The 92,472-nt window shown below is 75.3% G+C and carries 76 protein-coding genes (1 of these 76 running past the window's edge); 28 read left to right on the top strand and 48 right to left on the bottom strand.

Annotated features, from left to right (window positions below):
* Window positions 1–218: 218 nt before the first annotated feature.
* Window positions 219–458, bottom strand: a complete 240-nt coding sequence (locus LGQ04_RS03865; protein ID WP_229242342.1) for a hypothetical protein — start codon at window positions 456–458, stop codon at window positions 219–221.
* Between the two features lie 368 nt (window positions 459–826).
* Here LGQ04_RS03865 and LGQ04_RS03860 point away from each other — a divergent pair, with 368 nt between their 5' ends.
* A complete protein-coding gene (locus tag LGQ04_RS03860) occupies window positions 827–1,825 on the top strand; it encodes an IS481 family transposase (protein ID WP_229242341.1) in 999 nt (332 codons plus the stop codon).
* A gap of 81 nt (window positions 1,826–1,906) precedes the next feature.
* Here the strand turns inward: LGQ04_RS03860 and LGQ04_RS03855 are convergent, their stop codons facing one another.
* The gene (locus LGQ04_RS03855; RefSeq protein WP_229242340.1) at window positions 1,907–2,320 is read right to left on the bottom strand and encodes a toxin-antitoxin system YwqK family antitoxin; all 414 of its coding nucleotides are present in this window, start codon (window positions 2,318–2,320) and stop codon (window positions 1,907–1,909) included.
* Between the two features lie 211 nt (window positions 2,321–2,531).
* Complete coding sequence (locus tag LGQ04_RS03850) at window positions 2,532–4,454, bottom strand: alpha/beta hydrolase domain-containing protein (protein ID WP_229242339.1); 1,923 nt, start codon at window positions 4,452–4,454, stop codon at window positions 2,532–2,534.
* Between the two features lie 191 nt (window positions 4,455–4,645).
* On the opposite strand from LGQ04_RS03850, the gene LGQ04_RS03845 reads away from it, so the two are divergent.
* Complete coding sequence (locus tag LGQ04_RS03845) at window positions 4,646–4,996, top strand: helix-turn-helix transcriptional regulator (protein ID WP_229242337.1); 351 nt, start codon at window positions 4,646–4,648, stop codon at window positions 4,994–4,996.
* Window positions 4,971–6,263 (top strand): type II toxin-antitoxin system HipA family toxin, encoded by a 1,293-nt coding sequence (locus LGQ04_RS03840; RefSeq protein WP_229242335.1) that lies wholly within the window; start codon window positions 4,971–4,973, stop codon window positions 6,261–6,263. Before LGQ04_RS03845 ends, LGQ04_RS03840 begins: the two co-directional genes overlap by 26 nt.
* Window positions 6,264–6,265: 2 nt before the next feature.
* On the opposite strand, the gene LGQ04_RS03835 is transcribed toward LGQ04_RS03840, so the two are convergent.
* The 6 genes from LGQ04_RS03835 to LGQ04_RS03810 form a co-directional block, all read right to left on the bottom strand.
* Window positions 6,266–6,862, bottom strand: coding sequence for an eCIS core domain-containing protein (locus tag LGQ04_RS03835; RefSeq protein ID WP_229242333.1), 597 nt, complete (start codon window positions 6,860–6,862; stop codon window positions 6,266–6,268).
* A complete protein-coding gene (locus tag LGQ04_RS03830) occupies window positions 6,859–7,980 on the bottom strand; it encodes a hypothetical protein (protein ID WP_229242332.1) in 1,122 nt (373 codons plus the stop codon). Before LGQ04_RS03830 ends, LGQ04_RS03835 begins: the two co-directional genes overlap by 4 nt.
* Window positions 7,977–10,016: an ATP-binding protein gene (locus LGQ04_RS17625; protein WP_229242331.1), complete on the bottom strand. Its 2,040-nt coding sequence runs from the start codon at window positions 10,014–10,016 to the stop codon at window positions 7,977–7,979. The genes LGQ04_RS03830 and LGQ04_RS17625 overlap by 4 nt, the downstream gene beginning before the upstream one ends.
* The gene (locus LGQ04_RS03820; RefSeq protein WP_229242329.1) at window positions 10,013–10,627 is read right to left on the bottom strand and encodes a Pvc16 family protein; all 615 of its coding nucleotides are present in this window, start codon (window positions 10,625–10,627) and stop codon (window positions 10,013–10,015) included. The genes LGQ04_RS17625 and LGQ04_RS03820 overlap by 4 nt, the downstream gene beginning before the upstream one ends.
* A gap of 4 nt (window positions 10,628–10,631) precedes the next feature.
* Window positions 10,632–14,240, bottom strand: a complete 3,609-nt coding sequence (locus LGQ04_RS03815) for a hypothetical protein (RefSeq protein WP_229242328.1) — start codon at window positions 14,238–14,240, stop codon at window positions 10,632–10,634.
* A gap of 182 nt (window positions 14,241–14,422) precedes the next feature.
* The gene (locus tag LGQ04_RS03810) at window positions 14,423–15,061 is read right to left on the bottom strand and encodes a helix-turn-helix transcriptional regulator (protein ID WP_229242326.1); all 639 of its coding nucleotides are present in this window, start codon (window positions 15,059–15,061) and stop codon (window positions 14,423–14,425) included.
* Between the two features lie 193 nt (window positions 15,062–15,254).
* Here LGQ04_RS03810 and LGQ04_RS03805 point away from each other — a divergent pair, with 193 nt between their 5' ends.
* The 3 genes from LGQ04_RS03805 to LGQ04_RS03795 are packed head-to-tail and all read left to right on the top strand — an operon-like array spanning window position 15,255 to window position 17,347.
* Complete coding sequence (locus tag LGQ04_RS03805; RefSeq protein ID WP_229242324.1) at window positions 15,255–16,604, top strand: COG1470 family protein; 1,350 nt, start codon at window positions 15,255–15,257, stop codon at window positions 16,602–16,604.
* On the top strand, window positions 16,604–16,912 hold the full coding sequence (locus LGQ04_RS03800; RefSeq protein ID WP_229242322.1) for a PAAR domain-containing protein: 309 nt from the start codon (window positions 16,604–16,606) through the stop codon (window positions 16,910–16,912). The genes LGQ04_RS03805 and LGQ04_RS03800 overlap by 1 nt, the downstream gene beginning before the upstream one ends.
* Window positions 16,913–16,957: 45 nt before the next feature.
* Window positions 16,958–17,347, top strand: a complete 390-nt coding sequence (locus LGQ04_RS03795; protein WP_229242320.1) for a phage holin family protein — start codon at window positions 16,958–16,960, stop codon at window positions 17,345–17,347.
* An 8-nt stretch (window positions 17,348–17,355) separates the two neighbouring features.
* On the opposite strand, the gene LGQ04_RS17620 is transcribed toward LGQ04_RS03795, so the two are convergent.
* Together LGQ04_RS17620 and LGQ04_RS03785 are read right to left on the bottom strand one after the other, a co-directional pair.
* On the bottom strand, window positions 17,356–19,017 hold the full coding sequence (locus tag LGQ04_RS17620; protein WP_229242318.1) for a PGAP1-like alpha/beta domain-containing protein: 1,662 nt from the start codon (window positions 19,015–19,017) through the stop codon (window positions 17,356–17,358).
* Window positions 19,014–19,292: a hypothetical protein gene (locus LGQ04_RS03785; protein WP_229242316.1), complete on the bottom strand. Its 279-nt coding sequence runs from the start codon at window positions 19,290–19,292 to the stop codon at window positions 19,014–19,016. Before LGQ04_RS03785 ends, LGQ04_RS17620 begins: the two co-directional genes overlap by 4 nt.
* Window positions 19,293–19,425: 133 nt before the next feature.
* Between LGQ04_RS03785 and purB the strand changes: the two genes are divergently transcribed.
* On the top strand, window positions 19,426–20,922 hold the full coding sequence (gene purB / locus LGQ04_RS03780) for an adenylosuccinate lyase (RefSeq protein ID WP_229242314.1): 1,497 nt from the start codon (window positions 19,426–19,428) through the stop codon (window positions 20,920–20,922).
* A 114-nt stretch (window positions 20,923–21,036) separates the two neighbouring features.
* On the opposite strand, the gene LGQ04_RS03775 is transcribed toward purB, so the two are convergent.
* Together LGQ04_RS03775 and LGQ04_RS03770 are read right to left on the bottom strand one after the other, a co-directional pair.
* Window positions 21,037–22,149, bottom strand: a complete 1,113-nt coding sequence (locus tag LGQ04_RS03775; protein WP_229242313.1) for a hypothetical protein — start codon at window positions 22,147–22,149, stop codon at window positions 21,037–21,039.
* The gene (locus LGQ04_RS03770) at window positions 22,146–22,538 is read right to left on the bottom strand and encodes a PadR family transcriptional regulator (RefSeq protein ID WP_229242311.1); all 393 of its coding nucleotides are present in this window, start codon (window positions 22,536–22,538) and stop codon (window positions 22,146–22,148) included. Before LGQ04_RS03770 ends, LGQ04_RS03775 begins: the two co-directional genes overlap by 4 nt.
* 87 nt (window positions 22,539–22,625) lie before the next feature.
* Between LGQ04_RS03770 and LGQ04_RS03765 the strand changes: the two genes are divergently transcribed.
* Entirely contained in the window at window positions 22,626–24,158 is a 1,533-nt protein-coding gene (locus LGQ04_RS03765) for an arylsulfotransferase family protein (RefSeq protein ID WP_229242310.1), read from the top strand.
* A 10-nt stretch (window positions 24,159–24,168) separates the two neighbouring features.
* Here LGQ04_RS03765 and LGQ04_RS03760 read toward each other — a convergent pair whose 3' ends face one another.
* Window positions 24,169–25,167 carry a peptidoglycan DD-metalloendopeptidase family protein gene (locus LGQ04_RS03760; protein WP_229242308.1) on the bottom strand — a complete coding sequence of 333 codons (999 nt, stop codon included), beginning with the start codon at window positions 25,165–25,167 and terminating at the stop codon, window positions 24,169–24,171.
* A 196-nt stretch (window positions 25,168–25,363) separates the two neighbouring features.
* Here LGQ04_RS03760 and LGQ04_RS03755 point away from each other — a divergent pair, with 196 nt between their 5' ends.
* Both LGQ04_RS03755 and LGQ04_RS03750 read left to right on the top strand, forming a co-directional pair.
* Entirely contained in the window at window positions 25,364–27,148 is a 1,785-nt protein-coding gene (locus LGQ04_RS03755; protein ID WP_229242306.1) for a WXG100 family type VII secretion target, read from the top strand.
* Between the two features lie 125 nt (window positions 27,149–27,273).
* On the top strand, window positions 27,274–28,908 hold the full coding sequence (locus tag LGQ04_RS03750; protein WP_229242305.1) for a glycoside hydrolase family 10-like protein: 1,635 nt from the start codon (window positions 27,274–27,276) through the stop codon (window positions 28,906–28,908).
* A gap of 248 nt (window positions 28,909–29,156) precedes the next feature.
* On the opposite strand, the gene LGQ04_RS03745 is transcribed toward LGQ04_RS03750, so the two are convergent.
* On the bottom strand, window positions 29,157–30,131 hold the full coding sequence (locus LGQ04_RS03745) for a Ppx/GppA phosphatase family protein (RefSeq protein WP_229242303.1): 975 nt from the start codon (window positions 30,129–30,131) through the stop codon (window positions 29,157–29,159).
* A gap of 33 nt (window positions 30,132–30,164) precedes the next feature.
* A complete protein-coding gene (locus tag LGQ04_RS03740) occupies window positions 30,165–31,523 on the bottom strand; it encodes a glutamyl-tRNA reductase (protein WP_229242302.1) in 1,359 nt (452 codons plus the stop codon).
* 50 nt (window positions 31,524–31,573) lie between these two features.
* Here LGQ04_RS03740 and hemE point away from each other — a divergent pair, with 50 nt between their 5' ends.
* The 6 genes from hemE (at window position 31,574) to hemL (ending at window position 39,086) form a co-directional block, all read left to right on the top strand.
* Window positions 31,574–32,716 carry a uroporphyrinogen decarboxylase gene (hemE, locus tag LGQ04_RS03735; protein WP_229242301.1) on the top strand — a complete coding sequence of 381 codons (1,143 nt, stop codon included), beginning with the start codon at window positions 31,574–31,576 and terminating at the stop codon, window positions 32,714–32,716.
* Window positions 32,713–34,125 (top strand): protoporphyrinogen/coproporphyrinogen oxidase, encoded by a 1,413-nt coding sequence (locus tag LGQ04_RS03730; RefSeq protein WP_229242299.1) that lies wholly within the window; start codon window positions 32,713–32,715, stop codon window positions 34,123–34,125. Before hemE ends, LGQ04_RS03730 begins: the two co-directional genes overlap by 4 nt.
* A gap of 167 nt (window positions 34,126–34,292) precedes the next feature.
* Window positions 34,293–35,474, top strand: coding sequence for a hydroxymethylbilane synthase (gene hemC / locus LGQ04_RS03725; protein WP_229242298.1), 1,182 nt, complete (start codon window positions 34,293–34,295; stop codon window positions 35,472–35,474).
* Window positions 35,475–35,596: 122 nt separating this feature from the next.
* Entirely contained in the window at window positions 35,597–36,640 is a 1,044-nt protein-coding gene (locus tag LGQ04_RS03720) for a uroporphyrinogen-III synthase (protein ID WP_229242296.1), read from the top strand.
* Window positions 36,637–37,683 (top strand): porphobilinogen synthase, encoded by a 1,047-nt coding sequence (gene hemB, locus LGQ04_RS03715; protein ID WP_229242294.1) that lies wholly within the window; start codon window positions 36,637–36,639, stop codon window positions 37,681–37,683. The genes LGQ04_RS03720 and hemB overlap by 4 nt, the downstream gene beginning before the upstream one ends.
* Window positions 37,683–39,086, top strand: coding sequence for a glutamate-1-semialdehyde 2,1-aminomutase (hemL, locus tag LGQ04_RS03710; protein ID WP_229242293.1), 1,404 nt, complete (start codon window positions 37,683–37,685; stop codon window positions 39,084–39,086). Before hemB ends, hemL begins: the two co-directional genes overlap by 1 nt.
* A 99-nt stretch (window positions 39,087–39,185) precedes the next feature.
* Here hemL and LGQ04_RS03705 read toward each other — a convergent pair whose 3' ends face one another.
* Entirely contained in the window at window positions 39,186–39,785 is a 600-nt protein-coding gene (locus LGQ04_RS03705) for an HdeD family acid-resistance protein (protein WP_229242291.1), read from the bottom strand.
* A 138-nt stretch (window positions 39,786–39,923) separates the two neighbouring features.
* Window positions 39,924–41,030, bottom strand: coding sequence for a DUF2330 domain-containing protein (locus tag LGQ04_RS03700; RefSeq protein ID WP_229242290.1), 1,107 nt, complete (start codon window positions 41,028–41,030; stop codon window positions 39,924–39,926).
* A 133-nt stretch (window positions 41,031–41,163) separates the two neighbouring features.
* Between LGQ04_RS03700 and LGQ04_RS03695 the strand changes: the two genes are divergently transcribed.
* The 3 genes from LGQ04_RS03695 to LGQ04_RS03685 all read left to right on the top strand — a co-directional run bounded on the left by LGQ04_RS03695 (window position 41,164) and on the right by LGQ04_RS03685 (window position 44,974).
* Complete coding sequence (locus LGQ04_RS03695; protein WP_267493970.1) at window positions 41,164–41,469, top strand: metal-sensitive transcriptional regulator; 306 nt, start codon at window positions 41,164–41,166, stop codon at window positions 41,467–41,469.
* A gap of 55 nt (window positions 41,470–41,524) precedes the next feature.
* A complete protein-coding gene (locus LGQ04_RS03690) occupies window positions 41,525–41,869 on the top strand; it encodes a heavy-metal-associated domain-containing protein (RefSeq protein WP_229242288.1) in 345 nt (114 codons plus the stop codon).
* A gap of 402 nt (window positions 41,870–42,271) precedes the next feature.
* Complete coding sequence (locus LGQ04_RS03685; protein ID WP_372469933.1) at window positions 42,272–44,974, top strand: heavy metal translocating P-type ATPase; 2,703 nt, start codon at window positions 42,272–42,274, stop codon at window positions 44,972–44,974.
* Between the two features lie 48 nt (window positions 44,975–45,022).
* Here LGQ04_RS03685 and LGQ04_RS03680 read toward each other — a convergent pair whose 3' ends face one another.
* The 5 genes from LGQ04_RS03680 to LGQ04_RS03660 form a co-directional block, all read right to left on the bottom strand.
* A complete protein-coding gene (locus LGQ04_RS03680) occupies window positions 45,023–45,565 on the bottom strand; it encodes a hypothetical protein (protein WP_229242284.1) in 543 nt (180 codons plus the stop codon).
* Between the two features lie 185 nt (window positions 45,566–45,750).
* Entirely contained in the window at window positions 45,751–46,554 is an 804-nt protein-coding gene (locus tag LGQ04_RS03675) for an ABC transporter permease (RefSeq protein ID WP_229242283.1), read from the bottom strand.
* Complete coding sequence (locus LGQ04_RS03670; protein WP_229242281.1) at window positions 46,551–47,531, bottom strand: ABC transporter ATP-binding protein; 981 nt, start codon at window positions 47,529–47,531, stop codon at window positions 46,551–46,553. The genes LGQ04_RS03675 and LGQ04_RS03670 overlap by 4 nt, the downstream gene beginning before the upstream one ends.
* Entirely contained in the window at window positions 47,528–47,833 is a 306-nt protein-coding gene (locus LGQ04_RS03665) for a transcriptional regulator (protein ID WP_229242279.1), read from the bottom strand. The genes LGQ04_RS03670 and LGQ04_RS03665 overlap by 4 nt, the downstream gene beginning before the upstream one ends.
* Window positions 47,826–48,521, bottom strand: a complete 696-nt coding sequence (locus tag LGQ04_RS03660) for a hypothetical protein (protein WP_229242277.1) — start codon at window positions 48,519–48,521, stop codon at window positions 47,826–47,828. Before LGQ04_RS03660 ends, LGQ04_RS03665 begins: the two co-directional genes overlap by 8 nt.
* Before the next feature lie 139 nt (window positions 48,522–48,660).
* Here LGQ04_RS03660 and LGQ04_RS03655 point away from each other — a divergent pair, with 139 nt between their 5' ends.
* The 4 genes from LGQ04_RS03655 (at window position 48,661) to LGQ04_RS03640 (ending at window position 52,129) form a co-directional block, all read left to right on the top strand.
* On the top strand, window positions 48,661–49,875 hold the full coding sequence (locus LGQ04_RS03655; RefSeq protein ID WP_229242276.1) for a cation:proton antiporter domain-containing protein: 1,215 nt from the start codon (window positions 48,661–48,663) through the stop codon (window positions 49,873–49,875).
* Window positions 49,876–49,937: 62 nt separating this feature from the next.
* The gene (locus LGQ04_RS03650) at window positions 49,938–50,906 is read left to right on the top strand and encodes an SPFH domain-containing protein (protein WP_229242274.1); all 969 of its coding nucleotides are present in this window, start codon (window positions 49,938–49,940) and stop codon (window positions 50,904–50,906) included.
* Window positions 50,907–50,923: 17 nt separating this feature from the next.
* Window positions 50,924–51,190, top strand: a complete 267-nt coding sequence (locus LGQ04_RS03645) for a type II toxin-antitoxin system antitoxin (RefSeq protein ID WP_229242272.1) — start codon at window positions 50,924–50,926, stop codon at window positions 51,188–51,190.
* Between the two features lie 114 nt (window positions 51,191–51,304).
* Window positions 51,305–52,129 (top strand): CPBP family intramembrane glutamic endopeptidase, encoded by an 825-nt coding sequence (locus LGQ04_RS03640; protein WP_229242270.1) that lies wholly within the window; start codon window positions 51,305–51,307, stop codon window positions 52,127–52,129.
* A gap of 47 nt (window positions 52,130–52,176) precedes the next feature.
* Here the strand turns inward: LGQ04_RS03640 and LGQ04_RS03635 are convergent, their stop codons facing one another.
* The 7 genes from LGQ04_RS03635 to LGQ04_RS03605 all read right to left on the bottom strand — a co-directional run bounded on the left by LGQ04_RS03635 (window position 52,177) and on the right by LGQ04_RS03605 (window position 58,981).
* On the bottom strand, window positions 52,177–52,887 hold the full coding sequence (locus LGQ04_RS03635) for an ABC transporter ATP-binding protein (RefSeq protein WP_229242268.1): 711 nt from the start codon (window positions 52,885–52,887) through the stop codon (window positions 52,177–52,179).
* Entirely contained in the window at window positions 52,884–53,642 is a 759-nt protein-coding gene (locus tag LGQ04_RS03630; protein WP_229242267.1) for an ABC transporter permease, read from the bottom strand. Before LGQ04_RS03630 ends, LGQ04_RS03635 begins: the two co-directional genes overlap by 4 nt.
* 176 nt (window positions 53,643–53,818) lie before the next feature.
* Window positions 53,819–54,841, bottom strand: coding sequence for an ABC transporter substrate-binding protein (locus tag LGQ04_RS03625; RefSeq protein ID WP_229242265.1), 1,023 nt, complete (start codon window positions 54,839–54,841; stop codon window positions 53,819–53,821).
* Complete coding sequence (locus LGQ04_RS03620; RefSeq protein WP_229242263.1) at window positions 54,838–55,248, bottom strand: 4Fe-4S dicluster domain-containing protein; 411 nt, start codon at window positions 55,246–55,248, stop codon at window positions 54,838–54,840. The genes LGQ04_RS03625 and LGQ04_RS03620 overlap by 4 nt, the downstream gene beginning before the upstream one ends.
* Window positions 55,245–57,065: an FAD-dependent oxidoreductase gene (locus LGQ04_RS03615; protein WP_229242261.1), complete on the bottom strand. Its 1,821-nt coding sequence runs from the start codon at window positions 57,063–57,065 to the stop codon at window positions 55,245–55,247. The genes LGQ04_RS03620 and LGQ04_RS03615 overlap by 4 nt, the downstream gene beginning before the upstream one ends.
* 242 nt (window positions 57,066–57,307) lie before the next feature.
* A complete protein-coding gene (locus LGQ04_RS03610) occupies window positions 57,308–57,940 on the bottom strand; it encodes a DUF6993 domain-containing protein (RefSeq protein WP_229242259.1) in 633 nt (210 codons plus the stop codon).
* 63 nt (window positions 57,941–58,003) lie between these two features.
* Window positions 58,004–58,981: an HdeD family acid-resistance protein gene (locus LGQ04_RS03605; RefSeq protein WP_229242257.1), complete on the bottom strand. Its 978-nt coding sequence runs from the start codon at window positions 58,979–58,981 to the stop codon at window positions 58,004–58,006.
* A gap of 192 nt (window positions 58,982–59,173) precedes the next feature.
* Here LGQ04_RS03605 and LGQ04_RS03600 point away from each other — a divergent pair, with 192 nt between their 5' ends.
* Entirely contained in the window at window positions 59,174–61,972 is a 2,799-nt protein-coding gene (locus LGQ04_RS03600) for a flippase-like domain-containing protein (protein WP_229242255.1), read from the top strand.
* Between the two features lie 36 nt (window positions 61,973–62,008).
* On the opposite strand, the gene LGQ04_RS03595 is transcribed toward LGQ04_RS03600, so the two are convergent.
* A complete protein-coding gene (locus LGQ04_RS03595) occupies window positions 62,009–62,347 on the bottom strand; it encodes a hypothetical protein (protein WP_229242253.1) in 339 nt (112 codons plus the stop codon).
* A 224-nt stretch (window positions 62,348–62,571) separates the two neighbouring features.
* Here LGQ04_RS03595 and LGQ04_RS03590 point away from each other — a divergent pair, with 224 nt between their 5' ends.
* Both LGQ04_RS03590 and pntB read left to right on the top strand, forming a co-directional pair.
* On the top strand, window positions 62,572–64,218 hold the full coding sequence (locus LGQ04_RS03590) for a Re/Si-specific NAD(P)(+) transhydrogenase subunit alpha (protein ID WP_229242251.1): 1,647 nt from the start codon (window positions 62,572–62,574) through the stop codon (window positions 64,216–64,218).
* Window positions 64,215–65,651, top strand: coding sequence for a Re/Si-specific NAD(P)(+) transhydrogenase subunit beta (pntB, locus tag LGQ04_RS03585; RefSeq protein ID WP_229242250.1), 1,437 nt, complete (start codon window positions 64,215–64,217; stop codon window positions 65,649–65,651). The genes LGQ04_RS03590 and pntB overlap by 4 nt, the downstream gene beginning before the upstream one ends.
* 8 nt (window positions 65,652–65,659) lie before the next feature.
* Here pntB and LGQ04_RS03580 read toward each other — a convergent pair whose 3' ends face one another.
* From LGQ04_RS03580 to LGQ04_RS03545, 8 genes are all read right to left on the bottom strand, one after another.
* A complete protein-coding gene (locus tag LGQ04_RS03580; protein WP_229242248.1) occupies window positions 65,660–66,553 on the bottom strand; it encodes an HpcH/HpaI aldolase/citrate lyase family protein in 894 nt (297 codons plus the stop codon).
* Window positions 66,550–67,161, bottom strand: a complete 612-nt coding sequence (locus LGQ04_RS03575) for a MaoC family dehydratase (RefSeq protein ID WP_229242247.1) — start codon at window positions 67,159–67,161, stop codon at window positions 66,550–66,552. Before LGQ04_RS03575 ends, LGQ04_RS03580 begins: the two co-directional genes overlap by 4 nt.
* A gap of 120 nt (window positions 67,162–67,281) precedes the next feature.
* Entirely contained in the window at window positions 67,282–68,457 is a 1,176-nt protein-coding gene (locus LGQ04_RS03570) for an acyl-CoA dehydrogenase family protein (protein WP_229242245.1), read from the bottom strand.
* Window positions 68,454–70,838 (bottom strand): acetyl/propionyl/methylcrotonyl-CoA carboxylase subunit alpha, encoded by a 2,385-nt coding sequence (locus LGQ04_RS03565; RefSeq protein ID WP_372469920.1) that lies wholly within the window; start codon window positions 70,836–70,838, stop codon window positions 68,454–68,456. Before LGQ04_RS03565 ends, LGQ04_RS03570 begins: the two co-directional genes overlap by 4 nt.
* Window positions 70,835–72,454 carry a carboxyl transferase domain-containing protein gene (locus LGQ04_RS03560; RefSeq protein WP_229242242.1) on the bottom strand — a complete coding sequence of 540 codons (1,620 nt, stop codon included), beginning with the start codon at window positions 72,452–72,454 and terminating at the stop codon, window positions 70,835–70,837. The genes LGQ04_RS03565 and LGQ04_RS03560 overlap by 4 nt, the downstream gene beginning before the upstream one ends.
* On the bottom strand, window positions 72,451–74,034 hold the full coding sequence (locus LGQ04_RS03555) for a dihydrolipoamide acetyltransferase family protein (protein WP_229242241.1): 1,584 nt from the start codon (window positions 74,032–74,034) through the stop codon (window positions 72,451–72,453). The genes LGQ04_RS03560 and LGQ04_RS03555 overlap by 4 nt, the downstream gene beginning before the upstream one ends.
* On the bottom strand, window positions 74,034–75,065 hold the full coding sequence (locus tag LGQ04_RS03550; RefSeq protein ID WP_229242239.1) for an alpha-ketoacid dehydrogenase subunit beta: 1,032 nt from the start codon (window positions 75,063–75,065) through the stop codon (window positions 74,034–74,036). The genes LGQ04_RS03555 and LGQ04_RS03550 overlap by 1 nt, the downstream gene beginning before the upstream one ends.
* The gene (locus tag LGQ04_RS03545; protein WP_229242396.1) at window positions 75,062–76,270 is read right to left on the bottom strand and encodes a thiamine pyrophosphate-dependent dehydrogenase E1 component subunit alpha; all 1,209 of its coding nucleotides are present in this window, start codon (window positions 76,268–76,270) and stop codon (window positions 75,062–75,064) included. Before LGQ04_RS03545 ends, LGQ04_RS03550 begins: the two co-directional genes overlap by 4 nt.
* Window positions 76,271–76,540: 270 nt before the next feature.
* Here LGQ04_RS03545 and LGQ04_RS03540 point away from each other — a divergent pair, with 270 nt between their 5' ends.
* Complete coding sequence (locus LGQ04_RS03540) at window positions 76,541–77,014, top strand: Lrp/AsnC family transcriptional regulator (RefSeq protein ID WP_229242238.1); 474 nt, start codon at window positions 76,541–76,543, stop codon at window positions 77,012–77,014.
* 17 nt (window positions 77,015–77,031) lie between these two features.
* Here the strand turns inward: LGQ04_RS03540 and LGQ04_RS03535 are convergent, their stop codons facing one another.
* The 3 genes from LGQ04_RS03535 to rpmF all read right to left on the bottom strand — a co-directional run bounded on the left by LGQ04_RS03535 (window position 77,032) and on the right by rpmF (window position 82,509).
* A complete protein-coding gene (locus LGQ04_RS03535; protein WP_229242236.1) occupies window positions 77,032–80,925 on the bottom strand; it encodes an SCO7613 C-terminal domain-containing membrane protein in 3,894 nt (1,297 codons plus the stop codon).
* 86 nt (window positions 80,926–81,011) lie between these two features.
* The gene (locus LGQ04_RS03530; RefSeq protein ID WP_229242235.1) at window positions 81,012–82,286 is read right to left on the bottom strand and encodes a YibE/F family protein; all 1,275 of its coding nucleotides are present in this window, start codon (window positions 82,284–82,286) and stop codon (window positions 81,012–81,014) included.
* Window positions 82,287–82,338: 52 nt separating this feature from the next.
* On the bottom strand, window positions 82,339–82,509 hold the full coding sequence (rpmF, locus tag LGQ04_RS03525) for a 50S ribosomal protein L32 (protein ID WP_229242233.1): 171 nt from the start codon (window positions 82,507–82,509) through the stop codon (window positions 82,339–82,341).
* 153 nt (window positions 82,510–82,662) lie between these two features.
* Here rpmF and LGQ04_RS03520 point away from each other — a divergent pair, with 153 nt between their 5' ends.
* Entirely contained in the window at window positions 82,663–83,034 is a 372-nt protein-coding gene (locus LGQ04_RS03520) for a hypothetical protein (RefSeq protein WP_229242232.1), read from the top strand.
* Between the two features lie 108 nt (window positions 83,035–83,142).
* On the opposite strand, the gene LGQ04_RS03515 is transcribed toward LGQ04_RS03520, so the two are convergent.
* The 6 genes from LGQ04_RS03515 to LGQ04_RS03490 form a co-directional block, all read right to left on the bottom strand.
* On the bottom strand, window positions 83,143–83,424 hold the full coding sequence (locus tag LGQ04_RS03515) for an HU family DNA-binding protein (RefSeq protein ID WP_229242230.1): 282 nt from the start codon (window positions 83,422–83,424) through the stop codon (window positions 83,143–83,145).
* 135 nt (window positions 83,425–83,559) lie between these two features.
* Window positions 83,560–84,948, bottom strand: coding sequence for a zinc metallochaperone AztD (gene aztD / locus LGQ04_RS03510; RefSeq protein WP_229242229.1), 1,389 nt, complete (start codon window positions 84,946–84,948; stop codon window positions 83,560–83,562).
* A 203-nt stretch (window positions 84,949–85,151) separates the two neighbouring features.
* Window positions 85,152–86,972, bottom strand: coding sequence for a YcaO-like family protein (locus LGQ04_RS17615; RefSeq protein ID WP_229242227.1), 1,821 nt, complete (start codon window positions 86,970–86,972; stop codon window positions 85,152–85,154).
* Window positions 86,969–89,206 carry a YcaO-like family protein gene (locus LGQ04_RS03500; protein WP_229242224.1) on the bottom strand — a complete coding sequence of 746 codons (2,238 nt, stop codon included), beginning with the start codon at window positions 89,204–89,206 and terminating at the stop codon, window positions 86,969–86,971. Before LGQ04_RS03500 ends, LGQ04_RS17615 begins: the two co-directional genes overlap by 4 nt.
* Window positions 89,207–89,428: 222 nt before the next feature.
* A complete protein-coding gene (locus tag LGQ04_RS03495) occupies window positions 89,429–91,246 on the bottom strand; it encodes an ABC transporter ATP-binding protein (protein ID WP_229242223.1) in 1,818 nt (605 codons plus the stop codon).
* Window positions 91,243–92,472 carry the 3' portion of an ABC transporter ATP-binding protein/permease gene (locus LGQ04_RS03490; protein WP_229242222.1) on the bottom strand. The gene runs 519 nt beyond the window's last position, so the window shows 1,230 of its 1,749 coding nt (coding positions 520–1,749); the start codon falls outside the window, past its right edge; its stop codon occupies window positions 91,243–91,245. Before LGQ04_RS03490 ends, LGQ04_RS03495 begins: the two co-directional genes overlap by 4 nt.

Below are 92,472 nucleotides of genomic sequence, written 5' to 3'. Positions count from 1 at the left end.
GCGGCCGTCCCGTGACCTACGACCCCGTCACCTACCGGGGCCGCAACACGGTCGAGCGGTTCTACAACCGCATCAAGCAATGGCGAGCACTCGCGACCCGCTACGACAAGCACGCCGTGATCTTCCGCGGCGCCGTCATCGTCGCAGCGATCCTGATTTGGGTTCCCGCGCCGTGATTCCCAGATGGCGTCGGACTCACGGACATGCGCGACAGCATGTCAGGGGACGTCGGATGCCTCTCGGCGGCACCGCAAGCGGGATTCCTTCTCGGCCAGGAACGCATCAACGAGCTCGAACAGGACCGCGAGGGCGTGATGGTCGTCGTCGTCGGTCAGATCGTCGGGCCCCGGCGACTCGCGGCCCGGAAAGGCCAGTCCCCAGACGATCGCGGACCAGACCAGGTTGGGTCCCCGTGCGCCAGGTCGGGTTAGGAGCCACTCCTTGAAGCCATCGAGCACCCCACCTGTATAGCGATCCCCGTGCATGTCGTATCCCTCGAGCCACGCGACGACGCGAACCCATGTGGCCCGGCCGACATACATGCCTGGTCGCCTCGCGAACAGGGCAAGGAACTGCCGCTCTGACAACCTGGCTAGAGGTCGTTCGCCGGCACCGATTAGTCCCTCTGGCAACTCCGAGTTAGGACACACGCCCGCACTCTGCACCACCATGAGCAAGGCACTAGGGAGACACGCCCTAGGTGTGATGTCCAGGGAGGTTGTACCGAGTCCGTGAGGTCGACACGGGCTCTGAGCGCTGGCTGACGAGGGCCTCCGGTTGTGAAGTGGAGCTGTCGAGGAACCACTACTGCCAACCGGAGGCCCTCATGATCCACGCTAATGCCCTGCTTACCCCGAGAACGCGTCTGCGGCTCGCCCTGTTGGTCGTCGAGTCAGGCTGGACCTACGCGACGGCCGCGAAGATGTTCATGGTCTCCCCGCGCACCGCGAAGAAGTGGACCGAGCGATACCGCACCGAGGGCCCAGCGGGCATGAACGACCGCAGCTCGCGCCCGCACCGCAGCCCGACCCGCACCCCGCAGCCGGTGGTCAAGGCGATCGTGCGGCTGCGCTGGCGACACCGGCTGGGCCCGGTCCAGATCGCCGGGCGTCTCGGGATGGCGGCTTCCACGGTCCACATGGTGCTGGTGCGGTGCCGGATCAACCGGCTGGCGCGCATCGACCGGGTCACCGGGGAGCCGTTGCGCCGCTACGAGCACGACCGCCCGGGGTCGCTCATCCATGTGGATGTGACCAAGTTCGGCAATGTCCCCGACGGTGGCGGCTGGCGCTTCGTCGGGCGCGCCCAAGGAGGCCTCAACAAGCGCTCCACGGCCCACCGGACCGGGAACCGCGGCGACAACTACCGGGCGCTGGTCGGGACAGCCTTCGTGCACACCGTCGTCGACGACTTCTCCCGCGTCGCATACCTCGAGATCTGTACTGACGAGAAGGCCGCAACCGCGATCGGTGTCCTGCAACGCGCGGTGGCCTGGTTCGCCGAGCGAGGCGTGGCAGTCGAGCGCGTCCTGTCCGACAACGGATCGGCCTACAAGTCGTTCGCCTGGCGTGACGCCTGCGCGGAACTCGGGATCAAGCACAAGCGCACTCGGCCCTACCGGCCACAGACCAACGGAAAGATCGAGCGCTTCTACCGCACCCTGGCCGACGAGTGGGCCTACGCCCGCTTCTACACCTCAGAGACCGAGCGGCGCGCCGCCCTGCCCAGATGGCTGCACTTCTACAATCACCACAGACTCCACTCCGCGATCGGCAATCAAGCACCGATCAGCCGGCTGACCAACCTCTCTGGACATCACACCTAGCGAGTCCCCCCTGTCGCGCGCCGGTGCGGCGGGTCGTGCGCGATGTGAGCCCACGAGCGTTCGTCCGGCCCCCAGGACGGATCATGTCGGCCATCCGTGTTCCCGGCGCATTCGACATAGCAGTGCAGCCTCCGCACTGTTCTCGTCGAGCTCCTGAGTACTGATGACCGCGCCGTCGGCGGCGAAGGTCTTGCGAAGGACCCTGATGCCGTACTCGTATCGGGATTCTTCTGCCAGGGTGCCGACCTCGCGAAACTCTCTCTCCGTCCCATGCAAGACGCCTTGGACGTAGTGAGACTCGCCCTTCAGTACCCCCGATGGATACCAGTCACGTGCGGGACCCTCCTGTATGCCATCTCGATACACGACCTCGGACCTGCCCAGGTCGGGAGTCTCTTCGAAAGCCGTACCCGTGAACAGCGCACCGTCGAGCGTAAAGACGAGGTTGGAGTCGAAATCGAGCTCCGCGTCAGGAACTAGTCGATCGGCGTCCATACAGTCCCCGCTCTACTCATGATGCCTGCACGATCAGGGCTAACGCAGATGAGGCTGTTCGGCCTGGCTCTGTCTGGAACTTCTCGCACGACCCATCCGTGATGCCTCGGCATAGACGACGCTACCCCTTGCGCTCTGATCTACCGCACATCACCGGCTGGACAGTTCGAATGCATCGCGTTCTGCCGCCAACGCAGGGTCGGACGGACGGTCAGCCGCAGTCGAGCGCGGAGAACGCGGCGTCGCCGTCGAACGAGCGGCCGTCGCCGGACGCGGACACCTCGGCGTTCCCGGCGTCGACGGACGTCGCGCGCACCGCGAACGACTGGTAGGCGGAGCGGCCGGGTGCGACGTCCGCGACGGTGCGCGTGCCGAACGGCGTGGTGAGCGTGATGTCCGCCGGCACGTCGTCGTCGTTCGTGGCCCGGACGGCGACGTACGCGCGTCCGGCGAGGCAGCGGGCCTGTGCCTCGACGGCGACGTCGAGCGCGTCGTCGCCGGCGGTGAGGCCGATGACCCCGCGCACGGCGAGGGTGGCGCGCACGACGCTCGCCGCGGCGTCGGCGTCGGAGATCTGCGCCTGGGCGAGGTCGTGCGCGTCGGCGACGAGCGCGTCGGCGGCGGCCCAGTCGCCCGCGTCCGCGGCGTCGAGCGCCTCGCGCATGAGGTCCTGGACCTGCTCGCCCACGGCGGCGTCGATGGTCCCGCCGGTGACGCGGTCGCCCACGAGCTCGACGACGTCCGTGTACCAGGCGGGGTCGGCGGCGACCTCGGCGGGGACGTAGCCCGCCTCGACCGCGGCGCGCGTCGACGCGACGACGTCGTCCGCGTAGACCTGCGGGTCCGGGTACCAGTCGGCGAGGGTCGCGTCATCGACGGGCGTGGAGCCGCCGTCGAGGAAGCAGAAGCCGGGACCGGCGTTCGCCCCGGAGTTGAGACGCGTCGGCTCGTCCTGCTGCGCGAGGCGGATCCCGCCGAGGCCGAGGCCGAGCTCGTCGCGCGCCACCGCGGGGGGCGTGTCGTCCGTGAGCTCGATGGGAGCGGCGGACGGCGGCAGCGTGCCGTCCCCGACCCACGCCGCCACGTGGTCGTACACCGCGCCCTGCACCATGTGCTGGGGCACGCGCGACCCGGACGGCTGCTCGCACGTCTGCGGCGTGCCCGGGTAGCCGCCCGGTGCCGAGCCGACGTCGCGGATGCGCAGGCGCCCGTAGTCCGTGATGAGCTTCCAGTCGCCGTGCGACGCCCCCGCGACCTCCCACGTGCGCAGCAGGTCGGTGTCGGGCTGGCGCTCGCGCGCCCCGAGGAGGTTGATCGCGATGTCCGTCTCGCTGTTGATCTTGAACACGGGCGTGTCGATGTCGTCGCGGATCGACGCGCCGCCGCCGTGCAGCACGACCGCGTCCACGACGTCGGCGAGCGGGTCGACCGAGTTCACGTACGTCCGCAGGCGTCCCGCCGACTGCGAGTGGCCCGTCGCGACGACGCGGTCCGCGTCGAGCGGCCCGAGCGGCGCGGTGCCCTCGGGGTCGCGCACCGCCTCGACGGCCTGGCTGAACACGTCGTAGGACAGCGAGTCGTCGGTGACGGTGCCGCCGTCGGTGAGGTCGAGGGTGCCGTAGCGGTCCGGGCTCCACGTCCGCAGGCCGGTCGCGGAGTGGACGCCCGCGCGCTGGGCGGAGATGCCGACCCACGCGTAGCCCTCGCGGACGAGGTGCTCGTGCGTCTGGAACCAGTCGACCTCCTGGTCCCACTGGTTCGAGACGTTGTACCACTCGGCGATCACGGTGCCGTTGAACGCGGCCTGGTCGACGGGGCGGCGCACCACGATGCGGGTGCGGTACTCGTGCCCCGTGCTGAGGACCGTCGCGTCCGTGAGGCCGTCCGCCTGGTACCGCGTCGCCTCGCCGGAGAGGAAGAACTCCTCCTCGACGTACCCGTGCCCGGCGAGGTCGTAGTCCGTCGCGAGGAACGGGTAGCCGTGCGCCGGGTCGCCGACGGCGGACGTCGCCGGGACGGGTCCGACCACCTCGGCGTCGGGGACGGCGGCGGAGGCGGGCAGCGCCAGACCGGACAGGAGCAACGCTCCTGCGGCGGCGAGCGCGAGCGGACGACGTGCGGGGCGTGCAGGCATGTGCGACTCCTTCGTCGGGGCCCGACCGCGCCGTCGGGTCGTCAGCAGCCTAGGAGCGGGGTCCCGCCTTTGTCGACCGTTCGGCAGGTTTTGCAGCGCTCGCGACAGAAGGAGCCGCGTCGCTCCCTCCCTCAACCTTAATAGTCTTGATATGAGAGCCTTTTGAGGTCAAACTACTTGGGTAGGTGCACATGGGAAGGCAGAGAGTCACGGTCGGCCGGGAAGCGAGCGAGGCGCTCCGCCTTCTCGGCGTCCGCGTGAAGCAGGGCCGTATCGCCCGGCGCTGGACCCAGGTCGAGCTCGCCGAGCGGGTCGGCGTCTCTGCTCCGACGGTCGCGAGCATCGAACGTGGCGCCCCCTCCGTCAGCGCGGGTCACTACGTCCAGGCGGCGTTCCTCGTCGGCGTGCCGCTGTTCGGGATCGAGGACGCCGGCGAGCTGGCGCTGCGACGACGCCAGGGCGAGGACGTGCTCGCCCTGCTGCCGGCCGCGGTGCGACACCGGGCGGAGGACGCCGATGCCGCGTACGACCTCGACTTCTGAGCAGGCGGTCGTCTGGGTGTGGCTCCCCCAGGAGGTGACACCGGTCCCTGCAGGCGTCCTCCGCCGTCGCTCGGACGGGCGCGCCTGGTTCCGCTACGGCCGCACCTACCTGGACGACCCTCGTGCGATCAGCCTCTACGAACCGACCCTGCCGCTGCGCGACGCATGGATCGAGCCGCCCGCCGGCTGGGCGATCGCGCCCAACCTGCGCGACGCGGGGCCCGACGCCTGGGGGCAGCGCGTCATCCTGGACCGGCTGCACGGGCGGCGCGGTACGACGGCGGACGTCACCGACGTCGACGAGCTCACCTACCTGCTGCGATCCAGCTCGAACCGCGTGGGCGGGCTCGACTTCCAGGAGTCGTCGCGCCGGTACGTCGCCCGGGACGAGACGGCCGCGCTCGACGAGCTGTACGACGCCGCGAGCGCCCTGGATCACGGCCAGGAGCTGACTCCCGCGCTGCACGCGGCGCTCGAGTCCGGAACCGGGATCGGAGGAGCACGGCCGAAGGCGAACCTCGTCGACGGTGGACGCCAGATCATCGCCAAGTTCACGTCGTCGTCCGACACGTTCCCGGTCGTGCAGGCCGAAGCCGTCGCGATCCACCTCGCCGGCGCCGTCGGCATCGCCGTCCCCCGTGCCGAGGTCGTCCGCTCACGGGGCCGCTGGGCGCTCGTCGTCGAACGGTTCGACCGGACGCCCGACGGGGCGCGCCGGCTCGTCGTCAGCGGGCTGACGATGACCGGGCTCACCGAGTCGACCGCCCGGGTCGGGACATACCCCGAGCTCGTCGACGTGCTCCGCGCCCACGGGGCCGGGCCTGCCGTCGGCGAGGACGTGTTCCGGCGCGTCGCGTTCAACATCGCGATCTCGAACAACGACGACCACCTGCGCAACCACGCGGCGTTCTGGGACGGTCACCGACTCGCCCTCACGCCCGCGTACGACCTGAGCCCCGGCGCGCGCTCCGGGAACACCATGTTCCAGGCCATCGCGTACGGCCGCGACGGGCAGCGGGAGAGTCGGCTCGCGACCCTCGTCTCCGTGGCCGCCGAGTACGGCCTGACCGCCCGCGAGGCGCACGACGTCGTCGAGCACCTGGTGGAGACCATCGACGCCCGCTGGGACGAGGCGTGCGACGCCGCCCGGCTCACGCGGGCCGAGGCGGCGTCGCTCCACCGACGACAGTTCCTGCACCGCTCCGTGTTCTTCGACCTCGGGAAGTATCTCAAGGACACCGAGGACGGGCCGCAGGTGTCGATCTGACGTCACACCTCGGACGCCTCGCTGCGCATCACGCGCACGGCCGTCGCCTCCGCCTCGCGCTCGAACCGGTCGCCGGGGTCGGAGACGCTCACGCCGTCGCCGGTCGGCGTCCCGGAGACGGGGCCGCTGCGCTGCTGCACGACGTGGGTCAGCTCGTGGGCGAGCATCGTCCTCCCCGCGGTGGACGTCGTGTCGAACTTCCCGGCCCCGAAGACGACGTCCCGGCCCACGGTGTAGGCGTGGGCCCCGACGGCGGCGGCCGACGACGCGGCCGTCCCTCCGGTGTGGACGCGCACGTCGGAGAAGTCCGCGCCGAGGCGGGTCTCCATGTCGGAGCGGACGTCCGGGGAGAGCGGGGACCCGCCGCCGCGCCCGACGACGTCGAGCACGGGTGACCGGGCGCCGTCGAGCACGCGTTGCAGCGCGTCGTTGCCGACGTGCCGTTGCAGCGCCGTGACGTCGTCGGCGCCGAGCGCCCGGCCACCTGCCGCGGCGGCCGCGGCGCCGGCGTGGGCCGACGGCCCGGTGGTCTGCCGCGCGGGACCGTCCCCGCGGCGCGGCGGGGCCTGGTTGCGGGCGTGCTCCTGCTCCCTGGTCATTGCGTCGCTCCCTTCACGTCCGTACCGGTCGGGCTGCCGGTCGCCGCCTTCTTCTTCCGGCCCTGGTACCCGAGCACGGCCGAGGAGATGAACGCCCCGCCGCCCTGGACGTCCTCCTTGATCTTCAGGACGCCGCGAAACACCGACGCGTCCTGGAAGTAGAACGTGATGAGCTCGTCGAACGAGATCCCGGCCTGCTTGATCACCGACGCCGTCTCCTGCTTGTTCGCGCGGTAGTAGTCGCCCTCGCTGGGCTTGCCGAGCGCCTTGAGCACGAGCAGCGCCGTGATCTCCGTGGCGCCCTCGACGAGCGCGGGCCATCCCGTGGCGTCGCCGTCGCCGACGTGCTTGTCCCACCCGGCCCCGGACAGGATGTGGAGGGCCTCGTGGATCGCGTGGTGCGGCTTGACGACGTGCTGCCGCAGGTTGAGGTGCCGCGGGTTGCGGTTCCGTTCCGCGAACCCGAGGGATCGCCAGCTCCCCATGACGGTGCGCAGCACGGCGTCCATGCTCTGCGCTCCCGCGGGACCGGATCCCCACTCGACGACGCGCCTGCGGGCGAACTCGACCTCGTCGAGCACCCGCACGCGACCGGCGAGGTCCGTCGCGATCCTGTCCCGGGCACCCTGCGGGAGCCACGGGACGGCACGCAGGTCGCGCACGAGGTCGTCCTCCACGGCCTGCCGGAGCGCGTCCGGGCTCGCCTGCTGCTGCACCTGGGCGACGGCGGCCGCCACCTGGCCCTGGTGCTGGAGGTAGAACCGCGCGTCGGTGTCGAGCGTCGCGAGGTCCTTCGCCGCGGCGAGGACGTCGGCGAGCGAGACCGTGCGGTTCAGCACCGCGGACAGCACGCGCGGGAAGTCCACGACGACGGCGCGCTTGACCTCCTCCGGAAGCGTCCTCACCTCCGCGGGGGTCACCGCACGCTGCACGACGGCGCCCCCGGCGGTCCCGAGCGCCCGTGACACCTGGGCGTTCCCCACCTCGTGCTGGAGCACGGCAAGCCCGGCCGTACGGTGCGCGACGGCGGTCGCGGACGACGTCGCACCCTGGCGCGCCACTCGTGCGGGCTCCCGGCGCGGAACGGCCTTCCGGGGACGTTCGTCGTGCTCGGTCATCGCTCCACCAGCTCCCAGTACGGTCCGAACTCGGACGACTGGGTGAGCCGGCCGAGCTTGCGGTGCTCGCGGTGCACCGCGGTGACGAGGTGCCGCATCTCGACGACGCCCGTGTCGGCGGCGGCGAGGTAGGCGGCGGTGACGGCGGCGGACCGGATGCCTCCGCCGGCGAGCTCGAACGCCTTGGCGCAGAAGTCGAGGTCGAGGTCGTCCGCGCGGGGCACCACGGGTCCGAGGCACCGGTCCCACAGGAGGCGGCGCGCGGCGTCGTCGGGCACGGGGAAGTCGACGACGACGTCGAGGCGACGCGTGAACGCCTCGTCGATGTTGGCGCGCAGGTTGGTGGACAGGACGACGAGCCCGTCGAACGTCTCCATGCGTTGCAGCAGGTAGGCGCTCTCGATGTTGGCGTAGCGGTCGTGGGCGTCCTTGACCTCGGAGCGGCGGCCGAACACGGCGTCCGCCTCGTCGAACAGCAGCACGGCGTTGACCCCGGCGGCGCCGGTGAAGATGCGTTCGAGGTTCTTCTCCGTCTCGCCCACGTACTTGTCCACCACGGCGGCGAGGTCCACGACGTACAGCTCCAGCCCGAGGTCGTGCGCGACGACCTCGGCGGACATCGTCTTGCCCGTCCCCGACCCGCCCGCGAACAGCGCGGCGACGCCGCGACCGCGCGCCCCGCCCGGCCGCATGCCCCAGTCGCCGAGCACGCGGTCGCGGTGCCGGGCGCGCTGCGACACCTCGCGCAGGGCGCGCAGCGGCTGCTCCGCGAGGACGAGGTCGTCCCAGCCGACGGCGGGCGTCACGCGCCGCGCGAGCCGGTCGAGCGCGGTCCCGTTCTCGGCGCGCGCCCCGCGGCGCACGTCGTCGGCGGTCACCCGGCCGTCGGGCCGCAGGACGGCCTGCGCGACGGCGGCGCGCGCCGCCCGGACGACCTGCTCGGGCCGCAGCCGGAACGGGGCGACGACGTCCCCGACGTCCAGCCCGGCGGCCGTCCCTCCCAGCGCCGCGGTCCACAGGGCCGCGCGCTGCGCGGTCGTCGCGGCGTCCTCGTCGACCGTGAGGGGCGCCGTCCCGGCCCACGCGGGGTCCCAGGCGCGCTCCCCCACCAGCACGACCACCCCCGGCGCGGCCGTGAGCGCCGCGAGCGCACCGGGGACGTCGCACACGGCCTCCACCGGTTCCGCGACGAGCACGGCGCCGCGCAGCGTCGCCTCGAGGACCGCGGCACGCACCGTCGCGACCGGCTCCGGCACGGCGCGCCGCAGGTCCAGCCCGACGGCGCCCCCGCCCCCCGCGGAGACCGCCGCCACCGCGGACGACGCGGCGACCCCGCCCGCGGGCTGGCGCACGTGCACGAGGCGCGCCCCGGCGTCGAGCACGCCCCGCAGCGCCGCGGTCCCGGCCGTCTCGACCGGCAGGAGGTCGACGAGCGCGTCCGCGAGTGCCGGGTCCGGGGTGTCGTCGCCGAGGAGGTGCCCGACGACGCGATCCGGCACCCGCAGCGCGCGTCCGGGCAGGGGACGGTCGCCGTCCTCGACGACGACGAGCCCGACGGCGACGAGGGGCCCGTGGGTGACCCGGTGGCGGGCGTCGCTGGAGGTGAGGGCGCCCCCGCAGAGGGCGAACGCGGTGGCGACGGAGGGGTGGCGGCGGGAGACGTCGTCGTTGAGGTAGCCGAAGAGCTGGTCGAACCGGTGGTCGATCTCCCCGGCGAGGGCGACGACGAGGAGGTCGGTGTCGAGGTCGGTGAGGTCGGCGGACCGGGCGAGCGCGCGCAGCCGCACGGTCTCGCCGGCGCGCTCGGCGGCGTCGGCCGCGGACTCGACCCGGTCGGCGAGGTCCGCGGCGACGCCTCGGTCCACGCCGGGGCGGGGTCCGGCGAGCAGGTGGTCGACGGCGTCGTCGGAGAGGTAGAGGCCGCGGAAGGGGTCGTCGGCGGCGGGGTCGCCGACGCGTCGTCGGGCGACGAGCTCACGCACGCGCTCCTCGAGGACGGCGAGGCGCCCGGCGAGGTGCGCGAGGCTCGCGGTCACGACGGTCTCCGGTGCCGTCGACGCCGGGGGTCGGCGCCGCCGTCGGGCAGGGTGCTGCTCGCGGCGAGCAGGAGCTCCTCGCGGACGGGCGGGCCGACCTCGCCGCGCTCGGGGCGCAGGAGCGGGGCGGTGACGGCGACCTCGACGGACGGCTTGAGCTCGCCGCCGAGCGAGGACCACACGTCGGTGACGCTGCGGTCCTCCGCGGGCGGCATCCCGACGGTCACGGGGACGGGTCCGCCCGCCTCGGCGAGCGAGCCGACGACGTGCTCGGGGGGCAGCATGTCGAGCCCGATCAGCGCGGCGAGCACCTGGTCGAGCAAACGGTGCTCGTCCTCGGGGCGCTGCGTCCAGGCGGTGACGAGGTAGGAGAGCCGGAAGTGCCGGGGCGGGTCCGCACGGCCGATCACGGTGCCGTCGGGGCCGCGGCGCGGGATCACGCCGTGGGAGCGGCGCGTGACGTCCTCGCGCACGTCGTACAGGTAGACGTCGACGGTGGGGGCGTTGCGGCGCGCCGCCCAGTCCTTCGTGGGTGCGTCGAACGCCACGTCGATCTCGCCGAGCGCGGCGCGCACCAGGGCGCGCAGGGCGTCGTCGACCTCGGTGATCATCGCGTCATCCCCTCTCCAGGAAGTCGGGTGCGCCGAGGTTCGGGGTGACGACGAGCAGCGGCACGTCGAGCTCGCACCACAGCGCGCCGGGTGCGGGGACGTCGGGGCACGGCGGCGCGACGGGCGCGTCGTCCGGGGTCTCGGGGGGCTCGACCTCGCGCGGGAACCCGGCGTCGAGCAGCGGGGCGAGGTCGGTCGGGGCGCCGCTCGTCACGCGCAGCCACCGTTCGCCGCGCAGGTCGTTGGACACGACGACCACGGGGACGCTGAGGCGGCCGTCGGCGTTCGTCCGGTACGGGCCGGGCGCCGTCGTGATGCCCGCCGACCACGTGAGGTGGACGTCGGCGTCGGGCGGGAAGTCCTCCCCGTACGCGAGCACCACCTTGCCGGGGCGCAGCACCTCCGGCAGGAGGCGGACCCACGGCTGCAGGACCTCCAGGTCGGCGGAGTCGTCCGCGGTGGTCTCCGCGCCGCCGCTGCGGGCCGTGGCGCCGACCGTCACCGTGCCCGTCCCGGCCGGGCCCGCCGGGGCCAGTGCCGCGACGACCTCGACCTCGCCGCCCGGGAGCAGGTCGGTGACCGGGCACGTCCCCCACGCGCCGAGGCAGTCGTCGGTCGCGGCGTGGTCGTCCACCGCGTCGTCGTCGACGGGTGCCGCAGGCTCCGCGCCCGGCGGGGGCGCCGCGGTGAGGACGAGGTCCGACGCCGTCGCGTCGCCCGTGTTCCGCACCGTCACCGTCACGAGGACGTCCGGCCCGCCGACCCACGCGCGCGGCTCCGACAGCTCGACGGACACCGCCAGCCGGGCCGCTGTCCCGTCCTCGTCGGGGGCGACGACCGTCAGCGTCGTCGTCGCGGCGTTGTCGGCCACGTCCGCCTCGGCGCCGGGGTTGACCACCACCGCGGTGACGGCGTGCGCACCCGCCGCGGTCGCGACGACGGGCAGCACGACGACGAGCCGCCCGCCCGGCGCGAGGGTGCGCCCGGGGCGGCACGTCACGAGGGTCGTCCCCGCCGCCGCCCCCGGGGCGGCCTCGCAGCCCGTCGGGAGGTCCCCCGCGCGCAGGCCCGCGGGAAGGCCGACCACGACCGTCGGCGTCGCGGGTGCCCTCCCGGGGTTCGTCACGGTCACGGTGACGTCCGACCCCGTGCCGGGCGCGAGGCGCCCCGGGTCCGCCGCGACCCGCACCGCGACGTCGCCCACGGGCTGCACGTCCGGGTCGGTGAGCACCGCCGGGCTGTCCACCACCGTGCGCAGTCCCGTGCCGTCCGCCGCGACGACCGAGTACAGGTCCCGGTCGTCCGGCCGCCCCGCGGCCTGCCCGCTGAACACGACACGGCGACCGTCGCCCGTCCACGCCGGGTCGCCGGACACCGCGACCTCGCCGCGGCTCGGCGTCGGGACCACGGGCGGCACGGGCAGCGGCTCCGGCTCCTCGGACGGGCCCGGCGTCGGCACCACGTCCGGCTGGGTGGTCCGCACCCGGGCGTCGGCGTCCATCCCGGTCAGCGCACGCACCCCCGTGACGACCGGGACGTCGTCCGCGGAGGTGGCGTTGGTCAGGTCCGCCGGCTCGACGTCGAGCACCGAGATCCCGCCCGGTGCGACCGCGGGCTCTCCCTCCACGCGAAGGTTGCTCACCGCGATCCGTGTCCCGTCGGGGGACCATGCCGGTTCACGCCCGTGAAGGGTCGCGGACCGGACCGGACACCGGTCGTCGGTGCTGTAGCGCGGGCAGTCTGCGACGACGTCGAGGGTCAGCGGCACCCACTCGCGCGTCGCGACACGCAGGACCACCAGAGCCGACGACGACCCGCCCTCCTGCGGCTGACCGGCCTCCGCGAGCACCCACTCGCCGTCCGGCGACCACGACGGGTGCAGGGCCGACCACGAGCTGGCGCCGTCGTCGACCACCCAGTCCTGCCGACCGGAACCCACGTCGATCCACCCCACTCCCGGACTCTCCTCCGAGCCGTCGACCGACGAGTACGCGACGTGCGACCCGTCCGGCGACCAGTCGGGGTTGGCCGCGCCGTAGGGCTCCGCCGGGTCCAGCGACTCGTACACCCGCGTGCCCGGGTCGCCCACCAGGAGGTCACCGAGCTCGGCGTCCGGGTCCTGCGGGAACTCCACCGGGGGCCGGGTGGCGAGCGCGAGCCGGGTGCCGTCGGGCGCGTACGCGGGCTGCGCGTCGTCGAGACGGTCCTCCCCGGTCGGGCTCACGACCCGCATCCCCGTCCCCGTCGCCGCGCGCGCGTCCGCGACGACCCGCCCTCCGGTGCGCTGGGTGAACCGCAGCCGGGCGGAGGCCGCGTCGGGCCCGTCGTCGCTCCCCTCCCACTCGATCGAGGTGACGTCCACCCAGTCGGCGTGCGACGCGGGCGCGGCGGCGGCCACGGGCCACGCCTCGTGCACCACCGGGCTGAACGTCCCGTCGAGGTACGCCACCCAGACCGACGGCTCGCCCTCGTCGTCGGGCACGGTCCACGCCAGGAGCACGCCGGCACCCTCGTCGTCCAGCTCCACGAGCCGCGCCGACGGCTCGCTCCCCACCGCGGGCACGCCCGCCACGAGCTCCGGGCACCCGCCCTCGGGCGTCGGTTCCTCGTCGCAGAACGGGTCCGACACGGACGGCGACTCGCTCGGGTCGTCGACCGGCCACCACCAGTACTCCAGCGGCATCGTCGCCACCGACCCCTCGGCCCGGAAGCGCGTCGTCGTGAACAGCACGAGCATCTCCCCGTACTGCAGGTCGACCACCGTCGGCATCGTGTCCGCACCCGGGTCGTCCGTCAGGCGCCCCACCGTCCCGGCAGTGACGACCGCGTCGGCCGCGACCGCCGAGGCGCTCCCCGACCCGCCCGAGCTCCCGATCGGCACCGCGTAGAGGTCGCCCAGCGGGTCGTCGCGGGTCGAGGAGAAGAAGAGGATCTCGCCGTCGCGCCCCCACGCGGGCCACAGCTCGTCCGAGCCCCGGCCCGGCGCTGGGGAGACCGCGTCGTCGCCCGCGCACTCCTCGCCCGTGGTCGCCACCACGACCTCCCAGTCACCCGACGCGTCCGTCGCGTACGCGACGAGCGACAGGTCCGGCGACAGGACGGGGTGCGTCTCCTGCGCGTCGTCGCACGTCACGCGGACGCTCTCCCACGTCGGCTTCCCGCCGGAGGTCTGCGCGGGCAGCAGACGACGCACCTCGACGTCCACGTCGCCCGAGCCCGGGTCCGTCGTCACCACCGCGTAGGCGTCCTCGACGCCCGGGGGCGGCTGCGCCGTCGACGTCTCGCCCTCGTGCGCCCGGCCCGAGGTCGTGACCTGCGGGTCGCCGACCTCCACGTCCGAGACGAACCAGCCCCCGCCGTCGTCGCCCGAGTCCTGCGGTTCCTCGTACTCCACCGGGAAGTCCAGCCCGACCTCGGCGACCGCGTCCGCACCCCGCGAGAACGCCACGCGCGGGTCCGCCGCGAGCGTCGTCGGCAGACCCGCGGGATGGGCGGCGGCGACCAGGCGCGCAGCCTCGGTGAGCCCCGACGCCCCGCCCGGGGCGAGGACGGCACCGGTGACGACGAGGCCGACGACGCCCGCGAGCGCCGCCCCCCGCACCAGCTTCCCCATCGACCACCTCCCGGCCCCGGCCGCGGCCGCACCACGGCGCCACGGGTCGCGCCTCGTCCGAACCACGCTGCCGCGACCCCCGCCCGGGCGGCAGCGGTCCGCGTCCCTCGGAACGGGCACCGACCGGTGCCCGAAAGGGCAGGCCGCGGCCGCGGCGTCGGGCACGACGCCGAACCCGGGTGTCAGATGAGTCCTTCCCGGAGCGCGTACGCCACCGCGTGGACGCGGTTGCGGAGCTGGAGGCGGGACGTCACGTCGTGCAGGACGTTCTTCACCGTGCGCTCCGAGTAGGCGAGGTGGCGTGCCACCTCGGCGGTGTCGAGGCCGTCCGCGATGAGGCGCAGCACCTCCACCTCGCGCGCGGCGAGACCGGAGAACGTCAGGCCGCGCGGCTGGAGCACCTGGCGCTGCAGCGACCCCACCTGGTCGAGGAGCTTGCCGAGCAGGTCCGGCGGGAGGCTCCCCTCGCCCGTCGCCGCCGCACGCACCACCCGCACGAGTCGCTCCGGCGTCGCGTCCGCGCGCCGCACCATGCCGACGACGCCCGCCTCGACCGCGGCGACCACGTCCCGGTCGTCGAGACGCCCCGCGACGAGCACCACCCGCCCGTGGCCCTGACGGCGCGCCGCCCGGACGAGCCGCAGCGCGTCGTCGTCGAGCTGGTCCGTCACGACGACGGTCACCTGCGCCTCGTCCGGCTGCTCCCCCCGGCCCAGCACGCGCACCTCCGGCCGTGGGCGCAGCGCCCCGACCACCCCGCCCTCCGAGATCGGGTCCTGCGCCGTCACCGCCACCGTGGTCCGGTCCGTCGTCGTCAGCATGGCTCCCCCGCTCGTCGTCACCCTCGCCGCGCCGGCCCTGGTCGCGTCGCCCCGGGCCCCGCTGCCCGGACGACCCAGTCTCCGCAGGCCGCTCACCGGGCACTCATCAAGGACTCAACGGGCACCAGGTCTGCCCCGAAGGACGCCCCGCCGCCGCTGCGCGAACCTCCCGCACGTCCCTAGCGTCGAGCGCATGGGAACGTTGGCGACGCTGGACGCGTCGGGCATCGAGCTGACCCCCGGCGAGGAGGTCAGCGTGCCGCTGACCGTGCGCAACACCGGCTCGATCGTCGAGGCGTACCAGCTCGAGGTGCTCGGCGTGCCGGCGGGCTGGACCGTCGTCGAGCCCGCCACCATCGACGGCCTCTACCCCGAGACCGCGACGACCGCCGTCCTCACGTTCCGTCCGCCCCGCACCGCCGAGGTGCCGGCCGGGCCGCTGCAGTTCGGGGTACGCGTGGTGCCGCTCGAGCACCCCGACGACGCGGTCGTCCCCGAGGGCTCCGTCGAGGTCCTGCCGTTCCTCGACACGACCGCCGAGCTCGTCCCGCGGTCCACGCACGGCCGCCGGGGCGCGAAGCACCAGGTCGCGGTCGACAACCGCGGCAACACCCCCGTCACCGTGCTCCTCGCGTGCGCCGACGGGACGGGCGACCTCGCGTTCAAGGTCGCCGACCCGCAGCTCGTCGTCGCCCCGGGGACCGCCGCGTTCACCGACGTGCGGGTGCGCCCCGAGCAGACGTTCTGGCGCGGCCCCGACAAGACGCTCCCCTTCGTCGTGCAGGTCGCGGCGGAGAGCTCCGTCCCCGTGACCCTCGACGGCACCCACGTGCAGGTCGCGATCCTGCCGAGGTGGTTCCTCAAGGCGCTGCTCGCCGCGCTCGCGCTCCTCGCGGTGCTCGTCGCCCTGTGGTTCACGCTCCTCAAGCCGGCCATCGCGTCCGCCGCGCAGGAGGCCGTCGGCGACGACCTCTCCCAGGCGCAGGAGGCAGCAGCGGCGGCGCAGGAGGCCGCGAAGGAGGCGTCGACCGCGGCGCAGCAGGCGAGCGGCGCGGCGTCGGACGCCGAGGTCGCCGCGACGGAGGCGGGCAGCACGCTCGCGGAGACCGAGGACACCGTCGCCGACTTCGTCCCGCCCTCCGGCACGTCGGTGCCCGTGCGGCAGCGGCTCCAGGCCGACCCGCCCCCTGCGGCCGGCGAGACGCAGACGGTGACGTTCGAGGTCCCCGACGAGTCGACGCTCACCATCGACGACGTCATCCTCAGCAACCCGCAGGGCGACTTCGGGCGCCTCACCATCTCGCACGACGAGGACGAGTTCCTCGACTTCGCGCTCGAGAACTTCCGCGACCTCGACTACCACTTCCAGTCCCCCATCACCCTGGAGGGCGGCGAGGAGCTGACGATGGAGGTCACGTGCCGCCAGCCCGGCGCCCCCGTGGGCGTCGACCCCGCACCCACCACGTGCGACACGTCGCTGTACTTCGGCGGGACCCTGTTCACGCCCGACCCCGACGCGGCCGCCACGGCCACCACCCCCTGATGCCCACCGGACCCGCCGTGTGCGCCGGCGACCAGGTCGTCTGCCCGCTCGTCGACGGCGTGACACCGCACGTCGGCGGGCCCATCACACCCGCGGCGTGCGTCGCGACCGTCCTCGCCGGGAACCGGCCCGTCGCCGTCGCGAACGGGGCGGGCGTCGTGTGCGCCTCACCGGCCCCGAACGGCATCGCCGTCGGGAGCGTCACCGTCCTCGCGGGCGGCCTCCCCGTCGCTCGGCTCGGCGACACCACCGTCCACGGCGGCACCGTGATCGGCCCCGGGTGCCCCACCGTCGTCGTCGGCGGGTGACGCGCGGCCAGGTGGAGCCCACGCGAAGGTGCGAGGATGCCGGGCATGAGCTTCGTCCTGCGCGTCCTCGTCACCGGCCTCGCCATCTGGCTCACGAGCCTGTTCCTCGACGACCACTTCCAGGTCGTCGGATCCGACACGGCCGGCGGCCGGCTCGTCATCATCCTCGTCGTGGCCCTGCTGTACTCCCTCGTCAACGCCGTCATCAAGCCGATCGTGCAGGTCCTGTCGATCCCGCTCTACATCCTCACGCTCGGCCTGTTCTCCCTCGTCGTCAACGCGCTCATGCTCATGCTCACCGCGTGGATCACCGAGCAGACCGACTGGGGCATCCGCATCATCGGCGGGTTCTGGTGGGCGCTGCTCGCCGCGCTGATCATCGGCCTCATCAACTTCGCCGTCTCCGCCGTGCTGCCCAAGCGTCAGGAGCGCTGAGGCCGCACTCACGGACCTCTCGGAGGCCGCACCGGCGTCCAGTGCTGCTCGCGGGACGACCAGTGGTGCTGGCCGGGTGGCGGTTCCCACTGCGGACCCGTGGGAACGAACGGGCCGGCGGGCGCGAAGGGCGCGACGGCCGGGACCCGGCACACGGCGTCCGGGTCGGCCCGCGGGACGAGCCGCGCCTCGAACAGCAGCGGGTCGTCGGGCGTCCCGTCGAGCAGACCCTCGACGTGGGTGAGGTGCTCGTCGAGCCCACGGTCGCCGACCTCCGTCGCGGCGTCGAGCACCTGCTGGTGGAACCCCACGCCGTGCGGCAGGTCCGCCGCCGGCCCGCCGCTCGCCGAGCGGAACTCGCCGGTGACGGTGACCCGGTCGCGCGTCGCCGGGTTCTCGACGCCGTCCAGGTCGGAGATCACCTCGCCCTGCGTCTCCAGGTGCGTGCCCTTCACGCCCTCCGGCAGCGCGTGACCCGCGACCGGCGACCCCGCGGTGACGACGTGCCGCACGGAGTACGTCCCCACCGTCGCGGCGGCCACGGTCGCCGCGACCATGCCGCCCTGGCTGTGCCCCACGAGCAGCACGTCGTCGCCCGGCGGGATCCCGGCCGCGCGCATCGCCGCGAGCACCGCCCGGGCGCTGTCAGCCTCGACCCGGCGGTCGACGTCGACGTCCATGAGGCGCAGGTTCGACGTCATGCTGAACACCGTCCGGTCCTGGTCGAGCTGTGTCCCCGGGACCGCGACCACCCACGTGTCGGGCCCGTCGCCCGCCCGGTCGACCCGTTGCACGCCGATCACCGACCCGGGGAGGCTCACGTCGTCGTAGAGGGCGTCGACGAGGTCGAGCGCCGAGCGCGTGTCGTGCGGAACCGGCAGGTCGATCCCCGGCGCGTGGACCCGGGTGACAGCCGGGTCGGGCAGGAAGCGGTCCCGGCCCTCGAGGTCGAGGCGGGAGAGGACGGCCGCCGCGTCGCCGACGGTCGGCGCCTCCCAGGGGAGACGGAACCTCGGGTTCGCCAGGCCGATCCACCGCGAGAGCCACGAGACGAGCGGCCCGTGCTGCTCCTGCGTGGAGGTGGCGACGCGCCCCGGCGCAAACCCGTCGCCCCGCAGCACCCCGCCGAGCGTCCCGATCACCCCCTGCACCGCGACGTCGGCCACGGGGTGGAACAGCGGCGGGACGAGCAGCCCGACGCCGGGCACGAGCCCCCACACCGCCCCGCGCACCCCCAGGCGCAGCTCGCGCAGCACCCCGTCGACGGAGAGGGCCGCGTCGTCGTACACCCGGACCGACTGCTCCATGCGGGCGGCGACGTCCCGCACGTCCGCGGCGGCCGTGCGCGCGTGCGCCGCGACGTCGTCCACGGCGTCGAGCACGGCGTCGCGGGCCCGGAGCACGTGCGCGGGCCACACACCGGTGAGGAACGGCGAGACGGGCTCGAGGCCGGCGGGGACGCCGAAAGCTTGCCGGGGAGCGACGTCCTCCGGGCCGACGAGCGCGACGGCCAGACGGGCGCTCGCGCAGCGTTCCGCGACGTCGTCGAGCGCGGACGCCGACCGGCGGAGCGCGGCGACCCGCTCCGTCATCTGGGCGGTGTCGACGGCGCTCGGGTCGGTCCCGCCGCGGACGGTCACCCGGGGCGGGCCGGGCGCCGGCGCGGTCACGCCCCCTCCCGGGCGTGGAGCTGCGCCGCCTGCACGAACCGGTCGAGCACGGGCTGGGTGTCCTGCGCGCGGGTGCGGGTGCCGAGCGCGGCCGTGCGGACGGCCCCGAGGGCGTGGGCGTAGACGTCGCGGGCGCGCCCGGCCCAGGTGAGGTCGTCGGCGGCGGCGAGCCCGGCGAGTGCCGTGTCGACGGCGTCGACGCACTCGAGCAGGCGGGTGCGTGCGAGGGTGGCGCCGGCCGGCTCGTCGGCGGCGCAGTACGGAGAGCTGGTCACGCGCCGCACGGTAGGGAGAACGGGTCCCGGCCCGCAGAGCCGACGACGCGGTGTGTGGACAGGGCGCCCGAATCCGGGCCTGTGGACGGGACGGGCCCGCACGGCCTCGCCGACGCGTGGGAGAATCGGGGCCGTGCCCGAGAACCCCGCCGCCCCCACGCCCTCCCCCGCAGACCGCGTGAGCCTCGCCGAGGTCACGCCGCCGATCGCCCTCGGCCCGCTCGACGGTCGCTACCGCGGGGCCGTCGCGCCGCTCGTCGACCACCTCAGCGAGGCGGCGCTCAACCGCGAGCGCGTCCACGTCGAGGTCGAGTGGCTGATCACGCTGTGCAACGGCGTCCAGGCGGTCGACGAGAACGCCGTGCGTCCCGTGGTGCCCGGCGCGCCGCAGCTCTCCGAGGCCGAGGTGGCCTACCTGCGCCGCATCCCGGCGGAGTTCGGCGGCGAGGAGGTCGCCGAGCTCGCGGCGATCGAGCGCGAGACGGTGCACGACGTCAAGGCCGTGGAGTACTTCGTCAAGCGTCGCCTGGCCGCCGCGCCCGACGCCCTGGGCGAGGACACCGTGCTGCCGGGCGTGGGCGAGCTCGTGCACTTCGCCTGTACGAGCGAGGACGTCAACAACCTGTCCTACGCGCTCATGGTGCGGGGCGCCGTCGAGCAGGTGTGGCTGCCCGCCGCGACGGCGCTCGTCGACCAGCTCGCGGACATGGCGCGCGAACACGCGGCCGTGCCGCTGCTGAGCCGGACGCACGGGCAGCCCGCGACGCCGACGACGCTCGGCAAGGAGCTCGCCGTGCTCGCGCACCGCCTGCGCCGCCAGCTCCGCCGCATCGGCGCCGCCGAGTACCTGGGCAAGCTCAACGGCGCGACGGGCACGTACGGCGCGCACACCGTCGCCGTCCCCGGCGTCGACTGGCCGTCGGTCTCGAAGCACTTCGTCGAGGGTCTCGGGCTCACGTGGAACCCCCTGACGACGCAGATCGAGTCGCACGACTGGCAGGCCGAGCTGTACGCCGACGTCGCGCGCTTCAACCGTGTGCTGCACAACCTCGCCACCGACGTGTGGACGTACATCTCGCTCGGGTTCTTCACGCAGATCCCCGTGCCGGGCGCGACCGGCTCGTCGACCATGCCGCACAAGGTCAACCCGATCCGGTTCGAGAACGCCGAGGCGAACCTCGAGATCTCGTGCTCGCTGCTCGACACTCTCGGCGCCACGCTCGTCACCTCGCGCCTGCAGCGCGACCTCACGGACTCGACGACGCAGCGCAACATCGGCCCCGCGTTCGGGCACTCGCTCCTCGCGATCGACAACGTGCGCCGCGGCCTGAAGGCGCTCGCCGCGAACGCCGACCTCATGGCCGCCGACCTCGACGCGAACTGGGAGGTGCTCGGCGAGCCGATCCAGTCGGCGATGCGCGCCGCCTCCGTCGCGGGCGTCCCCGGCATGGAGAACCCGTACGAGCGCCTCAAGGACCTCACGCGCGGCCAGCGCGTCGACGCGGCCCGCCTGCGCGAGTTCGTCTCCGGCCTCGGCCTGCCCGACGACGTCGCGCAGCGCCTCGCCGACCTCACCCCCGCGACCTACACCGGACTCGCCGAGCGCCTCGTGGCGGACCACCTCGCCTGACCGCCCCGCACCGACCACGGGGTTGGTGTCGTTATCCGGCGGACAACGACACCAACCCCGTTCTCGTGTGCGAGCACGGTCGTGCTCGACGGCGAGACGCCCGACGGCGCGGTGTCAGACGGCGGTCGGCTCGCCGGGGCGCGGTCCGCGGGGGTCCGCGACCCCGCCCGTCGCGGCAAGCAGGGCGCGGTGCGAGGCCCGGGCGTCCTGAAGGTCGTCGAGCCGGTTGACCACCCATCGGGTGGCCGCCGTCGCGGCGAGCGTGACCCCGAGCAGCGCGAGGAGGTCCCCGAGGTGGACGGGCTCGACCCAGAGGCCTTCTGACCAGAAGTACGGCTCGCGGCCGACGAACAGCGCGGTGGCGACACCGACGAGCACGGGGACCGACTGCCGCGTGCGAGCCCACAGGATCAGGACACCGAGCACGACGAACGCGGGGCGGAGCATGCCCTGGAGCGTCCACGAGACGTTCCCGACGAGGATCGATCTCGCCCAGAGACTGTCGCCGGTCGGCGCGGCGAGAGCATGGAGGACGACCAGGACGGCGGCCGAGCACACCGTCGCGGCGACGGTGCGCAGCGTCATCACACGCATCTCCAGGCGTGCGCGGTCGGCGACGACGAGCGCGAAGGCGGCGAGAGCGACGACCCAGCCTGCGCTCACGTACGCCAGGTACACCCGCTCGGCGGAGACGAGGCCCCCTACGGCGACGGCTCCGGCGATCGTCGCGACGACGGCGAGCGCCGCCCCCGTCCTCGAGAGCCCGACGGCGAGCGCACCGACGCCGAGCCCCCACGCGATCCACGCGGGCGCGAGCGGGACCGAGATCAGTGCCTCTACGCCGATCCAGAGCGGTTCACCGGCGATCCCCAGGGCCTCGTGACGACTCTCGCTGCCGAGGAACAGCATCGCGGCGGACAGCTCGCGCGCGGCCTGGACCGCGAGCAGCAGCATGAGCACGACGAGCAGCAGCAGCGTGCTCCCGTCGCGGCGCTGCCGCGCCGTCGAGCCGAGCGGGGCGAACAGCCACTCGCGCCCGGCGGCGCGCAGGAGGTCCCACCGCTCGGCCGGGGACGGGCGCACCTGGCCGGGCGCCGCGCCGTCGAGCAGGTGGCCGAGCATCTCCGCCTCGTGGGCCCGCCGGTACGTGTACGGGAAGAGGCGCAGGAGTCGCCGGTAGTCGCGCACGAGCACCGGGGCGACGGGCAGGTCGGTGGTGGCGCTCATACGGGCACCACGCCCTCGCCGGTGAGGTGGGAGGGACGCGGCGCACGGTCTTCGCGCGCGGCCGGGCGCCGTCGGGCCTCCAACCGGGCGAGCGCTCGGCGGGCTTGCGCCTCGGCACGCTCGGCGTCGGCGGCGAGGCGGCTGCCGCCCTCGGTGGTGAGGCGGTAGTAGCGGCGCAGCCGGGAGTCGACGACCTCCTCGTGGTCGACCTCGACGAGGCCCGCCGCGACGAGGCGGTCGATCGCGCCGTAGAGGGTCCCGGCGCGCAGGGTGACGCGGCCGGACGACCCGGTCTCGACGTCCTGGGCGATGCCGTACCCGTGGAGCGGGCCGGCGGCGAGCGCGGAGAGGATGAGGAACGCCGGTTCCTGCAAGGACCTGGATGCCATGGTCGCGACCATACCCTCGTACCAATGCTATGAGGGACGACACGCCGCGCGGGTGCGGCGTCACGCCGCGTCGGGCACGCTCGAACCATGCGCACCATCCGGACCCGGAACGCCCCCGCGGCCGGCGCGACCCTCGTGGCGGCCCTGCTCGTCGCGGGCTGCACCGCGACGGCGGACCCGCCCGGCCCGCTCACCACCGCCACGGGCGCAGGATCCGACGAGGAGGACGTGCCGCCGTCGGTCCACCGCTTCCGCACGACCGACCTCGTGGCGCCCGTCCTGCCCGTGACGCACGGGCCGGCCGCGCCCGCGGAGGACGACGACGCGCTGTACGTCCTGGGGCCCAAGCGCAGCGAGGCGCCGAAGAAGGGCCCGCTCATCGTCGACGCCCAGGGCGAGCCGGTGTGGATCGCGCCGGAGGACGTGCCCGCGTACGACGTGCGCGTGCAGGAGCTCGACGGCGAACGGGTCATCACGTACTACGTGGGGCAGTCGGACTTCGTGGGGCACGGGTTCGGCGACATCGTCGTGCTCGACGACACGTACACGGAGGTCGCGCGCGTGACGACGGGCGGCGACGTCGGCCCCGGCCAGGCGGACATGCACGACGCGACGATCACGCCCGACGGGACGATGCTGCTCCTCGCGTACGTCGCGGAGCCCACCGACCTCACGGCCGTGGGGGGCGACGCGGACGGGTGGGCGTGGGAGAACGTCGTGCAGGAGGTCGACGTCGAGACGGGTGAGGTCGTCTTCGAGTGGCGCGCGTCCGAGCACGTCGACCTCACGGACACGAGGACGACGCCGGACGCCGACCCCGACGCCCCGAAGGGGTCCGAGGACGACCCGTTCGACTGGTTCCACGTCAACGCCGCCACTCTCGCCCCCGACGGGGACGTGATCGTCTCCGCCCGCAACACGCATGCCGTCTACCGGGTCGACCGCTCGTCCGGCGAGATCGAGTGGATCCTCGGGGGCACGTCGAGCGACTTCGCGATGGACGGGGCGGACGACGGGACCGGCGCGCAGTTCGCGTGGCAGCACGACGCGCAGCTGCACGACGACGGCACGCTCACCCTGTTCGACAACCAGGCGAACCCGCCGGTCGGCGACCGGTCGCGCGGTCTGCGGCTCGACCTGGACACCGACGCGATGACGGCGAGCGTCGCGCAGGAGTGGCTGCCGACGGACCCCGCGCTGCTCGCGGGCAGCCAGGGCAACCTCCAGGTGCTGCCGGGCGGGAACGTCGTCGTCGGCTGGGGTGACGCGCAGCTGACGAGCGAGTTCACGGCCGACGGGACGCTCGTGCGCGAGATGCCGATCGAGGCCGGGGAGTCGTACCGGGCCTACCGCGCCCTGGACTGGGTCGGCAGGCCGGACGACCCGCCGGCCGTCGTCGTCGAGGGCGGCACCGCGTACGCGAGCTGGAACGGGGCGACGCAGGTCGCGTCGTGGCGGCTGGTCGCCGGGCCGTCCGAGGCCGACGCCGAGACGGTGGCCGAGGTGCCGCGCGACGGCTTCGAGACGGCGCTGGCGCCCGTGCCGGAGGGCGCGGCGTACGTCGCGGTCGAGGCGCTGGACGCGGACGGCACCGTGCTCGGCACCGGCACGCCGGGCTGAGACCGGACCGTCAGCGGGGCTTCGTCGACGACAGGTACGCGGTCGAGACGTAGCCGGTGCGCGAGCCGACCTTCACCTTGAGCCAGCCCTTCGACGCCGTGCCCGCGTGGGTGACCGCCGTGCCGCGCGCGAGCTTGGCGAGCACCGTCGAGGAGGTCGTCGGCTTCGACCGCAGGTTGAGCACGGTCGCGGTGACGTAGGACGTCTTCGCCGTCGAGGGCCGCGTGGGGCTCAGGTAGGCGCCGTGGATCCAGCCCGTGCGCGAGCCGTACGTGACCTTGCGCCACTCGCCGGAGCTCGCCCCGGGCTTCGCCGTGACCTTCCCCGCCCTGGGGACGACGGCGAGCACCGCGGCTCCTGTGGACGGCGACGCCCGGAAGTTCACGCGCGTCGTCGCGTAGTAGGTGCAGGACGAGGGGACCGTCCGGGACGCGGCCCAGCTGGCCCCGGTGGACAGGTTCACCCCGCGCGCCTTCAGGTACGGCAGGGGGTCGGTGTGCGTCGCGCCCGACCCGTACGTCCCGAGCCACACCTCGAGGTGCAGGTGCGGGGCGGTGGACGTGCCCGTCGAGCCCAGGTCGGCGATGCGCTGCCCCTTCTTCACCCGCTGGCCGACCTTGACGTACTTGTCGCCGTCGACGACGTGGCCGTACAGCGACGACACGGTGCGCCCGTCGACGCTGTGCTTCAGCACGACCCACTGCCCGAGCCCGCTCACCGCCCCGGCGCGCAGCACGACGCCGTCGGCGATCGCGTTGATGCGGGTTCCCTGCCGCCCGTCGAGGTCCTGGCCGAGGTGCCACGTCGAGGCGCTCGCGACGGGCATGCAGCGCGGCCCGTAGTAGGACGACAGCCCGTACGTCTTCGCCGCGAGGGGCGGTGCGAGCGTCGTCGCGGCACGCGCCGGGGCGACCAGGGCGGTGAGCACCAGGGCGAGGGCGGCCGCCACCGCCACGAGCGCGAGGCGCGCCGCCCGGGTCCTGCGTGCGATCGTCTCTTCCAGCCTCATGCGCGTCCGCCCCCTCCAGCGTCCCGCACCGCGGCGTGTCGGGTTGACAGCACCGCCCTCGACGGTAGGTGCGACGCGCCGTTCTCGCGCGTCGGGCGGACGTCCGGACGGGGACCTCGCACCATGGTCGACGCGTGCCCGACGACGTGTGGCGGGCTAGCCTCCCGGTGGGGACGAGCCGCTGGAGGGCTGCGCGATGGGGATGTACGGCGCCGACGTGGGCGCGCTGCGGGCGTTGGCGGACCGGTTCGTCACGTCGTCGGACGACCTGGACGCGGCGCGCGCGGCCTTGCGCGGGGTGGTGTCGGGCGTGCCGTGGGCGGGCCCGGACGGCGACGAGCTGCGCGGGCGCTGGGGTGCCGAGCTCGAGCCGGCTCTCGTCTCGGCGGCCACGACGCTGCGCGACGCCGCCCGCCGCCTCCGCGCGGACGCCGACCAGCAGGAGGGCGCGAGCACCGACGGCGGCTCCCTCCCGTCCGGCCCCGGGGGTCCCGCCGGACCAGGTGGCCCCGGGGGGCCGGGCGGGCCGGGTGGACCGGGTGGACCGACCGGGCCTGGCGCCGGGCCTGGCGCCGGGTCCGGCGACGACGGCGCGGACGCCCCGGGCGGCCCGACGGTCGGGGTGAAGGGTGAGCACGAGACGACGACGGACGGGCGCACGTCGGGCGTCGGGGTCGGCGTGAGCCACGACCCGACGACGGGTGGGACGACGGTGTCGGGGTCGGGCTCGTTGGCCGACCACGTCACGACGGGGAACGGGGCGAAGATCTCGTTCGGCCTGACGGGCGGTGCCGAGTACACGACGGGCGAGCACAGCGCGGACGGGTACACGACGTACACGTCGAAGACCGACGTGTCGATCGGCGTCGAGGGCGGGGTCGAGAAGGGCGGCTACGGCGTCAGCGGGGCGTACGAGACGGGCGTGACGTCGCAGTACACGGTGAAGGTGCCGGACGGCGTCGACGTGGACCCGGGGACCGTCAACCCGTTCGACCCGCGCTCGATGCCGGTGGGGTCCTCGGTGACGATGGAGGGCGGGGACTACACGGGCACCGAGCTCGAGGCCGTGTTCAAGCACATCGCGGTGAAGTCCGACATCACGGAGGCGAGCGGGGCGAGCAGCCTGGTCGAGCGCACGGGCGAGGACACGGTGCGGGTCACCGCCGGCCCGACCGAGGCGATCTCGAACTACGGCGGCGTCGGCGTCGACCTCGAGGCGGTCAAGGTGATGCTGGGGAACACGACGTCGCTCGACGGCGCGTCGCTGCGGACCGCGGAGCTCGACCTCTCGACGCCGCAGGGCCAGGCCGCGTACGACCGCTACCTCGTGACGGGCGAGCTCCCGGCGGACCCGTCGACGGGGATCTCGGGGACGACCACGGTCGAGCGGGTCGACTACACCTCGACGACGTCCCTGGACGCCGAGGTGGGCCCGTTGGAGCTCGGGTTCGACGTCGCGGAGAACACGGGTTCGTCGGTGCTGACGACGTACCCGGACGGCCGGTCGGAGCACCTGCTCACGGCGACGTACGGGGACCGGGGCGACTTCCGGATGTCGCAGACGTTCGACGCGGGCGGCGCGGAGGACGTGTCGGCGCGGACGTACACGTACGAGGTGACGGCCGACGACTTTACCGCGCAGGTGTTCAACACCCCCGAGTTCGGCGGTTTCTCGCCGTCGGGCGAGGTCGCGCCGGGGCAGCAGGTGCAGCTCTCGTTGACCCACGACCAGATGGACGCGCTCGCGGGGCACGTCCGCACGGGGCTGGAGAACGAGACCCTGGGCATGAACACGCGCTCGGTCACGACCGACTACGACCAGAACCCGCTCGGCGGTGACGACCTCGCCCTGGCCCTGGCGCGGGCGCCGCGGTCCGACGCGCAGCTCGTGCAGTACCTCATGGAGATCAACTCCGGCGGCGACGGGTCGCTCACGGACCGCTCGGCGGCGCCGTTCCCGGGGTCGGTCACCGTGCGCTGACCGCGCCCTCCCACCGCATCGCCCTCCCCTGCCGCACGCCCTCGCATGACGCAAACCTTCACTTCGGCGCGCTAGTGTGAAAGTATCTTCCACACCTGTCGACCCGATGGAGGAGAGACCCAGCGATGACGCTCGACACTCCCGCCCCCCGTCCGCCCGCCGAGCCCCCCGCAGCCGGGGTCGGCCGACGTCAGTTCCTCACCCTCGCCACGGCCGGCGTCGCGGCGAGCACCCTCACCGTGACCGTCGGCTCGCTCTCCCCGGCCGCCGCCGCGACCGCACCCGGCAGCGCCGCCGGCGACGCGGCGTCGGGCCTGCGCAAGCGCGAGCTGCGCGCCATGTGGATCTCCAGCGTCGTGAACATCGACTGGCCGTCCGCGTCCGGCCTGTCCGCGGAGCAGCAGCAGGCGGAGTTCGTGCACTGGCTCGACGTCGCGCGCGACTTCCGCCTCAACGCCGTGTTCGTGCAGGTGCGGCCCACCGCCGACGCGTTCTGGCCCAGCCCGTACGAGCCGTGGTCCCAGTACCTCACCGGCACGCAGGGCCAGGACCCCGGCTACGACCCGCTCGCGTTCGTCGTCGAGAAGGCCCACGAGCGCAACCTGGAGATCCACGCCTGGTACAACCCGTACCGCGTGTCCATGCAGGCCGACCCCGCGCAGCTCGTCCCCGAGCACCCGGCGCGACAGCACCCGGACTGGGTGTGGGCGTACGGCGGCAAGCTCTACTTCGACCCGGGCATCCCCGAGGCCCGCGAGCACATCTACCGCGCGATCCTCCACAGCGTCGAGAACTACGACCTCGACGGCGTCCACTTCGACGACTACTTCTACCCGTACGCCGTCGCCGGCCAGACGATCCCCGACGCGCACACCTACGCGACGTACGGCGCGGGCTTCGCCACCGTCGAGGACTGGCGCCGGCACAACGTCGACGAGTTCGTCCGCACCATCTCCGAGCGGATCAAGCAGACCAAGCCGTGGGTCAAGTTCGGCATCAGCCCGTTCGGCATCTGGCGCAACGCGTCCACCGACCCGCTGGGCTCCGACACCGGCGGCTCCCAGTCCTACGACATGCAGTTCGCCGACACCCGCAAGTGGGTCCTCGAGGGCTGGCTCGACTACATCAACCCGCAGATCTACTGGCAGTTCGGGCTCGCCGTCGCCGACTACGCCAAGCTCGTGCCCTGGTGGGCCGACGTCGCCGCGCAGTCCGGCACGCAGCTCTACGTCGGGGAGGCGCTGTACAAGGTCACGTCGGGCGTGTTCACCGACCCGGCCGAGCTGTCGAAGCACGTGACGTACTGCCACGAGCAGGAGAACCCGGTGCACGGCAACGTGTACTTCTCCGCGAAGCACGTCCCCGCCGACCCGCAGGGGTCGATGTCGATCGTCCGCGACGACCACTACCGCCACCCCGCGATCGTCCCCGCCATGCCGCACCTGCCCGGCACGCGCGTGCGCGTCCCCGTGCTGGCCACCGCACGCCGGACCGGGCAGGGCGTGAGCCTTCACTGGAACGACAGCGGGCCGCGCCGCTCGGCGGCGACGTCGTTCGCGATCTATCGTGTCGAAGGACGTGTCCGCACGATCGACGTCGAGGACCCCACCGCTCTCCTCGCGACCGTGCGCAGCGACGGCCACGTCGTCCAGCACTGGACGGACGAGGCCGCCGACCCGGGCACGAGCTACACGTACGTGGTCACGGCCCTCGACCGCGTATGGAACGAATCGGCACCGAGCCACGCGCGCTCGGTGTGACGTCTCCCGTGCCGGGCGCGAGCCCGGCACGGGTCCTCGCTCGCCGGAACTGGGGCCGCGCGAGCGAGTGCCCGACGGCGCGTGGTCGCGCTGGGTGCACCACGCGCCGTCGGGCAGGGGTCACGCCCGCCGACGCGGACCTCGTACCGCTCGCCGGTCGGATCGTCCTCGACCGCCTCGCGGGAGCGCTGGCCGGCTGAGCGTCGGTCTCCACGGCGCGCCCCTCGACGCACCGGACGGAGCGCCCGTCAGATGTGGTCGAGCCTGCGCAGGATGGCGCCCTCCCGCAGCGCCCACGGGCAGATCTCCAGCTCGTCCACGCCGAGCGCCTTCATCGTCTCGACCGCGACGACGCCGCCCGCCACGATCTGGAACGTGCGCTCGGGCGTGACGCCCGGCAGCGCCGTACGCCCCTCGGCGGTCAGGCGCGCGAGGCGCGGCACCCAGTCGGCGAGCTGCGAGCGCCGCATGCGCCACCGCTCGTCCGGGCCGACGACCTCGACCTGCATGCCCGCGAGGCGCGCGAGCGAGCGGAACGTCTTGGACGTCGCCACCACGTGGTCGGGGCGCGGGAGGCGCTCGAACGCCTCGACCGTCGGCGCGAGGACGGCGCGGACGTGCTCGCGCAGCGCGTCGACCTCGGCCGGCCGGGGCGGGTCGGACGCGAGGTAGGCCATCGTCATGCGTCCCGCGCCGAGCGGGACCGACGCCGCGAGGTCCGGCTCCTCGTCCACGCCGGACGCGATCTCCAACGACCCGCCGCCGATGTCGAGGACGAGCAGGCGGCCCGCCGCCCACCCGTGCCACCGCCGGGCCGCGAGGAACGTCAGGCGCGACTCGTCCTCGCCGGACAGCACCCGCACGGGCTGGCCCACGCGCTCCCCGATCGCGGCGAGCACCTCGGGCCCGTTCGTCGCGTCACGCAGGGCCGACGTCGCCATCGGCAGCATCTCCTCGACGGCGGACTCGCGGGCGAGCGCCGTCGCGTCGTCCACGGCGGCGAGCATCGCCGCGACCCCCTCCGCGGAGAGCGAGCCGTCCGGCTGCAGGTACCGCATGATCCGCACGACCGTCCGTGCCCCCGCGGCCTGGACCGGGCGGGCGCCCGGCGCGGCGTCGACCACCGCGAGGTGCACGGTGTTCGAGCCGATGTCGAGCACGCCCAGGCGCCGGGAGGCCCTCGGGCCGGTCGTGGGCGTCGGAGGTGCAGGGGTCGTCGTCACGGGTCGCGACACTACCGGGACCGCGACGGCTCGTCAGCGGACGTCGGCGTCCGCCTCCGCGACGAGCGCCTCCGCGTCGGCCACGACCTCCCGCTCGGCCGCACGCGACGCCGCGACCGCGTCGGCACGCGCCGCGACGATCGCGCGGTGCAGGTCGGCGTGGACGCGGCGCCGCACCGTGCGGGCCACCTCCTCGACATCGGCGTCGTCCAGGTCCTCGCCGTCCGCACGACGCAGGGCGACGACGTCGTCCACCTCCGCGAGGACACGGCGCTCCGCGTCCTGGAGGAGGGCCACGACGGCCGTGTCCGCCGCGCGGCCGAGACGCGTCTCCTCGAACGCCCGCGCGGCGTCGTCCACGATGCGGCGCGCGCGCGCGACCAGCTCCGACGCGACCGCCGGCGAGTGCGCCGCGAGCGTCGCGAGGTCGTACAGGAGCACGCCCTCGACGTCCGCGACGTGCGGGTCGACGTCCCGGTGCAGCGCAAGGTCGAGCACGACCGTCGGGCGGGCGCCCGGCTCGTCGCCAGCGGCCACCGCCGCGCGCTCGCGCGCACGCACCACGGACGCGGCGTCGAGCACGTGCTCGATGGCCTGCTCGCGCCGCGACCCGTCCGCCACCGCTCGACCGCGGGCGCCGCTGCAGGACACGACGAGGTCCGCGTCGGCGAGCGCCTCGACGAGGTCGGTGGCCGGTTCGACGCCGCGCGCGGCCGCGAACTCGTCGGCGCGGCCGGACTGCGAGTAGACGCGCACGTCGTCGCAGCCGAGCGCGCGCAGCGCGGCGAGGCTCGCGCCCGCGTACGACCCCGTGCCGATGAGCACGGTGCGGACCTGGTGCCACGGCGGCAGCTCGGCGGCGGCGAGCTCGAGCCCGAGCGCGACGACGGATCGCCCCGCCCCGCCGAGCGCGGTGTCGGTGCTGACGCGCTTCGAGGTGCGCGACGCCGTCTGGAACAGCAGCTCGAGCGTCGACGACGTCACGCCGTCCGCGTGGGCGGTCTCCAGGGCGCGCTTCACCTGGCCGGCGATCTCCCGCTCGCCCACCACCATCGAGTCCAGACCGGACGCGACGGCGAACAGGTGCTCGGTCACCTCGCTGCCCGCCCGGGCCCGGAACGACGCGGCCGCCTGGGCGGGGTCCACCCCGGAGGCGTCGGCGACGAGCCGCGCGACGTGCTCCGTCGCGTGCCGCACGCCCGGTCCGTCGAGGGGCGCGTCGACGTCGAGGTACAGCTCGAACCGGTTGCACGTCGCGAGGACGACCGCACCCGTGATGACGTCGCAGGCCGCGACCGCCGAGCCGCCGATCGAGTGGGCCCCCGTCGAGAGACGTTCCAGGGCGTCGAGGTCGAGCTCGTGGTGGCTGGCCGTGAGGGAGAGAAGAGCCACAGTGCCTCCGATTTAATCATTCCCCTGGGAGAGAGGCAGAATCGGTTGCTGTGATTCCTGTCGCCCTTTCCCCGGACCACCCGCTGAACGACGGCCGCACCGCGAGGTCGCCGCTCGTGCGCGCCCTGCGCGCGGGGACGAGCGGGGAAAGGCCGGAAATCACACCGGTGTGGTTCATGCGCCAGGCCGGCCGTTCCCTCCCCGAGTACCGGGCGGCGCGCGAGGGCACCACGATGCTCGGTGCGTGCCTCGACCCGGCCCTGGCCTCGGAGATCACGCTCCAGCCGGTACGCCGGCACGCCGTGGACGCCGGGATCTTCTTCTCCGACATCGTCGTCCCGCTGCTGCTCGCGGGCGTCGAGGTCGACATCGTGCCGGGCGTCGGCCCGGTCATGGGGCAGGCGTACCGCACGCCCGACGACGTCGCGCGCCTCGTGGAGTCCGAGCTCACCCCGCAGGCGCTGGAGCCGATCGCGGAGGCCGTCGCCCGCACGGTGGACGCCCTGGGCAGCACGCCCCTCATCGGGTTCGCGGGGGCGCCGTTCACCCTCGCGGCGTACCTCGTCGAGGGCCGCCCGTCGCGCGACCACCTCGCCGCGCGGGCGCTCCTGCGGGGCGACCCGGACACGTGGCAGCGGCTCGTCGACTGGGCCGCCGACCTCACGGGCACCTTCCTGCGCGCCCAGGTCGCCGCGGGCGCGAGCGCCGCGCAGCTCTTCGACTCCTGGGCGGGGTCGCTGTCGCTCGCGGACTACGCGCAGGGCGCCGCGGGCGCCTCCACGCGGGCCCTCGCGCACGTCGCGGGCCTCGACGTCCCCGTGATCCACTTCGGCACCGGCACGGGCCACCTCCTGCCCGCGATGCGCGACGCCGCCACCGCGGCCGGGGCGCGCGACGTCACCGTCGGCGTCGACTACCGCACCCCGCTCGACGAGGCCGCGCGCACCCTCGGCGGCACCGTGCCCGTGCAGGGGAACGTCGACCCTGCCCTGCTCGCCGCGCCGTGGGACGTCCTGGAGGCGCACGTGCGCGACGTCCTGCGCCGCGGCCGCAGCGCGCCCGGGCACGTCGTCAACCTCGGGCACGGCGTCCCGCCGGACACGGACCCGACCGTCCTGACCCGCGTCGTCGACCTCGTCCACGAGGTGGGCGCGGTGCACGAGGCGGCGGCCCAGGACCCGGCCGCACGATGACCGGGGCCCCCGCGCGGACCGCCGACGCGGTCGTCGTCGGCGCCGGGGTGGCGGGCCTCACGGCCGCCCGGACGCTGCGCGCGCGGGGCCTGCGCGTCGTCGTGCTCGACGCCGCGGACCGGCCCGGCGGGCCCGTGCGCGGCGACGCCCTCCCGGGGCTCGGCGGGCTGCGCGTGGACGTCGGCGCGGAGTCGTTCGCGTCGCGCGGCACGCAGGTCGCGTCGCTCGTGCCGGCGCTGGGCCTGGACGTCGTGGAGCCCGCCGCCGCGTCGGCGTGGGGGTACGCCGCCGGGCGCGCGTTCCCCCTTCCCCGCGCGGGCGTCCTCGGGATCCCGGCGCACCCGTGGGCCGCGGACGTGCGCCGCGCGGTCGGCGTCGCCGGGTCGCTGCGCGCGAGCCTCGACCGGGTGCTGCCGCGCCGGTCCGCCGACCTGTCGACCCTCGGGTCGTTCACGCGGTCGCGCCTCGGCGCGCGTGTCACCGACCGCCTCGTGGCACCCGTCGCGACGGGCGTCCACTCCGCGCCCCTGGACCTGCTCGACGTCGACGCGGTCGCGCCCGGCCTGCGCGCCGCCTACGAGCGCGAGGGGTCGCTGACCCGCGCGGTGGCCGCCCTGCGGGCCCTCGCCCCCGCGGGCTCGGCCGTGCGCGGCGTCGACGGCGGCCTGCACCGGCTGGTCGAGGCGCTCGCCGCGGACGCCGACGTGCGGACCCGGCACCGCGTCGTCGGGCTCGCGCGCGCGGACGGCGGGCACGGTCCGGACGGGCCCGCAGGCTGGGTGGTGCGTGCGTCCGGTCCCGACGGGCCGGTGGAGCTCACCGCGCCCCGGCTCGTGGTCGCGACGCCCGCCCTGGCCGGCGCGCTCGCGCCGCTGGTCGGCGGGGGCGCGGTCCCGCGCCCCGCGGCCGGGGCGGACGTGCGCCTCGTCACGCTGCTGCTGCGCGCCCCGGAGCTCGACGACGCGCCGCGCGGCACGGGCGTGCTCGTCGCGCCTCCCCGGACCGGGTCGGACGCGGCGGGAGGCGTCGAGGCGAAGGCGATGACGCACTCGACGGCGAAGTGGCCGTGGCTGCGCGAGCGGGTGCGCGACGCCGCGGGGCCGGGTCACCACGTGGTGCGCCTGTCGTACGGCCGGGTGGGGGCGACGAGCGAGCCGGACCTCGACCGTGTCGTCGCCGACGCGTCGGCCCTGTTCGGCGTCGACCTGCACGGTCGCGTGCTCGGGCACGTGACGACGCGCTGGGACGGCGCGCTGCCCCCGCCGACCCCGGCCTACCGGCGCGAGGTGGCCGCGTTCGCCGACCGCGTGGCCGAGGTGCCCGGGCTCGGCGTCACGGGCGGGTGGATCGCCGGGACGGGGCTCGCGGCGATCGTCGGGCACGCCCAGGAATGCGCCGAGAATGTGTGAGGCAATCCTTACCCGTTGCATTTCCTGACGCGCGAAGATGACACATTGTCGCGACGATCATGACCGGGTGTCACGACCCCGTCACGCCCTCCCGGCGGACCGTGGGAAATCTCTCCCCGGGCGCCCCGACATTTCGAGATCGCCGCACCCCGGAGGACACTAGGACCGTGAGCGACACCCCCACGACCTCCCCCGCCCCCGGCACGACCACCGGGGCCGCCCTGCGCATCGGGACGCGCGGCAGCGCGCTCGCCACCACCCAGACCGGCCTCGTGGCGCGACGCCTCGCCGAGCTCACGGGCCGCGACGTCGAGACGGTCCGCGTCCGCACCGAGGGGGACGTCCTCACCGGGTCCCTCGCCCAGATGGGCGGCACGGGCGTGTTCGTCACCGCGCTGCGCGAGGCGCTGCTCGCCGGCCGGGTCGACGTCGCCGTCCACTCCCTCAAGGACCTGCCGACCGCCGCCGCGCCCGGTCTCACCGTCGTCACCCCGGAGCGCGAGGACCCCCGCGACGCGCTGTGCGCCCGGGACGGCTTCACGGTCGCGACGCTGCCGCGCGGCGCGCGCGTCGGCACCGGGTCGCCGCGCCGCGCCGCCCAGCTCCGCGCCGTGCGTCCCGACCTCGACGTCGTCGACATCCGCGGGAACGTCGGGACCCGCCTGGCGCGCGTCCACGGCGAGGACGCCGACCTCGACGCCGTCGTGCTCGCCTACGCAGGCCTCGCGCGCCTCGGCCTCCTCGACGAGGTCACGGAGGTCGTCGACGTCGCGGTGATGGCCCCCGCCGCCGGGCAGGGTGCGCTCGCGGTGGAGGTCCGCACGCCCGAGCTCGACGACCCGGTCGTCGCGGCGGCCCTCGACGCGCTCGACCACGAGCCCACGCGCCTCGCCGTGCTCGCCGAGCGGTCCCTCCTCGCGCGCCTCGAGGCGGGGTGCGCCGCGCCCGTCGGCACGCACGCGGTCGTCGAGGGCGACACCCTCTCCCTCACCGCGGTCGTGGCGCGCGTCGACGGCGCCGAGCAGCTCTCGCACGCGGCCCGCACCGCCCTGCCCGCCCCGGGACCGGGGCTGCGCGCCGCCCGGGACGACGCCGCGCTCCTCCTCGGGGAACGCGTCGCCGACGCGCTGCTCGCCGACGGCGCGGCACGGCTCGCCGCGCTCGGCCCGGCCGCGGACAGAGCGAGCACCCAGGAGTCCGCCCTCCCCGGGGCCGGGGGCACCCCGCCCGGTGACACCACCGCGGTCTCCGGGACCGCCCGCGGCTCGACGACCGACGCCGTCGACCCCGCGGTCGAGGCGGCGCGCGAGCAGCTGCGCGACGGCGGGTACCGCGGGGAGGGCGCGTGACCCCCGGCCCGCTGCGCGACCCGTCCCGCGGCCCGGCACCCCGGGTCACGCCGCCCGTCGTCCCAGCGCCCGTCGTCCCGTCGCCCACCGAACCCCGGGTCGTTCGGCAGGACGACGCCGCGGTGCCGAGCGACCCGGGGTTCGGCACCACCCCGGGGCGTCTGGCGGGCCGGACCGTCCTCGTGCCGCGCTCGCCGGAGCGCGCGGCCGCGCTCGCCGCGTCGCTCCGCGCCGACGGCGCCCACGTCCTCGTCAGCCCCGCGATCGAGCGTGCTCCCGTCGACGACACCGCGCCCGTGGACGACGCCGTCGCGCACCTCGCCGCAGGTCGGCTCGGCTGGGTCGTGGTCACCAGCGTCAACGCGATCGACGAGCTCGCCGCCGCAGCCGCCCGCCGCGGCACCACCCTCGGTGACGTCGCCCGCGGGGCCCGCTGGGCCGCCGTCGGCCCCGCGACCCGCCGCGCCCTGGAGGCCCACAGCATCACGGTCGAGCTCGAACCGACCGAGAACTCCGCCCGCGGCCTCGTCGCCGCCTTCGCGACCCTCGACCCCGACCACCACGGCCCTCCCTCGCCCGACCAGGGCTCTACCTCGCGCAACGAGGGTTCTCCCTCGGCAGACGGTGGCGAGACAGCCACCGAGGCGGCGGGGACGGCGTCGGATGCGAAGGGCGTAGAGGCCGCGCTCGCGAACGCACGGCCGACCGACCAGGGCGACGGCGCGGCCAGCCCGAGCACCGACGTCGCCCCCGCCGCCGGACCCGACCCGACGGCCGGCCCGAGAACCGTGCTGCTCCCGCAGGGCGACCTCGCCGCCGCGACGATGGCGGACGGTCTGCGGGGGCTCGGGTACGACCCGCTCGTCGTCACGGTGTACCGCACGGTCGCGCACGACCTCGACCCCGCGGTCGTCGCCGCGTGGCGCGCGGGAGAGGTGGACGCGGTCGTGCTGACGTCGGGCAGCGTGGCGCGCGAGGTCGCGCGGCAGCTCGGGCCGCGGGACGACGTCGCGGGCGTCGCGATCGGCGAGCCGACCGCGCGGGCGGCGCGCGCCGTCGGGCTGCGGCTGGACGCGGTGGCGGAACGGGCCGCCGACGACGCGCTGGCCGCCGCCCTCACCACCGTCCTGTGTCGCACCGGCACCAGCGAAGGAGGCCTCTCGTGACCCTCTCCCCCGGCCACCACCGCCCTCGGCGGCTGCGCACGACCCCGCGCGTGCGGCGTCTCGTGAGCGAGACCCGCCTGCACGCGGCCGACCTCGTGCTGCCGCTGTTCGTCAAGGAGGGCCTGTCGGAGCCGCACGCGATCTCCTCGATGCCGGGTGTGGTGCAGCACTCGGAGGCGACGCTCGTGGACGCGGTGCGCGACGCCGCCCGTGCGGGTCTCGGGGGCGTGATGCTGTTCGGCATCCCGGCGGAGCGGGACGCGACGGGGAGCGCGGCGGACGCGGAGGACGGGATCCTGCAGCGTGCGACGCGGGCCGCCCGGGACGTCGTGCGCGAGGTCGAGGGCGCGGGCGGGCGCGCGCCCGTCGTCATGGTCGACACGTGCCTCGACGAGTTCACCGACCACGGGCACTGCGGTGTGATCACGCGGCAGCACGACGGCGAGCGCGAGGTCGTGGTGGTCGACAACGACGCGACGCTGGAGCGGTACGCGTCGATGGCGGTCGCGCAGGCGCGCGCGGGCGCGGACGTCGTGGCGCCGTCGGGCATGATGGACGGCCAGGTCGGTGTGATCCGCGAGGCGCTCGACGCGGCGGGGTTCGCCGACGTCGGGATCCTCGCCTATTCGGCGAAGTACGCGAGCGCGTTCTACGGGCCGTTCCGCGAGGCGGTCGACTCGGCGCTGCAGGGCGACCGTCGGACGTACCAGATGGACGCGGGCAACGCGCGCGAGGGGCTGCGCGAGGCGGACCTCGACCTCGCCGAGGGCGCCGACATGGTCATGGTGAAGCCCGCGGGGTCGTACCTCGACGTGCTCGCCGGGGTCGCGGAGATGTCGCCGGTGCCGGTGGCGGCGTACCAGGTGTCGGGCGAGTACGCGATGATCGAGGCCGCCGCGGCGAACGGGTGGATCGACCGGCGCGGCGCCGTCCTGGAGTCGGTGCTGGGCATCAAGCGTGCGGGCGCCGACGTGATCCTCACCTACTGGGCCGCCGAGATCGCGGGCTGGCTGCACGACGAGACGTTCGGAGGGACGCGCTGATGACGGAGTCGACCGGGTTCGGGGTGGCGGCGGCCGCGCAGGCGGAGCACGCCGCGCCGGGAGCGATCGCGACCGACAACCACGGCGCGTTCGTGCGCGCCCAGGCGGTGCTGCCGGGCGGGGTGAGCTCGCCGGTGCGCGCGTACGGGTCGGTGGGCGGCGACCCGCGCTTCCTCGCGTCGGCGCGGGGGGCGTACGTGACGGACGTCGCGGGGCGCGAGTACGTCGACCTCGTGTGCTCGTGGGGTCCGGCGCTGCTGGGCCACGCGCACCCCGAGGTCGTCGCGGCGGTGCAGGACGCCGCGGCGCGCGGCCTGTCGTTCGGCGCGCCGACGCTGGGCGAGGTCGAGCTGGGCGAGGAGATCCGGCGTCGGGTCCCCGCGGCGGAGCGCGTGCGCCTCGTGTCCACGGGCACGGAGGCGACGATGACGGCGATCCGTCTCGCGCGCGGCGTCACCGGGCGCGACGTGGTCGTGAAGTTCGCGGGCTGCTACCACGGGCACGTCGACGCCCTGCTCGCCGAGGCGGGCTCCGGCGTCGCGACGCTCGCGCTGCCCGGGTCCGCGGGGGTGACCGAGGCGAGCGCGGCCGAGACGCTCGTCCTGCCGTACAACGACCTCGCGGCGGTCGAGGCGGCGTTCGCGGAGCGGGGGTCGCAGATCGCGGCCGTCATCACGGAGGCGAGCCCGGCGAACATGGGCGTCGTGCCGCCGGCGGAGGGCTTCAACGAGGGTCTGCGGCGCATCACCGCGCAGCACGGCGCGCTGCTGGTCCTCGACGAGGTGCTCACCGGGTTCCGCGTCGGCCCGAGCGGCTGGTGGGGGCTCGAGAACGACGTGCTGCGCGGCCAGGGCGGTCAGGGGTTCACACCGGACCTGTTCACGTTCGGCAAGGTCGTGGGCGGCGGCATGCCGGTCGCGGCGGTCGGCGGCTCCGCCACCGTCATGGACCACCTCGCCCCGCTCGGCCCCGTCTACCAGGCGGGCACGCTCTCCGGGAACCCGGTCGCCGTCGCGGCGGGCCTCGCGACGCTCCGCCTGGCCGACGACGCGGTGTACTCCCGGGTGGACGAGGTGTCCTCGACCCTGTCCACGGCCGTCGGGGAGGCGCTCGACGCCGCGGGCGTTCCGCACCGCGTCCAGCGCGCCGGGTCGCTGTTCTCCGTCTTCTTCGGCGACCTCGCCGCACGCGCCGGGGTGCGCGACTACGCGCAGGCGCAGGCGGCGGAGACGTTCCGGTACCGCGCGTTCTTCCACGCGATGCTCGACCAGGGCGTCAACCTGCCGCCGTCGGTCTTCGAGGCGTGGTTCGTCTCGGCCGCCCACGACGACGCCGCCGTCGCGCGGGTCCTCGACGCGTTCCCGGCCGCGGCTCGCGCCGCCGCGGCCGCGACGCCCGCCTGACGCCGCGCCGAACGCCCCGCGCCGAACACGACGTTGGTGCCGTTATCGGTCAGATAGCGGCACAAACCTCGTGGTCGACGGCGAGCAGTCCCGTTCTCGTCAGTAGGGAGCGGTTGCGGCCTTGCCCGCCTGCTTCCCGAGGCTGCGGATCTGGAAGCCGAAGGCGATGAGCATGACGCCCCAGAGGATCGCGAACACCGCGATGATCCACACGATCGACACCAGGCCCGCGTTCACGTTGAACAGGACGAGCAGACCGAACACGAGGGCGAGCAGTCCCGCGATGACCCCCCACCACCACCCGCTGCCGCTGACCTTGCGCAGGTCGAGGCTCGCGACGGTCTGGAAGATGCCGTAGACCACGGCCCAGAACCCGATGATCCACGCGAGCACGACGGCGGTCTTGCCCGGCCATGCGAGCAGCACGACGCCGACGCCGACGCTGAGCACGCCCATCGTCACGAGCAGCGCCGTCCCGCTGCCGCTCCCGCGTCGTCGGACGCCCTCGACGATCTCGACGATCCCGTCGACGAGCGCGAAGATGCCGATCACCCAGATGACCGCTGCCGCGGTGATCTGCGGCCAGGCGATGGCGACGACGCCGAGCACGACGGCGAGGACGCCGCGCAGCACGGGCCAGTACCAGACCTGGCGTGCCGTCCGGGAGAAGGCGGAGAGGATCGGGTCGGGGATCGACATGGGGTCGCACCTCGCGGGAGTGTCGGCTCGGATCGGTGGCGTGTCGTCCCTCATGAAACACCCGGGCCAGGCCCGTGTCGCGCGGAACGCGCAGAGCGGTGTGCGGGACGGGGCGTGCGGGACGCGGCGCGCGGCGGCTCAGGCGCGGGCCGGCCGGGTGACGCGCAGGGGCGCGGGTGCGCGGCGCCGTCGGGCAGCCCACACGACGAGGACGGACAGGGCGAGGACGCCGGCGAAGGCGAGGACGGGGCCGGCGAAGAACGGGCCGATCCGTTTGTCCGCGACGACGGCGTACGAGGCCGTGAAGGTCGTGTCGTCGCCCGCGGGGGCGTAGGTGAACTCGGAGACGACCTGTTCGCCGGGCTCGGTGAGCGTCTGGTCGTAGGCCGTGACGTAGCTCCCGGCGGCGAGGAGCTCGGCGAGCTCGGCGGTGCTCACGTCGGCGGGGTCGACCCGGCCGGCGAACCGCAACGACGGCGGGGCGACCTCGGCGGAGGGGTCGTCCCGTGCCATCCGCTGGTCGGCGAGGACGTAGGTGCGCAGCCGCTGCGTGCCGTCGGCGAGAGCGGCCAGGCGCATGGGCTGGACGAGGCTGGGCGTGTCGAAGGTGACGCGCAACGGCTGGAGGGTGCCGTCGAAGGTGGGCGCCTCCTCGGGGGCGACGCGCGCCGCGACGTACGACCACCCGGCGTCGACGTACGGGTTCAGCGCTGTCCGGATGCTGCCGGGGAGCTGGAAGCCGCGCTCGGTGAGCCACGTGTCGAGCGCGGCGGCGTCGGTCGCGGCGAGCGTGGTCACCTCGAGGGGGCCGAGCCGGACCGTCCCGAGGACGTCGACCCCGCCGCCCGCACCGGCCCCGTCGTCGTCTCCGCCGAGCCCGAGCTCGGGCCACCACCGGACCTCGCTGACGACGGCCTGGGGCGCGGTGAGGTCGTCGAGCTCGCGGAAGATCTCGGGGTCGGCGAGCGCGACCTCGGCGGGTCCGGGTGTCGGGAGGAGGAGGCCGACCTCGGGCGCGGTGGAGACGGTGTCGAGCTCGAGCAGCAGGGTCTGGGTGGTGCCGTCCCACTGGAGCAGGGTGGTCTCGGCGTCGACGGACGTCTCGTAGGCGGGTCCGTCGACGAGGGCTCCGCACGCGCAGGCCTGCGCCGGTGGTGCGGCGGCGACGAGGGCACCGGCCAGGAGCGAGCCGACGAGCGCGGGTCGCGCCCACCGGGTCGAGGCGGCACCGGTGCGAGTCCTCATGCTCGGCAGGCTAGGTCGCGGGGCGACGGGTCGCGCGACGAGCGCCGGATCGTGATGTCGTCGTGACGTGGCCGTGACGTCGGGGGAGCGGCACGGGTTGTCACGGGTACCCCCTAGGGGTATGGTCGGTCGTATGAGCGTCACCGACCACGAGGGACCGCACGGGTACGCCTCCGACAAGGCGGCCTACCTCAAGCGCATGCGCCGCATCGAGGGACAGGTGCGCGGCATCGCCCGCATGATCGACGAGGACGTCTACTGCATCGACATCCTCACGCAGGTCTCCGCCGTGACCAAGGCGCTCCAGGCCGTGAGCATCGGCCTCGTCGAGGACCACCTCGGCCACTGCGTCGTCGACGCGGCCAAGAGGTCCGACGACGAGGGCGCCGCCAAGGTCAAGGAGGCCGCCGACGCCATCGCCCGCCTCGTCCGCAGCTGAGGCACCGACCCGTCGAGCCGCACCGCGCGGCCGCACGACCCACCCGAGGAGCACCATGAGCACCGTCACCACCCTGGGCGTCACCGGCATGACCTGCGCGCACTGCGTCGCCAGCGTCACCGAGGAGGTCGAGAAGGTCGAGGGCGTGGAGAACGTCAGCATCGAGCTGCACGACGGCGGCACGTCCGAGGTCAGCGTGTTCTCCGACGAGCCGCTCGACGAGGCGGCCCTGCGCGCCGCGGTCGACGAGGCGGGCTACGCCGTCGAGTCCGTCGACGTGCAGCAGGACGCGCTCGCCGCCCAGTACGCCGAGCAGGCCCCCGAGAAGCAGGCCGCGCACGACCGGTCCGCGGCCACGTTCTCCGAGCGCGCCGCCGACTTCCAGGCCCCGTCGGCCTGACCTCTCGACCTGTCAGCACCCCACCGACCTCCAGGTCGACCTCTCGCTGACACGTGCCGCACCCCGCGACCTGTCAGCAGCGCACCGGTCCCCGCACCGGTGGGGCGCTGACAGCTCGTCCCCGTGCCCGACGGCGGGGCGCACCTCGCGCACCCGCGCTCGCCCCGCCGTCGGGCAGCATCCCGCGGACCCTCCGCCGAACCGCCGCCCCCGGGCGGCCCCGGACCGTCCGCGCCGCGCCTCCGCACGCGACGGCGCCCGCCGCGACGGCCGACACCCCGGACCCTCGCCGGTGACCTCCGACCGACCACCAGGAGTCACCCGATGCCCACCACCCCCGCCCCCGGGACGACCGGCCACCCGCCGGTGCCGCTCGCCGAGGTCGACCTCGCCATCGAGGGCATGACCTGCGCGTCGTGCGTCGCGCGCGTCGAGAAGCGCCTCAACCGCCTCGACGGCGTCACCGCCACCGTCAACCTCCCGCTGGAGAACGCGCACGTCGTCCTCGCGACGACCGTCGACGACGCCGACCTCGTCGCCGCCGTCGAGAAGGCGGGCTACACCGCCCGCGTCACCACCCGCCGCACCCCGCCCCCACCGCACCAGGGCTCTGCCTCGGCGAACCAGGGTTCTACCTCGACCGACCAGGGTTCTACCTCGGTAAACCAGGGTTCTACCTCGGCCGACCAGGGTTCTACCTCGGCAAACCAGGGTTCTACGTCGGCAATCGAAGGCGAGACGGCAACCGAGGCGGCGGGGCGGCCGGAGGGTGCGACGGGCGTGGCGGGCCTGGCGGGAGCGGCGCGAGGAACGAGCGACGCGGATGGTAGCCCGAGCACCTCCGGCCGCCCCGCCGCCGAACCCAGCTGCCGCCCCGCCGCCGAACCCGAGCGGAACCCCGACGGCGCGCGCGACCGCGGAACCGACCTGCTGCACCGCCTGCGCGTCGCGACGGTGCTCACGGTGCCGGTGGTCGTGCTGTCGATGGTCCCTGCGGTGCAGTTCGCGGGCTGGCAGTGGGTCGTCGCGGTGCTGGCGCTGCCCGTGGTGACGTGGGCTGCGTGGCCGTTCCACCGGGCGGCGTTCCGTGCGGCACGGCACGGCGCGTCGACGATGGACACGTTGGTGTCGATCGGGGTGGTCGCGGCGTCGGTGTGGTCGTTGTGGGCGCTGCTGCTCGGCGGGGCGGGCGAGATCGGCATGCGCATGCAGCCGACGCTCATCCCGTCGCGCGACGAAATGGGGGCACCGGAGCTCTACTTCGAGGTCGCGGCGGTGGTCACGACGTTCCTGCTCGCGGGCCGGTACGCGGAGCACCGGTCGAAGCGGCGGGCGGGCGACGCGTTGCGGTCGTTGCTGGAGCTGGGGGCGAAGGATGCGGAGCGGGTGCTGCTCGCCCCGGACGGGGGCCCGCTGACCGGGCCCGACGGTGCGCGCGTCACGGAGCGTGTGCCGGTGGCCGCGCTCGTGGTGGGGGACGTGTTCGTGGTGCGGCCGGGGTCGACGGTCGCGACGGACGGGGTGGTGCTGGAGGGGTCGAGCGCGGTCGACACGTCGTTGCTGACCGGTGAGCCGGTGCCGGTGGACGTGGGCCCGGGCGACGACGTGACGGGCGCGACGGTGAACACGTCGGGCAGCCTGCTGGTGCGGGCGACGCGGGTGGGCGAGGAGACGACGCTCGCGCAGATCGGTCGGCTGGTCACGCAGGCGCAGACGGGCAAGGCGCCGGTGCAGCGTCTCGCGGACCGGATCTCGGCGGTGTTCGTGCCGGTCGTGCTCGTGCTGGCGACGCTCACGCTCGTGGGCTGGCTGCTCGCGGGGGCTGGCACGCAGTTCGCGTTCACGGCGGCGGTGGCGGTGCTCATCATCGCGTGCCCGTGCGCGCTGGGGCTGGCGACGCCGACGGCGCTGCTCGTCGGGACGGGCCGGGGTGCGCAGCTCGGGGTGCTCATCAAGGGGCCGGAGGTCCTGGAGTCGACGCGACGCGTGGACACGGTCGTGCTGGACAAGACGGGCACCGTGACCGAGGGGGCGATGGCGCTGGAGGCGGTGGCGACGCCGTCGGGCACGGTGGCGGTCGAGGACCTGTCAGCACCGGGTCGCCCTGGGGACCGGCCTGGCGCTGACACGTCGGGGAGCGCCGGGGACGCACTGCGTCACGCGGGGGCGGTGGAGGCGCTCAGCGAGCACCCGATCGCGCGCGCGATCGCGGCGGCGGCGCGCGACCTGTCAGCACCCCAGGGGTCCGGGGGCGGGCCGGGTGCTGACAGGTCGGGGGGTGTCGGGGCCGACGGCGTCCGCGTCGGTTCGCTGCAGGCGTTCGACTTCGCGAGCACGCCGGGCGGCGGGGTCGAGGCGGTGGTGCGGCAGGCGCACTCCGGCCTGTCCCTCGACGGCGGGGGTCTGACGGCGCGTCGCGTGCTCGTCGGGCAGCCGTCGTGGCTCGCCGGGCAGGGCGTGACGACCGACGCCGCCCTGGCGGACGCGTTCGGCGCCGCCGAGCGCACCGGCGCGAGCGCCGTCGTCGTCGCGTGGGACGGTGCCGCGCGCGCGGTGCTCGTGCTGCGCGACCCGGTGAAGCCGACGTCGGCGGAGGCGGTGCGCGAGCTGCGGGAGCTGGGCCTGCGCCCGTACCTGCTCACGGGCGACGGCGAGGGGTCGGCCCGGGAGGCGGCGCGCGCCGTCGGCATCGCGGACGCCGACGTGGTCGCCCGCGTGCTCCCGCACGAGAAGGTCGACGTCGTCGCGCGCCTCCAGCGCGAGGGTCGCGTGGTGGCGATGGTCGGCGACGGCGTGAACGACGCCGCCGCGCTCGCGACCGCCGACCTGGGTCTGGCGATGGGCACGGGCACGGACGTGGCGATCGAGGCGAGCGACCTCACCCTCGTGCGCGGCGACCTGCGCAGCGCGGCGACGGCGATCCGGCTCTCGCGCCGGACGCTGCGGGTGATCAAGCAGAACCTGTTCTGGGCGTTCGCGTACAACGTGGCGGCGATCCCTCTCGCGGCGGCGGGTCTGCTCAACCCGATGATCGCGGGGGCGGCGATGGCGGCGAGCTCGGTGCTCGTCGTCGGGAACTCGTTGCGGCTGCGCCGCGCGGGCTGACGGCCCGCGGCGGACGCGGCTCAGGCTCGGGCGGGGCTCGGGCGGGGCTCAGGCTCCGGCGCGCGAGAGCGCGAGAGCGGCGCCGCCCAGGACGAGGAGCCCGAGCATGAGGCCGGCGCACCAGCCGCCGACGACGCGTGCGACCCGCAGCGCCCGGGGCGCCGCGCCGTCGCCGGGGCCGAGGAGCCCGACCTGGAGCCGGCCGTACGCCCACGTCACCGGCACGCGCCACGAGCGCACGTCGAGGTCGGTGAGCGCCGGGTCGGGGTCGCCGCGGTCCGCCGCGGCGACCCGCTCGGCGCGCAGGCGCGGGACGCGCAGGGCGTACCAGCCGAGCACGCCGAACTGGCTGAGGAGATAGCCGCCCCACGCGACGACACCGGCACCGATCGCGGTGAGCCCGAAGGCGATGCGGGCCGCCGCCAGCGCGACGCCCCCGGCGACCAGGGCCGCGCCGAGCAGCAGCCAGAGCGGGATCGCCGCCCACCCGGCCGACGCGTCGTCGTCGGGCGGCGGGGTGCTCACCGGGCGGCTCGTGTCCGCGAGCTGGTCCGCGAGGGTCGGGCGCTTCTCGTCGTCCCACCAGGCCATGCCGCGCTCCTTCGTCCGTCGTGCTCCCGCCCCGGTACGACGGCGGCGCCCGACCCTACCGTCCTGGTCGCCGACCATGTCGTTGCTCGCCGCCGACCACGAGGTTGATGTCGTCATCCGCCGGAGAACGACATCAACCTCGTGCTCGGCAGGTCGGGTGCTCGACCGGCTCGGCGGGAAGCGCGTCAGCGGAAGCGGCGACCCTCGTCGCGGCGGTACGCCCCGACGGCGAGGGCGGCGAACAGGACCGTCCACCCGAGGAGCACGGGCCACGCGAGGGCGTACGCCGGCTCGCCGGTGAGCGCCTGGACGAGCAGGTCGCGGCCGGCGCGCGTGGGTGTCGCCATCGAGATCGTGTCGAGCCAGTCGGGGAAGAGGAACGGCGGGAGGAACAGGCCGCCGGCGAACGCGAGCGGGAAGAGGATCACCTGCACGACGGGCAGCGCGGCCTTGGCGGACAGGGAGTACCCGATGGCCATGCCGAGCAGCACGAACGGGACGGAGACGAGCAGCACGGTCCCGACGCCGGCGGCCAGCTGCGACCAGGTGACGCTCGCGTCGGTGAAGAGCCACGCGATGATCACGAGCGGCACGACGCCGAACAGCGAGAAGATGCCGCCGTTGAGCACCCGCCCTGCCATGCGGGGCCCGGGCCCGGCGGGCAGGGACCGCACGAACGGGTCGAACGGGAGCTGGCGGTCCTCCGCGACCCCGAGCCCGTAGGTGAACAGGCTGGCGGAGCAGACGGCGAAGAGCCCGAGGGACGCGACGGCCGTGGTGGCCGCCAGGGGGTCGCGCGCGACGGCCTCCTGCGGCACGACGAAGAAGAACATCGCGAGCGCCGGGAACAGCAGGTTGCCGAGCACCGCGACGGGCACGCGCACGGTCTCGAGGAACTGGTACTTCAGGTGGAGCCATGTGAGCCGCAGCGGCCCGGGCAGCGCGGCGCCGGGGCGACGGGGTCCCGTGGTGGGGGCGGTGGTGCTCATCGTGCGTCCTCCGTCGGGTCGTCGGCGCCGGAGACCATCTGCGCGAACGCCTCCTCGAGGCTCGCGCCGCGGATCTCCAGGTCGTGGAAGTCGGCGCCCGAGGCGACGAGCTCGCGGACGAGAGCGTCGGCGTCGGGCGTGTAGAGCTCCTGCGAGCCGTCGCCGCGCCGCTCCGCGCGGACCACGCCCGGCAGGTGCGCGAGGTCGGCGGAGGAGTGCGCGACGACGCGACGCAGGGCCACGCGGCGCAGGATCGCGCCGAGCGAGTCGTCCGCCTTGACGACGCCGTGGTCGATGACGACGACGCGCTGCGCGAGCTCCTGCACCTCCTCCAGGTAGTGGCTCGTGAGGAGCACGGTGCCGCCGCCGGCGTGGTAGGCGCGGATCGCGTCCCACAGGGCCTGGCGGGCGCCGACGTCGAGCCCGGTGGTGGGCTCGTCGAGCAGGACGACGCGCGGGCGTCCGACGAGGGAGAGCGCGACGGCGAGGCGGCGCTTCTGCCCGCCGGACATGGCGCCCGTCTGCCGGCCCGCGAGGTCGGTGAGGCCGAACTGGTCGAGCAGGTCCGCGGTGGGGACGGGGTCGGGGTAGTGCCCGCCGACGAAGTCGACGACCTCGCGGACCTTGAGCGTAGCGGGCAGCCCGGTCTCCTGCGGGGTGAGGCCGAGCGCCACCCGGCTGCGGGCGTCGCGCGGGTCGCCGCCGAACAGGCGCACGGTCCCGGTGTCGGGCTTGCGCTGCCCGCTGACGAGCGACAGCAGGGTCGACTTCCCGGCGCCGTTCGGGCCGAGCATCCCGACGAGCTCGCCCGGCCCGACGGTGAGGGAGACGTCGTCGAGCGCGACGACGCTGCCGAAGCGGCGGGTCACGTGGTCCACCGCGACGACGGTTCCGTCGTCCACGGTGCCGAGCGTGGTGCCCGACGGCGCGTGGTCGCGGTGGGGGGCGCCGTCCGGGACGGCGTGCGCGGTGCTCATGCTCCGGCTCCTCTCAGGAGGGTGCTCAGGGTGGCGGTGTAGTCCTCGAACGCGCCGCGCCCGCGGGTCGTCAGCGCGAGGTAGGTCGCGGGTGTCCGGCCCTCGTGGGTCTTGACGACGCGCACGTACCCGGCGTCCTCGAGCTTGCGCAGGTGGGTGGACAGGTTGCCCGCGGTCATGTCGAGCAGCTTCTGCAGCCTGGGGAAGGAGAGCTCGTCGCCCTCGCCGAGCGCGGCGAGCGTCGCGACGACGCGCAGCCGGGCGGGGGCGTGGATGACCGGGTCGAGCGCGGCGTCAGGCACCTCTCGCCCCCGTCCCCGACGCGGCCGCGGGGCCCGGCCGGGCGACCGGGGTGCGGGAGCCGACCCGGCGCCGTCGGGCCAGGACGTGCTCGACGCCGGCCATGAGGAGGAACCCGCCACCGCCGAGCGTCGCCATGACGAGGTAGGTGTGGGGGACGCCGACGGACGTCGCGACCCCGGCGACGAGCAGGATCCACACACCGACGACGTAGAGCCGCGGCGCCCCGAACGCGACGGCGCCGCCAAGGTAGAGCAGACCCACGACGACGCACGCGAACGCGTTGCTCGCGAGGGCCATGACCTCGTCCGGCGCACCGGCCCGCGCGAGCCCGCCGAGGACGAAGCCGTAGGTGACGAAGCCCAGCATCCACGCCCACCCGTACATCACGCCCTGCCGGGCGCTGACGCCGCGGGTGCCGGCGGAACGTGTGACGGTGTGGACGACGGTGAACGCGACGGCGAGGGCGATCGCGCCGAAGAACACCCAGAACGCCCACGGCGCCGGTTGCCCGGCGGCGTCGACGCCGACGTAGAGGCACACGTAACCGATGCCCCAGGCGAGGCCCCACGCGAGGTACAGCAGGGCACCGGAGGGTTCGGTGGCGGCCCGGGCGCGGTCCTGCTGCTCGCGGATGAGCCGCAGCGAGGCGGCGGGGTCGAACGGTTCGTCGGGGCGATGCCCGCTCATGGTGCTCCTCGGCAAAGTGGTTTGCGATACAAAGTCGTTGCCATCCTGCACCAGTGCGTGGAGCCTGGCAACCACTGCGGGCCGCTCCCGCACGCCCTACCGTCGAGAGACCCGACCGCCGACTCGAGGAGGGAGCCTCGTGGAGATCGCCCTCGTGTACGCGGCGGTGGGAGTCGTGACCGTCGTGCTGGCCCTGCTGAGCCGCCGGGTCCGGGGATGGCCGGTGTCCGAGCCGTTGATCGGGCTCCTCCTGGGGGTGATCCTCGGCCGGCTCGGCGTCCTCGGCGGGGCGGGCGAGACAGGCTGGGACGACAGCCAGCGCGACCTGCTGCTCCTCGAGTCGTCCCGGCTGCTCCTCGCCGCCTCGGTCATGGCCGCCGCGCTCCGCTTCCCCACGCCCCGGCTCCGGGAGGTGTGGCGCCCCGTCGTGTGGCTCCTGCTCGTCGTCATGCCTGCCGCCGCCGCGATCTCGGGGGCGCTGGCCCTCGCCGTCGGGCTCCCTCTGGCGCTCGCGGCCGTCGTCGGGGCGTGCCTGAGCCCGACCGACCCGGTGCTGGCCGCGTCGGTCGTCTCCGGCGACGTCGCCGAGCGCACGCTGCCGGGCCGCCTGCGCACCGCGCTCACCGCCGAGAGCGGCGCCAACGACGGGCTCGCGCTCCCCCTCGTCGCGATCACCGTCTCGCTCGCCCTGCCCGGTCGCGACACCGGCCACGAGCTCGTGCGCGTGGCGTGGGAGGTCGGCGGCGCCGTCGCGATCGGGGCGGCGCTCGGCCTCGCCACCGCCGCCGGACGGCGGGCAGCGACGCGCCGCCACGACCTCGCCGACGGCCCGGCCCTCGTGCTCACGCTCCTGCTCGCCCTCTTCGTGCTCGGCGTGGCACGGGTCGCGCAGACCGACGGCATCCTTGCCGTCTTCGTCGCCGGCATCGCGTACGGGGCGCGGACCGACGCGGCGACCCGCGAGCGCCAGGACACGGTCGACGAGGCGGTGAACCGGTACGCCGTCGTGCCGTTCTTCGCGATCGTCGGGGCCGCGCTGCCGTGGGCGGACATCGCGGCCCTGGGCTGGGGCGGCGTGGTGCTCGTCGTCGGCGCGCTGCTGGTGCGACGCCTGCCGGTCGTGCTGGCGCTGGCGCCCGCGCTCGGCCTCTCGCGCCGCGACGCCGTGTTCGCGGGCTGGTTCGGGCCGATGGGCGTCTCCGCGGTGTTCTACCTCGCCCATGCGCGCGACGAGGGTGTCACCGACCCGCAGGTCTTCGCGGCGGGGGTGCTCGTGGTCGTGGCGAGCACCGTCGTCCACGGCGTGACGGCCGCCCCGGGGGCGCGACTCTACGCGCGCCGCGCCGCGGCGTAATGTGATATCACTTTGCTATACGTCGACAGGCCGCCGCAGCGGCCGGAGAAGAGGACCGCGCCATGACCGAGACCGCCACACCGCCGCAGGAGTCCGTGGGCGGCGAGCCGACGGGCCGCCCCGTCGGGCACGACGGCACCCGCGTCGACGTCACCGAACGCCCGGCGTGGTCGCTCGGGGCCGGCGGGGCCGCGGGCGTCATCGCCCTCACCGTGATCCTGCTCCTCGGCGGCACGGGCCTCGTCGTCGCCGCGGCGGCAGAGGCCGGGAACCCCGGCGTCCTCATCACCCTCGGCGTCCTGCTGTTCCTCGTCGGCGTCCTCGTCCCCACGGGCGTCTCCGTGATCAATCCGGGCGAGACGCTCGTCGTCCAGTTCTTCGGCCGCTACCTCGGGACCGTGCGCCGCACCGGCCTCGTCGCCACCGTGCCGCTGAGCACGCGCCGCCGCGTGTCCGTGCGCGTGCGCAACTTCGAGACCAGCGAGCTCAAGGTCAACGACGCCGACGGCAACCCCATCAACATCGCCGCGATCGTCGTGTGGCAGGTCGCCGACACCGCCAAGGCCAGCTTCGCCGTCGAGGACTACGACGACTTCGTCGTGGTCCAGGCCGAGTCCGCGCTGCGCCACGTCGCGATGTCCCACCCGTACGACGACGCCGACGCCGGCGAGGAGTCGCTGCGCGGCGCCACCGAGCTCGTCTCCGCCGAGATCGCCGCCGAGGTCGCGGAGCGCGTCGTCGTCGCGGGCGTCGAGGTCATCGAGGCGCGCATCTCCAACCTCGCCTACGCCCCGGAGATCGCCCAGGCCATGCTCCAGCGCCAGCAGGCGGGCGCGATCATCGCCGCGCGGTCGCGCATCGTCGAGGGTGCGGTCTCGATGGTCGAGGACGCCCTCTCGCGCCTGGAGGCCGACCAGATCGTCGCGCTCGACGACGAGCGCCGCGCCACGATGGTCTCGAACCTCCTCGTCGTGCTGTGCGGGGACAGCCGCGTCTCCCCCGTCGTGAACACGGGCTCTCTCTACCAGTGACCCCGTCCGAGAGGGACGTGCCCGGCGACGGCGACCGGCCGTCGTCGGGCACGGGCGCGCCCGAGGACGACGGCGCGCCCCCGCGCCGGGCGCAGCGCAAGTCCGTGCTGCTGCGGCTCGACCCGGCCCTGCACGACGCGCTCGCCCGCTGGGCCGCGGACGACCTGCGCAGCGTCAACGCGCAGATGGAGATGCTGCTGCGCCGCGCGCTCGACGACGCCGGGCGCCTCCCGCGCGACGTCCGCCCCGCCCGGCGACCCGGCCGCCCGCCGCGCACCCCCTGACGCCGAACACGAGGTTGCTGCCGCCAACCGTCCCAGAACGACAGCATCCTCGTGCTCGACGGCGAGGAACCTCGTGCTCGGCCTGTTCCCCGGTGGCGGTGCTATAACCGGACGGTGCCCGACCAGCCCTCCCCCGCGACCGCCGCCGGTCCCGCGACGCCCGCGCCCGACCGCGCGACCCGGCGCCGCATCGGCGCGGAGATCTGGATCGTCCTCGGCCTGAGCCTCGGCAAGTCGGCCGTGTACGCGATCATCAGCATCGTCGCGCGCCTCACCGCCGACACACCGCTGCGGGACCAGTCGGCGAGCCTCAACGTCAGCCAGTCGACGCGCCCGTACCTCGACCTCACGTACCAGCTCGTCGGGATCTTCTTCGCCGTCCTGCCCGTCGCGCTGGCGCTGTACCTGCTCAGCGCGCGCGGCCGGTCCGCGGTCCGCGCGATCGGGCTCGACGGCGCGCGGCCGCTCCGCGACGTCGGCTGGGGGTTCGCGCTCGCCGCGGCCGTCGGGATCCCCGGCCTCGCGTTCTACCTCGCGGGCCGGGCGATGGGCATCACCGTCGAGGTCCAGGCCGCCGCCCTGAACGCCGCCTGGTGGACCGTGCCCGTGCTCGTCCTCGCCGCCCTGCAGAACGGGCTGCTGGAAGAGGTCATCGCGGTCGGCTACCTGTACGAGCGCACGCGCGACCTCGGCTGGGGGCGCGTGAAGTTCGTCGTCGCGAGCTCGCTCCTGCGCGGCGCCTACCACCTGTACCAGGGCATCGGCCCGTTCCTCGGCAACGTCGTCATGGGCGTCCTGTTCTCGTGGTGGTACACGTCCCGCTGGGGCCGGCACCGCGTCATGCCGCTCGTGATCGCCCACACCCTGCTCGACGTCGTCGCGTTCGTCGGGTACGCCCTCCTGCCCGCCGAGTGGAAGCAGTCGCTGGGCCTCGCGTGACGGCCTCCTCGCCGGTCGCGGCGCGCGGTCCGCGACCGGCGAGCGGCTCAGGCCACGCCGATCGCCTCCTCGACCCCGAGCTCGGCGAGCAGTCCGCGGCGCAGGTCCCCGAACCCCGGCACGCCGCGGCGGCGGGGCCGCGCGAACGGCACCTCGACCTCCGCACCGACCTTCCCGTCGCGCAGCACCGCGACGCGGTCCGCGAGGAGGATCGCCTCGTCCACGTCGTGCGTCACGAGGAGCACCGCGGGCCGGTGCACGCGCGCGAGCCGCGCCACGAGAGCCTGCATGCGGATGCGCGTGAGCGCGTCGAGCGCCGCGAACGGCTCGTCGAGCAGCAGCAGCCGCGGCTCGCGCACCAGCGCCCGGGCGAGCGCGACGCGCTGCGCCTCGCCGCCGGACAGCGTCGTGGGCCACGAGCGCTCCCGGCCCGCGAGCCCCACCTCCGCGAGCGCCGCCGACGCCGCGCGCCGCGTCGCGGCCGTGGCCCGCTGCCCCAGCAGCACGTTGTCGCGGACCCGCTTCGCCGCGACGAGCCGCGGCTCCTGGAAGACGACGGTGCGTTGCCCGGGCGTCTCGACGGTCCCGTCGTCGTGCTGCTCCAGGCCCGCGAGGATGCGCAGGAAGGTCGTCTTGCCGCTGCCGGACCCGCCGAGCAGGGCGACGAACTCCCCCGGCGCGACGTCGAGGGCGAAGCCGTCGAGGACGGCGCGGTCGCCGAACCGCTTGACGACGCCGGTCGTGCGGACCCCGCTCATGCGGACCTCCCGAGATGCTTGTAGGGCAGGAGGACCCGTTCGAGGCCGCGCACGATCAGGTCGACGGACAGGCCCCAGAGGGCGTACAGGGCGACGACGACGACGAGCACGTCGGTCTGGAAGTACTGCTGCGCGCTGGTCATGAGAAAACCGAGGCCCCGGGGTGCGTTGGTGAGCTCGGCGACGATGAGGGCGAGCAGGGACGTGGAGAGGGAGACGCGCAGCCCGACGAGGATCGACGGGATCGCCTCCGGGAGCACCACCTGCCGCACGAGAGCGGCGCCGCGCAGCCCGAACACCCGCCCGGCCTCGAGGATCCTCCGGTCGACGTTGCGGACCCCGGAGTGGGTGTTGAGGTAGAGCGGGAACAGCGCGGCCGCGGCGATGATGATGATCTTGGGGCGCTCGTCGATGCCGAACCACAGGATGAGCAGCGGCGTGATCGCGAGGAACGGGATCGTGCGCAGCATCTGGAGCGTCGGGTCGAGGAGCTGGTCGCCGAGGCGCACGAGCCCCGCGACCGTCCCGAGGACGAGGCCGAGGGTCGCGCCGATCGCGAAGCCGACGGCGACGCGGCCGACGGACACCGACAGGTTCTCCCACAGCACGCCCGTGCGGACGAGCTCGACGAACGCGTCCACGACCTCCCACGGCGCGGGGAAGACCTTGGGGTCGACGGCGCCCGTCGCGGAGCCCGTCGCCCAGGCCACGAGAAGGAGCACGGGGACGCTGACGCGCAGCGTCCCGTCGAGCACGCGCCCTCCTGGCCCGGTACGACGGCGCGTCGTCCGCCGACCCGTCGCGCCCGCCCGCCGGTCCGAGATGGCGGGAGTGACAGGCTCGGCGGGAGTGACGGGCCCGGCGGGAGTGACAGGCCCGGCGGGTGCGGCCGGGGGCACGCCGGACACCGTGCGGGGCACGGCCCCGGCGCTCACGGCACCGCCCAGGTGGTCACGTCGAACTCCTCGGTCGCGGTGCCCGCGGAGACGAGGAAGTCGAGCGTCGTGCGGACCGTCTCCAGGCCCTCCGGGTCGACCCGTTCGGTGCCGTACCGCCACAAGTTCGCCTCGAGCACCACCGCCGCGGGCGCGCCCGACGCTTCCTCCACCCACGCCGCGTACGCGTCGTGGTCGGCGTCGATCGCGTCGGCCCCCGCCCGGAGGACCTCCCACACGGCGTCGGCGAGACCCGGGTGGGCGTCGGCCGTCTCGCGGGACGTGAGCGCGACCGACGTCGCGAGGAGGTCGGGGTCGTCCTCGCTCGCCCGGGACAGGACGGGGAAGTCGTTCTGCACCCGCCAGATCCCCGCGGTCGTCGCGGGCACGGGCACGGCGTCGACCTCGCCGCGCTGCAGGGCGGGCAGCGCGTCGGCGAAGAGGAGGTTGACGAGCTCGACGTCCTCGACGCCCGCGCGCTCCAGCGCGGCCCGACCGTACTTGTCGAAGTTCGAGCCGAACTGCAGCCCCACCGTCTTCCCCTCCAGCTCGGCGAGGCTGCTCACCCCGCCCTCGCGGCCGAGGAACCAGATGTCCGACGTCGGCCGTGCCACGGCGAGCGCCGGGACGTCGATGCCGCTGGCGCGCGCCTGCACGGCGGGCGTGTCGCCGATCAGGCCCACCTGGACGTCGCCGGTCTGCAGGGCCTGGACGACGGGCGGCCCGTTGGAGAACCCGACGAACCCGGCGTACTCGAACCCGTGCTCGGCGAGGATCTCGTCCGCGAGCCCTTCCGCGACGGCGTACCCGAAGGGCCCGGTGTCGGTCGGCGTCTTGCCCGCCGTCCCGTTCCACGGCGCACCGACGGTGAGCGGCACGAGGCCGCCCGCGTCGTCGGGCGCGCCCGTCCCGGACGCCGTCGGTGCGGCGCACGCGCCGGCGAGCAGCAGCAGGGCCGCGGCGGCGGTGAGCAGGCCGTGCGGGCGGCGGGTGGTCGACGACGGTCGGTGCGTGGTCATGCGGGTCTCCTCGGGGTCGTGCCCGGGACGAGGTCGTCCGGGGCGGGCTCGCTGGTCTGTCCGGCGTCAGGAGCGCCAGGGGCGTCGCGGGCGTCGTGGGTGTCCGTGGTGCCGGGGTCGTCGCCGCGCCGCCAGCCGACCCGGGCCCGGTACAGGCCGAGGAAGCCGCGCTCGGCGAGGGCCGCGGCGTCGCGCAGGGGCGACCCCTCGGGCTCGGGCGTGCGGGACGGCGCGACGAAGATCGCGTCCGCCGGGCACCAGGCCTCGCACTGGAAGCACGTCTGGCAGTCGGACTGGCGTGCGACGACGGGCAGGCCGCCCTCGACGGCGTCGAACACGTTGGTGGGGCACACCCGGACGCAGACGTCGCAGGACGTGCAGCGCGCGGGGTCGATCACCTCGATCACCAGGTCTCCTCGGGGGTCGGTGCGGGACGGTCGGGGTCGACCTCGACCCAGGTCTCGTCGAGCCCGCCGACGAGCAGCCGGTGGGCCTGGAGGGGGTCCGTGTCGGGGTGGTCGACGCGGGTGTGCATGCCGCGGGTCTCGGTGCGCCGGGCGGCGGCGCGCACGACCCAGCGCGCGGTCGCGAGCATCCCGGCGGCCTCCCGGGTGCGGATCTCCTCCGCGGCGTCGGCTCCGGGGGCGGGGCGCAGGAGGTCGGGCTGCTCCCAGAGCGCGTCGAGCACGGTCGCGGACACGGCGAGGCCGTCCGCGGAGCGGAACGCGGCCTTCTCGACGGGGTGCATCTCGCCCTGCACCGCGGCGACGACCTCGCGCCACGACCCTGCCGGGCCGGGTCGCCGTGGGACGGGCCCGCCGACGAGGCCGCGGTCGCCGGACCCGGCGAGGTGGGCGACGTCGTCGGGCGCGCGACCTCCCGCGTGGACGGCGGCGGCACGGCCCGCCCAGGTGCCCGACGCGACGGCCCACGCGAGGTTGGGGCCGCCCGCACCGGTCGCGGCGCCGACGACGCGGTCGCGCGCGGCGACGTCGCCCGCGGCGTACAGGCCGGTGACGCCCGTCCAGGCGTCGCGGTCGAGCAGGTGCAGCCCGCCCGTGCCGCGCACGGTGCCCTCCTGCACCCAGTCGACGGGGAAGCGCTCCGTGAAGGGGTCCACGCCGAGCTTGTCCGTGACCATGAAGAAGTTCGGCATCGCGGCCCGCGCGGCGGGCCGGGCCGTGGGCGGGAACTGGGTGAGCCGTGCCGTGACGGTGCCGCGCAGCGAGGCGGAGAGCAGCTCGGTGCGGGACACGTGCAGGTTGCGGTAGGTGAGCGGGCGGCCGGTGTGGTCCCAGTACGACGCCGCGACGAGGAACCCGTTCTTGTCCATCGACGTGCCGAGGGGAACCATCCCGTAGAAGTTCGAGAACTCCATGCTGGACAGGTGCGCGCCGACCTCGGCCGCCATCAGGTGCCCCTCGCCGGTGTCGACGTCCCCGCCGAGCGACCTGCTCTTCCACGTGGTGCCGCCGGTCGCGAGGACCACGGCGCCCGCGGTGACCGTCCACGGGCGGCCGAGCTGGCGCTGGTGGCCGCGCGCACCGGACACGCGGCCCGCCGCGTCGACGAGGAGCTCCAGGGCGGGGCTGTGGTCGAGGATCGTCGCGCCGCCGCGCCGCGTCCGCCCCCGCAGGAAGCGCAGGTAGTCGGGGGCGGTGCCGGCGAAGGTGCGCCGGTCGGGCCCTGCGGCGCGAGGCGGGGGCGGGGCCGCGGGGCGGTACCCCCAGCCGTCGACGAGGTCGGTGCGCGCCCAGGTCTCGTCGAGCACGGCGTCGGTCCACGCCCGGTCGGTGAGGTGGCCCCCCTGCGCCTCGCGCACACCGATCTCGGCGTCGCGCGTCGCACGGTCGGGCGGGACGAGCCAGTGCGCGACGCCGGCGGTGGCCGCGACGCCGCTGGTGCCGCACCAGCCCTTGTCGGCGAGGACGACGCGCGCGCCGGCCTCGGTCGCGGCGATCGCGGCCCAGGTGCCGGCCGGCCCGCCGCCGAGCACGAGGACGTCGGCGGCGAGGACGAGGCGGTCCGCGTCGTCGGTGCGGACCTCGGGGCGCGGGGCGCGGGGGACGACGGCGCGCGGCCGGGAGGCGCGGGTCGGGCGTGGGTCGGCGGTGCGTGGGTCCGCGGTGCGCGGCTCGGCGGTGCGTGGGTCCGCGGTGCGTGGGTCGGCGGTGCGCGGCTCGGCCGCCGCCGGGTGTGCGGGCACGCCGGTGGGAGGGGTCATGGGGGGCTTCCTGAGGTCGCGGTCGGCGACGGGGGCGCGACAGGCGCGAGTCGTCGGCCTCGGGGACGGGTCCGGGTCTCAGGGGCGACGACAGCACCCGGCGCGGTGCGGCGAGCGCCGGACCGGGCGGGGACCGCGCGGGGCGGTGCGGGTGACCATGGGCGCCACGCTACGTATCCCGACTGATTCAGTCCAGATTTTCTGGACGACGTCTCGCCATGCGGGAGGACGTGAACGACCCCTCAGTGCGCGGGCATCGCCAGGCAGCCGCCGTCCGCGATCGGGCCGCCCGCCTCCAGCGTGACCGTCCCGGCGTCGACCTCGCCGAACACGCACCCGCCCGGCACCGACACACCGATCCCGAACGCCGCGCTCCGCGTCCCGAGCGGGGACACCTCCGGGGTCACCTGGACCGCGTCGAACCCCGCGGAGCCGAGCGCGGCCACCGCGTCGTCACGCTCCACCGGTCCCGATGCCGCGAGGTCGTCGAGCACCGCCCGGACGTCGGCCAGCGACTCCGCGGCCAGCGCGTTCTCCTCGGCGGACCCGAGCCGCTGCCGGTACGCCTCGTTGGATCCGTCCAGACCCTCGGGCGCCAGGTGCGCGGGGTCGGACGTCGCGCTGCCCGGCTCCTCAGCGACGCCCGGCTCCTCAGCGACTGCCGGCTCCTCGGTGGCCGCGGGCGATCCGCTCGCCGACGCGTCCCGCTGCTGCGCCCACCCCTCGACCATGAGGTGGTAGGCCAGCACGACGACGATGAGGCCGACGAGCCCCAGGCCGACGACCCCCACCACCACGCCCGTCAGTGCTCGCGCGAGCGGCGACGTGCCCCCGTCCTGCGCCTCCGGCGTGACTGAGTCCCCCTGTGTCCCCACGCGGCGAGTCTGACGCGCCGCGGCACGGTCCGCTCGCCGTGCACCGGAACCTCACCCGGATCTTCACCGAACGTCGCGACGGGGGTCACCGACGTCGCCGAACCCCGGGGCGTTCGGCACGGACGGCGGTTCCTCCCGAGCAACCCGGGGTTCGGCACCGTCGGCACCGTCCGCACGGGCCGCGCCGTCCCGGTCCGGCAACGTCGCGGGCTCGTGCTCCGGGTCCGGCAGCGTCGCGGGCTCCGGCGTCGGCTCGACCGCCGGCCCGGCCTGAGCGGCCGGGGGCGGGCTGTCCGGTGCGGGGCTCGCGACCGGAGGGCCGACGTCGGGGCGTGCTGCGGCCGCGCCCAGCACCGAGCCGCCGGTCACGACGACGCCCGCCGCAACGGCCTGCGCGCGCAGGTCCGCGAGCTCGCGGGCCACGGCCCGCACGGCGAAGCCGGAGACCACGTGGATCGACCCGGCGACGAACGCGTAGAGCGCGAACACGACGGTGACGAGGCGGAGCACGTCGAACGCGTCGAGGGGGCGGGTCACGAGGAGGATGCCGAACAGCACGGACGTGATGCCGAACGTGAGCATCCACGCCCAGCCGAGGTCGCGGTTGCGGGCGAGCGCCGCGGCGCCGGCGATGGTGGTGATGCCGAGCACGAGCACCCACACGGCGAGGACGTAGTACAGCGCCGTGGGGGTGAGGTCGGGCCACAGCGCCACGACGACGCCGAACACGACGTTGACGCCCGCCTGGGCGAGCCACCACGCCGACCCCACCTGGCGCCGGTGGACGAACCCCTGCACGGCGACCAGCACGCCGTCGGCCACGAGGAACGCCCCGAGCACGACCCGCAGGGTCTCGAGCCGTTCCAAGGGCTCGATCATGAGGAGCAGGCCGAGGACGACGAGCAGGATCCCGCGCACCACGGGGAGCCACCAGACCCGGCGGAACGGGTTCCGGTCCTGCGGCGCGGTGGCGGCGCCGTCGTCGGTGGCGGTCGGGGCGTCGTCGGCCCGTGCGCCTCGGCCCGTGGTGTCGCGTGCCATGCCGACCTCCCGGTCTCGCCCGCTCGCCGGTCCGCCCGGCCGGACGCCCCCCATGCTAGGGAGGCGTTGCTCACGCTCGCGCGCCGAAACGACGCGCAGGAACGCCAGCAGCCCGGACGAAAGGGTCGAATCGCCCGGAGGAATCGGCCAAATACCGCGCCTCCGGGGTGGCCCGGCCCTAGACTCGCAGCCATGTCGAGCCCTGTCCGCGACCCGTCCGAGGGCCACCCGGCCACCGGGCCGGTCGTGGAGGTCGGCAGCCTCGCGACACCACCCTCGCCCCCGCCACGGCCGCAGACCGGCGCGCTCGAGGCCCTGCTGTCCCGCCCGACGCCCGAACCGGCGGGCACGGTCCGCGTGGTCGACACCGCCGAGCCGCGCGTGAGGCACCCCAGCGACCTCGTCAACCTCGTGCTGTGCGCGGCGGGCGTCGCGCTCCTCATGCTCCTGTCGGTGTACGCGCACGGCACCACGGAGGGCGTCGCGGAGGACGTGCGGAACTTCTCCGACGTCCTCGCCCTCGTCCTGTTCATCCCGGTCGCGGTGCTCGAAGGGCTCGTCACCCTGTTCGTCCCGACGGCGGTGCTCATCGAGCTGGGGATCCGGCGCCTCGGCCGTCAGGTCGTCGAGTCGATCATCGCCGCGGCCCTCGGCCTCGTCCTCGCCGTCCTCACCGTGCTCGCCGTGCAGGTCTGGGGGTCGGACGAGCTCGTGCGCGGCCTGTCCGTGTTCACCCAGGGCGGGTGGCAGCTGTCGATCCCGGGCTACGTCGCCGCGATCGGCGGCCTGCTGACGGCGGCCGGGACGCGGACCCGACGCCGCACGGTCGCGTGGTCGTGGAACGTGCTGTTCGTCGCGCTCGGCGTCGTGCTCGTGACCGGCCAGGTGTCGATCCCCGGCATCGGCATCACCCTGCTGCTCGGACGCATCGCCGGGCTCGCGGTCCGCTACGCCTCCGGGGTCCGCAGCGAGCGCGCCTACGGGCCCGACCTCGTCGCCGGGGTGCGCCGCGCGGGCTTCTCCCCCGTCGCGCTCGTGCGCGTGCGCGACGTGACCGACGACGAGGAGCTCGCCGAGGCCGCCGACGACCCCATCACCGAGGTCGACGCCGAGGGCCACATCACCTCCGAGGTGCACGTGGGCGTGCTGCGCGCCCCCGGTGCGCTGGACGACGCCGGCACCGTCCTCACGGCCGACGCCACCCTCGCCCGGCGCCACCTCGCGCGGCCCGTCCCCGCGTCGTCGGACGCCCCCGCCGGACCCGGCGACGGCACCGACCCGGGCGAGGGCGCGCCGTCGGACCCCGCGGCGATCGCGCTCACGCGCGCGGGCGACAACCGCGTCTACGCGATGCTCGCCGAGGACGGCACGCGCCGCGACGTCGTGGTGCTCGACGGCGACCGGCAGGTCGTCGGCTTCCTCACCCGGTTCTGGCGGTCCCTGCGGCTGCGCGGGATCGAGGGCCGCACGGCGATCTCGCTGCGTGCCGCCGCCGAGCGCACCGCCCTGCTCGCCTACGCCGCGCGCGCCGCGGGCGTCCGCACGCCCCGCCTGCTCGCCGTCGCCGAGTCGGCCGACTCGATGGTGCTCGTCCAGGAGCACGCGACGGGCGCCGTGTCCCTGCGCGACCTGCCCGCCGACGAGCTCACCGACGCCGTGCTCGGCGAGGCGTGGCGCCAGCTCACGCTCGCGCACACCGCAGGGATCGCGCACCGCGCCCTCACGTCCGACGTCATGCTCGTCTCGCGCGACCCCGGGACGGGCGGGCCCGCGCTCTGGCTCACCGGCTGGGAGCAGGGCGACATCGCGTCGTCGGAGCTGGCCCGCCGCATGGACCTCGCGCAGATGGTCGCGCTGCTCGCCCTGCGCGTCGGGGCCCGGCGCGCCGTCGAGTCCGCCGTGAGCGTGCTGCCCGACGAGGACATCGCCGCCATCGGCCCGCTCCTGCAGTCCGTCGCGCTCCCGCCGAGCACGCGCGAGGAGATGCGGCAGGACAAGGAGCTGCTCAAGGAGCTGCGCGCCGCGCTCGTCGAACGGCTGCCCGAGGCCGACGTCGAGCCGCAGCGCATCACCCGGTTCGGCGCCCGCACGATCGTCACCCTCACCCTGACGATCGTCGCCGTCACCGTCGTGGTGACCACCATCAACTTCGACGACATCACCGAGGCGGTCTCGGAGGCCAACCCCTGGTGGGCGGTCGTCTCGTTCCTCCTCGGTGTCCTCACCTGGGTGGGCGCGGCGCTCACGTTCGTCGCGTTCTCGCCGGTCAGGCTGCCGATGGTCCGCGCGACGCTCACGCAGGCGGCCGGGTCGTTCGTCGCGCTCGCCGCCCCCGCGGGCATCGGCCCTGCCGCGTTAAACCTCCGGATGCTGCAGAAGCGCGGCGTCTCGACCCCCGTCGCCGTCGCGACGGTCGGCCTGGTGCAGGTGTCGCAGTTCGTCGTGACGATCCTGCTGCTCGTGGTGCTGTCGATCTTCACGGGCGACGGCGGCCTCGTCGCCCTCCCGTCGACGACCGTGCTGCTCGCGATCGGCGGCGTCGCGCTCGCGGTGCTGGCGACCCTGCTCGTTCCGACGGTGCGCACCTGGGTGCTCGCGAAGATCCGGCCCACGGTCCAGCAGGTGTGGCCCCGCCTGTCCGAGCTGTTGGGCCAGCCCGGCCGTCTCGCGGTCGGGTTCGGCGGCAACGTCGTCATGACCCTCGGCTACGTCCTCGCCTTCGACGCCGCGCTCGCCGCCTTCGGCCAGTCGCTGTCGCTGGTCGACGTCGCCGTGATCTACCTGGTCGGCAACGCCGCCGGTGCCGCCGTGCCCACGCCTGGTGGCCTCGGCACGATCGAGCTCGCCCTCACCGCGGGACTGACCGCCGCGGGCGTGCCCGTCGCCCTCGCGACGTCCGCCACCGTGCTCTTCCGCGTCGCGACCTACTGGGGCCGCATCCCGTTCGGCTGGGCGGCGATGCGCTACCTGCAGAAGAAGGGCGACCTGTAACCGGGTCGAGCCCCCGTGAGGGCCCGACCCCGCGGATCACGACTTCGGGGTCTCCGCGACCTTGACGTCCACGTGGTAGTCCGTGCCGTCCACCTCGGACAGGGTGACGGTCGTGTCGAACACCGTGCCCGTCGCCGGGTCGGTGAGCTCGCACTCGACGACCTCGTCGTTCACGAGGTCCACGGCCTCGTCGCCGCAGTCGACGTCCGCCTCGCCGATCTCCGCGAGCGCCCGCTCGGCGTCCTCGGCGATCTTCGAGGCGGGGACGGTGAGGTTGGCGCTGACGGAGCACGCGCCGAGGGCGGCGGCGGTGAGCGCGGCGCCGAGCACGAGCGTCGTGCGGCGGGCGTGGCGGGCGGTCGTGGAGCGGTGCATGGTTTCCCCTCGGTCGATGCGCGTGATGGCCGGACCCGATCCTCGCGGACCTGCGGCTCCCGGCGCCACCGTGTCCCACGGGGAGAACTCCCCTGCGCCCGGTCCGGGGCGCGGACAGGACGAAGGGCCCGGGTGCGCGCGGGGATGGGCTCGGTAGGCTCGCGGCGCACCCGTCGGCCCGCCCGGCGGGGGCGGTGATGCTCGACGACGTGAGGAGCCCGCACGTGAGGATCGGTGTCCCCCGCGAGGCCGCGGACGCGGAGCGGCTCGTCGCCGCGACGCCGCGGACGGTGGAGCGCCTGCGGGCGCTCGGGTTCGACGTGGTGGTGGAGCACGGTGCCGGGGAGCGCGCGACGTTCGCCGACGCCGCCTACGCCGAGGCAGGTGCCGCCGTGGGCGACGCCGCGGCGGTGTGGGCGAGCGACGTCGTCGTCGCCGTGAACGCGCCGACCGACGCGCAGGTCGCCGCGCTGCGCCCGGGCGCGACGCTCGTCGCGATGCTCTACCCGGGCAGCCGGCCGGACCTGGTCGAGCGGCTCGCCGCGGCCGGGGTGACCGCGCTCGCGCTCGACGCCGTGCCGCGCATCTCGCGCGCCCAGTCGCTCGACGTGCTGAGCACGCTGTCGAACGTCGCGGGGTACCGGGCGGTCGTGGAGGCCGCGGCCGAGTACGGCGGGATGTTCGCGGGCCAGGTGACCGCCGCGGGCAAGACGCCGCCCGCGAAGGTCTTCGTCATCGGCGGCGGCGTCGCGGGCCTCGCCGCCGTGGGGACGGCCGCGAGCCTCGGTGCGCAGGTGCGCGCGTTCGACGTCCGCACCGAGGCGGCGGAGCAGATCGAGTCCATGGGCGGGACCGCGGTCCTCGCGCCCGAGGCGCAGCAGCACATGAACGCCGACGGCTACGCGCGCCCGCTCACGCCCGAGCAGGAGGTCGCCGCGCTCGCGACGTACGCCCGCGAGGCCGCCGACGCCGACGTCGTCGTCACGACGGCGCTCGTCCGGGGTCGCGCGCCGCGCACCCTGACCGCGGAGGCCGTCGCCGGGATGCGACCCGGGAGCGTGGTCGTCGACCTCGCGGCGTCCGGCGGGGGCAACTGCGCGCTCACCGTGCCGGGCGAACGGGTCGTCACCGACGGCGGGGTGGTCGTCCTCGGCTGGACCGACCTCGCGGGCCGCCTGCCGCAGCACACGTCGCAGCTCCTCGGCACGAACGTCGTGCACCTGCTGGAGCTCCTCACCCCCGCGAAGGACGGCGTCGTGGCGCTCGACCTCGACGACCCCGTGCAGCGCGGCATGACCGTCGCCCGGGCGGGCGAGGTGCTGTGGCCGCCCCCGCCCGTCGCCGTGAGCGCGGCACCGGGCACATCACCGGCCGCACCACCGGGCGAGCCCGCGCCGTCGGGCGGGACGACGTCGCGGGGCAGGGACGCGCCGTCGGGCACGGGTCCGGGAGGGACGGCCGAGGGCGCGGAGACCGCGGCCGAGCGCCGGGCCCGGCGCGGTCAACAACGGCTCGTCGGTGCCGCGCTCGCCGCGGTGCTCGTCACGCTCGCGCTGTCGTTCGCGCCGCCGTCGCTCGTCGGTCACATGACGGTGTTCGCGCTCGCCGTGGTCGTCGGGTACTACGTCATCTCGCACGTCACGCACTCCCTGCACACGCCCCTCATGGCGCAGACCAACGCGGTCTCCGGCATCATCCTCGTCGGCGCGCTCCTGCAGATCGGCTCCGACGACTGGCTCGTCACCACGCTCGCGTGCGTCGCCGCGGCCGTCGCGAGCATCAACATCTTCGGCGGGTTCCTCGTGGCGAACCGCATGATCCGCATGTTCCGCCGCGACACCGTGCCGACGACGACGGGGGCCGCCCGATGACCGCCACGTCCGTCGCCCAGGCCGTCTACCTGCTCGCGGCCCTGCTGTTCGTGCTCAGCCTCGCCGGCCTCTCGCGCCAGGAGACGGCGCGGCGCGGAAACGTCGCGGGCGCCGTCGGCATGGTCCTCGCGCTCGGCGCGACCATCGTCCTCGCGCTCGACACGAGCCGACGCCCCGTCCTCGTCACGGGCCTGCTCATCGCGTGCGTGCTGCTCGTCGGGGCGGTCGTCGGGACGTGGCGCGCACGCCGCGTCGAGATGACGCAGATGCCCGAGCTCATCGCGATGCTGCACAGCTTCGTCGGTCTCGCGGCCGTCCTCGTCGGGTACAACTCGTACCTCACCGAAGGGCACGACGTCGCCCACCTCGTCGAGGTCTACCTCGGCGTGCTCGTCGGCGCGGTGACGTTCACCGGCTCCGTCGTCGCCTACCTCAAGCTGTCCGGCCGCACCCGGTCGGCCCCGCTCCGGCTCCCCGGCCGCAACCTGCTCAACCTCGCCGCGCTCGTCGCGAGCGTCGTGCTGCTCGGCTGGTTCGTCGCCGCCCCGTCCGTGTGGCCCCTGCTGCTCATGACGGTCGTCGCGCTCGCCCTCGGCTGGCACCTCGTCGCGTCCATCGGCGGCGGCGACATGCCCGTCGTCGTGTCCATGCTCAACTCGTACTCAGGCTGGGCCGCCGCCGCGGCGGGCTTCATGCTGAGCAACGACCTGCTCATCGTCACCGGGGCGCTCGTCGGCTCCTCCGGCGCGATCCTGTCGTACCTCATGTGCCGGGCCATGAACCGGTCGTTCGTGTCCGTGATCCTCGGCGGGTTCGGCGCGGACGAGGGCGCCGCCGCGCCGTCGGGCACGGGCGAGCAGGGCGAGCACCGCGAGACGCGGGCCGACGACGTCGCACGCCTCCTCGGCGACGCGCGCAGCGTCGTCCTCACCCCCGGGTACGGCATGGCCGTCGCCAAGGCGCAGTACCCCGTCGCCGAGCTCGTCGCGCTGCTGCGCGAACGGGGCGCCGACGTCCGGTTCGGCGTCCACCCCGTCGCCGGCCGCCTCCCCGGGCACATGAACGTCCTGCTCGCGGAGGCGCGCGTCCCCTACGACATCGTGTTCGAGATGGACGAGGTCAACGACCGGTTCACCGACACCGACGTCGTGCTCGTCATCGGCGCCAACGACACCGTCAACCCCGCCGCGCTCGACGACCCCGGCTCCCCCATCGCCGGCATGCCCGTGCTGCACGTGTGGGAGGCGCGCGACGTCGTCGTGTTCAAGCGCTCCATGGCCACGGGGTACGCGGGCGTGCAGAACCCGCTGTTCTTCCGCGAGAACACGTCCATGCTGTTCGGCGACGCGAAGGAGCGCGTCGAGGACATCGTCGCGCACCTGCGCGTGAACGCCCCGGACCCCGCGAGGGAGTACCGAGGTCCCGCGAGGTAGTACCGAGGTCAGGGCCCTGCGGGCCCCCGGCCGGCCCGGCGCAGCACGGACTCGGCGTGCCGGAGCACAGGCGCGTCGACCATGCGGCCGTCCAGCGTGAAGACGGCGTCCGGCCCGCCCGGGTTCGACACCGCGGCGTCGAGCAGGGCGCGGGCGTCACGGACCTGCTCGGCGGTGGGGGCGTAAGCCTCGCGGAGGACGGGCACGTGGCTGGGGTGGATGCACGCCGAGGCGGTGAACCCGCTCGCGGCGGCGTCCTCGGCCTCGGCCCGCAGTCCGTCGAGGTCGGCGATGTCGACGTGGACGGCGTCGACGGCCGCCTTCCCGGCAGCGCCCGCCGCGAGCAGGACCGACGCGCGGGCGTGCCGGGCGACGTCGCGGTACGTCCCGTCGGCGCGGCGGCTCGACGTCCCGCCGAGCGACGCGACGAGGTCCTCGGCGCCCCACATGAGCGCGACGACCTCCGCCCGCCGAGCCAGCTCCGGGGCCGCGAGGACGCCCGCCGCCGTCTCGCACAGCGCGACGACACGCACGCCGGGCAGGGTCGCCGCGAGCGCGGGGAGGGAGTCGAGCAGCTCGGGTCCGGCCTTGGCGACCATGACGGTCCGCAGCCGGGTGTCGGCGAGCGCGGCGACGTCGAGCGCGTGCGCGGCCGTGCCGACGGCGTTGACCCGCACGACCGTCCGCGCGGGGTCGAGCGTCGCCGACGCCTCGACGACGGCTCGGCGGGCGGCGTCCTTGGCGGCGGGGGCGACGGCGTCCTCGAGGTCGAGGATGACCGCGTCGGCACGCTCGGCGGCCTTGGCGTACCGGTCCGGGCGGTCGGCGGGGCAGAACAGCAGGGCGGGACCGAGCGGGAACGGGCCGTGCTCGACGCCGCCGTGCCCGACGCCGCCGCTCACCACGCGCCGTCCTCGTCGCCCGTGCGCAGCGTCGGCTCGCCGCCGAACCCCGGGTTGTCCGGCAGATCGGGCTCGTTCTGCCGGGCAACCCGGGGTTCGGCAGACCGGGGTGACCCCGCGGCGTCGGGCACGGCCGCCTCGTGGGCGGCGCGCGTCCAGAACAGGGCGGAGCGGACGGCGCGCGCGACGAGGACGCCGTCCTGGTTGAGGCCGCGGTGCTCGAGCGTGACGACGCCCTGCCCGGGGCGCGACGCGGAGGGCCGCTTCTCCACGACCTCCGTCTCGGCGTAGAGCGTGTCGCCGTGGAACAGCGGCTTGGGGAACTCGACCTCGCGGAACCCGAGGTTCGCGACGATCGTGCCCTGCGTGACCTGCCCGACGGACAGCCCGACGAGCGTGGACAGCGTCATCATCGAGTTGACGAGCCGCTGCCCGAACGGCTGCGTCGCGGCCCACGCGGCGTCGAGGTGGAGCGCCTGGTGGTTCATGGTCAGGGTGGAGAACACCACGTCGTCGGCCTCGGTGAGCGTCCGCCCGGGCCGGTGCCGGTAGACCACGCCGGTCTCCAGCTCGTCGTAGTACAGGCCCCGCTGGACCACCTCGCGCATGTCGTCCGTTCCTCCTCGTCGATGGACCCGCCGAACACGACCTTGCTCGCTGCCGAGCACGAGGTTGATGTCGTTCTGCCCCGGATAACGTCAGCAACCTCGTGTTCGGCGAGGGGCCCGTCAGGCCTCCAGGCCCAGGTTCCTCGCGATGATCATGAGCTGCACCTCGGTGGTGCCCTCGCCGACCTCGAGCACCTTCGCGTCACGGTAGTGCCGTGCGACGGCGTTCTCGTTGAGGAAGCCGTACCCGCCGAAGACCTGCGACGCGTCACGCGCGTTCGCCATCGCCGCCTCGGCGCCGACGAGCTTCGCGACGGACGCCTCTGCCTTGAACGGCTTGCCCGCGACGAGCTTGTGCGCGGCGTCGAGCCACGCGAGGCGGGCGGTGTGCACGCGGGCCTGCATGCGCGCGAGCGTGAACGCGACGTGCTGGTTCTCGCCGATCGCGCGCCCGAACACGACGCGCTCGCGGGCGTACCGCAGCGCCTCCTCGAGACAGCCCTGCGCGGCGCCGGTCGCGAGCGCGGCGAACGCGATGCGGCCCTCGTCGAGCGCGCGCAGGAAGTTGGCGTACCCGCGCCCGCGCTCGCCGAGCAGGTTGCCCTCGGGCACGCGCACGTCGGTGAGCGTGAGCGGGTGCGTGTCGGACGTGTGCCACCCGACCTTGTCGTACGCCGGCCCGACGTCGAGCCCCGGCGTCCCCGCGGGCACGATGATGCTGGACAGCTCCTTGCGCACCTCGCCGTCCCGGCCCTCGGACTCCCCCGTGACCGCCGTGATCGTCACGAGGCTCGTGAGGGGCGTGCCGGAGTTGGTGATGAACTGCTTCGACCCGTCGATCACCCACTCGTCGCCGTCGAGCCGCGCGGTCGTCCGGGTGCCGCCCGCGTCGGACCCGGCCTGCGCCTCCGTGAGCCCGAACGCCGCGAGCGCGCGCCCGGCGAGCAGGTCGGGCAACCAGCGCTCCTGCTGCTCGCGCGTCCCGTGCCGGTAGATCGGCACGACGCCGAGCCCCACCCCGGCCTCGAGGGTCACCGCGATCGACTGGTCGACCCGGGCGAGCGCCTCGACGGAGAGGCACAGCGACACGTAGTCCTTGCCCTGCCCCCCGACGTCACGGGGGAACGGGAGCCCGAACAGCCCGAGCTCGCCCATCTGCGCGATGATCTCGACGGGCAGGCGCCGCTCGGTGTCGTACCGGTAGGCGGCGGGCGCGACGACGTCGTCGGCGAAGTCCCGCACGACCTGGTACAGCTTGGCCTGCTCGTCGGTGAGCAGGGCGTCGACCTCGATCATGATGCTCCTCGGGTGTCGGAGGTGGGCGTCGTGACGGCGGGGTGTGCCGTGCCGACGTCGGGGGTGGTGTCCTCGGGGGTCCGCCGTCCCTGGGGTTCGACGACGGCGACGACCTGGTCGCGGCGCACCTGCTCGCCCGCCCGGACGGCGAGGCGGACGACCCCGTCGTGCGGTGCGAGGACGGGGTGCTCCATCTTCATGGCCTCGACGGTGACGACGGCCGCCCCGGCGGTGACGTGCTCGCCGTCGGGCGCGGTCGCGACGACGGTCCCCGGCATCGCGGCCCGCACCTCGGGGTCGGTCGCGGCGGTCGTGCCCGTGCGTGCCCGACGGCGCTCGTCCCGCGCCCGCGCCGCACGCTCGGCCCGGTCGGGGGCCGCCCAGGCGGACGTGCGCCCGTCGCGGTGCAGCCACACGACGCCGGCTTCACCGTCGGCCGCGGGCTGCCACGCCAGGCGGACGCGCTCCCGCACGCCGTCGACCGTGAGCCACCACGCGCCGTCGGGCACGCCGACCGCGTGGGGGGACCGTGCGTCGTCGGGCACGAGCGACGCGCGGACGGTCCAGGTGTCCTCGCCCGTGCTCCCGTGCACGACGGCGCCCGCCACCGTTCCCGTGACGCGCACCTCGTGCGCGGGCCCGGCAGGGTCGAGGACGTCGCGCAGCGCGACGACCCGCGCCGCCGGAACCGCGTTGAGCCGCCACCCGTCCCGGACCTGCCACGGATCGCCGCCCCCCGCCCCGCCGACCATGCGGTTGTCGCCCACCTCGACCCCGAACCGGGCGTCAACCCCATGCTCGGCGCGCGAAACCGCATGGTCGGCCACGAACAGTGCCGCCGCGGCGAGAGGGGCGGGGGTGTGCGCGCCGTCGTGATCGGACGGCGACCCGAGGTCGGAGGCGAGGTGCGGGGGAGGGGTCGCGCCGTCGTGGTCGGGCCTGGCGGGAGCGCCCGAGGAACGAGGGCGCGGATGGTCGACGGCGCGGCCCCTCCCCCGGTCCTCGCCGGACTGAACCAGGCGGTCGATCAAGCCAGTGTCGAGCCGCCCGGAGCGCACATCACCGTCCGCGAGCAACGACCGCAGGAACGCGGCGTTCGTCTCGACCCCCAGCACGACGGTCCGCGCGAGCAGCCCGTCGAGCCGGTCGACGGCGTCGTCGCGGGTCGAGCCCCAGGCGACGGCCTTCGCGAGCATCGGGTCGTAGTGCCCGCCGACGACGCTCCCCCGCTCGACGCCCGAGTCGAGGCGCAGCGGCGAGGCGTCGGGCCCGGAGCCGGCCCCGGCGTCGTCGTACACGAGGACGGTCCCGGTGGCGGGGAGGAACCCGCGCGCGGTCGACTCGGCGTAGACGCGGGCCTCGACGGCGTGGCCGCGCAGCACGACGTCGTCCTGGGCGAGCGGCAGCGGCTCCCCCGCGGCGACCCGGAGCTGCAGGTCGACGAGGTCGAGGCCGGTGACCATCTCGGTGACGGGATGCTCGACCTGGAGGCGGGTGTTCATCTCGATGAAGAAGAACTCGTCGGGCGACGCGCCGGGGACGAGGAACTCGACGGTCCCGGCGCCGACGTACCCGACGGACCGGGCGACCTCGCACGCGGCCCGGCCCATGCGGTCTCTCGCGGCAGGGGTGAGCAGGGGCGACGGTGCTTCCTCGACGACCTTCTGGTGGCGGCGCTGGAGGGTGCACTCCCGCTCGCCGAGGTGGACGACGTTCCCGTGGGTGTCGGCGAGGACCTGCACCTCGATGTGCCGCGGTGTCTCGACGAGTCGTTCGAGGAGGAGGGTGTCGTCGCCGAACGACGCGGCGGCGACGCGGCGCGCGGACGCGAGCGCGCCGGGCAGGTCGGCGGCGGTCCGGACGACGACCATGCCCTTGCCGCCGCCCCCGGCGGAGGGCTTGACGAGCAGCGGGTAGCCGACGTCGTCGGCGGCGGCGGCGAGCGCGTCGTCGGGCATGCCGGGCTCGCCGGCGCCGGGGACGACGGGGACGCCGTGGGCGGCGACGAGGTGCTTGGCGGCGAGCTTGTCGGCCATGGTCTGCAGGGCGTGGACGCCGGGCCCGACGAACGTGATCCCGGCCCGCGCGCACGCGGTGGCGAGGGCGGGGTTCTCGGAGAGGAAGCCGTAGCCGGGGTGGATGGCGTCGGCGCCGGTGGCGACGGCGGCGGCGATCACGGCGTCGACGTCGAGGTACGACTGCGTCGCGGGGGCCGGCCCGATCCGGACGGCGAGGTCGGCCTCGTGCACGTGGCGCGCGTCGGCGTCGGCGTCGGAGTGCACGGCGACGGACCGGAGGCCGAGGCGCCGGAGGGTGCCGATGACGCGGCAGGCGATCTCTCCACGGTTGGCGACGAGGACGGTGGTGAGCACGGGCCTCACATCCGGAAGAGCCCGAACCGGGGGCCGGTGTCGAGCGGGGCGAGGGGTGTGCGGGCGCACACGCCGAGGGCGAGGCCGAGGACGCGGCGCGTGTCGGCGGGGTCGATGACGCCGTCGTCCCAGAGGCGGGCGGTGGCGTAGTAGGGGCTTCCGTGGGCGTCGTAGTCGGCGCGGATCCCGTCGGCGAACGCGGCTTCCTCGGCCGAGTCCCACGTCTCGCCGCGGGCAGCGAGCTGGTCACGCTTGACGGTCGAGAGGACGGACGCGGCCTGGGGGCCGCCCATGACGGAGATGCGGCTGGCGGGCCACGACCAGAGGAACCGCGGGGAGTACGCGCGCCCGCACATCGAGTAGTTGCCCGCCCCGAACGACCCGCCGACGATCACGGTGAGCTTCGGGACGCGGGTGGTCGCGACGGCGGTGACCATCTTCGCGCCGTCCTTCGCGATGCCCCCGGCCTCGGCGTCGGTGCCGACCATGAAGCCCGAGATGTTCTGGAGGAAGAGGAGCGGGATGCCGCGCTGGTCGCACAGCTCGACGAAGTGCGCGCCCTTGAGCGCGGACGCGCCGAACAGCACGCCCTGGTTGGCGAGGATCCCCACGGGGTGGCCGTGGAGGCGCGCGAACCCGGTGACGAGCGTGTCGCCGTACTCGCGCTTGAACTCGTCGAAGCGGCTGCCGTCGACGAGGCGCGCGACGATCTCCCGCGGGTCGTAGGGGGCTTGGACGTCGGTCGGGACGGCGCCGTACAGCGTCTCCTGCCCGACGGCGGGCGGCTCGCCCGGCGCGACGTCCCACGCGGGCGCGGGGTCGGGCGGGAGCGTCGCGACGATGCGGCGCACGGTGTCGAGCGCGTCGTCGTCGTCCTCGGCGAGGTGGTCGACGACGCCGCTGCGGCGGGCGTGCAGCTCGCCGCCGCCGAGCTCCTCGGCCGTGACGACCTCGCCGATCGCCGCCTTCACGAGCGGCGGGCCGCCGAGGAAGATCGTGCCCTGGTCGCGCACGATCACGGTCTCGTCGCTCATCGCGGGCACGTACGCGCCACCCGCGGTGCACGACCCGAGCACCGCGGAGATCTGCGGGATCCCCGCCGCCGACAGCCGGGCCTGGTGGTAGAAGATCCGCCCGAAGTGGTCGCGGTCGGGGAACACCTCGGCCTGACGCGGCAGGAACGCGCCGCCCGAGTCGACGAGGTAGACGCACGGCAGCCGGTTCTCGAGCGCGACCTCCTGCGCGCGCAGGTGCTTCTTCACCGTGAGCGGGTGGTACGTACCGCCCTTCACGGTCGCGTCGTTGCACACGACCATGACCTGCCGGCCGCTGACCACGCCGATCCCGGCGACGACGCCCGCGGCGGGCCACGCGCCGTCGTCCACGCCGTGACCGGCGAGGGGTGCGATCTCGAGGAACGGGCTGCCCTCGTCGAGCAGGCGGTCGACGCGGTCGCGCGGCAGGAGCTTGCCGCGCGCGACGTGCCGGTCGCGCGCCGACGCCGGACCGCCCCTCGCGGTGGTCGCGGTGCGCTCGCGCAGGTCGTCGGCGAGGGCGCGCTGCGCGGCGTCGTTCGCCCGGGCGGTCCCCGAGCCCGGGTCGACGGCGGTCGTCAGGACGGTCACGCGGTCACCCCGTCCTGCCGAACCCCGGGTCGCTCGGCAGGATCCGGCCCGTCTGCCGACGAACCCGGGGCTCGGCGCGCGGGCTGCGCGAGGAGCGCGAGCGCCGGGTCCTCCAGCAGGGCGCCGAGGTCCGCGAGGAAGCGCGCGGCCTGCTCCCCGTCGACGACCCGGTGGTCGAACGACAGGCTCAGCGTCACGACGTCGCGCAGCGCGACCTCGCCGTCCAGCTCCCAGGGCCGACGGCGCACCGCACCCAGCCCGAGGATCGCCGCCTCCCCCGGCACGAGGATCGGCGTGCCCGAGTCCACGCCGAACACCCCGACGTTCGTGATCGTGATCGTGCCGCCCGACAGCCGCTCGAGCGCGGTCCGGCCGTCGCGGGCCGTCGCCGTGAGGTCCGCGAGCGCGTCCGCGAGCGCCACGAGGTCGAGGCTCGACGCGTCGGGCACGTGCGGCACGACGAGCCCGCGCTCCGACGCCACCGCGATCCCGAGGTCCACGCGCTCGTGCCGCCAGATCTCGGCCGAGCCGTCGGGCAGGTCGTGCCACGCGGCGTTGAGGTCGGGGTGGCGCGGCAGCGTGACGCACAGCGCCCGGGCGACGAGCGCGAGGACCGTGACCCGGGTGCCGCGCGCGAGGCGGTGCGTGCGCAGGCGGTCGAGCAGCTCGACGCTGCGCGTGACGTCGGCGGTGAGGAACACCGTCGCGTGCGGTGCCGTGGACGCGCTGCTCACCATCGCCGCCGCGGTGTGCTTGCGCACGCCGCGCACGGGGACGCGCTCGACGCCGTCGGGGCGTCGCTCGTCGACGGGAACGGGTCGGTCAGGCCGCGCTGCGGGCGGTGCGGAGGGCCGGGTCGGGCCGACGTCGCGGTGGCAGCTCACCGCGGCGAGCACGTCCGCGCGGGTGATGAGCCCGTCCGGCCCGGTGCCCTCGACACGCTCGACGTGCACGCCGAGCTTCTTGGCGAGAGCCCGCACGGGCGGGGTGGACCGCGGACGCTCGCGCGCGGCGTCGGGCACGGGGGGCGCGCCCTCGCCGCCGAAGCCCGGGTTGTTCGGCAGAACGGACCCTGCGTGACGTTCAACCCGGGGTTCGGCACCTGGGGTGTCGCCCCGCGAGGGCTCGGCACGGACCGGCGCGGGCGCGCGGCGTCGCCGCGCCGGGCGGCCGGTGCTGTCCGGCTGCGCGCCGTACCCGACGAGGTTCGGTTCGACGACGTCGCGCACGTCCGTCTCGACGACGTCGCCGAACCCCGGGTTGCCCGGCACCGACGACGGATCCTGCCGAGCAACCCCGGGTTCGGCAGGTGGGGGCTCCGCCCCAGCAGCCGCCGGGTCGTCGACCTCGAACGTGACGATCGGGTCGCCGACGCTGACCGTCTGGCCCTCGACCGCGTGGAGCGTCGCGACGACGCCCGCGTACGGGGACGGCAGGTCGACGAGCGCCTTGGCCGTCTCGACCTCGGCGATGACCTGGTTGAGCTCGACCCGGTCGCCGGCGGCGACGTGCCACACGACGATGTCGGACTCGGTGAGCCCTTCGCCGAGGTCGGGGAGACGGAACTCGCGTGTCGCCATCACCGGGCCACCCCCTCCCCCACGAGCGTCCCCGCCGGGGCGTGCGCGCCGCGCCCGAGGACGCGGTCGACGCCGTCGAGGATCCGGTCGAGGTCGGGCAGGTAGTGCTTCTCCGAGCGGGCGGGCGGGTACGGCATGCCGTGCCCGGTGACCCGCACAGGCGGTGCCTCGAGGTACTCGAAGCACCGGTCGGTCATGGTCGCGGCGATCTCCGCGCCGAGCCCGGCGTGCCCGGGGGCCTCGTGCGCGACGACGAGGTGCCCGGTCCGGCGCAGCGACGCCGCCACGGTGTCGTGGTCCATGGGCGAGAGCGACCGCAGGTCGATCACCTCGACGGACACGCCCTCGTCGGACGCGGCGACGGCGGCGTCGAGGGCCGTGCCGACGAGCCCGCCCCACGTGACGAGCGTGACGTCGCGGCCCTCGCGCACGACGTGCGCGCGGTCCATCGGCGGTGCGAGCGCGAGCGGCATCTCCTCGACCTCGCCCTTGAGGTGGTAGCGGCGCTTCGGTTCGAAGAAGATCACCGGGTCGTCGCACGCGATCGCCTGCCGCAGCACGGTGGACGCGTCCTGCGGGTTCGCGACGGACACGACCCGCAGGCCCGCGACGTGCGCGAACAGCGCCTCGGGCGACTCCGAGTGGTGCTCCGCCGCGCCGATCCCGCCGCCCACGGGGATGCGGATGGTGATCGGCAGCCGCACCCGGCCGCCGGTCCGGGCGTGCATCTTGGCGAGCTGCGACACGATCTGGTCGAACGCGACGAACACGAACCCGTCGAACTGGATCTCGCACACCGGCCGGTACCCGCGCATCGCGAGCCCGACCGCCGTCCCGATGATCCCCGACTCCGCGAGCGGCGTGTCGAGCACGCGGCGCGGCCCGAACTCGGCCTGCAGGCCGTCGGTCACGCGGTAGACGCCGCCGAGCCGGCCGACGTCCTCCCCCATGACGACGACCCGGTCGTCGTCCGTCATCGCGCGGCGCAGCCCCGCGCCGAGCGCCTTCGCGAGCGTGAGCGTCGTCGTCATCGCACCGCTCCTTCCGGCGAGCCCGCCGTGCCCGACGCCGCCCGGTCGCCGGGGTCGTCCGCGGCGCCGCCGTCGTCCCCGGGCTCCTCGAACGACGCGAGGTAGCGGCCGTAGGCGGCGCGCTCGCGCGCGAGGGGCGCGTGCGGCTCGGCGTAGACGTGGTCGAACAGGGACAGCGGCGGCGGGTCGTCGAGCGCGACGCACCCGGCGCGCAGCGCGGCGGCCGCCGCGTCGGCGACGGCGCGCACCTGCTCGGCCGCGGCGTCGTCGAGGACCCCGGCCCCGCGCAGGTACGCCTCGAACCGGGCCACGGGGTCGCGGCGCGTCCACGCCTCCAGCTCGGCGGCGTCGCGGTACCGCGTCGGGTCGTCGGCGGTGGTGTGCGGGCCCATGCGGTAGGTGACGGCCTCGACCAGGGTGGGGCCGCCGTCGTGCCGCGCCCGGTCGAGGGCCGCGCGGGTGACGGCGAGGACGGCGAGCACGTCGTTGCCGTCGACGCGCACGCCCGGCATGCCGAACCCGCTCGCCCGCTGCACGAGCGGGACGCGCGACTGGAGCGCGACGGGCTCGGAGATGGCCCACTGGTTGTTCTGGCACACGAACACGACCGGGGAGCGGTAGGTCGCGGCGAACACGAACGCCTCGTTGACGTCGCCCTGGCTCATCGCGCCGTCGCCGACGTACGCGACGCCCACGGGCAGGTCGGCCGGGTCCACGCGGCCGGCGTCGACGTCGAGCTGCACGCCCATCGCCCAGCCGGTCGCGTGCAGGGCCTGCGCGCCGATGATGACCTGCGGCGACGCCATGCCGATCGCGTACGGGTCCCACCCGCAGACCGTGACGCCGCGCCACACGCGCACGAGGTCGACCGGGGACGCGCCGCGCACCGACGCGACCGCGTGCTCGCGGTAGGTGGAGAACACGAAGTCGTCGTCGCGCAGCGCACGCGCCGACCCGACCTGCGCCGCCTCCTGACCGAGCAGCGGCGGCCACAGCGCGAGCTCGCCCTGCCGCTGCAGGGCGGTCGCCTCGGCGTCGAGACGCCGCGCCACGACCATGTCCTCGTGGAGCCGCAGGAGCGCGGTGCGCGCCGCGGCGGGGGCGTCCTCGTCGCCGGAGCCCGGGTCGAGGTCCGCGAGCCACCGGTCGTGCTCCGGGTCCGGGCGGCGCACGCCGTCCTCGTCGACGAGGCGCACCGTGGGCACCCCGTCCTGCTCGTACCGCTCTGCTCGTGCGTCGCGCGGGGTCTCCGCCCGATGACCGTTTCGCTGCTCCGGCAGGGTCTCCACCGTCGCACCGGTCCGCACCGCAGGTTCGCTGGCCACCATGCCACCTCGCCTTCGAGTACCGCTGGGAGCCGGACCTCACCGTCGAGGACCGGGTAGGGCGAACGTAGCCCCGGCCTGGCACATGGCTCCACCGACGCCCGACACGTTGCGCAGTGTGACCGGCGTCACGATGCTAGGGTGCGCAGCATGCACAGCGCCGACGCTGTCGACCTCGACCTCCTCCTCGCGCTCGCCGACGACCCGCGGGCGACGACCGTCGCCCTCGCGGACCGGCTGCGGATCTCCCGGAACACCGTCGCCGCACGGCTCGCGCGCCTCGAGGCGGAGGGGGCGTTCCTCGCGCTCGACCGCCGCATCGACCCGCACGTGCTCGACCACCCGCTCACCGCGTTCGTCGAGGTGCAGGTGCGGCAGAAGGAGCTCGCCCGCATCGTCGAGGACGTCGCGCGCATCCCCGAGGTCGTGCAGGCCCACGGGCGCAGCGGCACGGCGGACCTGCGCGTCACCGTGGCGTGCCGCGACACCGACCACCTGTTCCGCATCGACGCGGCGATCCTCGCGATCGACGGCGTCGAGCGCACCGAGACGTCGCTGTCGATGGGCGAGCTCATCCCCTACCGGCTGCGACCGCTCATCGAGAAGCAGCGCCGGGCCCGGTAGTCGCCGCCGACCCCCGGTCAGCGCAGGTCGCGCACGTACGCCGCCGCGCCGCCGAACGCGGAGATCCGTCGCTCGTAGTACGTCGCGATGATGAGCAGCAGACCGCCCGCGGCGGCGAGCGTGAGCATCCACGGCCCCGCCGAGATGCGCGTCCCGAGCTGGGACACGAACACGACGAGGATCTCCACCGGGAGTACCGCCACGCCGAGCAGGAACGGCGCGGCGAGGTGCTTGCGGGTGCCGATCAGGACGGCGGCGAGCGCGAGCACGACGACGAGCATCGCGCGCCAGGTCCGCGCGTCGGTGTACGTGGCGAGGACCGACGGGCCGAGGGTCGCGAGGATGCCCGGCGCGAGCAGCGCCCACGAACCGACCCGCCCGAGCGGCCACGGGCCGGGCCGCAGCCCGCTACCCGGCCCGGTAGCCGACCCCGGCCGGGGCGCGTCGTGGCCCGCCGGAGGTGTCGCGCCGGTGGTCGCCGGGTGGGCGACGAGCGCGAGGTAGCCCGCGAGGACCAGCCCCGCGCCGAGCGGCAGGGAGAACACCTCGACGCGCAGCTCGCGCGGGGACCACGCGCCGATCGCGGCGACGAGCGCGAGGAGCCACGTGAACCAGGCGGGCGGCAGGTCGGCCACGCCGCGCAGCGCGCGACGCACCCAGAGGACCAGGAGCACGAGGAGCGCGACCTCGAGGGCCCACACCGTCGCGATCGCTCCCCACACGGGCCGCACGCCGACGACGACCCCCACGACGACGAGCACGAGCGCCGGTGCCAGCGCCCAGCGGTGCAGCCCGGGGCGCCACCGCGGGGTCGCGGTCCGTTGCGCGAGGAGCCCGGCGCCCCCGGCCACCGCACCACCGGCGAAGGACCATGCCGCCCCGAGGGCGAAGACGGCACCGCCGCCGGGAAGGCCGGCGACGTGGACGGCCTCGACCGTCCCGGCCGCCCCGGCGAGGACGGCGAGGACGGCGAGGCGCAGCACGACGACGCGCGCCGTGGCGGGCGGGACGGGGAGCGACCGGGCGGCGAGCGCCGCGAGGAGGACGGTCGCGCCCGCCGTGCTCACGAGGAGCGTGGCCCGCACGTCACCGGCACGGTCGGTCGCGGCGAGCACGAGCAGCGAGGGCGCGACGAGGAGCACGGCGCCCGCCGTCGCGAGGTCGAGGGCGCGGCGCACCCTCGCCGCGCGACGCACGAGCAGCGTCCCGACGAGCACCGCGGCGAGAGCGGGCGGTGCCGTGTACGCCTCGACGACGCCGACGCCCGCAGCGCCGAGCGCCGTCCACGTGGCGACCGTGGCGAGGGAGGCCGTGAGCCACCACGCGGCGCGACGGTCGGGGTTGCGGGCGACGACGCCCGCGCCCGCGGCGAGGAGGAGCAGGACGGCCACGGCGACCTCGGGCCCGGCCGCAGGCCGCCCGTAGGCGAGCCCGACGGCGATCGCCCCGGTGACGGCGGCGCTCGTCTCGAGCACGACCCGGACGGGCCCGGGAGCCGTCGCGGCGCGCGTGCCGACGGCCTCCCCGACGCCCCGGGCCGACGCCGCGACGGCCGCCACGAGCGCGGCGACCACCGGCAGGACGACGGGCGACCCGCTGCCGGGGACGAGCATCGCCCCGGCGCTCACGACGGCGACGGCCGCGGTGGGCAGCGCGAGCCCGGCCGCGAGGACGCGCAGCGCCGGGACCGCACCCGCACGACGGGTCAGCACGAGGACCGCCTCGAGCCCGATCATCGCGGCGCACGCCACGACGGACCACCAGCTCCGTTCCACGACGACGGTCGCGACGCCGAGCGCGAACGGCAGGGCCGTGACCCCGAGGACGGCCCACCAGGTCGTGGTCCCGACGCGTCGGGCGAGGGTCACGACGAGCGCGGTCAGGGCCGCGACCGTGGCGACGGTGCACGACGCCGCGACGCCCGTGAACCCGGCCCAGCCGAGCCCGACGCCGAGCACGACGAGCGCGTACCCGTACGCGACACCGACGAGCGGTGCGTGCGCGGCGCGCGGCACGGCGGCCCGCGCGGCGAGCAGGAGACCGCCGACGGCGACGCCGCCGAGCAGGGCGGTGGGCCGCGACGTCCACGACCCGGCGAGGACGAGACCGGTCGCGACGAACGTGCCGGTGACCGCGGCCGCCCGCCAGGGCACGAAACCGGACCCCGCCGCGGCGCGCGCGACGGGGCCCCGGGTCGCGCCGACCAGGGCCGCGACGGCGAGCACGACGAGGAGGACGAGCGAGGTGACGCCGGCGAGCCGCGGGTCGAGCACGAGCCCGAGCAGCAGGGCGAGGGTGAGCCAGGGCGCGGCGCCCCGTCCGACGGCGCGCACGACCCCGAGTCGCGTCCGCCCCGCCACCACCGAGGCCGCGACCAGCACGACGAGGCCGAGGTGCACGGCCGTGACGGCGCTCGGCGGGGAACCGACGCCGCCGACCGGCAGGGCCCACGCGGCCCCGGTGCCGAGCGGGGCCGGGCCGAGGGTCGCCGTCGTGCCCGTGAGGGACCCGGCGAGCACGTCGAGGACGCGCGCCGCGAGGCCGGACACGGCGGGCAGACCGAGCACGCCGAGGACGGCCAGGCCGCCCAGCACGAGGTCGGTGCGGGTCCGGGCCGCGAGCGGCGCCCCGCGACGGAGCGCCACCACGGCGCGCGGTCCGCTCAGGCCGACGACCGCGGCCCAGGCGAGCAGCGCTCCCGCCGGGACGAGCGCGACCCACCACGCGCTCGCCGTGGCGCCGGCGAGCCCGCCCGCGAGGACGGCGGTGACGCCGGTCGCCGCGACCCAGGGCCGCTCGTGCGTGACGACGCGCAGCGTCGCGGCGGTCACGGCGCACGCGAGGAGGAGGCCGGCCGCGACGACCCGCGTGTCGGTCCCGGGCGAGGGCGCGCCGAGCGCGACGACCACCGCGACGGGGAGCAGGACCGCACGCCACACCACGGCGGCGGCACGCTCGCGGGCGAGCTCGCGCCCGACCCGGGGTGCGGCCCGCCGGGCGACGGCGTCGCCCAGGCACGTGGTGAGCGCCGCCGCCAGCAGACCGAGCGTCCACGACCACGCGCGCCCGCCCGCGGCCCCCGCGAGGAGGGGCACCACGGGGGCGAGCACGACGGCGGCCGCCACCCAGGCACGCACGCGCGCCCGGTCCCCGGCGACGCCGAGCAGGACGAGGACCACGCCGAGGGTGACCGAACGGGCGAGCACCGGGTCGGCCCCGGCGAGCAGACCCGCCTGCAGCGCGAGCTCGGCGTCGACCAGGGCGAGGACCACGGCGAGGGCGGCGACCGCCTCGGCGGACGACCTCAGCCCGGCGCGACGCAGCCCGACCGCCGCCGCGACCGTGAGGACGGTGACGACGCCCGTGGCGACCGCCCGCAGCGCGAGCGCGTCCCCGAAGGTGAAGAAGACGAAGACCACGACGGCGACGGCGAGCAGGCCGGCGCCCGCGGCGGCGAGGACCGGCTGCAGCCCGACGCTCGGGGCGGGCACCGCGGTCCCGGTCCCGGTCCCGGCCGCGCTCCGAGCGGGCGCTGCGACCCCGGTCGCGCTCCGGGCAGGGCCGACGGGTCGCGGCGGCGGACCGGGGCGGTACGCACCGGGGTGCGGCGGAGGAAGGTGCGGTGGGCGCGGTTGCAGCGGACGGGGGTGGGCCGGACGAGGGGGCGGCGGAGCGGCGGCCCACGCCGCGGCGTCGGGCTGCGCGGCGCGGAGCGCGTCGAGGGCCTGCTGTCGGCGGGCCAGGGCCTCGACGGCGTCGGTCGACGCGTCGGCGACCTCGAACGCGAGCGGACCGGTGAGGTCCAGCCGGCACCGGTCGCACCGGGTCGAGCGCAGTGGCGCGGCGCACGCGGGGCACGAACGGGTGTCGGGCAGCCGCACCAGTGCGGCGTCGACCCACGGCTCTCTCATGCGGCACATCCTGGCGGAGACCGGCGCGCGGCGGGCCGGTGTCCACAGGGGGTCGCGTGGCGGTCCCGTGAAGGGTCCGGCGTGGCTCACGGACCGGGGCGCGACGGGACCTCCACCGTGCCGACGAGGACGGGCGCCGCGGCCGTCGCGCCGGGGACGGTCACGGCGGCGATGGCCGTGGTCGCGGGGATGGCGAGCACGAGCCCGATGGACCCGACGAGGGTGCGCACGACCTCCTCGGCGATCTCCCCGGACGTGAGGCTCGTCGCGATGCCCTGGTCGGAGAGGTAGACGGCCATGAGCAGCGGCAGCGCCGCGCCGACGTAGGCGAACGCGATCGTGTAGACCGTCGACGCGATGTGGTCGCGGCCGATGCGCATGGCCCGCGTGAAGAGCTCGAACCGGCTCGCGTGCGGCGCGACGGCGCGCAGCTCCCACACGGCGGAGGCCTGCGTGATGGTGACGTCGTTGAGCACGCCCATCCCGGCGAGGACGATGCCGCACAGCACGACGCCCTGGATGTCGAGCGCGGGCGCGTACTGCGGGATCCACAGCGACTCCTCGGACGTCAGGCCCGTGATGTTCGACGCCCCGGACCCCCACGACCCGAGCAGCGCCGTGAGGGCGAGGCCGATGAGGGTGCCGAGCAGCGCCGTCGACGTCCGGGCGGAGAAGCCGTGCGCGACGTACAGCACGACGAACATGACGAGCGAGGACGTGACGAGCGCGACGCCGAGCGCGTCCTGGCCGGTGAGCAACGCGGGGAGCGTGAACCACCCGATGACGGCGAACGCCCCGGCGAGGCCCGCGAGCGCCGCGAGGCCGCGCCACCGCGCGACCGCGAGCACGACGAGCGCGTACGCCGCCGCGAGGATCCCGATGGGCAGACCGCGCTCGAAGTCGAGGAACACGTAGGGGGTGCCGCCGCCCGCCTCGGCGCCCTCGATGTAGAGCACGCGCAGGCGGTCGCCGGTCTCGAACCCGAACGCGACGTACTCCGGCGGCGCCTGGACGGTGATCTCGTCGCCGCCGACGTCCTCGCCGCCCGCGCGCGACCCGTCGTCGAGCCGTGCGGGCACCGACGACGTCGCCTCGTCGACGGGCCCGGTGACGGTCCCGCGGAGGATCGTGCTGCCCTCGGCGGCGACGGGGATGCGGTCGGGGACGTCGTCCGCGGCCGGCCACAGCGCGACGAGCCCGGCGAGCGTGCCGAGCAGGAGCGGGACGAGCAGCGCCGCGAGCGTGAGGCGCACGCGGCGCGTCGTCGGGGCGGCGGGGCCGTGCGCGTGCCCGTGGACGGGGCCGGGCCCGCTGCGGCGGGCCATGTCACGAGCCTCGCGCCGGGTGGTCGGTTCGGTCACCGGACGATGCTGCCACGGTGACGGGTGCGCGCGGACGACCCCGCGCCGTCGGTCACTCCGGGGGCGTGACGAGCCCGCGCCGCACACCGGCGACGAGGCGGCGCGGCACGGTGACCTCGCGGCCGTCGACGACGACGGTCACGAGCGGGGGCACCTGGGCCTTCCACTGCGAGCGACGGGCGCGGGTGTTGGAGCGGGAGAGCTTGCGCTTGGGCACGGCCACGGGTGGTCCTTCCGGAGGGGTCGGAGGACAGCCTAGGCAGAACGAGAACGGTTATCAAGATGGGAGACCGTCGAGCGATAGCATCCCCTCGCCGCGCGCCCGCGCGACGCCGCCGTCCGGACGCACCGCGCCCCACGCACCCGAGGAGCCACCATGGCCACCGTCGACTACTTCCTCTCCGGCGACCACGACGCCGCCCGCCACGAGCTCGCCGCCGCGCTGCACGACCAGGGCTTCGCGATCGCGACCGGCGCGGACGGCCGCTGGACGGTCTCGCGCGGCAGCAAGACGCGGACGTTCTGGCTCGGCGCGTTCGCCGGCAAGCACCAGCACATGGAGTTCACCGTGACGTTCATGCAGCACGGCGACTCCCTCGTCGCCCGGGTGCAGCGCGACACGGGCCACGGCGCGATGGCGGGCGCCGTCGGCGTCTCGCGGTCGAACACGGTGTTCGCCGAGGTCGACCAGGCCGTCGGCACGCGGCTCACCCAGGCCGGGATCCTCGCGGACGTCGTGCACGCCTGAACACTCGGGACAGCACCACGAGCCCTGCCAGGACGACGAAGGCCCGGACCCTCATGGGTCCGGGCCTTCGGCACGCCGACCGGCCGAGAGGGCGCGGTCAGCGGGACGTCACTTGGCGACGGCCTTCTTGAGCAGGCTGCCGGCGCTGATCTTCACGCCGTAACCGGCCGGGATCGAGATCTCCTCACCCGTGCGGGGGTTGCGGCCCGTACGGGCGGCACGCTCGACGCGCTCGACGGACAGGAGGCCCGTGACCTTGACGGCCTCGCCCTTGCCCAGCGACTCGACGAGGACCTCCTGGAACGCGTTGAGGGCGCTCTCGGCGTCGGCCTTGGTCAGGCCGGACTTGCTGGCGATGGCCGAGACGAGCTCGGACTTGTTGAGCGACATGCGGATCCCTTCTTCGGTTCACGACGCCCGGTGGTCACCGCACGTCGTCACGGTCTCAGTGTGCCAGCCGCGAGGCCGTGCACCGGGGACAACACTAGGGAACACGCGGAGTTTCGCGCGACCTGACGCGGCGCGTCACTCGTCGGCGTGCTCGTGGTCGTGCTCCTCGCCCTCGTGGGCGTGCTCCTCGTCCGCGTGCTCCTCGTCCGCGTGCTCCTCGTCCTCGTGGGCGTGCTCGTCCTCGCCGTGCTCGTCCTCGCCGTGCTCGACGTCACCGGACACGCCGTTGATCTCGTTGGGCTCCACCTCGAGCTCGACGGAGTTCCACACCTCGCCCGTCTCGACGTCCACGGCGTGGATCGCCCGGTTCGCGGGGTCGGTCACGTAGGCCGAGCCGTCGAGCATGAAGATCGCGGGGCGCGGCGACTGCCACTCCTCGGGCTCCTCCCACGCGTCGATCACCGGGATCGACCGGACGAGCTCCTTCGTCGCCGGGTCGATGACGTGGATCTGGCCGTCCGTGCCGAGCACGAGGCCCTCGCCCTCGGCACCGCGCGCGAGCGAGCGGAACGTGTACGACGACGGGAGGTCGACGAGGGTGAGCTCGCCGGTCGCGGTGTCGGTGAGGGAGACGCGCGTCGGGCGCTCGAGCTCGGCGTCGGGGTCCGACTTGTAGTCGCCGAGGACGACCGTGGACTCCTCGCTGCCGGCCTGGTTGCCGATGCGGCCGTAGGCGTCGGGGCTCGCGACCTTGGTGATCGCGCCGTCCTTGACGATCAGGACGCCGTCCTCGCAGCCGACGAGGACGGCCTCGTCGGCGGCCACGGCCTCGCCGTGCACGCCGGGGCACTCGTCCGAGGAGGCGGTCTCGGTGCCGTCCGCGTCGAGCACCCGGATGCCGGTCCGCGCGTCCTCCGTGCCCTCCGAGACGACGAGCGTGCCGTCGGACAGCTCGACGGCGACGCCGTGGTGCGCCTCGGGGGTGGTGAGCTCGCGCGTCTCGGCGGCGTCGTCGGCGACCGCGGACGAGTCGAGGACCGTCACCTGGCCCGTGCCGTCGTCGAACAGCGCGGTGCGGCCGCCGTGCACGACGACGTGGCCGGGCTTCTCGGCGTCGACCACCACGTCCGTGAGCTGCGGGGCGGCCGTGTAGTAGTGGTCGTGGTCGCCGTGCGGCTCGGCCCAGGCGCCCGCGTCGAGCACCTGGAACCCGCCGGTGGTGGAGACGTAGAGGTGACGACCGTCGCCTGCGCCGTTGAGCCGGTTGAAACCGTCGAGCTCGAGCTCGCCGACGACCTCCAGCGTCTGGGCGTCGAGCACCTGGATGCCGCCGTCGTAGGTGACGGCGAGGCGCGGGCTGCGCGCGGCCGCCTCGGTCGGTTCGGTGGGCGCGGCCTCGGTCGTGGTCTCGCTCGCCGACGGTTCGGCGGCCTGGTCGCCGCCCGAGCAGGCCGCGAGGAGCGCGAGCGGGAGGACGAGGCCCACGGCCGCGAGCGGCCGACGGGTGCGGGTGGTGTGGCGCATGCGTGGTCGGGCCCCGCGCAGGGCGCGGCGGAGCCCACTCCTTTCGGGGGGACGGGTGCCTGAGAAGGCGACTCGTTCTCGACAGTAACAGAACTTGGAATCATTCTCATTCTCGCCACTGCGCCCACGCGTGCGCGGCCACGACCACGGCGAGGAGCACCGAGCCGCCCCCGAGGACGCTGACGAGGGACCGCTGCCGCCGGTCACCACCCGGGGTACGGCACCGTCTCCGGCACACCCTCGGCGGACGTCACGACCGGGAACGCGGCCGGTTCGAGCCGGAGCGCGCCCGCGACCAGGACCCGGACGGCCGCCCGACCGGGGCCGAGCACCGGCGGCGCGATGTCGACGCGGACGGCCTCGCCGGGGTCGGCGGCCTCGTCGGGGCGAGCCGCGTCGCCGGCCGGCAGGGCCACGCCTGCGGGAACCCGCGGGCCACGGCCGAGCCGGGTCTCCAGGTGCTCGACGACGCGCGGGTCCAGGCCGACCTGGACGTGCACGAGCGGGTCGAGCGCGCGGGGCCGGACCCGTCCGCCCGCGACGTCGTCCAGGAGCGGCACGTCGTCGAGGTGGTCCCGGGACGGGCGGTGGTCGAGCAGCCCGGCGACGACACCGAGACCACGGTCCACCGCGTTCCTGATGCGGCTGTCCGCGCGCGCGAGGTCGCGGGCCGAGGTGAGCTGGACGAGGGCGTCGGCGGCCGCGCGTCGGGCCACGTCCACGGCCCCGCGGTGCTCGCCCGCAGGACCTGCTGCATGTTCGGCAAGAGGACCGGCAGCGTGGCCCAGCCCGCGCAGCCCGCGGACGGTGTCCCGCACGACGGCCAGGACGACGTCCCAGCCGGGCGGCCCGGGGAGCCGGTGGAGCGCGAGCTCGACGGTCGCGTCGTCCCACAGCCGGAGCAGCGCGTCCGGCACGGCGATCTCCGCGGGCGGCGGGGCGTCGGCGCGGCGCCACCACCGGGCGACGGCGTCGTGCGAGACCACGTGGCCGAGCGCCCGGTGCACGGCCTCGTCGCGCGTGGTCGCGGCCGCGGCCCCTGCGAGGTTGTGGAAGGCCGAGGGCGGCTGGTCCGCGACGACGCCGTGCACCGTGTGCGCGAACCGGAGCGGCACCCACGTCGGGGCGTCGTCCCGCACCCGGTGCCCGCGCACCCACGCGAGCGGCCGCGCCGGGTCGAGCGCGACGAGGGGTGACCGGGGGTCGGCGACGACCGCGGGGTCGACGACGGCGAGCCGCTCCGGCGCGACGAACCGCTCACCCGCCCCGGCCAGGTCCGCGACCGACGCCGTGCGCACCGGCGCCGCGCCCGTCCACGGCCCGCCCAGGTGGGCGACCGCCGCGTCGAGCGCCGCGTCGTGGACGAGCCGCCCGGCGTCGTCGTCCGGCCCGACGAGGACGCCCGTCTGCGCGAGGCGGTCGGCCTGCCAGGTCGGCCAGCCGAGCTCGGTGCGCGGCAGCACGGCCTGGACGTGCCGGAACGCCGTGGGCAGTCCGAGGTCGTGCGGGCGGACGAGGACCGCACGGGCGACGCCGCTGACCGGGTCGACGTCGGGCCACGGCGCGACCGCGTGGAGCGACGTGCGACCGTCCGCGCACCGCACCACGGACCCGGGCGCCACGGTCCGGGAGGCCGCGAGCGCCGTCGCGCGGTCCGGGTCCGGCCGCACCTGCAGGCCGAGGTCCGGTCCGAGGTCCGGTCCGAGATCGAGGGCGCGGGCGTCCCAAGCCTGCGCGGTGGCGGCGTCGGGCGCGCCGGTCCGCACGACCCGGCGCGCCAGGTCGGCGTCGGCGGCGCGGCACGCGTACCACGCCCCGCCCCACCACCACACGGTCTCCTCGGAGGGCTCGTCCGGCGGCCACGTCGCGAGGGGGCCGAGGCGGCCCTCGAGGGCCGCGCGCACGTCGTCGCGCACGCCGTCGTCGCCGAGCCGCGCGGCGGACACCGCGACGCGCACGACCCGCTCCCCCACGGTGACGACGAGGCCGTCGCCGAGCGCCGCGACGTGCGCGTGGCGGCTCACGCGTGCGGGAGGGGGAAGACGTTGAGCTCGTCCTCGGCGAGGGCGCGCTCGCGCCAGCCGAGCTCGACCGCGAGGTCCTGCACGCGGCCCTTGCCGAGGAACGGGAACGCGGCGGGCGCGTTGCCGACGGTGCCGGGCACGACGACGCGCACGACGCGCAGCCCGGTGGCCGCGACGTCGGCCGAGGTGATGTCGACGACGACCACCTCGTGACCGAGCGCGTGGACCCGGTCGAGGTAGTGCTCCAGGGAGCGGGCGGGCAGGGACGGGACGTCGTCGAGGGTCCGGCGGACGGGGGTGTCGACGATCGGCCGGACGCGGTCGAGGGAGCGCGGGTCGAGGTGCACCTGCTGCTGCACCATGAGGTCGTCGCAGTCGTGCATGTCGGCGCGGAAGTCGTCGAGGTAGCGGCGGTCCGCACGCCACGGCTTGAAGGACCGGCCGTTGAGGGCGCCGCGGCGCATCGCGCCCCAGTGCCGGCCGTCGCGCGCGAGCAGGTCGCGCGACCCCTCCTGCAGGGTGAGCGACTCCGTCCAGGCCTTGAGCGCGGCCGAGCGCAGGTCGGCACGCGCGGAGAAGCCGATGTTGAGCAGGTCGTCGTGGTCGTTCCACAGGACTCCCGCGGCGACGGGGATGCCGAACTCGTTGTCGAGCGCGACGAGGCCGGGGCGCTGGCCGTGCCCGCGCACGTCGTCCCACAGCGCGGAGAGCTCCGGGCCGGGGTCGACGGCGTCGAGCGGCTGCCCGTTGAGCCACCACACCATCGTGGCGTGCCGCTCGACGACCTCCTCGAGCGCGCTCGTCACCGCGTACTCCCACGTCGGGCCGGCCGCGATGCCCGCGAACGGGCAGAAGTTCGTCACGGGCGCGGCGGAGTAGCCCGCCGTGAACCAGTTGACGTAGACGAGCGAGGCCGGGACCCAGACCGGTTCGTCGTGCGTGAGGGACCGGCCGGGCACCCAGTGCACGGGGAGGTCGGGCGTGAGCCGGACGAACGGGAACCCGGGCGCGGCGTGCTGCGCGTCGGAGTAGAGGACGAGATCGTCGGGGTGGAGCACGCGCCCGACCGGGCGGCGGGACAGCTCCGTCCACGACCCGTGCTCGACGGGCAGCGTGTCGAGCATGTTGCCGCAGTAGCGCTCGACGGCCTCGCCGAGGGCCGCGGCGCGCGCCGACGCGGGGTCGCCGAACGCGCTGCCCTGGCACGACGTGCTGTTGGCCCACCGCGACACGCGGCGCATGGTGCACACGTCGGCCTGGACGGTCGCGAGCGACGCGGGCACCGACGGGTGGTGGGTGATGGAGCGCACCCGGGTGACGATCCCGGTGAGCGGGTCGGCGAGGTCCGACGGCGCCCGGTCGCGGTGGTGGCGGCGCGGGCCGGGCAGCGGGAGGACGGGGTGGTGCTCGACGTCGGGCGCGCCGGGGCCCGTCGCGACGACCGTGTCGCCGCCGCGCACCCGCGCGTCGCCGACGAGGAGCGCGGCGACGGTCGCGAACGCCGCCGGCAGCGCCTCGGGGTCGGCGCCACAGTCGCCGGTCAGGGATGGCGTGACGAGCGCGCGCTCGGTCTCGTCGTCGGGGCCCGCGGCGATCCGGCGCGCGAGGTAGTCCTCGTAGCTCGCTCCGACACCCGGCGTGACCCACGGCCCGGCCTCGACGCGCGAGCGCTCCAGCACGACGGGCACCCAGGGCACGCGCGCGTCGGCGCACGCCCGGTCGGCCGCGACGAACGTCGTCGCGCTGTGGCCCCGCTGCGCGACGAGCAGGACGGCGCCGCGCGCGAACGCGCGGTGCACCGCCTCGTGGAGGGCCCCGGTCGCCGTCTCGACGCGCGGGTCCGGACCCCCGAGGTCGGCGGGGTCGACCGCGGCCACGAGTGCCGCGACGACCCCCGCGTCGCCGTACAGGACCCAGCGCTCGCCGTCGGGGAGCCGGACGGGGACCTCCGCCGACGCGACGTCGGCCGGGCTCTCGTCGGCCCCGTCGGCCCTCTCGGTGCCGACGCGCTCCAGGAGCCCCGCGATCGCGCGGGCCGCCTCGGGCCACCCGTCGGGGAGGGCGACGGAGGCGCGCTCCGGGTGCGCGGCGGCGTCGAGCAGGCGCAGCGCGTCGCCCGCGCTCGTCCCGAGCGTGAAGTGGCGCGAGCCGGGCGTCGTGAGCAGGGTGCGCCCGCCGGGCAGCGGGCGCAGCTCGACCGCGGTCCGGACGGGCGTGGGGGTGGTGGTCGTCATGGCGGCCCCTCCGGGCGGTCGGTGGTGCGGGTCGGGTGGACGATGGGTGGGTCGGGCTCGCCGCCGGTTGCGTCGGCGGCGAGCCCGACCCCCGTCGTCACCTGGCTCAGGCGTTCCAGGCGAAGACGGTCGTGGTGTGGCCGTGGTTGTGCGAGTTCGGCGCGAGGATCGCGTCCTCCTCGACCTGCGCGACGACCTCCGTGATCTCGATCGACATGTGATTCACCCCCTCTGCGGCTGTGGTGCGTCCGCGTCCCCGGTCGGGGTCGCGGTCTCCTCGCTGACCAGACGCCGGTACTCCGGCGACGTGGCCAGCAGGTCTTCGTGCGTGCCGTCGGCGACGACACGGCCGTCGTCGAGCAGGACGACGCGGTCGGCGGCACGGATGGTCGAGACGCGGTGCGCGACGACGAGCGTGGTGCGCCCGGGCCGCGTGCGCCGCAGCGACGCGTTGAGCTCGGCCTCGGCGAGCGCGTCGAGGTGGGCGACGGGCTCGTCGAGGACGAGGACGGCCGGGTCGAGCAGCAGCGCACGGGCGATGGCGAGGCGCTGGAGCTGGCCGCCGGACAGGGTGCCGCCGCCCTCCCCGAGCGGCGCGTCGAGGCCGCCGTCGAGCGTGTCGACGAGGTCGCCGAGGGCCGCGTCCCGCAGGGCGCGCAGGACGTCGTCGTCGCTCGCCGTCGGGCGTGCGAGGAGCAGGTTCTCGCGCAGGGTGGCGCGCATCGCGTACGACGTCTGGGGCACGAGGACGACCCGCTCGCGCACGCGGTCGGCCGGGACGGTCCGCAGGTCGCGCCCACCGACCCGCACGACGCCCGCGTCGGCCTCGGCAAACCGCACGAGCAGGTGCACGAGCGTCGACTTCCCCGCGCCGCTCGCGCCGACGAGCGCGACGGTCTGGCCCTGCGGGACGCGCAGGTCGACGTCGTGCAGCACCTCCCGGTCGCCGTACCCCGCGCGGACCCCCACGAGCTCGACGTCGCCCGCGCCGTCGAACGGCTCCGACGTGGCCGCGGAGTCGTCGACGGGCGACGGCGCGCGGCTCACGTCGTCGACGCGGCGGGCCGCGGCGGCCATCTCGCCGAGCCGCTGCCACATCGCGTACACGCCCGTGACGGGTGCGAAGGTGTGGAGCACGAGCACGACGGCGACGGGCACCACGACGGGGTCGAGGGACCCGTCGCGCACGCGCGCGCCGAGCAGCGCGAGCATCCCGACGTTGACCGACGCCATGACGAGGTCCGCGAGCGCCGACTCGGCCCCGGCGCGCACCGTGAACGTGAGCCGTGCGCGCTGCAGGGCGGCGGTGCGCTCCAGCACGACGTCGGACTGGCGTCCGGCCGCGCCGAGGGTGAGGAGGTCGCGCAGGCCCTGTGCGCCCTCGAGCGTGTCGGCCTTGAGCGCCGACAGCTCGGCACGCACGCGCTCCCCCTGACGCGCCTGCACGGGGCCGAGGAACCACAGCGGCACGAGGAGCACGACGAGGCCCGCGGCGGGGAGCAGCCCGGCCGGGCCCGTGAGGGCGACGGCGGTCCCGACCATGGCCAGCGGGCTGAGCAGCGCCGCGACGGACGCGCCCGCCGTGTGGGCGTAGAACCACTCGAGCTGCTCGACGTCGTTGATCGCCGCGCCCGCGACCTCGCCGGTGCGGCGGCCGGCGAGCCCGCCGGGGGCGATGCGGCCGATCGCGGCGTGCAGCGCGAGGCGCATGGTCGACAGCACGCGGTAGGCGAGCACGTGGGACCACCAGGACTCGAGCCAGGTGAGCACCCCGAGGCCCGTGACGGCGATCGCGAGCAGGACGAGCCAGAGCGTCACGCAGTCGAGGTGGTCGGCGGCGATCCGCGCCGTCGTCCACGCGGTGAGCACGGAGACCGTGGCGGCGCAGAGCTGCATCGCGACGAGCAGGGCGACGGACGCGACGAACAGGGCCCGCTGGCCGGACAGCAGGTGCCGCAGGCGCAGCACCTCGGCGACGAGCGCGCGCGACGTCGTCGCGGTCGTGCCGGTCGTCGCGGTGGTGCCGGTCGTGGCGCTCATGCGTCCACCGCCACGGATCGCTCCTGGTGCCGGGACATCGCGGCGTAGCGCCCTCCCGCGGCGAGCAGGGTGTCGTGGTCGCCCACCTCGGCGACCCGGCCGTCGGCGAGCACGACGATCGTCGGCACGTCCCGCACCGCGGCGAGCCGGTGCGCGACGACGAGGCGCGTCTGGGCGGGGCGGGCGGCGGCGAGCGCGTCGAGCAGGGTGCGTTCGCCGCGCACGTCGAGGGCGGACGTCGCCTCGTCGAGCACGAGGACGGGCGTGCGGCGCACGAGCTGGCGCGCGACGGCGACGCGCTGGCGCTGCCCCCCGGACAGCAGCGCGCCGCGCTCCCCGACCGACCGGTCGAGGGCGGCGAGCGCGTCCCCGTCGCCGAGCTGGTCGAGGCCCGTGACGGCCACCGCCTCGGCGAGGTCCGCGTCCGACGCGTCGGGGGCGCCGTCGAGCAGGTTGGAGCGCAGCGTGCCGTGGAACAGCACGGGCGTCTGGGGCACGAGGCCGACGGCGCGCACGCACGTCGCCGGGTCGAGGTCGGCGGTCGCGACGCCGCCCACGCGCACGGTCCCCGCGTCCGGGAGCGCGAACCGGGCCAGGAGCGCCGCGACGGTCGACTTGCCGGACCCGCTCGGTCCCACGAGCGCCACGGTCGACCCGGCGGGGACGTGGAGGCAGACGCCGTCGAGGGCGGGACGGGCGGCGTCGGGGTAGGTGTAGCGGACGTCGTCGAGCTCCACGGCGAGGCCGGGCGCGTCGGGCAGCGTCGCGGGACGCGCGGGCGCCGGGACCGCGGGCTGGTCCAGGACGGTGAGGACCTGCTGCCCGGCGAACACCCCGAGGTACCCGGCGTGCCAGTGGGCGGACAGCTCGCGGAACGGGCGGAACAGCTCGAACGTGAGGAGGCTGACGACGAACACGTCCGTGGGGTCGAGCGCCCCCGAGCGGATCCGGGCGAGGCTCACGACGACGGCGACGAGCGGGCCGAGCACGAGCGCGAACGCCGAGATGCCGGACTCCACGAGCGAGACCTTGAGCTGCGTCATGGTCCGCGCGAGCAGGCTCCGGGACGCGTCGCCGAGCGCGGCCTGACGCCGCTCGACCGCACCGATCGCCTTGAGCGTCGTCATCGCCCGCAGGGAGTCGACGAACTCGGCGTGCAGGCCCGAGTAGGCCTCCCAGTGGGACCGGCCGCGCTGCGCGAGCACGGCGTCCCACGCCCGCGGGAG

The sequence above is a fragment of the Cellulosimicrobium marinum genome, assembly GCF_020551945.1.
GTDB classification, from domain to species: domain Bacteria; phylum Actinomycetota; class Actinomycetes; order Actinomycetales; family Cellulomonadaceae; genus Cellulosimicrobium; species Cellulosimicrobium marinum.
This window is presented reverse-complemented; position numbering and strand designations above follow the sequence as displayed.

Excerpts from the sequence above, each read along its gene's own strand:
- LGQ04_RS03860 (WP_229242341.1), top strand. The coding sequence starts at position 827 with ATGATCCACGCTAATGCCCTGCTTACCCCGAGAACGCGTCTGCGGCTC.
- LGQ04_RS03855 (WP_229242340.1), bottom strand. The coding sequence starts at position 2,320 with ATGGACGCCGATCGACTAGTTCCTGACGCGGAGCTCGATTTCGACTCC.
- LGQ04_RS03850 (WP_229242339.1), bottom strand. The coding sequence starts at position 4,454 with ATGCCTGCACGCCCCGCACGTCGTCCGCTCGCGCTCGCCGCCGCAGGA.
- LGQ04_RS03845 (WP_229242337.1), top strand. The coding sequence starts at position 4,646 with ATGGGAAGGCAGAGAGTCACGGTCGGCCGGGAAGCGAGCGAGGCGCTC.
- LGQ04_RS03840 (WP_229242335.1), top strand. The coding sequence starts at position 4,971 with ATGCCGCGTACGACCTCGACTTCTGAGCAGGCGGTCGTCTGGGTGTGG.
- LGQ04_RS03835 (WP_229242333.1), bottom strand. The coding sequence starts at position 6,862 with ATGACCAGGGAGCAGGAGCACGCCCGCAACCAGGCCCCGCCGCGCCGC.
- LGQ04_RS03830 (WP_229242332.1), bottom strand. The coding sequence starts at position 7,980 with ATGACCGAGCACGACGAACGTCCCCGGAAGGCCGTTCCGCGCCGGGAG.
- LGQ04_RS03820 (WP_229242329.1), bottom strand. The coding sequence starts at position 10,627 with ATGATCACCGAGGTCGACGACGCCCTGCGCGCCCTGGTGCGCGCCGCG.
- LGQ04_RS03815 (WP_229242328.1), bottom strand. The coding sequence starts at position 14,240 with ATGGGGAAGCTGGTGCGGGGGGCGGCGCTCGCGGGCGTCGTCGGCCTC.
- LGQ04_RS03810 (WP_229242326.1), bottom strand. The coding sequence starts at position 15,061 with ATGCTGACGACGACGGACCGGACCACGGTGGCGGTGACGGCGCAGGAC.
- LGQ04_RS03805 (WP_229242324.1), top strand. The coding sequence starts at position 15,255 with ATGGGAACGTTGGCGACGCTGGACGCGTCGGGCATCGAGCTGACCCCC.
- LGQ04_RS03800 (WP_229242322.1), top strand. The coding sequence starts at position 16,604 with ATGCCCACCGGACCCGCCGTGTGCGCCGGCGACCAGGTCGTCTGCCCG.
- LGQ04_RS03795 (WP_229242320.1), top strand. The coding sequence starts at position 16,958 with ATGAGCTTCGTCCTGCGCGTCCTCGTCACCGGCCTCGCCATCTGGCTC.
- LGQ04_RS03775 (WP_229242313.1), bottom strand. The coding sequence starts at position 22,149 with ATGAGCGCCACCACCGACCTGCCCGTCGCCCCGGTGCTCGTGCGCGAC.
- LGQ04_RS03770 (WP_229242311.1), bottom strand. The coding sequence starts at position 22,538 with ATGGCATCCAGGTCCTTGCAGGAACCGGCGTTCCTCATCCTCTCCGCG.
- LGQ04_RS03765 (WP_229242310.1), top strand. The coding sequence starts at position 22,626 with ATGCGCACCATCCGGACCCGGAACGCCCCCGCGGCCGGCGCGACCCTC.
- LGQ04_RS03760 (WP_229242308.1), bottom strand. The coding sequence starts at position 25,167 with ATGAGGCTGGAAGAGACGATCGCACGCAGGACCCGGGCGGCGCGCCTC.
- LGQ04_RS03755 (WP_229242306.1), top strand. The coding sequence starts at position 25,364 with ATGGGGATGTACGGCGCCGACGTGGGCGCGCTGCGGGCGTTGGCGGAC.
- LGQ04_RS03750 (WP_229242305.1), top strand. The coding sequence starts at position 27,274 with ATGACGCTCGACACTCCCGCCCCCCGTCCGCCCGCCGAGCCCCCCGCA.
- LGQ04_RS03730 (WP_229242299.1), top strand. The coding sequence starts at position 32,713 with ATGACCGGGGCCCCCGCGCGGACCGCCGACGCGGTCGTCGTCGGCGCC.
- hemL (WP_229242293.1), top strand. The coding sequence starts at position 37,683 with ATGACGGAGTCGACCGGGTTCGGGGTGGCGGCGGCCGCGCAGGCGGAG.
- LGQ04_RS03705 (WP_229242291.1), bottom strand. The coding sequence starts at position 39,785 with ATGTCGATCCCCGACCCGATCCTCTCCGCCTTCTCCCGGACGGCACGC.
- LGQ04_RS03700 (WP_229242290.1), bottom strand. The coding sequence starts at position 41,030 with ATGAGGACTCGCACCGGTGCCGCCTCGACCCGGTGGGCGCGACCCGCG.
- LGQ04_RS03695 (WP_267493970.1), top strand. The coding sequence starts at position 41,164 with ATGAGCGTCACCGACCACGAGGGACCGCACGGGTACGCCTCCGACAAG.
- LGQ04_RS03690 (WP_229242288.1), top strand. The coding sequence starts at position 41,525 with ATGAGCACCGTCACCACCCTGGGCGTCACCGGCATGACCTGCGCGCAC.
- LGQ04_RS03685 (WP_372469933.1), top strand. The coding sequence starts at position 42,272 with ATGACCTGCGCGTCGTGCGTCGCGCGCGTCGAGAAGCGCCTCAACCGC.
- LGQ04_RS03680 (WP_229242284.1), bottom strand. The coding sequence starts at position 45,565 with ATGGCCTGGTGGGACGACGAGAAGCGCCCGACCCTCGCGGACCAGCTC.
- LGQ04_RS03675 (WP_229242283.1), bottom strand. The coding sequence starts at position 46,554 with ATGAGCACCACCGCCCCCACCACGGGACCCCGTCGCCCCGGCGCCGCG.
- LGQ04_RS03670 (WP_229242281.1), bottom strand. The coding sequence starts at position 47,531 with ATGAGCACCGCGCACGCCGTCCCGGACGGCGCCCCCCACCGCGACCAC.
- LGQ04_RS03660 (WP_229242277.1), bottom strand. The coding sequence starts at position 48,521 with ATGAGCGGGCATCGCCCCGACGAACCGTTCGACCCCGCCGCCTCGCTG.
- LGQ04_RS03650 (WP_229242274.1), top strand. The coding sequence starts at position 49,938 with ATGACCGAGACCGCCACACCGCCGCAGGAGTCCGTGGGCGGCGAGCCG.
- LGQ04_RS03635 (WP_229242268.1), bottom strand. The coding sequence starts at position 52,887 with ATGAGCGGGGTCCGCACGACCGGCGTCGTCAAGCGGTTCGGCGACCGC.
- LGQ04_RS03625 (WP_229242265.1), bottom strand. The coding sequence starts at position 54,841 with ATGACCACGCACCGACCGTCGTCGACCACCCGCCGCCCGCACGGCCTG.
- LGQ04_RS03615 (WP_229242261.1), bottom strand. The coding sequence starts at position 57,065 with ATGACCCCTCCCACCGGCGTGCCCGCACACCCGGCGGCGGCCGAGCCG.
- LGQ04_RS03605 (WP_229242257.1), bottom strand. The coding sequence starts at position 58,981 with ATGGCACGCGACACCACGGGCCGAGGCGCACGGGCCGACGACGCCCCG.
- LGQ04_RS03600 (WP_229242255.1), top strand. The coding sequence starts at position 59,174 with ATGTCGAGCCCTGTCCGCGACCCGTCCGAGGGCCACCCGGCCACCGGG.
- LGQ04_RS03595 (WP_229242253.1), bottom strand. The coding sequence starts at position 62,347 with ATGCACCGCTCCACGACCGCCCGCCACGCCCGCCGCACGACGCTCGTG.
- pntB (WP_229242250.1), top strand. The coding sequence starts at position 64,215 with ATGACCGCCACGTCCGTCGCCCAGGCCGTCTACCTGCTCGCGGCCCTG.
- LGQ04_RS03575 (WP_229242247.1), bottom strand. The coding sequence starts at position 67,161 with ATGCGCGAGGTGGTCCAGCGGGGCCTGTACTACGACGAGCTGGAGACC.
- LGQ04_RS03570 (WP_229242245.1), bottom strand. The coding sequence starts at position 68,457 with ATGATCGAGGTCGACGCCCTGCTCACCGACGAGCAGGCCAAGCTGTAC.
- LGQ04_RS03555 (WP_229242241.1), bottom strand. The coding sequence starts at position 74,034 with ATGGCGACACGCGAGTTCCGTCTCCCCGACCTCGGCGAAGGGCTCACC.
- LGQ04_RS03550 (WP_229242239.1), bottom strand. The coding sequence starts at position 75,065 with ATGACGACGACGCTCACGCTCGCGAAGGCGCTCGGCGCGGGGCTGCGC.
- LGQ04_RS03540 (WP_229242238.1), top strand. The coding sequence starts at position 76,541 with ATGCACAGCGCCGACGCTGTCGACCTCGACCTCCTCCTCGCGCTCGCC.
- LGQ04_RS03535 (WP_229242236.1), bottom strand. The coding sequence starts at position 80,925 with ATGAGAGAGCCGTGGGTCGACGCCGCACTGGTGCGGCTGCCCGACACC.
- LGQ04_RS03520 (WP_229242232.1), top strand. The coding sequence starts at position 82,663 with ATGGCCACCGTCGACTACTTCCTCTCCGGCGACCACGACGCCGCCCGC.
- LGQ04_RS03515 (WP_229242230.1), bottom strand. The coding sequence starts at position 83,424 with ATGTCGCTCAACAAGTCCGAGCTCGTCTCGGCCATCGCCAGCAAGTCC.
- aztD (WP_229242229.1), bottom strand. The coding sequence starts at position 84,948 with ATGCGCCACACCACCCGCACCCGTCGGCCGCTCGCGGCCGTGGGCCTC.
- LGQ04_RS03500 (WP_229242224.1), bottom strand. The coding sequence starts at position 89,206 with ATGACGACCACCACCCCCACGCCCGTCCGGACCGCGGTCGAGCTGCGC.
- LGQ04_RS03495 (WP_229242223.1), bottom strand. The coding sequence starts at position 91,246 with ATGAGCGCCACGACCGGCACCACCGCGACGACCGGCACGACCGCGACG.